Source organism: Pantoea sp. Ae19-2 (assembly GCF_059801205.1).
On sequence record NZ_JBCHWE010000002.1, the window covers coordinates 57672 to 173014 of the forward strand.

98 protein-coding genes and 4 pseudogenes (2 of these 102 cut by a window edge) are annotated in these 115343 nt (G+C 52.8%); 57 read left to right on the forward strand and 45 right to left on the reverse strand.

Going from position 1 to position 115343, the window contains the following annotated elements; translation table 11 throughout:
- From fhuE to AAIE03_RS20940, 4 genes are all read left to right on the forward strand, one after another.
- On the forward strand, positions 1-315 hold the end of the coding sequence (gene fhuE / locus AAIE03_RS20925; protein WP_498563178.1) for a ferric-rhodotorulic acid/ferric-coprogen receptor FhuE. Its footprint begins 1899 nt before the window's first position; 315 of the gene's 2214 nt are visible here — the last part of the coding sequence; the start codon falls outside the window, past its left edge; its stop codon occupies positions 313-315.
- 213 nt (positions 316-528) lie between these two features.
- Positions 529-1089 (forward strand): non-canonical purine NTP pyrophosphatase, encoded by a 561-nt coding sequence (locus AAIE03_RS20930; RefSeq protein WP_013027794.1) that lies wholly within the window; start codon positions 529-531, stop codon positions 1087-1089.
- Entirely contained in the window at positions 1086-1880 is a 795-nt protein-coding gene (locus AAIE03_RS20935) for an SIR2 family protein (RefSeq protein WP_013027795.1), read from the forward strand. The genes AAIE03_RS20930 and AAIE03_RS20935 overlap by 4 nt, the downstream gene beginning before the upstream one ends.
- A 136-nt stretch (positions 1881-2016) precedes the next feature.
- Positions 2017-2343, forward strand: coding sequence for a YebG family protein (locus AAIE03_RS20940; protein ID WP_014333057.1), 327 nt, complete (start codon positions 2017-2019; stop codon positions 2341-2343).
- A 333-nt stretch (positions 2344-2676) separates the two neighbouring features.
- Here the strand turns inward: AAIE03_RS20940 and AAIE03_RS20945 are convergent, their stop codons facing one another.
- The gene (locus tag AAIE03_RS20945; RefSeq protein ID WP_019105854.1) at positions 2677-3015 is read right to left on the reverse strand and encodes a cupin domain-containing protein; all 339 of its coding nucleotides are present in this window, start codon (positions 3013-3015) and stop codon (positions 2677-2679) included.
- A 159-nt stretch (positions 3016-3174) separates the two neighbouring features.
- On the opposite strand from AAIE03_RS20945, the gene AAIE03_RS20950 reads away from it, so the two are divergent.
- Positions 3175-5106 carry a methyl-accepting chemotaxis protein gene (locus AAIE03_RS20950; RefSeq protein WP_072138391.1) on the forward strand — a complete coding sequence of 644 codons (1932 nt, stop codon included), beginning with the start codon at positions 3175-3177 and terminating at the stop codon, positions 5104-5106.
- Positions 5107-5161: 55 nt separating this feature from the next.
- On the opposite strand, the gene AAIE03_RS20955 is transcribed toward AAIE03_RS20950, so the two are convergent.
- Together AAIE03_RS20955 and AAIE03_RS20960 are read right to left on the reverse strand one after the other, a co-directional pair.
- Complete coding sequence (locus tag AAIE03_RS20955) at positions 5162-6436, reverse strand: Glu/Leu/Phe/Val family dehydrogenase (protein WP_013027799.1); 1275 nt, start codon at positions 6434-6436, stop codon at positions 5162-5164.
- Between the two features lie 530 nt (positions 6437-6966).
- Positions 6967-7860 (reverse strand): LysR family transcriptional regulator, encoded by an 894-nt coding sequence (locus tag AAIE03_RS20960; RefSeq protein ID WP_024471476.1) that lies wholly within the window; start codon positions 7858-7860, stop codon positions 6967-6969.
- A 104-nt stretch (positions 7861-7964) separates the two neighbouring features.
- On the opposite strand from AAIE03_RS20960, the gene budA reads away from it, so the two are divergent.
- The 4 genes from budA (at position 7965) to AAIE03_RS20980 (ending at position 11902) form a co-directional block, all read left to right on the forward strand.
- A complete protein-coding gene (gene budA, locus AAIE03_RS20965) occupies positions 7965-8747 on the forward strand; it encodes an acetolactate decarboxylase (RefSeq protein ID WP_013027801.1) in 783 nt (260 codons plus the stop codon).
- Between the two features lie 16 nt (positions 8748-8763).
- Positions 8764-10443: an acetolactate synthase AlsS gene (alsS, locus tag AAIE03_RS20970; RefSeq protein ID WP_014604595.1), complete on the forward strand. Its 1680-nt coding sequence runs from the start codon at positions 8764-8766 to the stop codon at positions 10441-10443.
- Positions 10444-10467: 24 nt separating this feature from the next.
- Complete coding sequence (locus AAIE03_RS20975) at positions 10468-11241, forward strand: (S)-acetoin forming diacetyl reductase (RefSeq protein WP_014604596.1); 774 nt, start codon at positions 10468-10470, stop codon at positions 11239-11241.
- Positions 11242-11464: 223 nt separating this feature from the next.
- Positions 11465-11902: a hypothetical protein gene (locus tag AAIE03_RS20980; RefSeq protein WP_019105848.1), complete on the forward strand. Its 438-nt coding sequence runs from the start codon at positions 11465-11467 to the stop codon at positions 11900-11902.
- Between the two features lie 233 nt (positions 11903-12135).
- Here the strand turns inward: AAIE03_RS20980 and AAIE03_RS20985 are convergent, their stop codons facing one another.
- Positions 12136-12609 (reverse strand): nuclear transport factor 2 family protein, encoded by a 474-nt coding sequence (locus AAIE03_RS20985; protein WP_014333065.1) that lies wholly within the window; start codon positions 12607-12609, stop codon positions 12136-12138.
- An 81-nt stretch (positions 12610-12690) separates the two neighbouring features.
- A complete protein-coding gene (locus AAIE03_RS20990) occupies positions 12691-13125 on the reverse strand; it encodes a 6,7-dimethyl-8-ribityllumazine synthase (RefSeq protein ID WP_013027806.1) in 435 nt (144 codons plus the stop codon).
- 435 nt (positions 13126-13560) lie between these two features.
- On the opposite strand from AAIE03_RS20990, the gene AAIE03_RS20995 reads away from it, so the two are divergent.
- Positions 13561-14268, forward strand: a complete 708-nt coding sequence (locus AAIE03_RS20995) for a phage antirepressor KilAC domain-containing protein (protein WP_014333068.1) — start codon at positions 13561-13563, stop codon at positions 14266-14268.
- Between the two features lie 56 nt (positions 14269-14324).
- Here AAIE03_RS20995 and AAIE03_RS21000 read toward each other — a convergent pair whose 3' ends face one another.
- Complete coding sequence (locus tag AAIE03_RS21000; RefSeq protein ID WP_014333069.1) at positions 14325-15122, reverse strand: MetQ/NlpA family ABC transporter substrate-binding protein; 798 nt, start codon at positions 15120-15122, stop codon at positions 14325-14327.
- A 248-nt stretch (positions 15123-15370) separates the two neighbouring features.
- Between AAIE03_RS21000 and AAIE03_RS21005 the strand changes: the two genes are divergently transcribed.
- Positions 15371-15772 (forward strand): cupin domain-containing protein, encoded by a 402-nt coding sequence (locus tag AAIE03_RS21005; protein WP_014598172.1) that lies wholly within the window; start codon positions 15371-15373, stop codon positions 15770-15772.
- 185 nt (positions 15773-15957) lie between these two features.
- Here the strand turns inward: AAIE03_RS21005 and AAIE03_RS21010 are convergent, their stop codons facing one another.
- From AAIE03_RS21010 to AAIE03_RS21035, 6 genes are all read right to left on the reverse strand, one after another.
- Positions 15958-16638, reverse strand: coding sequence for an SDR family NAD(P)-dependent oxidoreductase (locus tag AAIE03_RS21010; protein WP_072139138.1), 681 nt, complete (start codon positions 16636-16638; stop codon positions 15958-15960).
- Position 16639: 1 nt separating this feature from the next.
- The gene (locus AAIE03_RS21015; RefSeq protein ID WP_013027811.1) at positions 16640-17110 is read right to left on the reverse strand and encodes a NanQ anomerase/TabA/YiaL family protein; all 471 of its coding nucleotides are present in this window, start codon (positions 17108-17110) and stop codon (positions 16640-16642) included.
- A gap of 4 nt (positions 17111-17114) precedes the next feature.
- Positions 17115-18272: a sialidase family protein gene (locus AAIE03_RS21020; protein ID WP_014598171.1), complete on the reverse strand. Its 1158-nt coding sequence runs from the start codon at positions 18270-18272 to the stop codon at positions 17115-17117.
- Between the two features lies 1 nt (position 18273).
- Positions 18274-19695 (reverse strand): sodium:solute symporter family protein, encoded by a 1422-nt coding sequence (locus AAIE03_RS21025; protein WP_013027813.1) that lies wholly within the window; start codon positions 19693-19695, stop codon positions 18274-18276.
- 76 nt (positions 19696-19771) lie between these two features.
- The gene (locus AAIE03_RS21030) at positions 19772-20656 is read right to left on the reverse strand and encodes a dihydrodipicolinate synthase family protein (protein ID WP_013027814.1); all 885 of its coding nucleotides are present in this window, start codon (positions 20654-20656) and stop codon (positions 19772-19774) included.
- Positions 20657-20675: 19 nt separating this feature from the next.
- A complete protein-coding gene (locus tag AAIE03_RS21035) occupies positions 20676-21821 on the reverse strand; it encodes an iron-containing alcohol dehydrogenase (RefSeq protein WP_013027815.1) in 1146 nt (381 codons plus the stop codon).
- A gap of 465 nt (positions 21822-22286) precedes the next feature.
- Here AAIE03_RS21035 and AAIE03_RS21040 point away from each other — a divergent pair, with 465 nt between their 5' ends.
- From AAIE03_RS21040 to AAIE03_RS21050, 3 genes are all read left to right on the forward strand, one after another.
- Positions 22287-23273 (forward strand): D-threonate 4-phosphate dehydrogenase, encoded by a 987-nt coding sequence (locus tag AAIE03_RS21040; protein ID WP_014333076.1) that lies wholly within the window; start codon positions 22287-22289, stop codon positions 23271-23273.
- Between the two features lie 743 nt (positions 23274-24016).
- Complete coding sequence (locus AAIE03_RS21045) at positions 24017-25387, forward strand: tyrosine phenol-lyase (protein WP_022622990.1); 1371 nt, start codon at positions 24017-24019, stop codon at positions 25385-25387.
- A gap of 155 nt (positions 25388-25542) precedes the next feature.
- On the forward strand, positions 25543-26793 hold the full coding sequence (locus AAIE03_RS21050) for an aromatic amino acid transporter (protein ID WP_022622989.1): 1251 nt from the start codon (positions 25543-25545) through the stop codon (positions 26791-26793).
- A gap of 418 nt (positions 26794-27211) precedes the next feature.
- On the opposite strand, the gene AAIE03_RS21055 is transcribed toward AAIE03_RS21050, so the two are convergent.
- Positions 27212-27406, reverse strand: a complete 195-nt coding sequence (locus AAIE03_RS21055; RefSeq protein ID WP_013027819.1) for a hypothetical protein — start codon at positions 27404-27406, stop codon at positions 27212-27214.
- 741 nt (positions 27407-28147) lie between these two features.
- Between AAIE03_RS21055 and AAIE03_RS21060 the strand changes: the two genes are divergently transcribed.
- Positions 28148-29608 (forward strand): mannitol dehydrogenase family protein, encoded by a 1461-nt coding sequence (locus AAIE03_RS21060; RefSeq protein WP_014604604.1) that lies wholly within the window; start codon positions 28148-28150, stop codon positions 29606-29608.
- 41 nt (positions 29609-29649) lie between these two features.
- Here AAIE03_RS21060 and AAIE03_RS21065 read toward each other — a convergent pair whose 3' ends face one another.
- Positions 29650-30684 carry an alpha/beta hydrolase fold domain-containing protein gene (locus AAIE03_RS21065; RefSeq protein ID WP_498563179.1) on the reverse strand — a complete coding sequence of 345 codons (1035 nt, stop codon included), beginning with the start codon at positions 30682-30684 and terminating at the stop codon, positions 29650-29652.
- A 193-nt stretch (positions 30685-30877) separates the two neighbouring features.
- Between AAIE03_RS21065 and AAIE03_RS21070 the strand changes: the two genes are divergently transcribed.
- Positions 30878-31033 carry a hypothetical protein gene (locus AAIE03_RS21070; RefSeq protein WP_155644247.1) on the forward strand — a complete coding sequence of 52 codons (156 nt, stop codon included), beginning with the start codon at positions 30878-30880 and terminating at the stop codon, positions 31031-31033.
- A 290-nt stretch (positions 31034-31323) separates the two neighbouring features.
- Here the strand turns inward: AAIE03_RS21070 and AAIE03_RS21075 are convergent, their stop codons facing one another.
- Together AAIE03_RS21075 and AAIE03_RS21080 are read right to left on the reverse strand one after the other, a co-directional pair.
- Positions 31324-31605: a hypothetical protein gene (locus tag AAIE03_RS21075; protein WP_498563180.1), complete on the reverse strand. Its 282-nt coding sequence runs from the start codon at positions 31603-31605 to the stop codon at positions 31324-31326.
- 166 nt (positions 31606-31771) lie between these two features.
- Positions 31772-32656, reverse strand: a complete 885-nt coding sequence (locus AAIE03_RS21080) for a helix-turn-helix domain-containing protein (RefSeq protein WP_014604607.1) — start codon at positions 32654-32656, stop codon at positions 31772-31774.
- Between the two features lie 169 nt (positions 32657-32825).
- Here AAIE03_RS21080 and AAIE03_RS21085 point away from each other — a divergent pair, with 169 nt between their 5' ends.
- Positions 32826-33731, forward strand: coding sequence for a DMT family transporter (locus AAIE03_RS21085; protein WP_013027824.1), 906 nt, complete (start codon positions 32826-32828; stop codon positions 33729-33731).
- A 20-nt stretch (positions 33732-33751) separates the two neighbouring features.
- Here the strand turns inward: AAIE03_RS21085 and AAIE03_RS21090 are convergent, their stop codons facing one another.
- Positions 33752-34099: a gamma-glutamylcyclotransferase family protein gene (locus tag AAIE03_RS21090; protein ID WP_014333089.1), complete on the reverse strand. Its 348-nt coding sequence runs from the start codon at positions 34097-34099 to the stop codon at positions 33752-33754.
- 332 nt (positions 34100-34431) lie between these two features.
- Between AAIE03_RS21090 and AAIE03_RS21095 the strand changes: the two genes are divergently transcribed.
- The gene (locus tag AAIE03_RS21095; protein ID WP_014333091.1) at positions 34432-36090 is read left to right on the forward strand and encodes a methyl-accepting chemotaxis protein; all 1659 of its coding nucleotides are present in this window, start codon (positions 34432-34434) and stop codon (positions 36088-36090) included.
- Between the two features lie 180 nt (positions 36091-36270).
- On the opposite strand, the gene AAIE03_RS21100 is transcribed toward AAIE03_RS21095, so the two are convergent.
- The 4 genes from AAIE03_RS21100 to AAIE03_RS21115 form a co-directional block, all read right to left on the reverse strand.
- Positions 36271-39348 (reverse strand): efflux RND transporter permease subunit, encoded by a 3078-nt coding sequence (locus AAIE03_RS21100; RefSeq protein ID WP_029569547.1) that lies wholly within the window; start codon positions 39346-39348, stop codon positions 36271-36273.
- On the reverse strand, positions 39345-40475 hold the full coding sequence (locus tag AAIE03_RS21105) for an efflux RND transporter periplasmic adaptor subunit (protein ID WP_014333093.1): 1131 nt from the start codon (positions 40473-40475) through the stop codon (positions 39345-39347). The genes AAIE03_RS21100 and AAIE03_RS21105 overlap by 4 nt, the downstream gene beginning before the upstream one ends.
- A 133-nt stretch (positions 40476-40608) precedes the next feature.
- The gene (locus AAIE03_RS21110) at positions 40609-41796 is read right to left on the reverse strand and encodes a sensor histidine kinase (RefSeq protein WP_029569546.1); all 1188 of its coding nucleotides are present in this window, start codon (positions 41794-41796) and stop codon (positions 40609-40611) included.
- Complete coding sequence (locus AAIE03_RS21115; protein ID WP_498563181.1) at positions 41793-42485, reverse strand: response regulator; 693 nt, start codon at positions 42483-42485, stop codon at positions 41793-41795. Before AAIE03_RS21115 ends, AAIE03_RS21110 begins: the two co-directional genes overlap by 4 nt.
- 105 nt (positions 42486-42590) lie before the next feature.
- On the opposite strand from AAIE03_RS21115, the gene AAIE03_RS21120 reads away from it, so the two are divergent.
- On the forward strand, positions 42591-43397 hold the full coding sequence (locus tag AAIE03_RS21120; RefSeq protein ID WP_081091697.1) for a MipA/OmpV family protein: 807 nt from the start codon (positions 42591-42593) through the stop codon (positions 43395-43397).
- Positions 43398-43485: 88 nt separating this feature from the next.
- On the opposite strand, the gene AAIE03_RS21125 is transcribed toward AAIE03_RS21120, so the two are convergent.
- The gene (locus tag AAIE03_RS21125) at positions 43486-43887 is read right to left on the reverse strand and encodes a hypothetical protein (RefSeq protein ID WP_227008748.1); all 402 of its coding nucleotides are present in this window, start codon (positions 43885-43887) and stop codon (positions 43486-43488) included.
- A gap of 59 nt (positions 43888-43946) precedes the next feature.
- On the opposite strand from AAIE03_RS21125, the gene AAIE03_RS21130 reads away from it, so the two are divergent.
- On the forward strand, positions 43947-44258 hold the full coding sequence (locus AAIE03_RS21130; RefSeq protein WP_014333098.1) for a hypothetical protein: 312 nt from the start codon (positions 43947-43949) through the stop codon (positions 44256-44258).
- 35 nt (positions 44259-44293) lie between these two features.
- Here AAIE03_RS21130 and AAIE03_RS21135 read toward each other — a convergent pair whose 3' ends face one another.
- Positions 44294-44680 (reverse strand): bleomycin resistance protein, encoded by a 387-nt coding sequence (locus AAIE03_RS21135; protein ID WP_014604616.1) that lies wholly within the window; start codon positions 44678-44680, stop codon positions 44294-44296.
- 536 nt (positions 44681-45216) lie between these two features.
- Here AAIE03_RS21135 and arnB point away from each other — a divergent pair.
- From arnB to arnF, 7 genes are read left to right on the forward strand one after another with little or no spacing between them, the layout of a single operon-like run.
- Positions 45217-46353, forward strand: coding sequence for a UDP-4-amino-4-deoxy-L-arabinose aminotransferase (gene arnB, locus AAIE03_RS21140; RefSeq protein WP_014333101.1), 1137 nt, complete (start codon positions 45217-45219; stop codon positions 46351-46353).
- A complete protein-coding gene (arnC, locus tag AAIE03_RS21145) occupies positions 46354-47334 on the forward strand; it encodes an undecaprenyl-phosphate 4-deoxy-4-formamido-L-arabinose transferase (RefSeq protein WP_013027836.1) in 981 nt (326 codons plus the stop codon).
- The gene (gene arnA, locus AAIE03_RS21150; RefSeq protein ID WP_019105840.1) at positions 47334-49316 is read left to right on the forward strand and encodes a bifunctional UDP-4-amino-4-deoxy-L-arabinose formyltransferase/UDP-glucuronic acid oxidase ArnA; all 1983 of its coding nucleotides are present in this window, start codon (positions 47334-47336) and stop codon (positions 49314-49316) included. Before arnC ends, arnA begins: the two co-directional genes overlap by 1 nt.
- Entirely contained in the window at positions 49313-50206 is an 894-nt protein-coding gene (gene arnD / locus AAIE03_RS21155) for a 4-deoxy-4-formamido-L-arabinose-phosphoundecaprenol deformylase (protein ID WP_013027838.1), read from the forward strand. Before arnA ends, arnD begins: the two co-directional genes overlap by 4 nt.
- A 5-nt stretch (positions 50207-50211) precedes the next feature.
- The gene (gene arnT / locus AAIE03_RS21160; RefSeq protein ID WP_498563182.1) at positions 50212-51873 is read left to right on the forward strand and encodes a lipid IV(A) 4-amino-4-deoxy-L-arabinosyltransferase; all 1662 of its coding nucleotides are present in this window, start codon (positions 50212-50214) and stop codon (positions 51871-51873) included.
- A complete protein-coding gene (gene arnE / locus AAIE03_RS21165) occupies positions 51873-52196 on the forward strand; it encodes a 4-amino-4-deoxy-L-arabinose-phosphoundecaprenol flippase subunit ArnE (RefSeq protein WP_014333104.1) in 324 nt (107 codons plus the stop codon). Before arnT ends, arnE begins: the two co-directional genes overlap by 1 nt.
- Complete coding sequence (gene arnF, locus AAIE03_RS21170; protein ID WP_022622983.1) at positions 52193-52570, forward strand: 4-amino-4-deoxy-L-arabinose-phosphoundecaprenol flippase subunit ArnF; 378 nt, start codon at positions 52193-52195, stop codon at positions 52568-52570. The genes arnE and arnF overlap by 4 nt, the downstream gene beginning before the upstream one ends.
- Before the next feature lie 138 nt (positions 52571-52708).
- On the opposite strand, the gene AAIE03_RS21175 is transcribed toward arnF, so the two are convergent.
- Complete coding sequence (locus tag AAIE03_RS21175) at positions 52709-54637, reverse strand: methyl-accepting chemotaxis protein (RefSeq protein ID WP_498563183.1); 1929 nt, start codon at positions 54635-54637, stop codon at positions 52709-52711.
- Between the two features lie 569 nt (positions 54638-55206).
- On the opposite strand from AAIE03_RS21175, the gene AAIE03_RS21180 reads away from it, so the two are divergent.
- On the forward strand, positions 55207-55746 hold the full coding sequence (locus AAIE03_RS21180) for a chorismate mutase (protein ID WP_013027843.1): 540 nt from the start codon (positions 55207-55209) through the stop codon (positions 55744-55746).
- Between the two features lie 417 nt (positions 55747-56163).
- On the opposite strand, the pseudogene AAIE03_RS21185 reads toward AAIE03_RS21180, so the two are convergent.
- Positions 56164-56423 (reverse strand): annotated as a pseudogene (locus AAIE03_RS21185) (IS30 family transposase); the annotation flags it as partial.
- A gap of 304 nt (positions 56424-56727) precedes the next feature.
- On the opposite strand from AAIE03_RS21185, the gene AAIE03_RS21190 reads away from it, so the two are divergent.
- On the forward strand, positions 56728-56886 hold the full coding sequence (locus tag AAIE03_RS21190) for a YnfU family zinc-binding protein (RefSeq protein WP_217267919.1): 159 nt from the start codon (positions 56728-56730) through the stop codon (positions 56884-56886).
- A gap of 157 nt (positions 56887-57043) precedes the next feature.
- Positions 57044-65626, forward strand: a complete 8583-nt coding sequence (locus AAIE03_RS21195) for a GH36-type glycosyl hydrolase domain-containing protein (RefSeq protein WP_498563184.1) — start codon at positions 57044-57046, stop codon at positions 65624-65626.
- A 121-nt stretch (positions 65627-65747) separates the two neighbouring features.
- On the opposite strand, the gene AAIE03_RS21200 is transcribed toward AAIE03_RS21195, so the two are convergent.
- The gene (locus AAIE03_RS21200) at positions 65748-67052 is read right to left on the reverse strand and encodes an Nramp family divalent metal transporter (protein ID WP_024471466.1); all 1305 of its coding nucleotides are present in this window, start codon (positions 67050-67052) and stop codon (positions 65748-65750) included.
- Between the two features lie 469 nt (positions 67053-67521).
- Here AAIE03_RS21200 and AAIE03_RS21205 point away from each other — a divergent pair.
- Positions 67522-67881: pseudogene (locus tag AAIE03_RS21205) on the forward strand (S66 family peptidase); the annotation flags it as partial.
- Between the two features lie 498 nt (positions 67882-68379).
- On the opposite strand, the pseudogene AAIE03_RS21210 reads toward AAIE03_RS21205, so the two are convergent.
- The 6 genes and pseudogenes from AAIE03_RS21210 to AAIE03_RS21235 form a co-directional block, all read right to left on the reverse strand.
- Positions 68380-68843: pseudogene (locus tag AAIE03_RS21210) on the reverse strand (DMT family transporter).
- A gap of 14 nt (positions 68844-68857) precedes the next feature.
- Positions 68858-69076, reverse strand: a complete 219-nt coding sequence (locus AAIE03_RS21215) for a hypothetical protein (protein ID WP_014604621.1) — start codon at positions 69074-69076, stop codon at positions 68858-68860.
- Between the two features lie 414 nt (positions 69077-69490).
- Positions 69491-70186: an ROK family protein gene (locus tag AAIE03_RS21220; protein WP_210452088.1), complete on the reverse strand. Its 696-nt coding sequence runs from the start codon at positions 70184-70186 to the stop codon at positions 69491-69493.
- Positions 70187-70204: 18 nt separating this feature from the next.
- On the reverse strand, positions 70205-71575 hold the full coding sequence (gene zwf, locus AAIE03_RS21225) for a glucose-6-phosphate dehydrogenase (protein ID WP_022622891.1): 1371 nt from the start codon (positions 71573-71575) through the stop codon (positions 70205-70207).
- A gap of 17 nt (positions 71576-71592) precedes the next feature.
- Positions 71593-72597, reverse strand: a complete 1005-nt coding sequence (gene gnd, locus AAIE03_RS21230) for a phosphogluconate dehydrogenase (NAD(+)-dependent, decarboxylating) (protein WP_498563185.1) — start codon at positions 72595-72597, stop codon at positions 71593-71595.
- A gap of 1 nt (position 72598) precedes the next feature.
- Positions 72599-75100 (reverse strand): glucan 1,4-alpha-glucosidase, encoded by a 2502-nt coding sequence (locus tag AAIE03_RS21235; RefSeq protein WP_498563186.1) that lies wholly within the window; start codon positions 75098-75100, stop codon positions 72599-72601.
- A gap of 806 nt (positions 75101-75906) precedes the next feature.
- On the opposite strand from AAIE03_RS21235, the pseudogene AAIE03_RS21240 reads away from it, so the two are divergent.
- From AAIE03_RS21240 to AAIE03_RS21250, 3 genes and pseudogenes are all read left to right on the forward strand, one after another.
- A pseudogene (locus tag AAIE03_RS21240) lies at positions 75907-76325 on the forward strand (recombinase family protein); the annotation flags it as partial.
- 89 nt (positions 76326-76414) lie between these two features.
- The gene (locus tag AAIE03_RS21245) at positions 76415-78661 is read left to right on the forward strand and encodes a M23 family metallopeptidase (protein ID WP_026021007.1); all 2247 of its coding nucleotides are present in this window, start codon (positions 76415-76417) and stop codon (positions 78659-78661) included.
- Positions 78661-79317 carry a hypothetical protein gene (locus tag AAIE03_RS21250; protein ID WP_019105829.1) on the forward strand — a complete coding sequence of 219 codons (657 nt, stop codon included), beginning with the start codon at positions 78661-78663 and terminating at the stop codon, positions 79315-79317. The genes AAIE03_RS21245 and AAIE03_RS21250 overlap by 1 nt, the downstream gene beginning before the upstream one ends.
- Positions 79318-79512: 195 nt before the next feature.
- Here AAIE03_RS21250 and AAIE03_RS21255 read toward each other — a convergent pair whose 3' ends face one another.
- From AAIE03_RS21255 to AAIE03_RS21265, 3 genes are all read right to left on the reverse strand, one after another.
- Complete coding sequence (locus AAIE03_RS21255) at positions 79513-80304, reverse strand: MBL fold metallo-hydrolase (protein ID WP_064352102.1); 792 nt, start codon at positions 80302-80304, stop codon at positions 79513-79515.
- An 88-nt stretch (positions 80305-80392) separates the two neighbouring features.
- Complete coding sequence (locus tag AAIE03_RS21260; protein WP_089517891.1) at positions 80393-80893, reverse strand: GNAT family N-acetyltransferase; 501 nt, start codon at positions 80891-80893, stop codon at positions 80393-80395.
- A gap of 39 nt (positions 80894-80932) precedes the next feature.
- The gene (locus AAIE03_RS21265) at positions 80933-81166 is read right to left on the reverse strand and encodes a putative hemolysin (protein ID WP_013027857.1); all 234 of its coding nucleotides are present in this window, start codon (positions 81164-81166) and stop codon (positions 80933-80935) included.
- A gap of 87 nt (positions 81167-81253) precedes the next feature.
- On the opposite strand from AAIE03_RS21265, the gene AAIE03_RS21270 reads away from it, so the two are divergent.
- The gene (locus AAIE03_RS21270) at positions 81254-81826 is read left to right on the forward strand and encodes an NADPH-dependent FMN reductase (RefSeq protein WP_089517892.1); all 573 of its coding nucleotides are present in this window, start codon (positions 81254-81256) and stop codon (positions 81824-81826) included.
- Between the two features lie 61 nt (positions 81827-81887).
- On the opposite strand, the gene AAIE03_RS21275 is transcribed toward AAIE03_RS21270, so the two are convergent.
- The 4 genes from AAIE03_RS21275 to AAIE03_RS21290 all read right to left on the reverse strand — a co-directional run bounded on the left by AAIE03_RS21275 (position 81888) and on the right by AAIE03_RS21290 (position 86454).
- Positions 81888-82823: a flagellin N-terminal helical domain-containing protein gene (locus AAIE03_RS21275; RefSeq protein ID WP_013027859.1), complete on the reverse strand. Its 936-nt coding sequence runs from the start codon at positions 82821-82823 to the stop codon at positions 81888-81890.
- 684 nt (positions 82824-83507) lie between these two features.
- Positions 83508-84902: a flagellar filament capping protein FliD gene (fliD, locus tag AAIE03_RS21280; RefSeq protein ID WP_014333136.1), complete on the reverse strand. Its 1395-nt coding sequence runs from the start codon at positions 84900-84902 to the stop codon at positions 83508-83510.
- Between the two features lie 644 nt (positions 84903-85546).
- Positions 85547-86014, reverse strand: coding sequence for an RES family NAD+ phosphorylase (locus AAIE03_RS21285; protein ID WP_013027861.1), 468 nt, complete (start codon positions 86012-86014; stop codon positions 85547-85549).
- Positions 86011-86454, reverse strand: a complete 444-nt coding sequence (locus AAIE03_RS21290) for an Xre family toxin-antitoxin system antitoxin (RefSeq protein WP_014598335.1) — start codon at positions 86452-86454, stop codon at positions 86011-86013. The genes AAIE03_RS21285 and AAIE03_RS21290 overlap by 4 nt, the downstream gene beginning before the upstream one ends.
- Positions 86455-86839: 385 nt before the next feature.
- Between AAIE03_RS21290 and AAIE03_RS21295 the strand changes: the two genes are divergently transcribed.
- Complete coding sequence (locus tag AAIE03_RS21295) at positions 86840-87064, forward strand: KTSC domain-containing protein (RefSeq protein ID WP_013027863.1); 225 nt, start codon at positions 86840-86842, stop codon at positions 87062-87064.
- A gap of 154 nt (positions 87065-87218) precedes the next feature.
- Positions 87219-87914, forward strand: a complete 696-nt coding sequence (locus tag AAIE03_RS21300; protein WP_498563187.1) for a hypothetical protein — start codon at positions 87219-87221, stop codon at positions 87912-87914.
- Positions 87915-87989: 75 nt separating this feature from the next.
- Here the strand turns inward: AAIE03_RS21300 and rutR are convergent, their stop codons facing one another.
- A complete protein-coding gene (gene rutR / locus AAIE03_RS21305; protein WP_014598333.1) occupies positions 87990-88679 on the reverse strand; it encodes an HTH-type transcriptional regulator RutR in 690 nt (229 codons plus the stop codon).
- Positions 88680-89077: 398 nt separating this feature from the next.
- On the opposite strand from rutR, the gene rutA reads away from it, so the two are divergent.
- From rutA to AAIE03_RS21380, 15 genes are all read left to right on the forward strand, one after another.
- Positions 89078-90169 (forward strand): pyrimidine utilization protein A, encoded by a 1092-nt coding sequence (gene rutA, locus AAIE03_RS21310; RefSeq protein WP_013027866.1) that lies wholly within the window; start codon positions 89078-89080, stop codon positions 90167-90169.
- On the forward strand, positions 90169-90918 hold the full coding sequence (rutB, locus tag AAIE03_RS21315) for a pyrimidine utilization protein B (RefSeq protein ID WP_014333147.1): 750 nt from the start codon (positions 90169-90171) through the stop codon (positions 90916-90918). The genes rutA and rutB overlap by 1 nt, the downstream gene beginning before the upstream one ends.
- Before the next feature lie 25 nt (positions 90919-90943).
- Positions 90944-91330 (forward strand): pyrimidine utilization protein C, encoded by a 387-nt coding sequence (gene rutC / locus AAIE03_RS21320; protein ID WP_013027868.1) that lies wholly within the window; start codon positions 90944-90946, stop codon positions 91328-91330.
- A gap of 35 nt (positions 91331-91365) precedes the next feature.
- Entirely contained in the window at positions 91366-92193 is an 828-nt protein-coding gene (gene rutD / locus AAIE03_RS21325; RefSeq protein ID WP_014604634.1) for a pyrimidine utilization protein D, read from the forward strand.
- On the forward strand, positions 92190-92780 hold the full coding sequence (locus tag AAIE03_RS21330) for a malonic semialdehyde reductase (protein WP_013027870.1): 591 nt from the start codon (positions 92190-92192) through the stop codon (positions 92778-92780). Before rutD ends, AAIE03_RS21330 begins: the two co-directional genes overlap by 4 nt.
- Before the next feature lie 69 nt (positions 92781-92849).
- Positions 92850-93365 carry an NADH-dependent FMN reductase RutF gene (gene rutF / locus AAIE03_RS21335; RefSeq protein WP_088900766.1) on the forward strand — a complete coding sequence of 172 codons (516 nt, stop codon included), beginning with the start codon at positions 92850-92852 and terminating at the stop codon, positions 93363-93365.
- Positions 93366-93398: 33 nt separating this feature from the next.
- On the forward strand, positions 93399-94745 hold the full coding sequence (gene rutG / locus AAIE03_RS21340; protein ID WP_498563188.1) for a pyrimidine utilization transport protein G: 1347 nt from the start codon (positions 93399-93401) through the stop codon (positions 94743-94745).
- Between the two features lie 297 nt (positions 94746-95042).
- Positions 95043-96050 (forward strand): N-acetyltransferase DgcN, encoded by a 1008-nt coding sequence (gene dgcN, locus AAIE03_RS21345; RefSeq protein ID WP_498563189.1) that lies wholly within the window; start codon positions 95043-95045, stop codon positions 96048-96050.
- Between the two features lies 1 nt (position 96051).
- Positions 96052-97017, forward strand: a complete 966-nt coding sequence (gene dgcA, locus AAIE03_RS21350; RefSeq protein WP_014333152.1) for an N-acetyl-D-Glu racemase DgcA — start codon at positions 96052-96054, stop codon at positions 97015-97017.
- Between the two features lie 15 nt (positions 97018-97032).
- Positions 97033-98898, forward strand: coding sequence for an ABC transporter ATP-binding protein (locus tag AAIE03_RS21355; protein ID WP_145032655.1), 1866 nt, complete (start codon positions 97033-97035; stop codon positions 98896-98898).
- A gap of 21 nt (positions 98899-98919) precedes the next feature.
- A complete protein-coding gene (locus AAIE03_RS21360; protein WP_013027876.1) occupies positions 98920-100461 on the forward strand; it encodes a glutathione ABC transporter substrate-binding protein in 1542 nt (513 codons plus the stop codon).
- Positions 100462-100544: 83 nt separating this feature from the next.
- Entirely contained in the window at positions 100545-101477 is a 933-nt protein-coding gene (locus tag AAIE03_RS21365) for an ABC transporter permease (protein ID WP_014333154.1), read from the forward strand.
- On the forward strand, positions 101474-102358 hold the full coding sequence (locus AAIE03_RS21370) for an ABC transporter permease subunit (RefSeq protein ID WP_013027878.1): 885 nt from the start codon (positions 101474-101476) through the stop codon (positions 102356-102358). The genes AAIE03_RS21365 and AAIE03_RS21370 overlap by 4 nt, the downstream gene beginning before the upstream one ends.
- A 2-nt stretch (positions 102359-102360) precedes the next feature.
- Complete coding sequence (locus tag AAIE03_RS21375) at positions 102361-103404, forward strand: DmpA family aminopeptidase (RefSeq protein ID WP_019105819.1); 1044 nt, start codon at positions 102361-102363, stop codon at positions 103402-103404.
- A complete protein-coding gene (locus tag AAIE03_RS21380; protein WP_019106865.1) occupies positions 103401-104225 on the forward strand; it encodes a M55 family metallopeptidase in 825 nt (274 codons plus the stop codon). Before AAIE03_RS21375 ends, AAIE03_RS21380 begins: the two co-directional genes overlap by 4 nt.
- Before the next feature lie 28 nt (positions 104226-104253).
- Here the strand turns inward: AAIE03_RS21380 and AAIE03_RS21385 are convergent, their stop codons facing one another.
- Positions 104254-104436 carry a hypothetical protein gene (locus tag AAIE03_RS21385; protein WP_019105817.1) on the reverse strand — a complete coding sequence of 61 codons (183 nt, stop codon included), beginning with the start codon at positions 104434-104436 and terminating at the stop codon, positions 104254-104256.
- A gap of 246 nt (positions 104437-104682) precedes the next feature.
- On the opposite strand from AAIE03_RS21385, the gene AAIE03_RS21390 reads away from it, so the two are divergent.
- Positions 104683-105600 carry a LysR family transcriptional regulator gene (locus AAIE03_RS21390; protein WP_014333158.1) on the forward strand — a complete coding sequence of 306 codons (918 nt, stop codon included), beginning with the start codon at positions 104683-104685 and terminating at the stop codon, positions 105598-105600.
- Positions 105601-105782: 182 nt separating this feature from the next.
- On the opposite strand, the gene AAIE03_RS21395 is transcribed toward AAIE03_RS21390, so the two are convergent.
- Positions 105783-107840 carry a putative bifunctional diguanylate cyclase/phosphodiesterase gene (locus tag AAIE03_RS21395; protein WP_013027882.1) on the reverse strand — a complete coding sequence of 686 codons (2058 nt, stop codon included), beginning with the start codon at positions 107838-107840 and terminating at the stop codon, positions 105783-105785.
- A gap of 398 nt (positions 107841-108238) precedes the next feature.
- Here AAIE03_RS21395 and AAIE03_RS21400 point away from each other — a divergent pair, with 398 nt between their 5' ends.
- From AAIE03_RS21400 to AAIE03_RS21415, 4 genes are all read left to right on the forward strand, one after another.
- Complete coding sequence (locus AAIE03_RS21400) at positions 108239-109261, forward strand: LacI family DNA-binding transcriptional regulator (RefSeq protein ID WP_024472088.1); 1023 nt, start codon at positions 108239-108241, stop codon at positions 109259-109261.
- A 215-nt stretch (positions 109262-109476) separates the two neighbouring features.
- The gene (locus AAIE03_RS21405) at positions 109477-110382 is read left to right on the forward strand and encodes a TIM barrel protein (protein WP_024472087.1); all 906 of its coding nucleotides are present in this window, start codon (positions 109477-109479) and stop codon (positions 110380-110382) included.
- 11 nt (positions 110383-110393) lie between these two features.
- Positions 110394-111563 carry a Gfo/Idh/MocA family protein gene (locus tag AAIE03_RS21410; protein WP_024472086.1) on the forward strand — a complete coding sequence of 390 codons (1170 nt, stop codon included), beginning with the start codon at positions 110394-110396 and terminating at the stop codon, positions 111561-111563.
- A gap of 130 nt (positions 111564-111693) precedes the next feature.
- On the forward strand, positions 111694-112584 hold the full coding sequence (locus AAIE03_RS21415; RefSeq protein ID WP_014598320.1) for a sugar phosphate isomerase/epimerase family protein: 891 nt from the start codon (positions 111694-111696) through the stop codon (positions 112582-112584).
- Between the two features lie 401 nt (positions 112585-112985).
- On the opposite strand, the gene AAIE03_RS21420 is transcribed toward AAIE03_RS21415, so the two are convergent.
- The 3 genes in view from AAIE03_RS21420 to AAIE03_RS21430 are tightly spaced (at most 45 nt apart) and all read right to left on the reverse strand, a layout consistent with a single transcriptional unit that may run on beyond the window.
- Positions 112986-114314 carry an NAD(P)/FAD-dependent oxidoreductase gene (locus tag AAIE03_RS21420; RefSeq protein WP_019105814.1) on the reverse strand — a complete coding sequence of 443 codons (1329 nt, stop codon included), beginning with the start codon at positions 114312-114314 and terminating at the stop codon, positions 112986-112988.
- A 14-nt stretch (positions 114315-114328) separates the two neighbouring features.
- Positions 114329-114934, reverse strand: a complete 606-nt coding sequence (locus AAIE03_RS21425; RefSeq protein ID WP_014604642.1) for a cupin domain-containing protein — start codon at positions 114932-114934, stop codon at positions 114329-114331.
- Positions 114935-114979: 45 nt separating this feature from the next.
- Positions 114980-115343: the end of an ABC transporter substrate-binding protein gene (locus AAIE03_RS21430; protein ID WP_014333166.1), read on the reverse strand. Its footprint extends 389 nt past the window's final position; only the last 364 of its 753 coding nucleotides appear in the window; its start codon lies beyond the right edge, outside the window; its stop codon occupies positions 114980-114982.

Sequence of the window (115343 nt, forward strand, 5' to 3'; positions counted from 1 at the left end):
CCGCGAACGCAGTTAAACGTCTTTACGCGCTACCGTTTACCCATGTTCCCTGATCTGACTGTGGGTGGCGGAGTGAAATGGCAAACGCACGTCTGGAGCGATAATTCGGCACCGGAAGGAAACGGAACGTGGCGTGCTGAGCAGGGCAGCTATGCGTTAGTCAATTTATTTAGCCGCTACCAGGTGACGAAAAATTTTGCTGTTCAGGGCAATATTAATAATCTCTTTGATAAAACCTATGACACGAATGTTGCGGGGGACATCGTTTACGGTGAACCCCGCAACGTCTCTGTGACTGCCAGCTACCGTTTCTGAAGACGCGGACTTTCACCAGTGAGCGCCTCACCCGGGGCGCTTGCTTCCCCTGCTTTTTCCCCTTCGGCCCGGCGCAAATCGCTGATCCATCACGTTTTGACGTAATTGCCAGGCCAGAAAGTCAGGGATTTGCGCTACACTGACCAGCGTTAATCCTCCATTCTGCCGCTATGATAGCGCTGTCTGAGGCAAACTAATTCACCTGGAAGAAGTATGAAAATCAGATTCCTTTCGGCTAATGAGCAAAAACTGGCGGAGGTGCGTGAAATCCTGGAGCCAGTGGGCGTCGAAGTCTTGCCGATCGCTCGTCGTATTGAAGAAATTCAAACAGAGAATGAGCTGGATTTGGTGCGGGACAAACTCACAAAAGCCTTCTCAATTATTGGGCGTCCTCTCTTCGTTGAGCATACCGGACTTTATCTCGATGGGCTGAATGGCCTGCCTGCGGGGCTGACGCGCATATTCTGGAACCGGCTGGATGCCGATCGTTTTGCCTCCCTCGTTAATGGCCTCGATAGCCAGGGTGTCACGGCCAAAACCGTACTGGGCTATTGTGACGGGCGCAAAATGTATCAGTTTTACGGCGAATTACGTGGCACTATTGCCTCAAAACCGGCGGGCCCGCGTGGTTTTCAGTGGGACTGCGTGTTTATTCCTGAAGGCTACGATCAAACCTTCGCTGAGATGGGCGACAAGAAAAATGAAATCTCAAACCGTCGCATTGCACTGGACCGCTTCGCGTCCTTCTTAAAAACAGCACGAGGCGTGGCATGAAACCTGAACTGAAGCGGGCTTATGACTCCGGTAAGCTGATACTCTTTGCCGGTGCAGGCCTGTCCCGCAATCTTGGCCTGCCAGAATGGCATGAGCTCATTGCCCATCTGGCCAACGAGCTGGGGTACGATCCCAAAATTTTTAATACCTATGGTACGCACCTTTCCCTGGCCGAATACTATAAGCAAAAAAAAGGATCGCTAGGGCCGTTGAGAAGCTGGATGGATCGCGAATGGCATCGGCCGGATATTGATGTTCGTAGCTCTGAAATTCACACCATGATCACGCAGGGCAACTTTTCGCGTATCTATACCACCAATTATGACCGCTGGCTGGAAGCGGCACATGAGGCGCACGGTGTGCCTTACTCAAAAGTCGCGAATGCGGCCGATCTGGTGTCATTAACTGAAGACAAGCGCCACATCATTAAACTGCACGGCGACTTTGATGATGATACCTCCATCGTTTTAGATGAAAGCAGTTACTTTGAGCGCCTCTATTTTGATTCGCCGCTGGATATCAAACTGACCCATGATGTCATGGGGAATTCGGTGTTGTTCGTGGGCTACAGCATCAGTGACTTTAATATTCGTCTGCTGTTTTATCGCCTGACCAAAATGTGGGGGCGCACGGGCCTGGCCACTGCGCGCCCCAAGTCGTACCTTTTCACTAACCGCAATAACCCGGTGGCAAAAGAAGTGCTGGGTCAGTGGGGCATTGAAATGATCGTCTCTGAAGAAGACGATCCTCGAAAAGCCCTGGCCGATTTTATGCAAGCGCTTCTGGCGTGATGCGCGGGGCGGGGCTGACCACGTCGTTGTAAAATCTGAACCGCATTTCAGGTTTATCGGGCGTGGTGATTCTTCTCTGGAAAATGCGGATTACTGTGGTATGCTGTATAAATACACAGTACCTGAGGGCAAAACTATGGCTGTTGAGACAAAATTTGTAGTGGTCAGAAAAGGTGAAGAGAAGATGACATTTGCCAACAAAAAAGAGGCTGATGCCTACGACAAAATGCTGGATATGGCGGAAGCGTTCACCGACTGGTTGCTGACTCATCAGGCGGAGATGGATGAATCTCAGGCTGAAACACTCGGCCTGTTGCTGGCAGAACAAAAAGACGCCGTGCAGCACATTCTTCGCACCAGTAAATTGCCTCAGTCAACCTCAGGCGGTAGCGCCCCTGAAGCGACGGATGCTGATCATGCGCCGCAAAGTGACAAGAAAGTCCGCGCCGTCAAAGCCGCCTGACTGGGTTATGCCGGAAGCCTGCTTCCGGCATAACCACTCTCGTTTCCTGTCTTTTATCCGTCAATGACCGACTCAGCGTGGGTCTTTTGATCCTTCTCAGCGAATCAAATGCGTCACGGCAAAAGCATAGTGATGAAGGTATCTGGCCATGCACGTCATGCAAAGTACATAACCATGAAACCAGCCTGATTTGTTTAGCATGAATGGGTTCCCGGTTCAGTTATGCCTGGTTAGAAGAGGGCACAGACTGCCATTTAATCCCCGTCTATGTATTGTTTCATATCAATACTATTCAGATCAGTAACGGATTCCTGCGTATTATTATGGCCATGTTCAGGTCAGATCGGTCCGATCGCCTCGGGTCGTCGGATGGGAAATAACTAAAAAAGTGACACTGTCATTTCCGTCGTTACGTGCCTGATGTTTCGCACCCGGTGAGATCTCAATGCCTTGCTGCGCCTGAAGGAGATGCACGATGCCCTCAATTTCCATCGTCAGCTCTCCCTCTAAAACAAAAAAGAACTGGCGAGACTGAACGTGAAAGTGTCGGGTTTCAGCAGTCGCAGGCGGCATATGTTCATGAATAATGCTTAAATCCTGGCGTTTCAGCAGATGCCAACCATCACAGTTATTTCCCCAAACATAATGTTCTGCGTTGTCTTTCGAAATCATAAATCCTCTTTTTGCCCGCAACGGATAATGTGAGCCGATTCTGGCTTTGACTCATCTTATTAAAGTTAAATTCTGGCGCGCCGATAGTTATTCCAGGGACATGAAAGAGTGTATCTGACAGGGTGGTCAATTTAGCCGGTGTATTCCAGGGGAATCAATATGACCACTCAACCCATTAAAAAAACCATGAGTACCCGCACGCAGATGCTTCTTGCGGGCGGCCTGACGATTACGCTTGGGTTTACCGTGACGATTGGTGTTCTGAGCTGGCAGTCGGCAAAAGAACAAAAAACGCTGGCCGAACATTATCTGCAGCAGATCGCTCAAAGTCGCGGGCTGCAAATTCAACAAGAGCTGAGTTATGCCCTTAATATGGCGCACAGCTTAGGCCAAAGTCTGATTGCTCTGCCCAAAGCGGGCATTAACGATCGTAAAGTCGCTGACAGAATCATGGAATATTCACTCAGAGCCAATCCTGATTATCTCTCGATGTCTGTGATTTTTGAACCCAACGCGTTTGATGGTCGTGATGCTGAATTTGCAGGTCAGAGCGGACAGCCGCCACAGGGCCGTTATGCCTGGTTTGTTGACCGCGATCAGGCCGGTAATTACGCCATGCATCCGTTACTGTCCTTTTTAACGCCGGGTCAGGGTGATTATTATCTGGTTCCCCAGCAGACAAGAAAAGATACGCTGATTGAGCCCTACAGTTATGCCTACAATGGTATACCAACGTTATTGACCTCTGTAGCCTCACCCATTATCGATCAGGGTAAACTTTACGGCGTGGTGACTTCCGATATCTCCCTTGCCTCACTACAAAAGAAAGTTAACCAGATAAAACCCTGGCAGGACACCGGTTATGCCCTGTTGCTCTCTAACACAGGCAAAGTCGTTTCCTCGCCAGATAAAGATGAGGCGGGCAAAGCGTGGAAGGGGGAAAAAGACAATTTCACCCAGCAAATTGTGGAACATGACGACCCGGTGCTGGGCGAAAAAGCCATGTATACCTGGTATCCGGTCACGGTAGGCAATAGCGATAAGCCCTGGTACGTTGGAATTGTCGCACCGGTCAGCCAGGTGATGGCTGCGGCGAATCGCCAACTCTACTGGGCTATCGGACTGATGCTGGTAAGCATCCTGTTGGTCGGCGCGGTACTGGGGCTCTTGTTCAATCGCAAAGTCATGCGTCCGCTCGGCGGCGAGCCTGCAGAGGCAGCCAAAATAGCGCTGGCGGTTGCGGAAGGTAAGCTCAGTAACCGCTTTCACGTTGCACCGGGCGACAACAGCAGCCTGTTTTATGCGCTGCATACCATGCAAAGCCAGCTGCAATCTATTGTGGGCCAAATCAAAGATGCCAGCGCGTCGGTGCGAGAAGGGGCTAGCGAGATTGCCAGTGGTAACCTCGATCTGGCATCGCGTACCGAACAGCAGGCGGCTGCGCTGGAGGAGACTGCAGCCAGCATGGAGCAAATCAGCGCAACGGTTCGCCTGAATGCCGATAATGCTCAACAGGCCACGAATCTGACCGAAAATGCCACCTCAATCGCCAGCCGGGGCGAAGCGCTGGTTGGGCAGGTGGTGCAGACCATGTCACAGATTGATGACAGCTCGAAGAAAATTGGTGACATTACTACGATGATCAACAGCATCGCCTTCCAGACGAATATTCTGGCCCTTAACGCTGCGGTTGAGGCGGCGCGCGCTGGCGAGCAGGGACGAGGCTTTGCTGTCGTGGCCTCTGAGGTGCGTAATCTTGCGCAGCGAAGTGCGGGCGCGGTGAAAGATATCGCTGCCCTGATTGAAGAATCGAGCGTTCGGGTTCAAAGCGGCGTGAAACTGGTTAACGAAGCAGGCAAAACGATGCATGAGATGACGCAGGCCGTATCGTCAGTGCAGAGCATCATTGATGAAATCGTCTCTGCCTCTGATGAACAGGCGCGCGGTATCGGTCAGGTCACTGTCGCAGTTAACGAGATGGACGGTACGACACAACAAAACGCCGCACTGGTGCAGCAAATGTCGGCGGCCGCCAGCTCGCTGGAAGATCAGGCGCAGCAGTTGGCGCAAACGGTGGAGCAGTTCCGCTAACGCGCGGTAAACCGCTAAAACACAACCCGCACGGTGCGGGTTGTGTTTTCAGTCATTAACCCGGATAGATACCGCGATCTTTACGTGCCATCAGGATACGTTCGCAGGCCACGATATAGGCTGCGGTACGCAACGAGCACGCTTTCTCTTTGGCTTTTTCCCATACGTGAACCATGGCTTCCGTCATGATCTTGTCTGAGCGTTTATTAATTTCGTCTTCGCTCCAGAAGAAGCTGGCCATATCCTGCACCCATTCGAAGTAACTGACTGTCACACCTCCGGCGTTACAAATCACGTCGGGTACAACAATCACACCGCGGTTTGCCAGAACATCATCAGCATCCGGATAGGTCGGACCGTTAGCGCCTTCGAGCACCAGCTTACAGCTCAGGATCTCAGCACGCTCCCGCGTGATTTGTCCTTCCAGCGCGGCAGGGATCAGAATATCCATTTCCGTATGCCAGAAACGCTCTTTCTCGATGTTTTGTGCACCAGGGAAGCCTGCGATCTGCTTGTTTTCAGTCTGCCATTGTGTCAACGCATCCATATCCATGCCGTCAGCGTTGAACAGCGTTGCAGTGTGATCCTGAATCGCCACAACGCGCGCGCCCGCCTGACTAAACAATCGGGCGGCTTCACTGCCTACGTTACCAAATCCCTGTACGGCGACACGTGCGCCTTCAATCTGGATGCCGGCTCGGCCAGCAACCTCACGGCCAGTGACGAACACACCACGGCCGGTCGCTTTTTCACGGCCGAGGGAGCCGCCAAGGTGAATAGGTTTACCTGTCACCACACCAGTCACTGTGGTGCCCAGATTCATGGAGTAGGTATCCATCATCCAGGCCATCACTTTGCCATTGGTGCCGACATCGGGGGCCGGGATATCTTTTTGCGGTCCAATGATGATACCGATCTCGCTGGTATAGCGGCGCGTCAGACGTTCGAGTTCGCCTTCAGACAGTTTAAAAGGATCGACCCGAATCCCACCTTTTGCCCCGCCGTAGGGCAGATTGACAGCGGCACACTTGATGGTCATCCAGGCTGAAAGGGCCATGACCTCATTTAAATCGACATCGGGATGATAGCGAATCCCGCCTTTACCCGGACCGCGTGAAAGGTTGTGCTGAACACGATAACCCTCAAAATGACGAATGGAGCCGTCATCCATTTGCAGAGGAATATCAACAATTAATGCACGCTTAGGATGACGTAAAGTATCAATCCAGCGCGTAAGGTCGCCCAGGTAAGGCGCAACGCGATCGATTTGTTGTAGGTAGGTGGACCAGGCTGAAGTACTACTGTCAGACGCGTAAGATAACTTATCCATACAAAACCTTTCTTATCGAAGTTATTTATTGTGTTGAGCCGTGGAATGACGCGCGCTTAAGCGCGCCGACATAATTTATCATTACCAGAGAAAATATGATGTCGACCAGGCGGTCATTATCCCCATGCTATTTCGATTAACGGTGAATAAGAGTGAATAATATTTCGACTTATCGGCCCCGGATGCGGCTGTTTCGTGCATAAATAAGGCATTGTTAGTGCATAAACCTAAAATTTTATGATTTATCAGTTCTTTGAAGGGAGTCAAAAAGTTAATGAATTGTTTCAAAGGATATTGACTTTGTTGCGCCGCCAGGGTGCATAAATATAAGTAATGCGAAGGTTACTTTCACTTATGCGAAGAGGCTAACGGACAATATCTCACGCTTTTATCACCGACGGCAGAGCAGAAAATAAGACGTGCCAGCAACATGCGTTTATTAAAACGGGATGGAACTCAACCGCCAAATTTTTAACCTGAATAAGGAAGACGGCCGTGAGCGGATGAAAAAGGCTGCGAACAGTAGTGCATCAGTTTACGCTCTGACCTTCTGAAATCAGCGACAACAGATGGTTAACCGCTTTAGACGCATTATTCCGCCGCCAGGCAAAAGCCACATCGGTAAAAAGCGTATTGTTGGCGATTTCCCGGAAGCAAATCTGCGGATTCTGCACGCACACCATCGATTCCGGTATAAGGGCTATACCGCAACCTGCGCCGACCATACCAAGAGAAGAACTGATTTGCGGAGCCTGCTGAAAAGACGATGAGGAGAAACCCGCGCGCAAACAGGCACTGACAATAAGCTCATACAGGCTGGGTGAAACGTCTCGCGGAAAAATAATTAAGGTCTCCTGCATCAGTTCGCTCAGCGCGATGCTGGGTTTTTGTTGCAGAGGATGCGCAGCAGGCAAAGCCAGCAGCATCCGTTCGGTAGAAATGACGCGCAAATTAAACGATTTGCTGCTTTCGCAGGGAAGACGAAGAAATGCCGCGTCCAGCAATCCCTCCTGGAGATCCTGAATAAGCAATGACATGTTCTCTTCCCGCGTCATCAGTTCCAGGGCGGGATAGCGATCTTTAAATCGCCGAATAATCTCAAAGACGTTGGGATCAAATGCCACCGAACTGGCAAAGCCCAGCGACATTTTGCCCGAGATCCCCCGGGCAACGCCTTTCGCCTTTTCCAGCGCATGATCGGCGAGTTGAATGATTTCAATCGCATCCGCCAGAAATGTTTTTCCTGCATCCGTCAGTTCCACACCGCGCGTCAGTCGTTTTAACAGCGGCGTACCGATTTCATGCTCCAGTCGCTGAATTTGCTGACTGAGTGGCGGCTGCGAAATGCCAAGCAGTTCGGCCGCTCGGGTAAAGTGCTGCGTTTGAGCGACAGCAACGAAATAACGTAGATGGCGCAGTTCCATATTAAAAACGTCTCAAAGTTTACAGGTTTTGCTATTGGATTCTGTCCGCAAACAGGGTCACCATTATGTTAACACGGCTTAACAGTTAACCTACGAGGCATCCGATGAGCAATTTTGTAACTGATTGTTCCTGTGAGGATCAACTAAAAGATACCGTCCAAAAGCTGCGAAAAAACATGCCAGAAAGTGTTATGTATCAAACCTCTTTGATGAGTGCGCTGCTGAGTGGTGTTTATGACGGTGAAACCAGGATTGCTGACTTACTGCGCAAAGGTGACTTTGGTCTGGGAACCTTCAATCAGCTGGATGGTGAACTCATTGCGTTCGACAGCAATGTGTATCAGCTGCGCGCCGATGGCAGTGCCCGGCCTGCTGATCCTGACCAGAAAACGCCATTTGCGGTAATGACCTTTTTTCAACCCCAGCATAAACACGTTTTTGAACGCGCGGTTCAGCGCGATGCGCTGCATCAGCTTATCGACAGCGAAATCACCTCCGACAACCAGTTTTGTGCACTGCGTGTAAGCGGACATTTTTCATCCGTCCAGACGCGTACCGTTCCGTGCCAGTGCCGGCCTTACCGATCGATGCCTGAAGTTCTGGGAAACCAGCCCATATTTGAATTCACGCACCGCCATGGCGAGCTTATTGGCTTCCGCACGCCGCAGTACATGCAGGGTATCAACGTCGCGGGATATCACGAACATTTCATCACAGACGACAGAACCGGCGGTGGGCATATCCTGGATTATGTGCTGGAGCAGGGCACGCTGACTTTTGGTGCCATCAGCAAGCTGGTGATCGATTTACCAGAAAACGCCGACTTTCTTAATGCCAACCTGACGCCGGAAAACCTGGATGATGCCATCCGTTCTGTCGAAAGCTAATCACGAGGCCTGAAATATGAAAACTCTCTCTGATACGACACTCTGGCACTGCGGTGCAGACCTGGTTGTCGCGCAACTTGAAGCGCAAGGCGTCAGCCATGTGTTTGGCATCCCTGGCGCAAAAATTGATAAGGTATTTGATTCCCTACTCGATTCTTCCATTCAGACGATCCCCGTGCGGCATGAGGCGAATGCCGCCTTTATGGCCGCGGCAGTAGGCCGTCTGACGGGTAACGCTGGCGTGGCGCTGGTCACATCCGGCCCGGGCTGCTCAAACCTGGTGACCGGTATGGCTACCGCAACCAGTGAGGGCGACCCGGTGGTGGCTATTGGGGGCGCGGTCAAACGCTCCGACAGCGCCAAGCAGGTTCACCAGAGTCTTGATACCGTATCCATGTTCCGCCCGGTGACAAAATATGCGGTTGAAGTCACCGACTCGTCGGCACTGGCGGAATGTGTATCAAACGCGTTTCGTCACGCTGAACACGGTCGCGGCGGCGGTGCGTTTGTCAGCCTGCCACAGGATATCGTTGATCAGCCGGTCACGGGTAAGGTGCTGAGCCATCACGGCCGCATCACGCTGGGTGCGGCACCGGATGTGATGATTGATGCGGTCAGCCGTGAGATCGCCCACGCAAAAAATCCCGTGATCTTGCTGGGCCTGATGGCAAGCCAGCCTGAGAATAGCGAAGCCATTCACGATCTGTTAAACCGCAGCCATATCCCGGTAACCAGCACGTATCAGGCTGCGGGTGCCGTTCGCCAGGAGCACTTTTCCCGTTTTGCCGGTCGCGTTGGACTTTTCAACAATCAGGCAGGCGACAAGCTGCTGCAACAGGCCGACCTGATTATTACCATCGGCTACAGCCCGGTTGAGTATGAACCTGCCATGTGGAACAGCGGGAATGCCACCTTAATCCACATTGACGTTGTGCCAGCGGAAACGGACAACCGCTATTTGCCAGATGCGGAGCTGGTCGGCAACATCGCCGCCACGCTGCGTAAACTGGCACAAAAGGTCAGCCAGCCGTTACAGCTCAGCAAGGAGGCTGCCAGTATCCTTGAGGACCGTCAGCAGCAGCGGCAGTTACTTGCATTACAGGGCGCGAGCCTGAATCAGTTTGCTCTTCATCCGCTGCGCATCGTGCGTGCGATGCAGGACATTATCAACAGCGACGTCAGCCTCACCGTCGATATGGGCAGCTTCCATATCTGGATTGCCCGCTATCTCTACAGCTTCCGCGCGCGCCAAATCATGATTTCTAACGGGCAGCAAACCATGGGCGTGGCCTTGCCCTGGGCGATTGGTGCCTGGCTGGTCGATCCACAGCGTAAAGTCGTCTCGGTTTCAGGAGATGGCGGCTTCCTGCAGTCAAGCATGGAGCTGGAAACCGCCGTCAGGCTCAACGCCAACATTTTACACATTGTCTGGGTCGATAATGCTTACAACATGGTGGCGATGCAGGAAGAGAAAAAATATCAGCGTGTTTCAGGCGTGAACTTTGGGCCCATTGATTTTAAAGCCTATGCGGAAGCATTCGGTGCGGCGGGATTCGCGGTGAACAGTGCCTCCGAACTGGAACCCACGCTGCGCAAAGCGATGGATGTTCAGGGGCCTGCTGTTGTGGCAGTGCCAGTGGATTACGCCGATAACCACTTGCTGATGGGGCAGCTTCATCTCAGCCAGTTACTTTAATTTCAACGGAATAAGGAAACGATGATGAAAATGCGGGTTGCGCTTGTGACAGGTGCGGGTCAGGGCATTGGTGAGGCGATAGCCTTACGTCTGGCAAAAGACGGATTTGCCGTGGCCGTGGCTGATTACAATATTGAAACCGCGTCGCAGGTTGCGGAAAAGATCAAGAAAGATGGCGGCCGTGCGCTGGCCATCAAGGTGGATGTAACAAAACGGGATCAGGTATTTCATGCCGTTGAAGAAGCGCGCAGCGTATTGGGTGATTTTAACGTCATTGTGAATAACGCAGGTGTCGCGCCCTCAACGCCCATTGATGAAATCACCGAAGAGGTCATCAACAAGGTTTACGACGTTAATGTCAAAGGCGTGATCTGGGGCATGCAGGCCGCGATAAAAGCGTTCGCGTCTGAAGGTCATGGCGGAAAAATTATTAACGCCTGTTCTCAGGCCGGGCATGTCGGCAATCCCGAGCTGGCAGTTTACAGCTCAAGCAAGTTTGCTGTTCGGGGCCTGACACAAACTGCCGCACGGGATCTGGCACCGGCGGGGATCACCGTAAATGGCTTTTGTCCTGGTATTGTTAAAACACCGATGTGGGCGGAGATTGACAGGCAGATTTCCGAAGCGGCAGGCAAACCCGTGGGTTATGGTACTCAGGAGTTTGCGAAAAGAATCACGCTTGGTCGGTTATCAGAACCCGAAGATGTCGCAGCCTGTGTCGCCTTTCTTGCCGGCCCGGATTCTGATTACATCACCGGACAGTCGTTACTGGTAGACGGTGGCATGGTGTTTAGCTAACCGGAAAAATGTCTGGCGCTACGGCGCCAGACTGCCCGGTATTCTGTCACCTCGCATGAGGTAGGCTGAGATCCTGCATGACGTTCTGTGAAAAAATAACGCCGCTTACTTTTTCCCTCATTTCCTGACAATTTTAAGAGCATACCGAGCGTTTCCGGGCTTCCATCGTTCAGTGAAACGGCTAAAATAATGCGTTCATTTGCCAGGGAGTAAGACAGCTATAATGCGTTATCGTAATCTTTTTACCGCACTTGCGGTCGCCACGACATTAGCCGGGTGCGCCCGGCATCCCGCCGCCAATCCCCCCGCTGCGGCAGCGGATGATTTTACGACCGGACAGACCCAGATCGATGTTTCACACGTGATTACGCGTGCGGATGACGGTTCACATATTTATCTGACGGTAGATGGTAAAGATGCAGGCGAACTGCCCAATGGTGAAAGCAAAATCCTTCGTGTTCCCGCGGGTAAACATGAAGTCGGCGGTTACGTGCGCACGTTGTTTGGCCTGGGGCGGGTAACTATTGATCCCCTTGAAGTGACAACGTCACCTGAAGACGTTAAAAAAGTGGCTTATACCGTGACTCGTAATAAGGCGACCTTTGTTGAACAACCTAAACAGAGCGAACCCCAGCCGGCACAGACGCAGGAACAGGGCTAATCTGTCCTGCTAACGCCAGGTCGTGAATTTCACTGCCTGGCGATCGTTCAGATAGCGTTACGACGGCAGCAGGTTATCTCTCTGCTGACGTCGACCTGCCGTGTAGTGCCCGTGACCTCAGTGCTTTATGGCGTTAATCTCGCCCTTGACGACAGCCGTTGTGCTTTTGATGACACATGACACATGAGGCACGATGGCAATTTGGATCACCCATAGCGCCTGTTAATGAATGCCTATAGCCCCAGTTCACTGAGAGAGGGATGATCGTCCGGTCGGCGGCCCTGAGGCCAGTGAAACAGTCGCTGACTGTCGGTAATGGCCACGTCGTTAATGCTGGCATGGCGTTTCACCATGTAGCCATTCTCATCAAATTCCCAGTTCTCATTGCCGTAGGAACGGAACCAGTTTGCCTGGCTGTCATGCCACTCATAGGCAAAGCGCACGGCGATACGATTTGAATGAAAACTCCACAACTCTTTGATCAACCGATACTCTGCTTCCCTTTGCCATTTGTCTCGTAAAAACGCCACAATTTCGGCCCGGCCCGTAATAAACCTATCGCGATTTCGCCATGCGCTGTCGGGAGAATAGGCCAGAGAAACACGTTCGGGATCCCGGCTGTTCCAGGCATCCTCTGCCAGGCGCACTTTCTTTATCGCATCCTGTACATCGTTAAACGGGGGTAAAGGCTGACGTGGTGATTCCATAAGGTCTCCTGAAACGCTGGCAGACTCAGCGGCACTTGAGCATTGGAGTGCCGGCTGATGACATTCATAAACGGGCAGGTTTTAGAGCGAAATGGCGTGAACCTGACAAACGGCGCGAGCCGCTTCTTTACCTTTTTTCACAAAATGCTCGGTATAAAAACGCACGAATTCGTCGGCAGGCTGAAAATTATGCGGTGTCAGTGAAACAGAAAACACGGGAACATTGGTAGCCAGCTGAGCCTGCATGAGTCCACTGACCACGGCCTGGGCCACGAAGTCGTGGCGGTAAATGCCACCATCAACGACCAGGGCCGCACAAACAATGGCGTCAAACTGACCTGTCTGCGCCAGGCGCTGCGCCAGTAAAGGCATCTCAAAGGCACCAGGCACGTCCCAGGTTTTAATTTCGTAAGGCGTGCCGCTGTTTTCCATTTCCTGATTAAAGCCAGCCAGGGTTTGAGAAACAATGTCGCTGTGCCAGTTTGCCTTGATAAAGGCGACTCTTAACGGTTGCATAACTTACTCCAGTAAACGTGACATCCGGTGCACGTGAAATCGCAAAACGATCGCATTCTTCCGAATCAAAAATAAAGCTGTCTGATGAGCAGCACAGTAAATTCGCTCAGCACTTCTTGAATCACCTGGCTACCTGAGCGCCGGAGCCGGATGACGTCTCTTGCTTATGGCCGACATTATAAACTGATGTCAATAATCCGTGCTTATCTTTAATCCGCTTTTACCGCCATCCACCGTTACGGACGGCACCGATCTTGCGCGGATCATCCGCCAGAGCGCTGTCGTGTTTTATCCGTCTGGCCAATGCTCGCTTTTTGCGTAACGCTTTCCATTAATGTATCAGCTTAAAAATAGTACTGGATATTTAAACAGGTAATTGTATAATTATTCCACTGCCCGTTGGGTGTTGTCTGGAATGATTAGGGGGTAAAGCCCATGATGATATCGACAGAAATCTTCAAAGCAACGGATCATGCCATTACGATGACAAGCCGTGAAATTGCCCAAATGACCGGCAATACGCACGGCGAAGTTAAACGCTTAATTAAAAGTCTTGAAACGGCGCAGCGCCTTTCTCAGCCGCTTTCAGTCAATCTCTATGAGCGCGAAGGCCAGACGCGTGAGGAGTTCTGCCTGAATAAACGCGACTCTCTGCTGGCTGTCGCCCGACTTTCGCCGGGTTTTACGGCCGATGCGCTCGATCGCTGGCAGGCCCTTGAAGAGCGTGTTCATCTGCCTGATTTTACGAACCCTGCTGAAGCCGCTCGTGCCTGGGCTGAACAGTTCGAACAGCGACGCGCAGCAGAGAAACAACTGGCCGAATCGGCACCAAAAGCCGCTTTTTTTGACCACTTTGTCAACGTTGAAACGTCTCTGGGTTTCCGTCAGTTGTGCAAAATGCTGAAAGCCAAAGAGCCAGATTTTCGCCAGTTCCTGCTGGAGCGCAATATTATGTTCCGTGACAAGGGAGCCTTAAGGCCCCAGCATTACCATCTGCAGGCGGGTTACTTTACACTGCATTCAGGTACGGCGGACAATCAGCATGCTTTCTCGCAGGCTCGCTTTACCGCCAATGGTGTCAGATGGATTGCCAGCCTGTGGGCCGGACATCTGTCTGCTCAACTCAAAGGTGCGGCGGCTTAGCCTCACTTCTAGCGTGGAACAGGCCGCTGACGATGCGGCCTGTTTCAGCCAGCCTTTTACCAGCCTTTGATCGCATCACCTTTGTAAACTTCTTCTGCTTTGGCCGCGACTTCCGGAGACTGTAACGCAGACTTCAGCTTTTGGATTTTATCGCTGTCTTTGTTGTCCTGACGTGATACCAACGCATTGACGTAAGGCGATGAGGCGCTTTCCATAAACAACCCATCGCGACGCGCCGACAGGCCAGCCTGGGCAGAGAAGTTGGTATTTATGATTGAAAGCGTAACATTTGGATCGTCAAGTGTACGGGTTAACTGCGGCGTATCCACCTCAACCAGCTTCAGATGCTTAGGGTTTTCGGTGATATCCAGCGAGGTCGGCAAATAGCCCACGCCGTCTTTGAGCTTAATTAAGCCCTGAGCCTGCAACAGTAACAGACTGCGGCCCAGCGTTGTGGCCTCATTAGAAAGGGTAATCGTATCGCCATCTTTGAGTTCGCTGATGTTTTTAATCTTGTGAGAATAGGCAGCGATAGGGAAAACAAAGGTTTTACCGACAACGGCAAATTTGTAGCCACGCTCTTTAGACTGTTCTTCCAAATAGGGGAGGCTCTGAAAGGCATTGGCATCAACTTCTTTATTGTTCAGCGCTTCGTTTGGCAGCACGTAATCGTTGAAGTTAAGCACTTCAACATCCAGCTGATACTTGTCTTTGGCAATTTTCTGAACTTCCTGCCAGATAGCTTCGTCGGGACCGGTGTTGATCGCCACTTTAACTTTATGATCGTTATCAGGTGAGCAGGCGGACAACAGTAATACGGAACTGGCGATTAGCGCCGTAAATAAACCTTTCATTAGTAGCGATTCCCATCAGTAAAAGATGTCAAAAGCCTAATACAATTTATCCGCCTTGCGTACTGACGCGGCGATATAAGATATAACCATTACTGCATGATTTGTCTAAAAATTCACCGCATGGTCATCAGGCGCTATCCTGGCGTTTTTAACCGCTGGCAGGGTAATTGACGTCGTCGAACACGATCATAGGCTACGTTTAAACACGTTATTCATTTCAGTATTGCCGACGCGAGTCAGGAGAAACCATGTCAGGGAATCATTCAGATAAATCATCAGAGAAAAAAATCGTTGCCGTACAGGTGTTAAAAAGTAGTGAAGCATGGAACGGTCAACACATTGACGCTTATCCGCAGGGTGAACCCGAACTGACCGTGATGCGCCTGACCATTCCGGCTAATTCTTCGTTACCCTGGCATACGCATCCCATGCCGAATGCGTGTTTTATCCTGTCAGGTACGCTTGTAGTTGAGGATAAAGAAACGGGTGAGCAGCAAACCTTTCAGGCTGGCGAAGCGTTAAATGAAACGGTGAACAGCGCACATCGCGGCTTTACGCTGAACACGCCTGCCGAGTTGGTGATTACCTATGCGGGGGTGAAAGGGATGGAGCTGACCGACCCGCTTCCCGGCGAACCTGAGGAGTTCTAGCGTGAGAATGCCTACCGGTACAGTTTCGGGTTAAACACTCGCTGGAGCCAGTCCTTTGCAGATCGCGTGAACGGGGCAGAAAACCTGATTCAGGGTGCGCATTTGGCATCTGGAATACTGTGTAGGGTCATGGCGCAAAAAAAACCAGCCGGTGAAGGCTGGTTTACGTTTGTATGCAACTCTCATTACGCTTTCAGCGAGGCGCCGCCGCAGATAACCAGTTCCTGGCCCGTAATGGCTGCGGCGGGTTCGCTGAGTAGATAACCCACTAGCGAGGCGACTTCTTCTGGTTGAATGAGCCGGCCAATCGGCGGAACCATAGGGGCCGACGACGTACGTTCAGGTCGGGTGAGCATGGGGGTTTCGGTCGCACCAGGCGCAACAACGTTAACAGTGATGTTACGCGGTGCCAGCTCCATTCCCCACGAGCGAACCATGCCAACCAGCGCCGCTTTGGTTGCAGCGTACTGCGAGCGGTTGGCGGCACCTCGCGACGTGCGGCTACCTATAATGACAATCCTACTGCCAGGCTGCATCATCGGCACAAAGTGGTTCACCAGGACTTCCGCCGCCTGAACGTGCAACGACCACAGGCGCGCGCCGGCAGCGCTATCAAGTTCGCCTAACGGGGCGGCCACCATCATCCCTGCTGCATGTATCAACGCATCCGGGGTACCGAGTGTGCTGATAACCGACTTAAGCTGTTCCGCATCCGTTAAATCCACGGCAACCCAGTTAAGGTTCGGTGAGGCCATCTCTCCCTGGGTTCTGCTAAGTCCCGTCACTTTCCAGCCGTTATTCAGCAGATGATGGGTGATGGCCTGGCCGATACCGGAACTGTATCCCGTGACGATAGCGTGACGCATCTCAGTCTCCTAACATAGATTTTGGCACTTTAAACACCGCTTTGCGGACCGTCATCGGTTCGTTGACCGCGCACAGCGCCTGATGAGGCTCACCGGGCAGAAATACCGCAAAGTCCCCTTTGCGTAGCGTTATGCTCACGGGCCATTCGCGGGGGCGGGTGATGAACAGATCGGGTTTCTTCTCTTCATCATCCGTCTTCGCGACGGACTGCGTACCGGCGTTGATAATCTCTTCGCCTTCCAGCATCACCTGAATATCCGCCCAAAGATGGTGATATTCGGTGTGCCGTAACGCGGCATCTTCGGTAGTGGCCTGCTGAATATTACAAAACCACGCAACATTTTCTGGCTGCCATTTACCGATATCTTTTGCTGCCAGTGCCTCAAACGTGCATGAGGGTAAACGGAGCAGGGCCAGTAAGGGTTCAGGTAATCCTGCCAGGGCCAGGTTGTTCAGGTTTCCAACAATCATCAGATTACTCCTTCACCCACTCAGGCGTGACGCGCGCGTATTTAATTGCCTGACGAAAATAGGTATAAGCGATATGCAAAGTCCCCCCAGCATCCTGCTTGATGCTGGGATAGGAAAATTCACGGTTGCGTTTTTCCTGAGAGTTATTGGTCATACAGTATCCATCGCCTTCATCGAGGTTTTTCTGCCATGGCCAGGTCTTGCCCCCATCCGCTGAAATAGCCACGGTCATGGGCGCGCGCGGTGCCCCCCAGAATGCGGTACGGCCTGTCGTTTCCGGCTCTTTTCTGCCATCACCGTCATCGATCTCATCATATAGAGAGGCACGACGTTCTGTGGCCCCGGCCGCACTCATATTGTTAAATACCAGCGCCAGCTCGCCGCTGTGCAGCGTCGTCACCTGAATAGAAGAGTTGTTGTTAGGTAAAACAGTGGCCTCGGGCGATGACCAGGTTTCTCCGCCATCGGTGGAGCGGCTCAGATAGATATGATCCGCCCAGCGGCTGCGGTAAAGGGCAACCAGCGAACCATCCTGCAAGGCGGTGATATTCATGTGTACACACCCCAGGCTGTCTGGCACGACCACATCTCGCCAGCTTTTGCCCTGATCAGACGAAATTTTCACCGCGCTGATATCATCATTACCTACCCATTTTTCACCTGGCTGGGTACGGCAGTAGAACACGGGCAGTAACCAGTTACCGTTATCCAGAACGGTAATGGGCTGACGGATAAAGGTGCCTGGCTTATCTAACAGCGTATCGATCGGGCCCCAGGTTTGGCCAAGATCGCTGGACTGGCGGTATCGGACAATCGCCGTATCCTGATTGCCGGAGATCTGCGCCGTCCACAATAGCCAGAGAACATTATTGGGCGCGAGAAACAGCACAGGGTTTTGCTCAGACCGCGTGGGATCGTCAGACAGTTTGACGGCTTCGCTCCAGGTGTCAGCGCCTGCCGGCAAGCGAGAGCACCAGACGGAGATATCGGCAATCCCTTCCTGTGTTCCGCCAAACCAGACGCAGAGCAGGGAACCATCCTGCAGTGGCAAAATATTGGCGGCGTGGTTTTGCGGGCATGACGAAGGCAACATTGCCGTCATTACTCGACCATCTTTTTCCCATGGCTTCAGATGGCCATCACGAATTACGGTTACGGTCATTTTATTCTCCTTTGCTTGCTGCATTTTTTGCCTCTTCAGCGGCCTGGGTCCGGGCTTTACTTGGGATCATATGGTCAATAGCCATAATCAATGCCGGTGTCAGTAGCGCGATATACATGTTGTTGATACCAAAAGGATCGCCTAACAGATACCAGATGGAGGTCACCACACAGGCGCCCACTAGGCCCGCATTTGCCCCACGCGTACTTCTGTAGAACGGCGCGTAGAAGGCAATCACCGCAACAACGGTAATAGACAGACGAATAGCACGTGTAAAGAAAGAGAGTTTTAAGACTTCAGGCACGAACAGAACAAAAATCAACGGCAGGAAACCAATCAACAGTGATAACCAGCGCGTTGTTTTAAATTCCTGATCGGGCGTCGGTTTGAAATAAGGCACATAGAAATCTTTCACCACCAGTGAGGCGATCGCCAGAGCGACGGTACTGACGCTGACAAAGATGGAGGCCACCAGCGAGGTCGTTACCAGACCCGCCAGCCAGGGGTTCATGTCCTGCAAAAACACCGGCATGGCGTACAGGCTGTTAATCTCTGGATGCAGGTACTTTGCGGCCACACCGATCACTGCAATCGCCAGTGCAATCGGCATACAGAACAGGAAAGCAATCCACGTGGAGCGCTGTGCAGATTTCACGTCTTTAGTTGAGGAGATAGCCTGAATAACAAACTGTGTGCAGAAAATCGAACCAATAGTACCGATGAGCCAGGCAACGATGGTTGATACGCCGATATTACCATCCCAGGTCCAGTAATAGGCGGGCATTTCGTCGATCATAGGTTTGAAGCCGCCCGTTTGCGACAGTGCAAACCACAAAATAGCCAGAATACCAAAATACTTCAGCGCGCTGTGCAGCATGGTGACCCAGGCAATTCCCTTTAAACCACCAAACGCAAAGTAGAAGGTACTGACGATAGCGGTGATAAACGCAGCAATGGGCAGGGTAACGTGTAAGACCGTCGCGATAGCTGCGGCACCACTCACATAATTACCCACGTTTACCAGCAGCAGGGCATAAATCATAATCAGTGAAATGATATTCTTGGTACTGCTACCGTATTTTTCAGCGATGGCGCCCGAAATGGTAATTTTGCCGGTGTTATAAATACGTTTAACCAGAATCATACCAAATAACGGAAAACCGATTGCCGCACCAATAACAGACCATGACGCGGCAATACCGCCTTCAAAAGCGGCCTGCGCGGTGCCGATGGTCGACTTTGCCCCTATATATTCTGACATCAGCAGAATACCAACAATAAAGGCGGGCATGGCGCGTGAGCCTTCCATAAAATCGCCAGAGTTTTTACTGCGTAAGCGAAACGTTAGCCAGGTGGTAAATAAAATATAAGCCACCACGATGCCAATAATTATCAGGGTGTCCTGAGCGTTGAAAGTTTTCATTATAGCCTCAGATATAACAAGATAAATTCGGGGAGCACAGCGACTCCCTGTCTTTACGTTTTATTACTTCTTATTATCATTTCAGGTACAGGTTGATGATTCTGCGGATTTCATCTTCCTGTGCGGTATCAAAGTGAACGGCATAACGGCTTTCGCCCACGTTATAACCTAAAATCTGCAACGCTTTTTTAACTGCTGCGGGTGAAAATGCCACTTTATAAAGGTCTGTGCGTAAGCCCGTGACCTGCTCTTGCGCCAGCCGCGATCCTTCACGATCTCCGGCATGGAAGCGAGACCAGATAGCATTGATTTGACGCGGCGCGACGTTAGCCAGGCCTGAAATACAGGCTGAGCATCCCTCGACATAGCCCTGGTGAATCAGTGAGTCCGGACCGTTCAGAACATCGAAGTCTTTACTGTCCTTAACGGCATCCAGATAACCTTTCAGGCTTTCATAGCTTCCGGCGCTGTCTTTCACGCCAATAATATTCGGGTGTTCAGCAAGTGTGCGGGCCGTTTGTGGCTCGATCGTATTACCCGTCCTGGCCGGAATGTTATATAAAAACACCGGAACGGAAAGGGCATCCGCAATGGCCGTGTAATGATGAATGAGTTCGCGCTGATTAAGCGGCACAAAATAAGGCGTAATCACCGAAACTGCGTCCACGCCCAGTTTTTCGATTTGTTTGCCCAGCCGAATGGTTTCGCGGGTGGAAATCTCACCAATATGCGCCACAACGTTTCCGCGCCCCGATACTTCATTAACACAGGTTTCAGTAACAGTGAGTTTCTCTTTCTCATTAAGAACAAAAAACTCACCGTTAGTGCCGCCACAGAAAATACCGTTGCCCGCATTAAGTTGGCGAATAACCTGACGCTTAAGTTCATCAAGGTTAAGTCCGCCTTCTTTATCAAAAGGGGTAACAATAGCTGTTAACACACCTTCAATTTTCTTACGCATTACCCACTCCTTTTTTAAATTAAATCCTGGGGAAAAGTGTCCGGTAAATTGCAGCCACATCCTGATGGCTGACTACGCAAGGCGAATTGTTCATCAATCGCTTCACGTTCAGAGCCGCTTCACTGAGGGAATCGATATCATCGGATGGCACACCCAGGGCTTCCAGGTTATCAGGCAGGTTGAGGCGTTTGACTAATTTGGCCAGATAGTCAACCAGCGCATGTGATTTCTCTTCCTGACTCAGCGTGGTATCGGCTTCCGGGATCAGATCCCAGACGTTGGCAAATTTCTCCACCGCAAAGGGCCGCACTACTTTCATGCAGGGCGCCAGCAGAATGGCGTTAGCGACACCGTGAGGCAGATGCCAGGTACCGCCTAAGGGATAGGACAGGGCATGAACAAGATGGGTACCGGCATGGGCAATGGCTGCACCGCCATAATAAGAGGCCCACAGCATTTCCAGCTTGGCTGTCAGGTTATGCGGTTCATTAACGGAGGTTTCCAGATGACGGAATAATTTATACAACCCCATGAGTGCAACATTGTCACCGACAGGATTCGAAATCGTCGCGGTGTAGCACTCAAGTAAATGGCACAGCGCATCAATTCCCGTTGAGGAGGCGATATGCGCGGGCATGCTGGTTGTCAGCTCAGGTATCAGGGCAACATAATCTGGCAGCATGACAGGCGAAATAATACCGACTTTGGTATTTTGCTCGGGAATGGCCAGAATGGCATTTGGGGTCGATTCCGATCCTGTGCCCGCGGTAGAAGGAATGAGCAGCGACGGCAAGCGCGCTTCAATTTTCTGACCGTCCAGCAGAGCCTTGAGCGAAGGACGGGACGCATGGCATAAAACCGAGAGGAGCTTCGCCACATCCAACACGCTTCCGCCACCAACACCCACGACCAAATCATAGGCCTTACCTGCCGTGCGCGTCAGCACTGTTTCAACGTCAGTATGCGTCGGCTCTGCCGGAACATCGTCAATGAGCTCTACCTGACGAGCATCCTGCCCCAGTAGTGTGAGGATCTGCGCTGTTGCCGGCAAATTCACAATGTTTTTATCTGTTAAAACCAGCAGTCGTTTTCTGCCCGCCACGACGGGCGCCAGTGCGTTTATCGCATGAGAACCGCTTAATATCGTGCTGTTAATTATGGCCACATTCTTCTCCCCGTTTATGACTGAAATTCATCATGCTGCTGTAGCGCAATCACTCAGCGACTAAATTTATAAATAAAATAGCGCTTTATTAAATTGATCTTGCTCACATATAATCGATTGTGATTGAATATAATCAAATGATCGAGCGGATGATTTGCACACCTGGTCGCTGTGTGTAAACGCGCCTTTAGCTGAAGCTGTCAGTGAGCAGCACGCGATTTGCTGCCTGGTGCGTGTTCCGTTGGTGATGCGCAGCGCACCGTCAAATGCGGTATTACTCAGGTGCGGAGATTGCGACGGCATCGTGCGCGACGGGATTCAGAATTGAGGGCCGGGCGGGTGATTGTGCGCCATACAGATACTTTCCCGGTCGCGGCCGGAGTCTGACTGTATTGATTAAAGTCGGTGTTTTCGGAGATGAAACCACCCTTTCAGAAATATTGAGCTTCGTTGAGGAGAAAACAGGTGACGAATACTGTTGCTATAACTATGGGAGATCCTGCCGGGATCGGTCCTGAAATCATTATTAAAGCGTTAGCCGAAGGTGCATTGAATGGTTCACCCGCGGTTGTTATCGGCTGCGCTGAGACTTTCCGCCGCATACTGGCCATGAACATCACACCTCAGGTTGAACTCCGGGTGATCGACCAGGTTTCTGAGGCACGGTTCACGCCCGGCATCCTTCATATTATTGATGAGAAGGTGGCGCATCCCGAAGCGTTGCAATGTGGTGTGGTTCAGCCAGAAGCCGGTGACGTGGCCTACCGTTGCATCAAGCGCGCGACAGAAATGGCGCTGCGTGGTGAGGTAAAGGCGATTGCGACTGCGCCGCTGAATAAAGAAGCGCTGCATCTGGCAGGGCATCACTATCCGGGCCATACCGAATTACTCGCGAAGCTAACGGACACCAAAGATTATTCGATGGTGCTCTACACCGATAAACTGAAAGTCATTCATGTCACCACACATATTTCCCTGCGCAAGTTTCTGGATACGCTGAGTCAGGCGCGGGTGGAAACGGTGGTGAGGATTGCCGATACCTTTTTACGCCGGGTCGGTTTCACCCAACCGCGTATTGCGGTGGCAGGAGTAAACCCACATGCGGGTGAAAATGGTCTGTTTGGCGATGAAGAGATCCGTATTCTGACGCCCGCTGTCGAAGCGATGAAAGCGCAGGGCATGGATGTGTACGGCCCCTGTCCACCGGACACCGTTTTCATGCAGTGTAACGAAGGCATGTACGACATTGTTGTCGCCATGTATCACGATCAGGGGCATATTCCGCTTAAGCTGCTTGGCTTTTACGACGGGGTGAACATCACGGCAGGATTGCCTTTCCTGCGTACTTCAGCCGATCACGGTACGGCATTTAACATCGCCTGGACAGGTAAGGCTAATCCGGAGAGTATGGCGATATCAATTGATATGGCCATGAAGATTACCCGGGAGTAATAATTTATCGAAAGCTAATGCTTTCTGGTCACTCAGGCGATGGCAAGACATCGCCTTTTCTTCACCGGGCTGAAGCGTCATCGCTGTCCACAACCCATCCACCTCAACACGTTACCTCCACTTCGCTTGCAAATGACTACGAGCAGATAGTCATGCTCTATTACATAAGTTCTCTTTATTTAAGTTTTGATCGGCAGCGACCTGCCTCAGTGGGATAATATGAATGGATTGTCTCAGTGCTGTAGCGACTTTCTTATTTCAACGTCATTAACATTCGCCGCTCAGTTAATAACTCGGAGATGTACATTGAAGTTTACGGATTTTAAGCAACCGCTGTGATTATTCATTTTTTAGGTGATCGCTGCCTCATATTATCTGGTTAAAAATGTCACATTTATTACCTATAAAGAAAATGGAAAGATAAGTTTTCATTGTTATCAACCTTAACCGACTTTTCTGTTTCTGTATGACCGACGGCCGTTACGCTAACGCTATGAATATTCAGCATACATGGCCGATCTTTTTTGATGTTTAATCATTTTTACGTTTTATACATTGTCAGAAAGGCGCGCATAGTGACGCGGCTATTTTCATCGCATGATAAATCCCGCATGATGGTGTCGTATTATTTCCACCTCAATTCTGAGGTTATTGTTATATCTTCCTGTGCATTTCATCTATGCACCAGACTTATTCGACGCGCATTTTTCTGCGTATGAAAATGGATAACTGGAGAAATAAACATGAACTATCCTGCCGAGCCTTTCCGCATTAAAAGTGTTGAAACCGTATCAATGATCTCACGCGATGAGCGTGTTAAAAAAATGCAAGAAGCGGGCTATAACACGTTTTTACTGAATTCAAAGGATATCTACATCGATCTGCTGACAGACAGCGGTACAAATGCCATGAGTGACAAGCAGTGGGCAGGGATGATGATTGGTGATGAAGCCTACGCAGGCAGTGAAAACTTCTACCATCTCGAAAAAACGGTGAAAGAGTTGTTTGGTTTCAAACACATCGTTCCAACCCACCAGGGACGCGGGGCGGAAAACCTGCTCTCGCAGCTGGCCATTAAGCCCGGTCAATATGTCGCAGGAAATATGTACTTTACAACAACCCGCTTCCATCAGGAAAAAAATGGCGCAACCTTTGTGGATATTGTCCGCGATGAAGCACATGACGCCAGCCTGAATCTCCCCTTTAAAGGTAATATTGACCTGAATAAATTAGCGACGCTCATTAAAGAAAAAGGCGCCGAGAACATCGCCTATATCTGCCTTGCGGTCACCGTGAATCTGGCGGGTGGGCAGCCCGTTTCAATGGCGAATATGCGTGCCGTACATGAAATGGCCAGCACGTATGGCATTAAGATCTATTACGATGCTACCCGTTGCGTTGAAAATGCCTATTTTATCAAAGAGCAGGAGGCGGGCTACGAGAACGTCAGTATCAAAGATATCGTGCATGAAATGTTCAGCTATGCCGATGGGTGCACCATGAGCGGTAAAAAAGATTGTCTGGTGAATATCGGCGGCTTCTTGTGTATGAACGATGAGGAGATGTTCTCAGCGGCAAAAGAGTTGGTTGTCGTTTATGAAGGTATGCCGTCATACGGCGGGCTGGCCGGTCGGGATATGGAAGCGATGGCTATTGGGCTACGTGAAGCCATGCAGTATGAATATATTGAACATCGGGTCAAACAGGTGCGCTATCTGGGCGATAAACTCCGTGAAGCCGGCGTACCCATTGTTGAACCGACGGGCGGACATGCGGTATTTCTTGATGCTCGTCGTTTCTGTCCACACCTGACGCAGGATCAGTTCCCTGCGCAGAGCCTGGCAGCCAGCATCTATATGGAAACCGGCGTGCGAAGTATGGAACGTGGAATTGTTTCCGCCGGTCGCAGCAAGGAAACGGGGGAGAACCATCGCCCCAAACTGGAGACGGTACGTCTCACTATTCCACGCCGTGTTTACACTTACGCGCACATGGATGTTGTTGCCGATGGCATCATTAAACTGTACCAGCATAAAGAAGATATTCGTGGTCTGACGTTTGTTTATGAACCTAAACAACTTCGCTTCTTTACTGCGCGTTTTGACTTTATTTAATACAACCCTGGCCCCGCAGGGGCCCTGTTTCTCTCCTATCACCCTTCCTTTATTTCAGACCTGCCGCCATGGCAGGTCTGCAGTAGAACCGTTATTATCCAGCGGATTCAGAATGACGCCAAAATGATAATAAAGAGTCAACAGGAGAATTTCTCATGGTTATTAAGAAAACAACACCCGGTTTAATGAGTGGAACGATGCTTATCATTGCCACCGTCATAGGTGGCGGAATGTTCTCACTGCCGATTGCTATGGCTGGCATATGGTTCCCAGGCGCATCAATTATTTTAACGCTCATTGCCATAATGATGCTGTTAACCGGACTGATGCTGGTTGAAGTCAATCTCCATTATGGCGGTGGTGCGAGTTTTAACACCTTCACAAAGGATTTATTAGGTCATAAATGGAATGTTGTGGTGGGTATCGCATTTGGCTTTGTCTTGTATATTTTAACTTATGCTTATATTTCTGGCTCTTCTGCTGTCATCTCTCAGACGGTAGAAAAATACAGCGGATTTTATCTTCCAGCCCGCTTATCTGTGATCATCGTAAGCGTGTTGGTCGGTGGCATCGCATGGTACAGCTCGCTTTTGGTTGGCCGTATTACAACGGTGTTAATTATCGGGAAGTTTGTTGCCTTTTTTGCTACCTTCTCTGGCCTGATATGGCATGTCGAAGGCGCTAAACTTATTGACAGTGCCGCCTGGGCGCTGCCTGACACGCAATATCTGCCTTATATTTTAATGACGCTACCTTTCTGCATCATCTCTTACGGTTTCCACGGCAACGTGCCCAGTCTGGTGAAGCTGTATGGCACTCAGGGGGTTGAGAATATCACCCGGTCGATTTTTATTGGCACGGCTTTCGCTCTGCTGCTTTACATATTCTGGTTGGTCGTCACCATGGGCAATATCAGCCGCGCCGATTTTTCGCCCATTATCGCCAAAGGGGGGAATATTGATGTATTTGTCGAGGCAATAGGGGGCTTATTTACCAGCACGTCTATGGATCTGATCCTCACTTTCTTTGGTAATTTTGCGGTAGCCAGTTCATTGCTAGCCGCGACGCTGGGGCTTTTCGATTATATTGCCGATCTGTTTCATTTTTCAGACGACCGTTCTGGCCGGTTTAAGACGGCCCTGGTAACGTATTTGCCACCCGCTGTCGTTTGTTTCATCCTGCCCGGTGGCTTTGTCTATGCAATTGGCTATGCCGGTCTGGCCTTTACGATCTGGAGCGTTATTCTGCCGCCTTTTCTTGTGAAAGCGGCCCGCAAGCGTTTTCCCACTGCAGTCTATACCGCACCCTGTAATAACATGATCCTTAATCTGGTTATCGTGGTGGGGGGATTCGTTTACCTGACGGTGGTACTTGATGTATTCCGGCTGCTGCCTTCGTTTAGCTAAAGTGAAGCGAGCGCGATGTGTGCACCTTATCACCATCACCATCCTGTGCTCTCGTGCTGCCTGATTAGCCCAGTGTCCCTTGCCGGGGGCTGAGCGACTCACGTCTTCAACACTTCTCAGGCTTCAGCCGCGATGCCCCCACGGACAAGCTGGCTGAAGCTCAGTGTCGGGGCTCAGTAAGCCCCGATCGACAAAGCGTATAACGACCTGTTATTCAAGGTGTGATGACAGGCAGCAGGCTAAAGGGTAATACCCTGCTGCTGCAGTCGCGTTGCGCGGAATCTTACCTGAAGGCAAACATGCATCTCTTCATGGCAACATCCTGAGATAAGGTCTGAGCAATGTGAATTGGGGTTTTAACAAGAGCGGCCCTCATTAAAACCAGTCAGAGGGCCAGGAGAGATCGGGACAGTGGTATTTATTTTGCTGATTTATTATTGATTTTTACTCGTTCAGTTAACAGACTGGTTTCAAGATCAGAAAAATTCAGGGTTCTCAAGAAGGCAGGATTAATATTCTTACAGGGTAACAGTCGGGTATCACCAAGGTTATTGACAAGAATGAGGTAAGGATTTGTTCCTTGCATATCAATCACAGAGTTCAATTTCCACATAATTTCCTCCTTGGTTCATGGATGTCATGAACACAGCTGGAATTATGCGTGGTAATCCGCCGGAAAAATGAGGAATCAGTGCTACCTGATGCTCTGTTTCCCTCATGGTAAGCATTAAATTATAAATACTTGATGTACATCTATGTCATTAAATTGTCACAATGAAAGCCATCGCGAATCGCGTAAGAAATAACTAACTCAAACTTGATCGGACCGACGATGAAACAGTGTTGTCATAATGGAGCTAGTTATGAAGGGTTCATTTTACTGCATCACACGTGTTGATTAAATCTGAATTTATTTTACATGACGCCCTGTCAGGCATTACGCCTTTTTCCGGATATAAGCATTTTTCGCCAGAGACGGTGCTGTCTCTGATTACTTATGTCTTAAAATATTAATAACATAAAAACCACCAATTTAACCTCATGGAAACAGGCTTGTGAGGTGTATTCCTTAAATGCGTGTTATTTATTTCGCTATCTCATCCCAGCACATGTCACAATTCAGGTGTTGCTTCTGGTATGGTAGTGGACTTGCATATTTTCATAGCGATAATCTTGGTTTTGACGAAAAAATTGTTCAACGCACAATCTGCAATCCACTAATTGATCATTTTGTCGCGGCGGTCATTTAATTTTAATTACCCTTTTTTTCATCAATGCTGTTATGTCACGCAAGGACACAGCGAATCATGCCGGAAATAACCAAATAATAACTTTAATTAACAGTGAGATTACAATGCCAAATAAATTACTCAGTGCTAACGCCACCGTTCCACAGTGGGATCGCCATAATCTGGTTCCGAGAATCGTTCATCTCGGATTTGGTGCATTTCACCGTGCCCATCAGGCTGTCTATGCAGACGTTCTTGCTGCTGAACACAGCAGCAACTGGGGTTATATTGAAGTCAATCTTATCGGCGGTGAGCAACAGATTGCCGATCTCAAGCGTCAGGATTTTCTCTATACCGTGGCAGAAATGTCCGCCAGTGCGTGGTCAGGCAGGGTGGTTGGCGTCGTCAGGCAGGCGCTTCATGCGCAGGTTGATGGCACTGAAGCCGTGCTGGAGGCGCTATGCCAGCCGCAGGTTGCCATTGTGTCGTTAACGATTACCGAAAAGGGCTACTGCCACGCGCCCGCGACAGGCGAACTGATGCGTGACCATCCCCTCATCGTAGCTGACTTAGCACAGCCCCATCAGCCCCATTCCGCCCCAGGCATCATCGTTGAAGCGCTGGCCCGCCGCAGAGCGGCGGGGTTAGCCGCCTTCAGCGTCATGTCCTGCGATAACATTCCTGAAAATGGCAGGGTGATTGCCGGGGTCGTTTGCGCCTATGCGCGGCAATGCGATCGCGAACTGGCAAGCTGGATCGAACAGCACGTCACTTTTCCTTCTACCATGGTGGATCGTATCGTACCCGCCGTCACCCAGGAAAGCCTGAATAAAATTGCGCAGGTAACAGGGGTGCAGGATGCTCTGGCGGTGGCCTGTGAACCCTTCAGGCAATGGGTGATAGAGGATAACTTCGTAGCCGGACGTCCTGAGTGGGAAAAGGCCGGCGCAGAACTCGTTAACGATGTTGTCCCGTACGAAGAAATGAAGTTGCGCATGTTAAACGGCAGCCACTCATTTCTGGCCTATCTTGGTTATCTGGCGGGCTATGAACATATTTGTGACTGCATGGAGGATCCCGATTTCAGACGGGCAGCACGAACGTTGATGCTGCAGGAGCAGGCACCGACATTGCAAGTTAAGGGCGTGGATCTGACGCGTTATGCTGACCTGCTGATCGCGCGCTTTGAAAACAATGCGTTAAAGCACCGTGCCTGGCAGATAGCCATGGATGGCAGCCAGAAACTTCCTCAGCGCTGGCTGGACTCGATTCGTTGGCATCTCAGAAACGAAAGTGATTTTGACCTGCTCGCCCTGGGCATTGCCGGTTGGATGCGCTATGTCTCAGGCGTAGACGAGCAGGGAAATCCGATTGAAGTGATCGACCCGTTATTACCCACTTTGAACGCTGCTGTGGGATCCAGTGCTGATGGCGAGGCGAGGGTGAAAGCATTATTAGGTGTCGATGCCATTTTTGGTGAGGCGCTGGCAAATAATGCGTACTTTGTGGAGCAGGTAACCCGTGCCTATCAGCTTCTGCTTGATAAAGGGGCGAAAGGCGCGGTAGCCGCTGCCGTTGCGCATTAATCTTCAGTGAGGCAAGCCACGGGCAGTGGCTTGCCTGGCGATTACAGGTTATCGTTTGGACGGCCAGATTGGTCGGCAACGACGCCCGTATCTGGTTTGAGTTCGCGCGTAAACCAGCTTACGACTTCCTGGATAACCTCCGGCTGGTACCAGGTGAGGTCGGCATGCTCTGCCCCTTTCACCACAACGTAGTCCACTTTCTCACCGGCTTTCCTGAGTGCATCAAACAGCTGCGCACTTTGATGGGGCGATACCAGAGAATCTTTATCACCGTGCATAATCAGGAAAGGCGGCTTGCTGTTTCGTAAATGTCCCATAGGGCTGGCATGCCGTGCTTTTGCCGTGTCGTCCATGATGCTTGCGCCAGCAAACTCACGAAAGGCTGGACCGTGCACCAGCAATGCCTCGGTTACCGCAGGTGACTGATGAACTTTTTGAATTTCATCGGCATAACTTTCGCCAATGTTAAGGAGGTCGGATATGCCATATAGCGTTGCCACTGCCTGCACATCAGAGGATTTATCGGTGAAATCACCGCGATCAAACGCCGTTTCCCCCTGTGTGGTGCCGAGCATTTGCACAAGCCATCCCCCAGCCGAATCGCCGAGTACACCAATGCGCGCGGGATCAATGCCGTATGTCTCGGCATGTTGTCGCAAATAGCGCACTGCCGCTTTACCATCATTTACCGGAGCCGGGAAGGTATTCGGTACAACGCGATATTCCGCAGCGGCCACAACAAAGCCAGCCTCTGCCAGCGCCATACGCATCTGGATGTACTTATCGTGATTGGCACTGGTAAAACCGCCACCGGGAAAATAAATGATGGCGGGTTTAGGCGCGTCGGTGCGGGGCACTAACAGCGACATATGGAGCGGCCTGGTCTCTCTTGCCGTCGTGATTTGTGAATAAACGATGCCACTTATGGCATCTATCTGATTGCGTGTTGGTTTGACCTGAATAACCTTTGCACCCTCACGATAACCCGTCAGATCGTTATGCTCTGTCGCCATCGCGCTCCCCATTGTCATCATTGCTGCTAACCCACCAATTAAAAAATTGTGGCATAGATTCATAATTTTTCCCCAGACGTTGAGAGAAATGCTCTCAATTGAACAAAAAAAACTGCATTAAGGCTGTCATTTTCAGCAATCAGACGGTAATGCATAAACGGCAAAGAGAAGTTGAGCGAGATTATGAAAGCCGGATTTTGGGGGAAAGATTGCGGAGTGATGAGGCGCGGGCCAAACCTTGTGGCGGTCTGGCCCGATGAGATTAGCGAATGACGATGGTAAGCAGGATAAAAACGACTGCGATAGCTACCACCTGAATAAAAATCCGATCAAGCGTGAATTTACGCATAGCGTCACCTCACGGCGTCAGTATTTGCCAGATACCCAATCCTGTCAGGATCAGGCCGGTTAAAAGAAAAATGAACGAAATCGCGCTTTCAGATGAAAACTTCATGATGTGCTTCCTTGTCATTATGATGACGGTTAATCGCATCCGATGATGTGAACATTAACGTCACCCGGTGAGACAGCGTCCGGCTTCTGCCTGTCAGAAACCCATGCCGTTATCCCGGCCCGAGTGCGCTGATGTTTCGGCGGCAGAGGCACCTCTTTATTACGCCGCTCGATATCAATGTTGCATCAGGTGATAAGTCTGACGGTTTAACGATAGGCGGTAAGCCTCTTTATCGGCTGATTTTGGCGTCATGTTCCTGTGCGGCTATCCGCATGCATGGCGACAAAAAAGGGATGATCCAGCCTGCTGTTAACGCTGCTCGTGTAGGAATAACTGCTGCGACAGCAAGACATCGCGTCAATAAGGCTTACAGCGATTACACTCGCTTTGCGGGAGGAGGGAATAGCGCGTTTTTGAACAGTAACATGACCACAGTCCTCATTCGTTAACTGCTGGCTGACCAGAATGGCGATTGTCATGCGGGTAATCATGGTCGGCTTTGCGAAACAGCCATCCGAACCTTCAATCACGCCGATACCATGAAGCCTGAATGAATGCGTGCCTAGTATAATCAGGATGCAACGTGAGTAAAGCCAATACCTGTGGGTGAGTGAGGATAGGTTTAAGTTACTCAGACATGAAATTATCGTTGCTGATTTCCGGTCACGGTTATCAGCCCTTACCAGTGCCTCTGATTCAGGGCGCTTTCACGCCATTCGCCATTCGCAGTTGCGAAGGGGTCAAGCCTGTCACCTGTTTGAAGCGGTGGCTGAAATGACTTAGCGAACTAAAGCCAGTATCCAGTGCGATTTGCGTCAACGGCAGCGAGGTTGACTGCACCATCTGCTGTGCTTTTTCCATGCGGCGCTGCATGACGTACTGATGCGGCGCAATACCGAGCGACTGGCGAAACATCCTGGCAAAATGGTACTCACTCAGGTTTGCCTGAGTGGCCAGTGCATCAAGCGTGAGGGGCAATGCCAGGTGCGCATCAATAAAAGCCAGCGTATTGCGTAATACAAAGGGGGCCAGTCCACCCGTTACCGTCGGAGGCCGCCACTGAACGCTGGAATAGTGCTGGATCAGATGAGTTAATAACAGGGTGCTGGCAGTGCTCAACATGAGGTGATTTGCGGGCTGCTGCCAGTCACAGCTGAGTAAGAACTGGCGATACAACGTGGTGATACTGGCATCACTGCAAAATATTTTCTCATCCAGGGCAATCGACAGCGGGCTGCGATCCCATATTTTCTCGCCCACATCGCGTAAATGCTCATCTGTGCAATAGAGATGCACAAAAGAGAGGTTATTACGTACGTCCCATGTGGATTCGCTCTGCTGCGGCATCAGGCAGAATTTATCTGGCCCACCGCCGTTTCGCCAGCCGGAAGCGGTTTTATGGTAACTCTCATAGCCATCGGCAACATACAGGCTTAGCGTGTGATGGTTACTGTTTACGGTAATCCTGTCTTGCTTGTTGTGCCACGCTGCCAGCCGGATGCCGGAGTTAAGCATGACCGATTCGCGCAACACAGCTTTATTTTGACGCAGTATTTCAAACGTGTCGTAAACGCGAGACATAACTCTTTTCCGCCCGTTCATCAGAGGCTCAGTCTAGGGCGAGAGCCGGCAGGTAGCCAGATCTGTATCGTTAAAATGCGCAAGATTTTGCAAATCAGACGCAGGTTCATAGAAGCGTGCGTCCTCATCAGTTGGGACACTGTGTTCTGCTTCGTTTAAAGGAAAAAGCATGAACGCATTACTCTATGCTGTGGTCGTGGTTATCTGGGGTACAACCTGGATTGCCATCTTTTTGCAACAAGGGCCCGTTGATGTCACGGTGTCCGTTTTCTGGCGCTTCGCCATAGCCAGTATTTTATTGCTGACGCTCCTGCAGATAATGGGGCGCCTGCGCAGATTATCGCCGCGCGATCATCTGTTTTGCGCTTTGCAGGGCTGCTGTGTATTTTGCTTTAATTTTTGGTGCTTTTACACCGCCGCCGGTTATATCAATACCGGTTTAGAGTCCGTGATTTTTTCCATGGCGGTGCTGTATAACGCAGTAAACAGTTATCTGTTTTTTGGGCAGCGCCCCCAGCCGCGTTTCTGGTTTGCGGTCACGCTGGGATTAACGGGCATGATCCTGTTGTTTTGGGACGATCTGCACATCAGCGGCGCAAGCGGTGGACTGTGGCGAGGCATCGGCCTGTCGGCGTTGGGCACGTTTGGCTTTTCTCTGGGCAACATGATCAGCCTGCGGCATCAGCGCAGACAGCTGGAAACCATGACCACTAACGCCTGGGCTATGTTATACGGCGCAATGGTCATGGGCATTATCGCTCTACTTCGTGGCGTGAGTTTCTCACCGCTCTGGACACTGAGCTACCTCAGTGCCTTGCTATATTTGTCCATATTCGGTTCGGTCATTGCGTTTTGGGCGTATTTCACCCTGGTCAGACGTACGGGCGCCGCTAAAGCCGCATACACAACACTGATGTTTCCGTTGGTTGCCCTCACCTTATCGACGGTTTATGAAGGCTATCACTGGCAAAGCCACAGCGTGGTGGGATTGCTGATGATCCTGGGCGGTAACCTGGTGATGTTCGGACGTCCCTTGCGCTGGCCAAAACCGAAACCCATGCCGGGCACGCTATAAAGCAGTGATCAGATAAGGCGTTATTCACTGGCTTGCGGAATGCTCTGCGGCTGAAGTTGATATATCCATGCGGTGACACTGTCACCGTTTTCCAGGGCCACCTTAACGCTGATCCGGTCATAACCCTCCTCAAATTCATCCAGCATCGGCCAGTGTAGGTACAGATTGTCCGAGGAAAAAAGAAAGCCCTGCACTTGTGGCCCGCGATCGTCCACAACAATACCGGGGAAGCCTGCAGCCGCGCCGCGCCCTTCAGTAAAAAAAACGCCCCGGACAACTCCGGCCTGCCAGGCGCCACCGATGTTCTCCAGAAGAGAGGCGTTACTGCGGCCCGGACACAGGGTGCCATAAACAAACAACCTTTCCATATTCGTCTCTGTCACAAAAAATGCCACCTTACCTGTCTGGAATGTCGTTGTCATCAGGCAGGGGCGATCAGGTCACGAGTCTGTATATCAGGCTGATAAACAACAACCTTATGCAAGGCAACGCGCAAATAGAACAGGGTTTAATCGCTAAAGGCTGAGGCAAGTCATTATTTTTTATTCCCGTCAGCGGTTGAGTGACTTAGTCTTTATTTTCTATTTATCAAGTTTTAGAAATTAAATATATCTCTGATTAACAGGTAAAGCTGGTTTGTACTGTGCCGATAAGAATGCATTGCGATAACCTTTTTTCAATTTCACACTCAGGGGCTTTTATGACTATTACCCAGCGTTTGGTGCTGGCATTTTCATTGCTGGCGTTATCACTTTGTGCGCTCGTTGCTGTTTCATTATCCGTGATATCCGGTTTCCAGTCGCGCTTTGAATATGTTCAGGTGAATGCGATACCCAGCATTAAAGATCTGAACAAGTCAATCAGTGCAACTAACCAGCTCGGGCTGGCATTGTATCGTCATCAGTCGATGGCCGACAGCGCGAAACAGTCCGCAGCTGAAGATAAAATCAATGGCATTCTTGATAATATTAAATCGCTGAATGACTACTATATGGCGAATGATATTTCCAGTGATGAAGATAAAGCGATGACGGTACAGGCGCAACGTAACCTTGACGCGGTTCGTAGCACGCTTCCGGCATTTCTTGCAGCTTCGCGCAGTCACGATAATGCCCTGTCGCTAGAACAGCTTCAGGGCGAAAACGGCATTGGCGCCGCTGCCCGCAAAATGGAGTCTGACTTCACCAAACAAATCGATTTGAATATTAAAATTGGTGATGGATTAAGAGCAGAGAATAACCGTATTTATTCACAGACGTTTTGGATGATGACAAGTGCATCCGTGCTGGTTATTGTGTTACTCGGCCTGTTCTCTGTCAGTATTATTCTGGGAATTAAAAGAAGCCTGACCAGCATTAAAGATACGATGTCGACCGTCAGTAATAACCTTGATTTAACCTGTTCAGCGCCTGTCCTCAGAAACGATGAAATAGGCCAGACCGCATCAGCGTTTAATGATTTGTTGAAACGTGTATCCACCACTCTGATGTCTGTGAACCATTCAGCGCAATCTGTCAGTACGGGCGCGACGCAAATCGCAGCGGGCAATGAAGACCTGTCATCGCGTACGGAACAACAGGCGGCTTCACTGGAAGAAACGTCAGTCAGTATGGCGACGCTGAGCGATACCGTGCGTCAGAATGCGGAAGGTGCGGTACAGGCCAGCAATCTGGCAAATAATGCCAATACGCTGTCCAAACAAAACGGCTCCGCAGTCAGTCAAATGTTGACGACGATGGGCGACATTCGCGGCAGTTCTGCCAAAATTTCTGAAATCACCGGGCTTATTGAGGGGATTGCTTTCCAGACCAATATCCTGGCGCTTAATGCCGCGGTAGAAGCGGCACGTGCCGGTGAACACGGTAGGGGGTTCGCGGTCGTCGCCTCTGAGGTCCGTAATCTGGCACAGCGCTCTTCGTCCGCAGCCCGGGAGATTAAAGATCTTATCAACGTGTCAGTTTCACAAGTTGAGCAGGGCCTTGAGCAGGCAACAAGCGTGGGCAGCAATTCAGACAACGTCAGCAATGCTATTCAACAGGTCGCTGATTTAGTCAATGAAATTGCGGCCGCTACGGCCGAGCAGAGTAAAGGCATTGAGCAGGTTCATCTGGCCATCGGGCAAATGGATGAAGTGACGCAGCAAAACGCCTCACTGGTTGAAGAAGCGTCTTCGGCGTCTAAATCTCTGCAGGAGCAGGCAGAAACGCTGTCGAGACTGGTTTCAACCTTTAAGGTTAATGACAGTGTCACCCAGGTTGCTTCACCAGCCAGTGTGCCGGTGAGCCCGTCAGTACCCGCATTGAAAAGGCCGGATTTGAAAGCAGTCAACGTCGATAAGGTTAACTGGGAAAGTTTCTGATGCCTTCTTTAGGGATCTAAGCCCGCCGGTGCCTGCTGGCGACAAAAAGCGCTGTGTACGACAGCGCTTTTTTATTGCCCGATGCACGTCTTTTCTGCCAGTAAAGCGGGTGAGCGTGTCGCTTGTTGTCCTGGGTAACAGGCAGGCCTGATCAGGCCCCCTGTTACTGCCGGTTATCACTCACTGATCTTGCACCTGATTCTGACGGCGTCCTTCTCTTTGCATGACCAGGCTGAGCGAGGCCGGTAACAGCGTTAACGTGACCAGCGTTCCGGTGACCAGACCGCCGATAATGGCGTACGCCATTGGCCCCCAGAACACCTGCCGGGAGATGGGCAACATGCCGAATATCGCCGCACAAGCCGTCAGTAATATTGGTCGGGCGCGATGAATAGCCGCGTGATAAATCGCCTCGTTGTGCATCATGCCTGCCTGAGTATTACTGTCCACCTCACTGATCATGATCACCGCGTTACGGATGATCATGCCTGCCAGCGCGATAATCCCTAACAGCGCAACAAATCCCATTGGCGTTCCACTCGGCAACATGGCGATAACGATGCCGGGTAAGCCGAAAGGGGCCATCAGCAGCGCCAGCAACATTCTTGAGAAGCGTTTCAACTGCAGCATCAACAGGATAAGCATCACACTCAGCGTGACCGGCAACACCGCAAACACCGATCGGTTACCTTTATCCGATTCGGCGACGGTACCGCCTTCTTCAATATGATAGCCGGCAGGCAAGGACGCGCGGAATGTATCCAGTTCGGGCTTCAGCTGATCTGAAACGTTTTCAGCACGCGCCGTAGGGGCAATATCGGTTTGCACCGTAATGTAAGGCTGGCGCTGACGTCGCCAGATAACCGGATCCTCAAGCTGCCATTTCAATGTCGCAACCTGACCCAGTGGGATTTTCTGTCCAGAGGCGGTATCCAGCATCAGACCGTTGAGGATATCGGTATTTTGCCGTTCCTCATCGTTTCCCCTGAGCACCACATCAATCAGTCGGTTACGATCACGGATCGTGGTTACCGTACTGCCTGACGTCACAGTATTCAGCATGGAGGCAATGCTTTCAGAAGAGACACCAACCGCACGCGCTGCCGTCTGATTGACATCAAGTCTGATAACCCGCTCGGGTTCACCTGCTGTCATATTCACCTCACGCATATTTGGCGATCGTGACAGCTGTAAGGCCAGTTTTTCCGCAATTTCACGAACCTGCCTGTAGTCGGGGCCTGTAACGCGGTACTTTAGCGGCCAGCCAATCGGTGGCCCCAGTTCAAGGGGCGAAACGCGCGAGGTGATATCACTAAAGTCACGTGCCAGGATGTGATCCAGCTTGTTGCGTACTCTGTCACGAGCGTCAAGGCTCTTCGCAACCACCACCAGCTGGGCAGTATTTTCATTGTCCAGCAAGACCTCCATCGGCAAATAGAAACGTACCGCGCCAGAGCCGACATAACTGGAGAAATGATCGATGTCGTTATCGCTGCGTATCAGGTTTTCCAGTTGTCCGGTTCGCCGGGTGGTTTCGGTTTGAGAGGCATTCGCGGGCAATGTCAGGTTCACTAACAGCTCAGGGCGGTCTGAAGCGGGGAAAAATTCCCCCTGCATCAGCGTTGTGCCGAAGATCCCCATGCCCAGCAGCAGGAGGGCGAGAGTGACCGTCGTCCAGCGATATTTAAGCGTTTGATCGAGCAGGCGGCGATAAAATCGGCCCATCAGCCCCGGCTGTTTGTGCGTTGCGTGGGCGCTATCGGTCAGCAGCCAGGTGCCTGTCACGGGTGAAAACAGAATAGCCACCACCCAGGAGCAGAGCAGAGAAATCAAGACAACCGCAAAAAGCGAGTAACAATATTCGCCCGCGCTGGAGGCGGCAAAGCCCACTGGGATAAAACCGGCTATCATCACCAGCGTGCCCGTCAGCATAGGGAAGGCCGTGGTTTTAAACGCAAATGTTGCCGCCTGCCATTTGCTGTCGCCTGCTTCAATGCGTGACACCATGGTTTCCACCGTGATCATCGCATCATCAACCAGCAGCCCGAGTGCAATAATTAAGGCGCCCAGTGAAATACGTTGCAAACCTATCCCTGCAAACGTCATTCCAACAAACGTCATAGCCAGCACCAACGGGATCGCCGCCGCGACCACCAGCCCCGCCCGAAAACCCAGCGAAAAAAAGGATATCGCCAGGACAATGATGACGGCTTCCGCCAGCACCTGAACAAATCCGCTAACCGCCGTTTTGACGACGGTGGATTGATCGGCGACTTTTATCATATTGATACCATGCGGTAACTGGCTGGCGATAATTGCCATCCGCTGATTGAGTGCCTGGCCAAATCTGAGCATGTTGCCAGAAGGGGCCATGGAAACCGCCAGCCCAATGGCGGGCTCACCATTGACACGAAAGGTGGAAGAGGGTGGCTGTGAGGGCTGAAGCGAGATCGTCGCAATATCCGACAGCGGGATAAAGCGCTGACCAATGCGCAGTGTAACCGCCTCCAGGTTTGCCACCGTCGTCAGCGCACCGCTGACACGAAGCGCAATATTCTCTTTATCGGTGCGTATTTCCCCCGCGGGCGCCACGGCATTCTGCGCCGTTAATGCATCGCTGACTTGCTGAAGCGTAAGGCCCATACCATCCAGCTTCCTGGGTGAGAAGGCGATAACAATCTGCTCCTCCTGTTCACCCAACAGGGTAATTTTGCCCGTGTCAGGCACATCCATCAGGTCACGACGAATATTATCGACCTTATCGCGCAGTTCACGTGGGCTGAAGCCATCGGCGGTAAAACCATAAATGGTGCCAAACGTATCACCAAACTCATCATTGACGCCTGGGCCCTGAACGCCTTGCGGCAGGCTTGGGGCGATATCCTGCATTTTTTTCCGGATCTGGTACCAGATGGTTGGAACCTGTGCCGGGGGCGTATCATCGCGCAGATTAACAAATATCACCGTCTTGCCAGCCCGCGTTTCACTTTCAATAAAATCCAGCGAAGGCGTTTCCTGAAGCTTTTTTTCCAACGTATCGGTGACCAACTGCATGGTGTCTTCGACCGTGGCGCCAGGCCACTGTGCCGACACCACCGCCGTTTTAATCGTAAAGGCGGGATCTTCATTACGCGGCAGATCGATGTAGCTGAGAACACCCGTCGTCATCACTAACAGCATAAAGAAGATCACCAGCTGCTGGTGCGCTAGCGCCCAGGCGGACAGGTTAACGCCGTGCAGAGTGCTGTCCGGTTTCATTTGTCGTTCTCCTCAAGCCTGACGCGCTCGCCTGGCAGCAATGTTTTTACGCCTGCGGTGACCACGCGCTCGCCCGGCTGCACGCCAGCGCTGAGATAGATCTGCTGTGCATCAAACCGCGTCAGTTGGATGGGCCTGACCTGAATCTGCTGGGTTTTGCTGTTAACGACGAAGACGGCAGGCCGCTCCCCGGCTCGCGTGAGTGCACTGGCTGGCAGCGCAATGACCTGGTCCACTTTTCCGGGAAAAGTGCCCAGTACCGTTGAACCCAGTGCCATATCGGCTGGCGGATTGGTCAGCGTCACGCGAAGCCGCCAGGTGCGGGTTTGTGAATCGGCCTGCGGGCTGATATCACGAAACTGCCCGTCCGCCTTCAGCGCAGGATTGGATAACAGCGCGATCCGGATCGGCGTGGTTGTCGCCTTTTCTGTGAGTGTAGGTTCGGCGAGGTCAAACACGGCATCGCGCTTGCCGTCGGCTGCCAGCGTCATGACCGTCTGCGCCGCACTCACCACCTGCCCGGGCTGAACGTTTATCGAGGTGATCACGCCGTCACGCGGTGCGGTGAGCTGTGTCCAGGCCATATTATCGCGCGCATTTTTAAGCGCAGCCTCACTGCTTTGACGGCGGGAAACGGCGACCTGCCAGTCACCTTGCGCGCTATCTAACTGCGCGCGGGAGATGGCACCGCCCGGCATGAGCAGCTTCATACGGTGAAGCGTGAGAGCGGCAACGCGCTCCGATGCCCGTGCACTGTTGAGATCGGCCGTCGCGCTGCTGAGCTGATTTTGGGCAGCGTTACTCTCTAATGTCGCAAGCACCTGACCTGCGGTAACGTGCTGACCCATATCGGTCGTTCGGGCGGTTACCCGACCCTCCAGTCTGAACGCTAATGCTATTTCTTCGTGCGCCCGGAGCTCACCCGTTTGCGTCATAAGACCGCCACTGGAAAAGGGCGGTACCGTCAGGGTACGGACGGGACGTAGCGTGTCCCGCTGGGCAGGCTTTTCATCTCTACACCCTGCAAGTATCAAGATGCCCACCACGAACAGTGGCGGTACAGCAGCGTTGAAGAGGGTGAGGTGGCGCAGCGCCTGGCGAGCAAAACAAGGAATAAAATCTGTCATAGCCGGATTCCTTAAATGAGACAGCCTCATTTAACGTGGCTTATGTCCAGAATCCTTTTATGAATCATCAAGAAATGGTCAAGGTCAGCAAAAATGCCTGGCGCAGGGCGCGCAGGCTTCACTTTTGCCGGTCCTACTCTGCTGGCAGGCTTTCTATTATGGGCAGCGTAATCATGATGTGTAATCCTCCTTCAGGCGGCAGGCTGGCACGGATAGCACCGCCGTGAGCCTCAACGATGGCTTTCGCAATAGACAATCCCAAACCGCTCCCGCCAGAATGACGGGCCCGGGAGGAGTCTGCCCGGGTGAAACGGTCAAAGATAACGCTTAAGAACTGAGGATCGACACCCGGACCATAATCACGAAACTGCAGGGTGATGGCGGAGTCTGAGGCGTGCGCATCAATGGAAATTCGCTTGCCTTCGGCCGCATAGCGCAATGCATTCTCCATTAAAATCGTGATCACCTGACCGAAGCGGAAAGCATCGCCCGTATAAGGCAGCGATGTTGGTGACTGAACATCTATTTCCACCTGCTCAGCCTCCGCCTGTAGCGCCAGCCAGGAAGCCCTTTCCCGCACCAGGTCAGCAAGATTAAACCGTGACAGATTCAGGCTCAGCTGACCGGCATCGGCTAGCGACAGCAGATGGAGCTCGTCTGTCAGCCGGCTCAGTTGCGTCAGCTGCTTCATAATCATGGAAAACTGCCGAGGTTCGGGTTCAAACACGCCGTCCACAATGCCCTGTAGTCGCCCCATGGCCGCGGTTAAGGGCGAGCGGAGTTCATGGGCAATCGCAACATGTGAGGCTTTAAGTTCACGCTCATAGCGCGCCAGCTGCTGGGTCATCAGGTTAAAGTCATCGGTGAACCGCACTAACTCCTGCGGCGCGCCTTTTACCTGACCGACCGAGGTGCTGAATTTTCCCCGTGCGACATCACGCGCCGCGTGCGCCAACTGGCTGAATTGTTTTGCCAGCGGCAAGGCAAAACGCAATCCCATCACCACAAAAAAGGGAATAATGAAAGCGACCAGCACGGCTACGGTAATCCAGTCCGAAGACGCAATAGAAGGGTCGGAAAAGCCAACGCCCCACCATTGATCGACGATCTGATGAAAGCGAGCCGGATCCTGCTCCGGATGCAGGCGCAGTTGGGAAAACTCTGCCCAGAGTGCGGCGGGCATACGGTAGTAAACCCAGAGTATTTGCAGGGCAAATCTCAGCCACATGCAAAAGGCGATAAGAATCACGCCGCCTAAGCCGAGAATCAGTATGCGGATACAGATCCAGCGCCACATTGAATCGTTGCTGTCTGGCTTCATGGTTGTCTGAACCTGTAACCCACGCTGCGCACTGCGGGTAAAATCTCTGTCATCCCTGCGGCCTCAAGCTTGCGGCGTAGATTGTAGACGTGCGTATCAACGACGCGTTCAAGCGCATCACTCTCTGGCAGACAGTTCTCGAGCAAAAACAGACGGCTGAACGGGCGAGTGGGTGAGCGCATTAAGGTCACCAGAATGGAAAATTCCGTTGGCGTCAGATCGAGTCGGTGAGTGCCTTGTGCATTGTTAACCACCGCGGTCAGGGAGTCAGGATCGACCTCCAGCCCTGCCCAGCAGAGCTTATCATCCGCCACTTTCGCTTGCCGCGCGCGGCGCAGTACGGCCTGAACACGCGCGACCACCTCGCCGGGATGGTAGGGTTTAACGACATAGTCATCTGCGCCATAGCGCAACGCGCCGATTCTGTCTGGCGCGTCTCCCATCGCGGTTACCATAATAACGGGCGTGTCACCGCTGCGTCTGATCGCGGCCAGCACTTCGGTGCCATTCATCACCGGCAGCATGACGTCCAGCAATATCAGGTCAGGTTGCCAACGCCCGACCTGTTCCAGCCCCGTCATGCCGTTACTGGCGACCATCACGTCATAGCCATCACGTTTCAGATAGGCTTCCAGTACGCTGGCGGCATCAGCGTCATCTTCAATAATCAATACGCGTTTTGTTTTCATTTGGGCCACCTTGACCGTTTCTCCATCGTTTCCTGGGCTTTTGTTGACACGCTGTTTTTATACTCCAGCCTGGTCGCGACAATGTCGCCTTCATGACACCACCTGATGAGATCAAGCAAAGTGATAATAACCGGAAAACATGCGCTTCACATGGTCAGTTTAATGCTGACGCTAAGTGCCCTGAATGCCAGGGCAGATGACAGTTCTGCGCCAGAAAACAGCCTGACAGTGGGTTTGGCGGCAAACAATGCACCACGTTACAGCGGGGCGAAACAGCATCACTGGCAAGCCGTTCCGGTTATTCAGTGGCGCGAGGGGCCGATATTTTTTGATTCTCAGAAAGGGATAGGTTACGACTTACAGGCTGAAAACGGCCTTTACCTGGAGCATACACTGGGATTGAGTCTGGGTCGCTCAGACCGTGATTCGTCGTGGCGAGCAGGGGACGACAGCCTGAAAGGCATGGGGAATATCGATCCGGTTGTCAATACCGCCCTGGCTCTCGGCTGGTCGGTAACGCCCTGGTTTATCGTGGAAGGAAAAGCGACGCTTCCGCTAAGCGACAGCCAGGGTGTTCAGTATCAGACATCGGTCACCCTCATTCCATGGCAGACGAAAAGTGACACTGTAGCATTGCAGATAGCAGGACTGTTTGGGGATGCGCGCTATATCAACACGTTTTACGGGGTAAGCAGGGAGCAGCATGTCCGAAGCGGGTACGCCGATTACACCACCCATGGCGGCTTCTATGGGACGGATGCCAGTGTGACATGGAGCCATCAGTTTGCTTCAGGATGGGGAACCAGTTTAATCGGCGATTACAACTGGCTGGATAAAAACGCGGCGGACAGTCCAATTGTCTTCCGCCGCGGGGGGGCCTCCGTGACGGCGGCAATCACCTACTCATTCTGACAGGCCAGACCAACAGGATTGTCTGGCGGCTACGGGCGCTGAGTTCCTGTGAGGGTTAAGCCAACCCCCAAAACAGGTCTGTCAGCGCTTAGCCTTTATGGCATGCAATCCGGTCATAGCCTGTTGGCGATTTCTTTGCGGCTGCTTTGCGCTTTTTGCTGTTGATCTTAGGCAGCCAAATCCTGAACTGCTCAGCCAGCAGTCTCGCCTGTTGTTCATCAACCGTCCGGCAAATAAACAGCTTACTCTTGGTCTGATGCGTCACATCAGTGGCATAAATTTCGTAGCTGCTGCCGCGCTGATCGTATTCGATGTCGGTGAAATGCATGTGTGGCCACAGGCCAGTTCTGACCTCAAATTTGCTCAATTCCATGTTTGTTACCGTTAAGTTATTGCTGTGATTAATGTCGTTATCCCTGGTCGGGCCAGTAAATGTAGAACAAATTAGGATTTGTGCCAGTGCGAGGCAAAATTTTTCCGTATTTTTCAAGAGTGATGTGTAAAATCAAGGTATTACCCTCTAATGCAGACTGGTCTTAAGGAGAAAAAATGATTGTCAGGACATGGCACGGATGCGTTCCGCGAGAACATGCCGAAGGGTTTGCCCGCCATCTACAAAAGACGGGTGTTGAGCACGCCCTGGCGACGCCAGGGAATAAAGCCGCTTTCGTGCATCAGGAAACGCAGGGAGAGTGGCAGCATTTTTTTCTGGCGACGTACTGGGAGGATTTAACTGCAGTGAAAAAGTTTGCGGGTGAAAATTACCACGTCGCCGTGACCTGGCCGGATGATAAGGCCTTTGCCTTAGTCTCTGACCCCTATGTTTTCCAGCATCAGGTGAGCGAAATCGTGCCGCTGTAAATGCTCAATATCGGTGCGCCTGCCGGTTGATGAAATCAGCCGACAGGCTGACAAAAGCGGAGAAGATAGCCGTCGGGGTCCTGAACCAGGAACTCTTTTTGACATTCGACGCGTTCCCCCGTGTCGTAACAATTTTCGCGTAGCGGCCGAAAGAGGGGCGTACTCAATCTGAGCAGACGACTGTAGAGCGTCTCGATGTCCGGAACGTCAATCTGTAAGTTTATTCCTCGTCCCAGAGGATAGGCCATTTCAGCGGTGAGCCAACCGCCTTCGTGTACCTGTTCAATCATTAGCTGTACTTGACCATAACAGAGATAGGCAAAGTCAGGATTCTCGCGCCTGATTCTCACCTTAAAACCGATCGCCTCCACGTAAAAAGCCCAGGATGCCGCAAAATCCGTCACGGCAAGTTCAGGCACCATCGGGTTCCAGTATTGAGTGGCTGAGGTTTCATTGGGACGCATGGTTACGGGTAACACCCTGAATTTCAATAAAATTGTGGTTAAGCGAAATTTTCTGTCGAATAAAGCGGGCCAGACGACTAATAAATAACGCGATTCACCTCTGTGACTTTCCCCGATCGTAGCGATTCTGTCAATTTTGTCCTCAGCCTTTTTTGAACGCCAAACTGTCTTTTTAGTACCTTCACGCAACTGTCAAACATATCTGTTTATTTAATGTGATTAGTCTGGTAAAAGTGAGAAATATCATGTCAATTTGTTAATTTCTCAAGGTGTTTAATGTTTGGTTAAGGTTCCGGGCGTATGATTTGAGACCGGTGTGAAATAAATATTTTTCTAATGTTTTATTTCTCTTGCCAGATTTTTGTGATTTTGCCTGTTTTTTGCCGATTTTGACGACGTTTGATGAACGTTCAATTGCATTTTTCTCACTTTTGCATTTCAAAATTCATCTCAGTTTTTAGAAAAACGGCAAAACAGTTTAAGGATATTACTTGATGGCGTTTCTTCCGTTTTCCCGCCCATCTCTGGGTGAAACTGAACTGTCTGCAGTACGTGATGTGTTTGCATCGGGATGGATTACTACTGGGCCAAAATGTGCAGAACTTGAGCGTGCATTCTGCCAGCTGACCGGAAATCAACACGCTATCGCCGTGACTTCCGCCACCGCCGGTATGCACGTCATGTTGATGGCGCTGGGCATTAAGGCAGGGGATGAGGTTATTACCCCTTCACTGACCTGGGTTTCCACACTCAACATCATCACTTTACTGGGTGCCACACCGGTCATGATCGATATTGACGTCGATAACCTGATGGTCACGCCTGAAGCCATTGAAGCGGCAATCACCCCAAATACCAAAGCGATCATCCCTGTCCACTACGCTGGCGCACCCGCCGATATCGATGCCATTTATGCTATTGGCAAACGCCATGGCATTCCGGTCATCGAAGATGCGGCACATGCGGCCGGCACGTATTACAAGGGCAAGCATGTTGGCGGGCATGGAAATGCTATTTTTTCATTCCACGCTATCAAAAATATGACCTGCGCCGAGGGTGGTCTGGTCGTGACCGACGATGCTGCCCTTGCCGATCGCATCCGTAGCCTCAAATTTCATGGCCTTGGCGTCGATGCCTTTGACAGACAAACCCATGGCCGTCAGCCGCAGGCGGAAGTCATCATGCCCGGCTTTAAATACAACCTGCCTGATATCAGCGCGGCCATTGCGCTGGTCCAACTTGAAAAGTTGCCTGAAATCAACCAGCGCCGCGCGGCCATTGCGCAACGCTATCTGGAGGCGCTGAAAGATACGCCCTTCAAGCCGCTGGTTCCGCCCGCCTGGTCGCACCAGCATGCGTGGCATCTCTTCATCATCCGTGTGGATGAGCAGGCATGTGGTTTCTCTCGCGATGCGCTGATGCAGAAGCTTAAAGAGCAGGATATCGGAACCGGCCTGCATTTCCGCGCGGCCCACACACACAAATATTACCGCGAGCACTATCCGCAATTATCGTTGCCCGCGACTGAGTGGAACAGCGAACGCATTTGTTCGATTCCGCTGTTTCCCGACATGACAGATGATGACGTTGAACGCGTTATCAGCGCACTACGTGAACTGACTGGGGTTTAAATGTTCGACGATAAAGAGATTGAAAAAGTATCGGTAGTGATCCCGGTCTATAACGAGCAGGAAAGTTTACCGGCATTAATTCAGCGCACGAATGATGCCTGTAAAAGTCTTAATCTGGACTATGAGATCCTGTTGGTTGACGACGGGAGCCAGGATGCATCAGCCGTAATGATTGCTGACGCCGCCTCGCTGCCGGACAGCCATATTGTGGCTGTGCTACTTAACCGTAATTATGGCCAGCACTCCGCGATCATGGCGGGCTTCAGTCACGTCAGTGGAGATTTGATTATCACGCTGGATGCAGACTTGCAAAATCCACCTGAAGAGATCCCGCGTCTGGTGGCTGCCGCCCAGGAAGGCTATGACGTTGTGGGCACCGTTCGCCAGAATCGCCAGGACAGCTGGTTCCGCCGTCAGGCATCACGCACCATCAACCAGATGATTCAGCGCGTGACCGGAAAATCGATGGGTGATTATGGTTGCATGCTGCGGGCTTACCGTCGCCACATCATTGATGCCATGCTGAACTGCCACGAGCGCAGCACGTTTATTCCTATTCTGGCGAATACCTTTGCACGACGCACGATCGAATTGCCCGTCACTCATGCTGAACGTGAGCACGGCAGTTCAAAATACAGCTTCATGCGCTTAATCAACCTGATGTATGACCTGGTGACCTGCCTTACCACGACCCCGTTACGCATGCTGAGCGTGCTCGGCAGCCTTATTGCGCTGACTGGTTTTGCCTTCTCCGTGGTGTTGATTCTTCTGCGACTGTGTTTCGGAGCAGCCTGGGCCGGTGATGGCGTCTTCGTGTTATTTGCCGTGCTGTTTATTTTCATCGGCGCGCAGTTTATTGGTATGGGGCTGCTTGGCGAGTATATCGGCCGTATTTACAACGATGTTCGTGCCAGACCTCGCTATTTTATTCAACGTGTTATCAATCCTCAGAAAGACCGTTCTGTACAGGAAACCGAGTAATGAAAACTATCGTCTTCGCTTATCACGACATGGGTTGTGCGGGCATCAATGCGCTGTTAAAAGCGGGCTTTACCATCAGCGCGATCTATACCCATGCCGACACGGCGTCAGAAAATCACTTTTTTGGCTCAGTGGCGCGAATCGCGGCTGAAAATTCTATCCCGGTTTATGCTCCGGATGAAGTTAACCATCCTCTGTGGATCGATCGCATCAAATCGGCTGAACCCGATGTGATTTTCTCTTTCTATTACCGTAACCTGCTGTGCGATCAGATTCTGAACAGTGCGAAGCAGGGTGCCTTTAACCTTCACGGCTCACTGCTGCCAAAATATCGCGGACGCGCACCATTAAACTGGGCGCTGGTCAACGGAGAAACCGAAACCGGTGTCACTTTACACCGCATGGTTAAAAAAGCGGACGCGGGCGATATCATTGCTCAGCAGCGTGTCGCCATCGCCGATGAAGATAACGCACTGACGCTGCACCGCAAGCTGGTTGACTGCGCCAGCGCGCTTCTTGAAAGTGCTTTACCTGCCATGAAACAGGGCAACATCGTTGGCACCCCGCAAAATGAAGCGGACGCCACGGTAGTGGGTCGTCGTACGCCAGAAGATGGCCGGATTAACTGGGCGCTGCCTGCCAGCCAAATTAATAATCTGGTGCGTGCGGTGACCGATCCGTGGCCGGGCGCGTTTGCCTTTGCCGGCACCACCAAATTCGTGGTCTGGAAAGCAAAAGTACTCTCCACCCCGCATAACGTCAGGCCCGGCACCGTGCTGTCTGCAGAGCCATTTGTCGTGGCCTGTGGAGAAGGCGCCCTGGAGATTCAGACCGGCCAGACCGCAAACAGCGTGTACATGAACGGTGTTCAGCTGGCTCAGCATCTGGGCATGGTGAATGGCGCACTGCTTTATTCACAGGCCGTTGCAGCCGTAAAACGCCGTACCCGTGTCTTAATCCTGGGTGTGAACGGATTTATCGGTAACCATCTGACCGAACGTTTGCTGCAGGATGACAATTTCGAAGTCTTTGGTCTGGATATTGGTTCTGATGCGATTAGCCGGTTTGTCGGACATCCACGCTTCCAGTTTGTTGAAGGCGACATCAGTATTCACTCTGAGTGGATTGAGTATCACATCAAAAAATGTGATGTGATCCTGCCCCTGGTGGCCATCGCAACACCGATTGAATATACCCGTAATCCGCTGCGCGTTTTCGAACTGGATTTTGAAGAAAACCTCAAAATTGTTCGCGACTGCGTTAAATACGGCAAACGCATTATCTTCCCCTCGACGTCTGAAGTGTACGGCATGTGTACCGATGCGAATTTCGATGAGGATCACTCAAATCTGGTCGTGGGTCCGATTAACAAACAGCGCTGGATTTATTCCGTTTCCAAGCAACTGCTGGATCGCGTTATCTGGGCTTACGGGGAAAAAGAAGGGCTGCGCTTTACCCTGTTCCGTCCTTTCAACTGGATGGGCCCGCGCTTAGACAACCTGAACGCGGCGCGTATTGGGAGTTCACGTGCGATCACTCAGCTGATCTTAAACCTGGTGGAAGGATCGCCCATCAAGCTGTTTGATGGTGGTCGCCAGAAGCGTTGTTTTACCGATATCAGCGACGGTGTCGAAGCGCTGTTTAAAATTATTGAAAACAAAAACAATAATTGCGACGGACAAATCATCAACATCGGTAACCCGGATAACGAAGCCAGTATCAAAGAGCTGGCTGAGCGTCTGCTGGAAAGCTTTGAACGTCATCCGCTGCGTGCCAGCTTCCCACCGTTTGCCGGCTTCCGCGAAGTGGAGAGCAGCAGCTACTACGGCAAGGGCTATCAGGATGTTGAACACCGTAAGCCATCAATCCGTAATGCTAAACGTCTGCTCGGCTGGACGCCTACCGTGGAAATGAACACCACGATTGATAATACGCTCGACTTCTTCCTGCGTACCGTTGAGCTTCAGGACGACAAGGAATGAGAAAGGTTGGTCTGCGTGTTGATGTAGATACCTGGCGCGGGACAAAACTTGGCGTCCCCGCGCTTCTGGATCTGTTCAATAAACATGATCTCCAGGCGTCGTTTTTCTTTAGTGTCGGACCCGACAACATGGGACGCCATTTATGGCGTCTGATGAAACCACGCTTTCTGTGGAAAATGCTGCGCTCACGCGCAGCATCCCTTTATGGCTGGGACATTCTGTTAGCCGGAACGGCCTGGCCAGGAAAGCGGATCGGGGCAGGGATGAGCGATATCATTCGCTCAACCGCCGATCGCCATGAGGTCGGTCTGCATGCCTGGGATCATTTTGCCTGGCAAACCTGGGCGGGCGTCTGGAAAGCGCCGCAGCTCATTCAACAGATAGCGTTAGGGCGCGACGCACTGGAAGCCATAACAGGACAACCGGTGACCTGCTCAGCGGTGGCCGGATGGCGCGCTGATGGTCGCGTAATCCAGGCAAAAGAAACGTTTGGCTTTCAGTACAACAGCGACTGCCGTGGTACCAGGCCGTTTCGCCCACAGTTAAGAAATGGCGAGCTGGGTACGGTTCAGATCCCTGTCACCTTACCGACATGGGACGAGGTCGTCGGACCCACGCTCAGCGCCGAACGTTTCAACGACTACATTCTGGAAAAAATTCAGGCTGACCAGGGCACGCCGGTTTATACCATCCATGCCGAAGTGGAAGGTATCAGCCAGCTTAGTGCGTTTGATACGTTGTTGCAGCGCGCCCGTGAGCAGGGAATACAGTTTTGCCCGCTGAGCGAACTCTTACCTGCAGACCTCGAAACCTTACCGGTGGGTAAAGTGGTTCGTGGTCATATCGCTGGCCGGGAAGGCTGGTTGGGTTGTGAGAATTTAACAAGGTAAGCACCATGACTGCCACCAAAAAGACCCTATTACTGGTTTCACTTTTTATCCTCTATTATTTAGTCCCTCTGGAGTTCCGTAATCTCTGGCAACCTGACGAAACACGTTATGCCGAAATCAGCCGGGAAATGCTGCAAAACGGTAACTGGATTACGCCGCATTTCTTCGGTCTGCGTTATTTTGAAAAACCGATAGCCGGATACTGGTTCAACACCGTAGGTCAGGCCATTTTTGGCCACAATAACTTTGCGGTCAGAATTGGTTCGGTCTTTTCAACGTTGATGAGCGCAGTGCTGATTTTCTGGCTGGGCTGCCGTATTTTTTCGCAGCGCAGCGTGGCGCTAACGGCCAGCGTGATCTTTTTAACCTCGCTGCTGGTTTACGGCGTTGGAAGTTACGCGGTGCTGGACCCGATGCTGACATTGTGGATGGTGGCCGCCATGTGCAGCTACTGGTATGCCAGTGAGGCACAAACTAACCCGCAAAGGGTCGTGCGTTATCTGCTGTTAGGGCTGGCCTGCGGTATGGGCTTTATGACCAAAGGTTTTCTGGCTCTTGCCGTACCGGTGATAGCGATCCTGCCCTGGGCCATCTGGCACCAGCGTTTCCGCGAGCTGGTTATTTTTGGCCCGCTTGCCATCGTCAGCGCGGCATTAATCAGTGCGCCCTGGGCGATCGCGATTCAGCAGCAGCAACCTGACTTCTGGCATTACTTTTTCTGGGTCGAGCATATTCAGCGTTTTGCAGAAGATAATGCCCAACACAAAGCGCCTTTCTGGTATTACGTGCCCGTCCTGATCGCCGGTGCGCTTCCCTGGCTGGCGCTGCTGCCTGGCGCATTACGGTCGGGCTGGCGCGAACGCAAACAGTCTCCCGGTGCGCTTTATCTCCTGAGCTGGGTGGTCATTCCGCTGCTGTTTTTCAGTATCGCAAAGGGCAAACTGCCAACGTATATCCTGCCCTGCTTTGCGCCGTTGGCCTTGCTGATGGCCAGCTATGCCTGGCAAAAAGCCCGCCAGAACACGCGAGTCTTTACCATCAATGCGTGGATAAATATCGTATTCGGTACGGCCTGTATTATTGCGTTATTAGCCGTATTTGCGCCCTGGGGTTTGAGTCATCGACCGCTCTATGGACCGCATCAGTTGCTGGCGCTGTCTATGGCCGTGTTGTCCTTTGCTGGCTGGGCAATTGCGGGGCTTTTCAGCCTGAAATCGCCACAAAGTCGTTGGCTGGCAGCGGCGCTATGCCCGCTGGCTCTGGCACTCTGTGTGGGTTCGGCCATTCCTGAAGGCGTTGAAAACACGAAGCAACCGCAGGTGTTTATTCGCAGCATTGAAAGCAGCCTTGCCAATAGCCGCTACATATTAAGCGATAATTCAGGCGTCTCTTCTGCGATTGCCTGGACGTTGCAGCGTAGCGATATCATTGCATACAGTCAAAAAGGCGAACTGCAATATGGCCTCAGCTTCCCTGATGCGCATTCCTCCTATGTCAGCAGCGAAGATTTCCCGCAGTGGCTTAAGGCACATCGTAAAGCGGGCAATGTCTCATTGATTTTAATGCTGGATCGTGGAGAAGCGACGCCAACAGACTTACCGCCTGCGGATGCTGTTTACCGTAACGGTCGGATGCTTTTGCTGCAATATAACCAGGCTGATGAGTGATGAGTTTGTTGTTGGTCCTGCTGACCAGTCTGCTTACCTGTGCCGGTCAGCTCTGCCAAAAGCAGGCGGCGCGTCAGACCAACCGGGCACGACTTACAGGCTGGCTGGTTGCCAGCCTGGCGCTGCTGGCGCTGGGGATGGTCGTCTGGCTGTTGGTGCTGCAGCGGTTGCCCGTCAGCCTGGCTTATCCAATGCTGAGTATTAATTTCATCCTGGTCGCGCTGGCCGCGCGCTTTGTCTGGCAGGAAAGAATGACCCGCTGGCAGTGGATGGGCACCGTACTGATTGTGGTGGGCGTGGCCATCATAGGGAGTTACGCATGAGAGGCTACCTGCTGGCACTGTGCAGCGTCTTACTGGTGACGCTGGCCCAGCTGATGCTGCGCTGGGCAATGCACCAGTTGCCCGCGCTGCCGATGTTAATAACGCAATACGCGCTTTACTGGCTACCGCTGCTGGTGCTGTGTGGCGGTTTAACGTCGTATGCCTGCTCGATGGTGAGTTGGTTTTTAGCATTGCGCCACCTGCCGCTGAGCCGGGCTTATCCGCTACTGAGCATCAGCTACGTGCTGGTGTGGTTGCTGGCGATCAGCCTTCCGCTGTTTGCAGAGCCGTTCCATGCGGGCGCGATGGCGGGGGTATTTCTGATCCTGGTGGGTTTACTTTGTCTGTGCGTCAAGCCAGGAAAAACGAGCTGAAAGCACGGTTTCCCTCTGAGCCATGTCAGGCTGTTAACGTCTGGCTATGCCGAAAGAGCAGGGGCAGGGTTGGCGAACCGCGTTGATGCGTATCAAACACAAACGCCGGCATTATGCCGGCGTTTTTTATCATCACAGTCAGAACGTTTCCCAGTTACCCTCAGCTGGACTGGGCTGACGAAGAGAGACAGGCGCTTTGGTCACAGATTTTGCTGTGCTGTGGCTAACGGCCATTCCACTCTTGTTCGCGGGCAAACGGAACACGGCGACCGTTTTTTCCAGCTCTTCTGCCTGAGACTCCAGCGAGCTGGCGGCGGCTGAAGACTCTTCAACCAGTGCGGCGTTTTGTTGCGTTGTGGTATCCATTTCTGTCATTGCCTGAGCAATTTGTGATATGCCGCGGTTTTGCTCATCGGAAGCCGCCGCGATTTCGCTCATGATGTCCTTCACCTGCGTGACGGACAAGACTATTTCATCCATCGTCGATCCCGCCTGATCGACCAGCGTGGACCCTTCGTTAACACGATGCAGTGAATCACGGATCAGCGTCTCGATTTCCTTCGCCGCCACAGAACTGCGCTGGGCAAGATTTCTGACTTCGCCGGCGACAACTGCAAAACCCCGACCTTGCTCGCCCGCCCGTGCCGCTTCAACAGCTGCGTTCAGCGCCAGAATATTTGTCTGGAAAGATATTCCATTGATTACGCTGATGATTTCGCCAATTTTACCTGAGCTGGTTGTAATGCCTTGCATGGTGGTGACTACGTTACGAATGATGTCACCGCCCCGTCCGGCATTCGCCGATGCTTCCGTAGCAAGCTGGCTGGCATGGTGCGCGTTTTCAGCATTTTGCTTAACGGTGGAAGTTAACTCTTCCATACTGGCAGCGGTTTGCACCACGGCGGCAGACTGCTGCTCAGTGCGCGATGACAAGTCCATATTACCGGCGGCGATCTCAGAAGAGGCACGCGCCACACTGTTCACTCCGTCGCGCACGTTGGTGATGATGTTTTGCAGACTCTCGTTCATCACGCTGACCGCCTGCATCAACAGGCCCAGTTCGTCGCGCCGCGTGGTTGAAAGCGTGGCGGTAAGGTCGCCTTCAGAGATGCGCTGAGCCACGCTCAACGTTTCTTTCAGCGGTACCGTAATGGCGCGCGTAATACGCCAGGCAACCAACAGGCTGAGCAGGATACACAATGCGGCAACGACGGCGATCTGACGTTCAGCGTTAAGTAGAGCGCTGGTAGATTCAGATGCCTGGTAGTCAAAGAGCTCAGCCACAGATGTATTTAACTTTTCGGCCACTGCACTGAGTTGTGAAGAGGCAGCGGCCTCTGCACCCACGGCAGTCATATAGTCCGTGAAAGCCTGCTTTAATTGCGTCAGATCCGTTTTTTGCGTATTAAGGACCGTCTGGATCTCAGGAATGGCGAGCGCCGAAAGCTGAGTTCGGATCTGCTCAATGGACGTAATATTACCGTAAATTTCGACTTTACTGGCTTCAGTGGGCTTGTCAATAAAGCGCTCGACGTCACCGGCGACCTCCTTCAGTAATGAGGCTAAGCGTAATACCTGCAGCATTGCCTCTGGCTGAGCGGGAATATTCACCCCATCAAGACTTTGCCCAAGCGTGAGCAGATCGTTACCCTGAATAACCGCAGAAGCCGCAAAGGTCTTTTTGGAGGCGAGATAGAATGCCTGGCGCAGGGTTTGATAGCTTTGTAACGCGCTCCCCAGAACGTCAAGCTGTTGTTCACCCTGAGCGTTCCAGTCAAATTTCTTTAACGTGTCAAAATGGGCGCTTAATTCGTTGAGTGCGCGGGCGTTGACCTGAGCATACTGCTCGTCTTTCGTGTACTGATACAGTAAACGGTTCATGCGCGCTTTACTGAGTGTATTGACCATGTTGACGGTAACGTCTTGTTTTGCTGAATTCTCTTTAATGCTCTGGAAACCTTTGAAGGCCAGAAGCGCTATCGCGAGGGTCGCAACGATAAGCACGCCAAAACTCAACCCCAGCTTTTTTCCTATTTTCATATCGGAAAACGTACGTGTAATAAACATAATTTCACCCTGACAGGAAGGAAAAAGAAAGCGTGTTTTGCAGCCTGTATTAACCCCACACTGCTTAATGAAACTTATCGACTACCACGATGAAAACTTTAAAGACAATTTGAAATATAAATTCACAACTGTGACATCAGTCTGTTTAGGCGCTGTTTTACGACTTTTTTATGGTTTAGTATTAACAGTTAAGCCCATAATAGTTAGGGAGCGAATAATTTAAGCAGGTTTTTTGCTGACTTTTTTTTACATTTGAAACCAGAAAAAATATAAAATTTAAAAATCTTTACCAAGAATAAAAGATTTTAAAATCAATAAGTTGGTTGATCTGCCTTCCGGCGGGTATTTATTAACATCTTAAAGATTTGATAATCACCCCTGAAACTTAAATTCGCAGAAAAAATACGTTACTTTCTCTTAACATCGCCAGCTTAGTGATTAACATTCTAGTTATAATTTGTATTAGTTAATTACAGAGATTAAATAATATTTCTATGAAACTCGCTCCCTGAGAGGTACGTTTAATCTGATTAATCTTTTTCAACTATTTGGAAACAGGCTAACCAAACATGCAATATATGACCTTTCTTCTTGCTGCATTAATTTTCTGCGGCTCTGCCGCCGCCGCGCCAGCGTCAGAACCCGTTTCACTACTCTCTCGGGCACTGCATGAGAGAATGCTGTTAATGAAGGATGTTGCAGCCTTCAAAAAAACGCACAATAAGCCGATTGAAGACCTGGCTCGGGAACAGGATGTGTTAGCCGAAGCCAAAGAGAAATCGGCAAAAGCTGGCCTCGATCCACAGTCTGTGACCGCTTTTTTTCAGGGACTGATGGATGCAAGTAAAGCGATTCAGTATCGTTACCTGGCAGACTGGTTGAGTGCTCCGCATGCCGTCCCACCCGCCAAAGATCTGGCAGAGTTGCGCCAGCAGATTAATCTGTTAGACGGACAGATTTTGCAAGCCATCAACCAGCAGCTGTCACAGGGTGGTTTTACCAAAGGCGATTTAGCTCAGCTACATCAGCAGCTAAATGTCCAGCATCTGAGTGATAACGACATCAATAACGTTTTGCTGGGGCTGGAGCACATTCGGCTCAAAAAATAACGGTCCGCCGCGCGCGGCGGAATGCACGTCCAACATCCTTGAACGTCTTCTCATACGTTTGCAACGTGACAGGTTATCTACCTTAACGGGTACCGCAATTTTTACTCTAAGAATCCTTAACTCCCCGAAGCGTCAGCAGGAAGTTGACGCTTCGTAACCCGGCAATTGCGCCTTTCGCGGCGAAAGCACGCTCATCCGGGTTACCTGCGTTTCTTCATTGCTGAAAGCCTGCAGGGCTGTTTAAAGAAAGGTAGGGAATGTCACGATTTATATGGCTGTAGCCGACTACGTTGGGCGTAAGGGGCCGTTCATCATCTGCGCCATCTTTTACGTCCTCTGGCGCCGTCATGCCGCTTAAGCGCCATACGAAACACGGCTCGTTAATTCAGATTAAAACGTCCGCTTTGTGCTGTGAGTTCAACCGATAGATGCAACACATTTATTGAACCCTTCTGCGGGTGATTCATAGTCTGGCGTTTTTCTCGGCCTTTCGTTGAGCTGTCTGGCAACGCTGTTTAGTCTTTGCTGGCTGTGAACCGATAAGTCAGTTCCCTTTGGAAAATATTGTCTGAGCATCCTGTTCGTATTTCCATTTGAGCCATGTTGCCAGGGGATTGAGGATCGCAGAAGTAAATCTGGATGTCTGCTGCTACAGTAAACCGGGTGTGGCGGGTCATCAGTTCTTAAAGGAGCCTCACCCCTGATTGTTTAGAGCGTTGATACTCTCGGAAGCGCTTAAAAACAGGGCATAAATAACCGTCGCAAGCACTTTTTTTTGACAGTCAGTAAAAAACTGAGGTTTTTAGCAATAATATTTTTTTAGAAAAAGTATGAAAGTGACGCCTTTTTCCAGGGGCAAAATTAAATAATCCTCCCACTTTATGTAACTGCTCACTTGCAGGCAGGTAACAACGAAACAAATCGATTGGAAATTAATCAACTGTGATAGTATGAGTTTCATTCCTCTAAAGGGTAACCACCATGTCTCTTCTCGATTACGCAAGGAAGTTCATGAGTGCTCCGTCCACGGTAGTCTGTCCTGCCTGCGGTTTAAGTTCCTCCCAGCCTGCCTCAAAGATTCGCCTGAAACAGGCTATGCTTTGTCCGGGATGTAAATCTCTCTTTGTCTCTCCACGTTAGCACCTGACTTTCAGATCCGACGATCTTCCCTGTTATACCGTAAAGACCTGGACCTGCAGCTGATAAATCCCTGATGCCTTACGCCCATCCTGAGAGAACGTTTCTGAACTGATTTCTCAACTGCTCCTGCGCGTTAATGTCGCATGAGAGCAAGACTATGAAAATAAATCCTGGGGCATGGTTTCGCCGCGCCCGTATCATGACAAAAGCGCCAGGGCGCGCATCGTTTTCTTCCAATGACCCTATGGGGGAAAACATTCCGCGCCCGGAGCTGTTCTCAACGCCTCAGCTTGAGCGTTATGGTCAAAAGCTGGCGCATACGCATAAATTGTCGCCGGACAAGATGCCGTACTACCTGCTCAAACGATTAAGTGATAACGAAGCCGTTATTACACAAAACTGTTACACGCTTAACGCCGGTAAAAAAACCAGCATTATGCCCGCTGGGGAGTGGTTGCTGGACAACTACTACCTGATTGAGGAGCAAATTCGCAACGTCCGCCAGCACTTGCCGACCAGCTTTGGCAAAGGTCTTCCTTCACTCGCGTCTCCGCACCCTTGTCCGCGTATCTATGATATTGCTACCGAGGCGGTTGCGCATGGTGACGGACGCTGGGACACCGCCAGTCTGACCAGCTACATCGGCGCCTACCAACAGGTCACGCCGCTGACGTTAGGGGAAGTCTGGGCGTTGCCCGGTATGTTGCGACTGGCGCTGATTGAAAATCTGCGTCGGGTCAGTATTGAGGTGGTTCAGGCTCAGCAGGAACGCAGCCTTGCTGACAGCTGGATAACGCGGATGACCGACTGCGCCGAACATGCGCCAGCTGACCTCATTCTGGTGATCGCCGACATGGCGCGTTCCCGGCCGCCACTGAGCAGTGCCTTTGTCGCGGAAATGGTTCGTCGTCTGCACGGGCAGGGGAATGCGCTGGCATTACCCTTGGGCTGGGTAGAACAACGCCTTGCCGAGCAAGGCCTCACAACCGAGTTACTGATCCATCGCTTCAACCAACAGCTTGCGGCCAGTCAACTTTCCGTCAGCAACAGTATTGCCGGGTTACGCCTGCTCAATGAAACCAACTGGGCTGATTTCGCCGAAAACATTAGTGTGGTTGAGCAGACGTTACGTCGCGATCCGGCGGGCATATATTCCTGTATGCATTTTGATACCCGCGATCATTATCGCCATGTGATTGAGATTCTGGCCCGGGAAAGTCAGCTCAGTGAGCCCGACGTGGCAAGCCGCATACTGGCGTTGTCAGCAACAACCCAACCGGGCATGCCCTCTCATCACATTGGATATTATCTGATGGGAGAAGGGCGGCGTCAGTTAGATCACCATTTGTCGGTGGCGAGCTCTGGCCTCAAACGCTTACGGCACAGTCTCAACAGATATCCTCTGTTATCCTGGCTTGGGAGCATGAGCCTGTTAACTACGGCGGCCACCGCCGCAATATTGTATGACACAGCGAGTCTGGGTATGGCCTGGTGGTTGTTACTGCTGGCTTTACCTTTGATTGTGGCGTTGAGTCAGTTGGTCAGCGATATACTTAGTGAAGCGACGACCCGCTTTCGGACTCCCCGACCGCTGCCACGAATGGACTTTTCTGACGGGATTCCGGTGACATCCTCCACGCTGGTGGCGATCCCCTGCATGCTGACAAGTCACGCCGGCTTCAGCACGCTCCTCACAAGCCTTGAAGTGTGCTGGCTTGGCAACCAGGACGATAACCTCTGTTTCGCGCTTCTTACCGATTTTGCTGACGCGGCGACTGAAAGTACGGATGAACAACGCGCACTGTTTAGTCAGGCGATGTCAGAAATGCACCGGCTTAACCTGCGCTATCCTTGCCGCCATCAGCGCTTTTATTTGCTCCACCGCTCGCCTGAATGGAATGCATCGCAGAGGATCTGGATGGGTTATGAACGCAAACGGGGCAAGCTGGCGTTGCTGAACAGCTGGTTACGTCATCCAGACACGCAATTTTCCAGCGTTGCGGGCATGCCCGCGAACCGCTTACCCGGACAGATTAAGTATGTCATCACGCTGGACAGCGACACGCTCCTGCCACGTGATACCGCGCATAAGCTGGTCGCAACGATGGCGCATCCGTTGAACAAGCCGGAATACGATCCGCGATGTCAGCTGGTCGTCAAAGGATACGGTATTTTACAACCGGGGCTGGCAGAAGAGATGCCGCGTAACGGTCAGGGCCGCTATGCCGCGATGCGCAGCAGCGTACCGGGTAATAACCCTTATTCCATGATGTCTTCAGATATCTATCAGGATCTGTTTGAAGAAGGCTCCTTCGTCGGCAAGGGAATTTACGACGTGGATATTTTTGTCCAGGCCACGGCCAACACCTGCCCGGAAAATCTGGTGCTCAGTCACGATCTTCTGGAAGGATGCTATGCCCGCGCCGGGCTGCTGAGCGAGGTCTTACTCTACGAGCAGTACCCGAACAACTATCTGTCCGACGTCGCACGCCGTACGCGCTGGATCCGTGGCGACTGGCAACTGCTTAACTGGCTTAAGCTGCGGGTCCGAAAAGCGGATGGGACGCGGGATAAAAACCCATTGTCGGCGCTCTCTCGCTGGAAGCTGTTTGATAACCTGCGCCGCAGCCTGGTCGCCCCCGCATTACTGGTGCTGCAGTTTAGCGCGCTGCTGTGGGTGCCGAATCCGGGATACTGGCTGGGCGTTCTGGCCCTGGTCTGGCTGCTGCCTGCTGTGCTCTGTATCCTTATCGATCTTGCCAACAAGCCGCATCGTCGTCCTCTGAGGCAACATCTGGTGCTGGTTACGGCGGGGGCACTGAAGCGACTTTCCCGGATCGGACTCAATTTTATTTTATTGCCCCATGAGGCGGGCTATTCGCTGTATGCGATCGCCGTGACGCTCTGGCGCCTTGGCATCAGCCAGCGCAACCTGACGCAATGGTCCAGCCACAGTCCGGACAGCCTTCAGTCCCAACTTTCTGCCTTTCGTTTTTATCGGGTAATGTGGCTGAATGTGGCTTGTGGTGCGGCACTCACGCTTCTGACGCTGCTACTGGCGCCACAATGGCTGACCCTGGCCCTGATCATCAGCCTGTCATGGTGCCTGGCACCGCTATTATTGAGTGGACTGAGCCGCCCGCCAGCGCGTAAGGCGTTTCTGCCTGACCCGCAACAGAAACGACTTCTGCGTCAGACCAGCAGAGAAATCTGGGCGTTTTTCGAGACCTTCGCGACGGCGCAGGAAAACTGGCTTCCCCCGGACAATTATCAGGAAATCCCGGAGCCAAAAATCGCGCATCGCACGTCACCCACCAATATCGGACTGTCCTTGCTGGCGAACCTTACGGCCTGGGATTTCGGTTATCTCTCTGGCGCGGATGTCCTGCAGCGCATCACGCAGACGCTCGACACGCTGGATAAGATGGAGCATTACCGGGGACATTTGTATAACTGGTATGACACCCGCACGCTTGCGCCACTCAGCCCGCGTTATGTTTCCAGCGTTGACAGCGGCAATATGGCCGGCCACTTACTGACACTGCGCGAAGGGCTGTCAGCCATGCGTCATCAGCCCGTTTTCAACGGCGTACGCCTACTGGAGGGGCTGAATGATACTCTGCATGTGCTGGAAAAATATTGGGGCCATAACGCGCCAGCCAGCCTGGGCGTGCTGCGCACGCAGTGCCTTAATGCTGCATCGTTACCTTCAGGGCAGTGGTTAAGCGAACTCAAAAAAATGCAGGTGCACGGCAACGAACTGGCCCGGCTGTCTCAGGAGGAAAGCCGCGTGGTGGTGCGCTGGACGGCGCATCTGATCAGTCAACTGCAGCAGCTCTGTGATGAATGGACGACGCTGCTTGGCTGGCTACCGGTGACATATCATGCACAGGCCCTGCCTACGCTGAGTGAGCTGGCTGGCGGAATCACCCTTGAAGCGGTTATCGCGCCGACAGCCGTTATGACCCAGGCCCGGCGGCGACTGGCGATTATCAGCGAACTTGAACAACGTCTCGCTGACCATGCGCGAATGGATTTTACGTTTCTGTATAACACGGCTACCAGCATGCTAAGTGTGGGCTACAACTGCGATACCAACACGCTGGATAAAAGCCACTACGATCTTTTGCCTTCAGAAATCCGCCTGACCAGTTTTGTCGCTATTGCGACGAATCAGCTGCCGCTTAAAAGCTGGTATGCACTTGGCCGACTGTTTACCACCATCGATCGTGAAACTGCCCTGATGTCCTGGAGCGGTTCAATGTTTGAATATCTGATGCCGAATCTGGTGATGCCAACCTGGCACGGCAGTCTGCTGGATGAGATGAGCAAATCTGCGGTAATCAGGCAGATAAACTGGGGTAAAGAGCGTGGCGTGCCGTGGGGCGTCTCTGAGTCTGGCTACCATGCGTTTGATGTTCAACATAATTATCAGTATCAGGCATTTGGCGTACCCGGCCTTGGTCTCCGGCGCGGACTCGCCGACGATATGGTGGTAGCCCCTTATGCCACGCTGCTGGCGCTGTTGGTTTCACCGCAAAAGGCCTGCGACAATCTGCTCAGGCTGCAGGAAAACGGCGCGCGCGGCGAATATGGTTTTTATGAAGCGTTGGACTATACGCCATCGCGACTGGCAACCGGGCAGCTTTTCCTGGTTGTTCAATCCTGGATGGCGCACCATCAGGGCATGGCTCTCCAGGCGCTGGGGCATCTGCTGCTTGATGCCCCTATGGCCGGGCGATTCATGTCGAGTCCGGCGTTCAGATCGGCCAGCCTGCTGTTACAGGAGCGCGTACCCGATGAGGTCGAACTCTACAGCCCGCGTCGTCATTTTGAGTCCCATGAGGGAAGAATTAAGCCTGTGCGCTATGAACCGCGAATCTTCACGCATGCGGATACGCCGACCCCCGAGATACAATTATTGTCCAACGGGCATTACCATCTGATGATAACGCCAGGCGGTGGGGGATACAGTCGCTGGAACAACATCGCATTGACACGCTGGCGCAGCGACAGCACCCGTGATAACTGGGGAACGTTCTGCTATATCCGGGATCCGCTCACTGACGAGGTGTGGAGCAATACCTGTCACCCCCTGGGGGCCAGTGCGGACATCAGCGATGAAATCATCTTTACCGATGCGGGGGCCGAGTTCAGGCGCGTGCTCGGCTCGCTCAGCGTGAAAACCCGGGTTGTGGTCTCACCGGAAGATGACATCGAACTGCGTCGTGTCACCCTGATGCATCGAGGCCGAAGCCCACGAACACTCGAGCTGACGACCTATGCTGAAGTGGTGCTTGCCTCGGACATCAGCGATCAGGCGCACCCGGCGTTCAGCAACCTGTTTATTCAGACGGAAGCCGATCCCAGGCATGATGCCATTTTGTGCCACCGGCGTGCACGCTCGCCGGATGAACAGAGCCCGTATCTGTTTCATATGATGGTGGTGCATGGCGATTGTTCAGAGAACGTTTCATTCGACACCGACAGAGCGGGATTCATCGGCAGGGGTAAAAGCCCGGCTGATGCCCAGGCGGTCAGCATGAACGGGCCGCTCAGTAACACGTCCGGCGCCGTGCTGGATCCGATACTGTCGATACGCCACGCGATTACGCTCCAGCCCGGACAGCCGGTGACCATTGATATCGTTTTTGGCGTCAGCGAAAACCGTCAGCAAAGCCTCGCGCTGATGGAAAAATACCGCGATCATCCTATCGCCGATCGCGTGTTTGAACTGGCCTGGTCCCACAGTCTGGTTGTGTTACGGCAGATGAATGCCAGCGAAGATGACGCAACTTTGTTCAACCGCCTCGCCAGCGCGGTACTTTATCCCTGTCAGGAACTGCGCGGTGACGAACAGGCCATCAGCCGAAACCGACGTGGTCAGTCGGGCCTGTGGGGTTGGGGGATCTCAGGTGATTTGCCGATTGTGCTGATCAGCCTGACCAGCGAGGAAAAAATTGCTTCTGTCACCACGCTGATTCAGGCACATCGCTACTGGCGACTGAAAGGGCTGGAGGTGGATCTGGTGATTCTTAATAACAGTCCAGGTGGCTACCAGCAGGCGCTGCAGACGCAGATTATGGATTTAATCTATGCCGGTTCTGAAGCCAGCCTGTTAGATAAACCCGGGGGGATTTTTGTCCGTAACGGTGAGCATTTGTCTGCCGAAGACAAGCAGTTGCTGATGAGCGTGGCCTGTCTGAGCCTGGACGATCGCGCTGACGGCATCAATGAACAACTTAACCAGCGTATTCACGCAACAAAAAAACGCGTCAGACCTTTTGTGCCCTCGGTGACGTCAGAGAGCAATCATCACGCCGACTGGATACCGGAAACTCACCTGTTGCGCCATTTCAACGGATACGGTGGCTTTTCTCAGGATGGTCGCGAGTATCAGATCCTGCTGAGAGAAAACCAACCGACGCCAGCGCCCTGGTCAAACGTGCTGGCAAACGAGAACTTTGGCAGCGTGATTTCTGAAGCAGGCCAGGCCTACAGCTGGTTCGAAAATGCGCACGAATATCGCTTAACGCCGTGGGAAAACGATCCGGTAAGCGATCGTAGCGGGGAGGCATTCTATCTGCGTGATGAAGAAAGCGGCGCATGCTGGTCACCCATGACCCTGCCCGTGCGCGGTCAGGGCGATTATCTTACCCGCCACGGTTTTGGTTACAGCGTGTTTGCCCACCGTGAAAATGGACTGGACAGCGAACTGACAGTCCTGGTGGACGAACAGGCACCGGTTAAGCTTGCAATACTGAAGCTCAGCAACCATTCGGGCCGTACACGCAAATTGTCTGTCACCGGCTACGTGGAATGGACACTTGGGGCAACGCGCAACCACTCTGCTGCACATATCATCACGCATTCGCCCGGCCTCGCGGGGGGAAGTGCGGTCATGGCCAATAACTTCTACGGTGCTAATGGCGGGGAACGCACCGCCTTTTTCGCCGTTAACGATCCTCAGAGTACGATAACGGGCGACCGCCGCGAGTTTATCGGGCGTAATGGTTCACTGCGCGCCCCGGCCGCCATGACGCTTCGCAGACTCTCGGGTAAAACGGGAGCCGGGCTTGATCCCTGTGCCGCGCTACAGTCGACAACCTCCCTTATTGACGGTGACCAGAAAACCTATGTTTTTGTCCTCGGCGTGGCCGATAACCCGGCACAGGCACAGGAAACGCTTGCCCGTTTTCTGCATGAGGAAAATGCGCGTCAGGCGCTGAATCAGGTTCACCATTTCTGGCACAACGTGCTTGATAAGGTCGTTGTGCAGACGCCCGACAGCAGCGTTGATTTGCTGGTAAACGGCTGGCTGCTGTATCAGACATTAGCCTGCCGCATCATGGCGCGCAGCGGCTACTATCAGTCCGGTGGGGCATTTGGTTTCCGCGATCAGTTGCAGGATACGCTGGCGCTGAGCCACGTTGCACCGGAGCGACTGCGCAGCCAGATCCTGCTGTGTGCCTCACGGCAGTTTATTGAGGGGGATGTGCAACACTGGTGGCATCCTCCGCAGGGTAATGGCGTGCGAACCCGCTGTTCGGATGACTACCTGTGGCTTCCGCTTGCGGTTTGTCACTATGTGGATACAACGGGAGATACTGGCGTGCTGGCGCAGCAGATTCCCTATCTTGAAGGGCGTCCGCTCAAGCCCGGCGAAGAATCAGTTTATGATACGCCGGTTATCAGCCACCTCGAAGAGACGTTGTGGCAGCACTGCGTAAAAGCGATTGAGCGGGGGCTAAACTTCGGCCAGCACGGCCTGCCGCTAATGGGGGCAGGTGACTGGAATGACGGGATGAATCTGGTCGGTATTGAAGGCAAAGGTGAAAGCGTCTGGCTCGGCTTTTTCCTCTACGATATTTTGCAACGCTTTGCGGCGCTGGCTGAACAGCGCCAGGATGAACGCGTGGCAGCATTGTGCTATTCAGAAGCGCTGAGCCTGCAAAAAAATCTCAAATCTTACGCCTGGGATGGTGCATGGTATCTCCGCGGCTACTTTGACGATGGTACGCCGCTGGGGACAAGAGAATCGCAGGCGTGCTGGATCGATGCGATTGCACAAAGCTGGTCCGTTTTGTCCGGCGCAGCTGATCCAGTGCGCAGTGCGCAGGCTATGCAGTCACTCGACAGCTATCTGGTGGATAACGATGCAGGATTGATCAAGTTGCTAACGCCACCGTTTGATGGTCATGGTCCTAATCCCGGTTACATACAGGGTTATCTTCCGGGTGTGAGGGAAAACGGCGGGCAGTACACGCATGGCGCCATCTGGGCGGTCATGGCGTTTGCCCGGATGGGACAAAAAGCGCGAGCGTGGCAACTATGGTCAATGATCAATCCGGTAAACCACACGCTGCAGACTGAAGGCGTTAACATCTACAAGGCGGAGCCCTATGTGATGAGTGCAGATGTGTACAGCGTTGCACCTCATACCGGCCGTGCCGGATGGAGCTGGTACACCGGTTCCGCAGGCTGGGCCTACCGTCTGGTGACTGAAGAGTTACTCGGAATAAAACGGCACGGAGAGACGCTGGTTATTCGCACTCACTTACCTGATGACTGGCCTTCGATCAGCCTGACCTATCAACACGGGGGCAGTCAGTATTACATTAGGATTTCTCGTCACGACGGTGAACCTCGAGTGACTATGGATGGCACGCTCCTGCCGGATGACAGCATTCCTTTGCGGGATGATGGACAAAATCACAATGTCGATATTATTCAGCGCTGACCGTCCGCTCTGTGCCAGGAGCAGGCATTGATAATTCAGCGTTACTGTGGTTATTTGGGTGCAGGCAAAGCGCCCGCCCCCAAAAAATCTCCCAAAGAAGCCGCATAGTTTCTCCCAGACATCAGGCTAACCCTGGTATATTGACGCCAAAAACCTGCAAAAGAAGAATAATATTTAGCGTCACGATAATCACTGTGCCAATTACCGATAATATTACTGTAAGTTTATTATTTACAAACTCTCCCATAATGTCGCGGCGGCGAGTAAACATTACCAGCGCTATCATGGGCGCTGGCAAAGCCAGACTCAGGACAACCTGACTGTAAACCAAGGCATCTGTTGCATTAACTCCCATTGAAACCACGACAAATGCGGGGATCATGGTTACCAGACGGCGTAACCAAACAGGAATGTAGAACCCCACAAATCCCTGCATAATCATCTGACCCGCCAGAGTTCCAACCACTGAACTTGAAATGCCCGACGCAATCAGAGACAACAAGAATACGCCTGCAGCGCCAATCCCCAGTAAAGGTGTCAGCGTGTGATAGGCCGTCTCAATTTCAGCAACATCACTGTGTCCAGCATGGAATGCACTCGAAGCCATGATAACCATCGCAATATTGACCAGTCCTGCAATACTCAGTGCAATCACAACCTCAATATTTGAGAAAGACAGTAATTTGCGGCGTTCACTTGAATTTTTTGCTGGAGTGCGGCTCTGCGTTAACCCTGAATGAAGATAAATAGCATGCGGCATCACCGTTGCCCCGATAATTCCTACGGAAATGGTTAACGCCTGGGCATCAGGCAGCTTCGGAATGACCATGCCAAGACCTGCTGCAGTCCAGTTGACTGGGGCAATAAACATCTCGATCAGGTAACACAGCGCAATGACGGCAACCAGTCCACCAATCATCAGTTCTAACGGCCTGAACCCGCGTTTTTCAACCAGCAACAATGTGTAAGTGATCAGCGCGGTAATGCCCATTCCTACCAGTAAGGGGAGATGAAACAGGATTGATAGCGCCAGCGCACCGCCAAGAAACTCAGCCAGATCGGTTGCCATTGCAGCAATTTCGCTGACAACCCACATGCCCCATACCACGGGTGAAGAAAACTGGTCACGGCACATTTCAGCTAAATTTTTATTAGTGACGATACCGAGTTTCGCCGACAGAGCCTGGAAAAGCATGGCGATAATGTTGGCCATCACGACCACCCAAAGAAGGGTGTAACCATACTTTGCTCCTGCCTGAATATTTGTCGCAAAGTTTCCTGGATCCATATAAGCGATAGACGCAATAACCGCAGGTCCGGCAAAAAGTAACGGCGTCATTAAACGGCGTTGACGACCGGATAACACTTCTGCAATCGAACGATTGGTTCGTTCAGTTAAGGTTGAAGACCGAGTGGATCCGGACATAACGTTACTTACCCCTGTTTTGTATTTTTAGACTAATTTAAGAACCAAATCATAGCACTTGCTATACTTCATAGCGGAAGCTAATTTCATGATGAAATTAGTGCTATTTTGTATCTGAATGTAAGGGAAAGGTGAACGACTTGTTTCAGTTAAGTACTTAAGTACCACACCAACGCGAGCAATACTGGGAAGAATCAAAGGGGAATGTTCGCTTTTTTTCATAGTGGGCACTGCGCTTAGTAAACTCGTCTGCTTAGTGCCATAAGCGAAAGCAGCTAACAACAATTGTGTTGCCAACGGGGGGAAAAACGCAGGGTTCTCAGGAAGATGGCTGGAAGAACAAAATCATTAGAAAATGGCCCGAAAAGTGACCTGATCCCCGTTATTTGACACAGCTTGAGCAAAGTCCGCTTTGTGCCAGAAGCGGAACTTACTTAGATCGTGCTATGTTAGTTTGCCGGGAGCAGGTCAATTTGGAAATTTACCTTTTTTCAAGACAAGTAATAGCGATCAAGGAATAGTTCTCTATTTTGAAAACGTAGAAATGGCTCCCTGTGAATTAACGCGCGCATTACTCAGCTTACGATTACAGGGTTGGTTTGATAACTTAAATGGTGTTCTTATCGGCAGAAGTGCTGCACCTGACATAAGCGATCCGACTAAACATAACTATCTGGATGCCCTTAATGCCGCCTTTGAAAATCTTCCCGTGCCTGTACTGTATGATGTTGATATTGGTCACGTACCTCCTCAGATATCACTGGTAAATGGAGCGTATGCGACGATATTTTTCGCAGAGAACGGTAGCTCGGTAACTCAGCAGTTGTAGAGATGTCAGTATGAAGAATCAATGCGGGCCTTGCTGTTCTTTTGTACTCAATGTCCGCTCCTCGCTCATAGCGGACCTCCAGCTCAGTCAGCCTGTCCGCTTTGTGCCAGGAGCGGACCTTATAAACACTAAGGTACGATCGTTTAGGGACAGTCTATGGTGAGTTATTATAGTGAGAACTCATCACGACCGAAGAAGATCGTAACAGATTCAGCCCCCTTGAGAGCGCAACATATAAATCAGTTGTGGACAATCCATCCGAGGCGTTCAGGCAGAGGCCAGCGCATGACTTCGCCGGTCCCTTCCTGAAAGGCAAGCATCAATATCTGTCGCGTGTTCTTTGGGACCAGAGGGGCACTCGCCCAGCAAATTGCTGACATGGGCTGCTACTGAAAATATGTTATTTCTCCAGGAGGATAAAAGTTGCGAGGGTGAACGAACTGAAGGTCAGGGACGTCTGCGACTGGACATACGTCCTTAACCGACAATGTCGCTTGGTTAATACAGAAAATGCTCGGTAAGCCGGTCGCTAAAAAGCATGATGCCGAACCCGGTCAGCATGACCAACACGCCACCCATCTTGATGAGCGAAACCGGCCGTCATATGGCGCCCAGCAGGCCAAAATGGTCGATCACCTGTGATGAGCGACAATCGCCAACCCGAGCGGGGCTGAAAAACCGATTTTTGGTGCAAGTACCACATAGCTGAATAACGCACAGGCACCGATCTTTCCGCCCGTCAGACTCCACAGAGGCTGTGAAGGGATGGCAGCAAGGGCGGTGAAAACCCCTCCACGTAGCAGAGAGTAAACGCCGAGGCTCAACGCTAAGGCCGTAAAGGAAAACAACGCGGCGGTGACCGGGTCGCCCTCGAGCCCTTTTGCAAGCTGGCTGTTCAGTGTTGTCTGCAGGGTAATACCCAGACCTGCTGCAAAAGCCAGTACGTAATAAATCGCGCTCATGCTGTTCATCTCAGTTAGTTTGCCTGCACCAGCGGCAGGAATTTTTCCGCAAAGATGTCTGGCTCATACCCTGCTGCCGAAAAAAGGTATTCACGTGATTCATCAATGGCTGCGCGAAGGCGTTCACTGTCCACACCCGCTTTCCCGGCTAACGCCGTCTGAAATGCAGAATGGAGGTCGGAGGTAAAAAACACCAGATGGCGGGGTGTAAAGGTATTGATCCCGTCGAACATAAATTCAAACACCTTGCCGGTTTCAGGGCTAAGGAGGCCGCTGAAAGGATAGCGCTGGCGCAGGTCTCCGACGTTTTCCGGCGCACACCTGGTCTGTCAATGAGCTCGGGAGATGTCATCAGGGCGTGATGAAGCCGGGTGATGAGCCTGACAATGACGTTTGGGTTTGGCTCCCGCTCAATACGAATCCCCATGTCTATAAGGGTTTGGCAAGGGGGAACGCATGATGGAGTTATGGCGCGCATAGCGCCCTCGCTTTTTTGCTTCTGTTGTGTAGATAAAATGCGCGTCTGTGGAGGAGGATGGGGGCATTTTTTTCAGGCGGGCTGAACCATGATGGTTGCTGCTGCTCCGCCAGAAAAAAGGCTATTCGTGATTCAGGAAAATATTTCCCATCGAATCAACGCTTTGAAATCAAGTAATTAAGCTCGGATCGTTCCAGAGACGAAATCCCCCCTCGAATGCCAGTGTGTTGTCGCCTTTCCGGCACTTTGGCGGGAGTGAGTCAAGTTCATCTACGTTTCCTCCGCCTAAAACCACGTAGTCAGGCTGCAACGCGGTGGTCAGCATTTCCACCACGTCAAAAACCCGCGCCTGCCATTTTTTGTTCCCCTTTTTTACCCGGTAGGCTTCACCTACGTAGTGTTCGTAGCTATTGCCTTTGCGATAAGGTAAGTGAGCGATCTCCATGGGCTGAGCGACGTTTTCGATGATCATCGCAGCCCCTAGTCCCGTGCCAAGACCGAGGAACAGCATGCGTCCGCCCTGATAGGAACCCAGCGCCTGCATCAGGGCGTCGTTGACGATACGAACAGGGCAGCCAAATGCGCCTGCATAGTCAAACCCCACCCAGCCCTCACCGAGGTTGGCGGGCTCCCGAATGGGTTTATTGTCCGCGACGGGACCCGGAAATCCCATCGCAATCACATCATAGGACATGCCTTCCGCCAGGGTCTTTACCGCGGCAACCATGTCTGCGGCCGACATGTTTTTTCCACTATCTGCCTTCTTTTTTATCCCGCCAGTGCTGGAGAGGATCTTCACATGGCTTCCGCCGATGTCGATGGACAAAACAACATGATCTTTCTTTTTTTTAGTTTGCCGCGTCATTGGTAATTCTCCATAGGCTCAAACGGGATCGACCCAGCCGCCGGGGGGCATAAAGTCCGCCATAGCGGCAGGCCCCCAGGTTCCTGGTTTGTAGGCAGGTGGAACGGTTTTATCCTTCAGTACGGGTTCGACGATTTTCCAAGCCAGTTCTGCTGCATCCTGCCTAGTGAAAAGCTGACGATCGCCCGCCATGGCATCGCCAATCAGCCGCTCGTAGGGCGCCATATCGCCCAGACCATCGTCAAGCGCGGTGAGTTCGACTGCTTCACCCCGCATCTTTTCGCCGGACGCCTTGCGTCTCGCGCCGATGCCGATCGTAATATCCGGGCCGAGGCGAAAGCGGATATAGTTGGCGGGCTCGTCGGTAATTTCATCAAAAAGGGTAACCGGCGGTCGCCTGAAGCGCACAACCACTTCCGTGGCATGCGCGGGTAAATTTTTCCCAGCACGGATATAGAAGGGAACGCCACTCCAGCGCCACGTTGTAATCTGAAAGCGAACAGCAGCGAAGGTCTCCGTCGGAGAAGACGCGGCGACACCCGGTTCATCGGTATAGCCTTCAAACTGACCCCGTACCACGTCATCGTCTGACAGAGGCGGCATGGCCTTTAACACCTGGACTTTCTCATCAACCAGATCGTCGGATGCGCCGGAGGAGGGCGGTTCCATGGCAAGTAACAGAAGCACATTAACCAGGTGATTCTGGATCACGTCACGGATGCAGCCAACTTCGTCATAGAATTTGCCGCGTCCCTTGATGCCGAAGTCCTCAGCCATGGTGATCTGAACGCTTTCGATATGTTCGCGATTCCATATGGGTTCAAGGAAGCTGTTCGCAAAGCGAAAGTAGAGGAGGTTCTGGATAGCCTCCTTGCCCAGAAAGTGGTCGATGCGGAAAATCGCGTCCTCATCGAAAACCTTGTGCAGCACCTCGTTCAGCTGCTTTGCCGAAGCGAGATCGCGGCCAAACGGCTTTTCCACCATAAGTCGGGCGTTTTTCGCGATACCGGCCTCTGCCAGCCCCCCCGCAACCGTTTCGAACAGGGAGGGGGGAATGGCAAGGTAGTAGAGCGGGTTATGATGACCGGCAAGCGCCTCGCGCAGCCCGTCGAATGTTGACTGAGATCGATAATCGCCTGAAACGTAGGAAAGCCTGTCCGCCAGTGCGGCAAAGACCGCCTGATCGACCACATCGACATGTTTTTCAACCGCCTCTTTTGCACGCGCGATCAACTGGTCACGCGTCCAGTCTTCAAATGCAACACCGATAATGGGCGTACTAAGCGTTTTACGCTTCACCATTGCATAGAGAGAAGGGAAGATCATCTTGTAGGCAAGATCGCCGGTGACACCGAACACTACCAGCACATCTGATCGTTGCTGCGCCATCGCTGTGTACCTCCGCGTTACCTGGTTTTTTCCAAATGGCCGCCGAAGGCGTGCCGCATGGCTGAGAGGACTTTTTCGGCAAACAGTGCTTCGCCACGAGAAGAGAAACGCCCGAAAAGAGCAGACGCGAGAACCGGAGCAGGAACGCCCGTGTCGACAGCCGCCTGCAATGTCCAGCGCCCTTCACCGGAATCAGACACGCGGCCATCATAATGGTTGAGATTCGGGTCCTGTTTCAACGCTTCAGCTGTCAGATCCAGCAGCCAGGAGCCGATCACCGAACCATGTCGCCATACCTCTGTAACGGCGGGAAGGTTGATATCAAAACGATAATATTGCGGACTGGAAAGGGGCGCGGTTTCCGCATCAGCCTCCCGCTCGCCGGTTCCGCTATTGGCGGCCTTTAAAATGTTCAGGCCTTCGGCATAGGCGGCCATGACACCATATTCAATGCCATTATGTACCATCTTGACGAAGTGTCCGGCGCCTGCTGGCCCGCAATGAAGATAACCTCTCGGCGCCGTGCCCAGGGCCGCATCTTCCGCAATGTTCTGACCGGCACCGGGCGCAAGCGACGCAAAAATCGGGTCCAGGCGCTTCACGGCCGCCTGCGGGCCGCCAATCATCAGGGAGTAGCCACGCTCGAGGCCCCAAACGCCACCCGATGTGCCGACGTCGATATAGTCGATTCCGAGAGGTGAAAATTCCCCGGCGAGGTCGATAGCTTCACGGTAAAAGGAGTTGCCCCCATCGATAATAGCGTCGCCCTTATTCAGCGCTGCTGCGAACTCCCGCGCAATCTTTGGTGTGATCGCCGCGGGGAGCATGAGCCAGACCGCGCGCGGCGCCTCCAGCTTCGCAATCAGATCGCCAGGGGATAACGCGCCGTTTGCGCCTTCTTTAACCAGCGCGTCAACGTTATCGGCGTTCACGTCGTAAACGACGCATTCGTGGCCCTGTTTAAGAAGGCGACGTACCATGTTGGCGCCCATGCGGCCGAGACCTACCATTCCAATCTGCATATCATTCTCCATTGCCAATGCGGGTTTGATCGTTCGGTTCATTTACGACGTGAACGGTAAAATCGGTGTTTTCCCAATGTTCAACGTCAGGCCAGTAAAAGGTAAAGACAACGCGGGTTCCTGCGGTTTCGTGCTGTACAGGCAGGTCCACGTAATAGGTTCCAAGCCCCGATGAGCGCGCCGGGGAGTCAGAAACGGTAGCCCAGTCATCCGTACTCCAGTGCACCAGGGCGTTCGCTTCCGTTTCCAGCCTCAGTTGCTTCCCGACAGGAAGGGAGGATACGCGGTTGTTAAAGCGCCATATGCGCAAATGCGATACGGTCTGATTTCTGATATAGCGTTCAACGCCTTGGGGTGGCATATCGAAGACCGCGCCATCGCGAAGCGATCGCAGCAGTTTAATGTGTTCGGAATGTGCCCAGACAAGCGGCATGGCGCTACCGGAAGGACGCCCGAAGAACAGCGCCTTATCAGGAATATCGGGGCCGTCCCATACCTGTTCCGGTAACAGCCCGCCCGAGCCTGCCGATTTTTCCAGCGTGGCCAGGAGCGCCTCAGCCGCGTCGTGCCTGCCCGCTGCCAGCTCGTAATGCGCGCGTTCGCCCGCCAGCAGAGGCCATGGACGCCCCTGGCCGATACCGTCGAACGGCGCGCCGTCTGCGTGTTCGCCATAGCCATCACCGGTGTACCGATACCACAATGGCCCCTGGGGTAAATCGACCCGAAGACTGTGGTCAATAGCCTTTATCGTATCAAGGATGTGCGGGTCGTCCGCTGCACGCAGGCCGAAACGCACCAGTGCCAGGGCATCCGGGCTCAGCACATCAGCGGTCGGCAGAAGCGCCCGATCCGGTGTCTGGTTGCGAATCTCGGTATTGCCGGATGCGCTGACCTCATCCGTTGCGCCCGACGGCGCGATGCGGACATAGTGACCGGAAATGCCAATCGAGGTGCAAAAATGGGGATCCCCGGCAAAGGTCCATTTTTCAATCTGCTCATTCCAGCAGTCTGCGGTTTCTCGCAGGTGGTTTGCCGCCGCTTCATCTCCGTCTATCGAAAGCAGATCCGCGGCGGCAAGCAGTGCAGCGATCTCAACCGCCAGGGTAAACGGGCTGTAGCCTGAGTCTTCCTCCCAGCGGTCCTCCGCGGTCGCCGGGCCGTTGGTCAAAATGTAGCAGGCCGCGCGGCGTAGCATAGGCATAAAGCGTTTCTGCGCTTTATTGTTGAGATAGCCGAGTCTGCGCAGCATATCCATAAGCAGAAGGGGGAATGCACACTCATCCATCTGGATGCCTGGCCAGTAGGGTTTTCCATCCAGCCACAGGTTCTGTGGCCAGCGCCCGGAGGGCTCCTGAACACGACGGAGATATTCCAGAATGGCGAGTGCCTGGTCGGCGTCGCCTGCGGCCAGGAAACCCCCTGCCGTTTCGACCAGGTCTCGCGGCCAGACCAGATGATAGCCGCCAAGATCGTCATCGCCCTTCGAAAATCCCCAGGGTATCGTCAGGCTCGCGACAACGGCGCCGGGGCAATCAGCGGCTCTGTGCGAGGCCAGTACCGCCGTTGAAACCCGGTATGTATTGACGCCGTTTCGCGCTTCTTGATCGAGTGGAATGAGCCTGTCCTGCCACGCTTGCCAGTTGCGAATATACCCATCGCGCGCTTTATCAAAGCCCGCGTTAAGACTGGCCGTTGCCGCCGCTGCGGCCTCGGATTCCGTTTGGCCGAAACCAATAGCCAGCGTGGCTTCACTGCAGGCGCTGGTGAACGCCAGCTCTCCGGCAAGCGCGACATTGCCATCGTCTGCCCGCCGGTATTGGTTAACAAGGCGTCCCTGTTCTTTAAGCTGCTGCCAGCCGTCTGACATACCGACAAACCCGGCGCTCATTGCCGTCCAGGGGATGTCGCAGACGAGCGTCAGATAGCGGGAGCGGCCGGTGGCGAAAAGCACTGGCTTATCGTCAAATTCGCCGATCCAGGCGGCGTTCATTTGTCCGGCATTCACCAGATGGGGAGCGAGCAGTGCGGTGACGGTGTAATCCTCAACGTTCCCCTTCAACGCGGTGAAGCGGACCCGCTGCAGCACACAGTCACGGGCCGGATCCGTAATGATGTCCTTCTCAAGCCTGTAGAGGCCGTCACGCGCCGTGTTGGTGATTGTGAAGGCCGGAATGCCTGGCGAGTGGGTTCGGGTTTCGGTCAGGCAGTCGCGCTTTTCTTCGGAGAAATAACCTTCAGGCCCCGTGATAACGAAGACGCAATCGCGGGTACAGGCGCTGTCAACGCGTGGATAATAGATTTCGTTGAGAACGCCGTGGCTCAATGTGAACCAGACGCGCGAGTCTGATGAAAGGGCCGTGCCGATTCCGCTCTTGGCACTCGATGTCCATCGGGCTTCAATTCCTGGCCTTCCCGGGGCGGCGTCAACGCCTGCGCGTAATGGCGGGTCGTCATGCTTCATGCACGTTTGCAACGGGACGGCGTCGCTGTCAGCGTTTGACATTTTTAGGATACCTTGGCGGTCTGCGTAGAAAATCTAGACGACGACGTTGCGGAGTAAATCCTGGCTTCATGCGGCGGCTTTTCTGTCCCGGGGCAACCCGGTTCACCTTGCGCCTGAGCAATATAGAACCAAACTCCAAGATTTATATAGCGCTGATAGTGTGTTGAATCAACCATCCCTATCAGCGCAGCAACACCGAAAATTATTCACGACAAGACGACTTTTCGCCGCTCACCTTCATCCGCACATGAACGTCTTTCTCACTGACTCATAAACCGCCGCGACCCGCTCCCCTTCATCGCGCGGACACTAAACCCGCGCCCCATCGGGTAATCCTTCTGGGTAGCCAGGGCGACGATGCGCCTTGCTTCAGACGAACCCGACTGATGCCCGGCAGCGCAAGAACGTGCGTCCTGATAGCACCGCTCTCCCGCCTGGATTTTCAGCTAAACGCATGAAATCACATCATTTAAAGGGCTGTACCCGACTACGTCGGGCGTACGGCGCTGAGCCGCATCTCTGCACTTATCGCTGTAGTCCTGGTCAGGCTAAAGGTCTGGCTCAACGATCGCTTTGTGCCCGTAGCGGACGTGATAGCAGGGTAGGTCAGATATCTAATGTACAAGGCCCGATCGGGCAAGGCAGCGTGAGATACCCTGTGGCCAGCTACGTTGAGCCTGGCAGGTAAATCGACAGTGCGCCCCTGCGTAATGTCTTTTTTTGCAATGTCTAAAAGCAGAAAACTTACATCGTGTTACGAGATAAACCCCATCACTAAAGGTGACTGTATGTCACAGCCGAAGATGACATCAGTCGATCGTCCGGGGCTTGACCTCATGCGCATAAAGGTGGAGGAAGGCGATGCCATTCTGGTGAAGAAGCTAGATTGTCTTGGCCGTGACACTGCCGATATGATCCAGTTGATTAAAGCATTCGACGCCCGGGTCGTGACTGTCCGGTTTATCGATGACGGAATCAGCACTGATGGAGACATGGGGAAAAATGGTGGTCACTATTCTGTCAGCCCTCGTGCAGGCCGAGCGGCAGAGAATTCTGGAACGTACAAATGAAGGCAGACAGGAAGCAAAACTGAAAGGCATCCGCTTCGGCCGCAAGCGAACAATCAACCGGGAACAGGTAATGGCTCTGCGTGGGTGCCTCTGAAATAGCCCGCCGACTGAATATTGCCCGGTCCACGGTCTATAAAATATCTGGTGAGGCGTAAGTATTTCTTAATTTTCTTTGCCAGTGGACAATGCTTATTTAAATAAAATTGCGCTTTAATGGATTCTACAAATCAGACAGGGAGTCAGCATGATAATTAGCCCGCCGTTTGTCCGCCCCCGGAATGCCGGAGAGAGCGACGTATCATGGGTCAACAGAATGATGCCCGTGGATATCGACAAGGACTTCCCGCTCAACCGTCACGCGTCATGGCACGGCGGTGTGCACGTTCTCCACACTGACCGCCGCGAGGAAGGCTACGACCGTATTGAGTTTGTCCGCGCGATTGCGGATGGTGAAGTTGTTTCTTTTCGTTCTCCGTCTTCCACAGACAAACGCGATACTTTCCCGCTGAATTATGATGGCAGAACTGATGACGGGTATGTGCTGCTAAAGCATCAGACCGATATCGGTGAAAACTGCAATGTCGTGTATTACTCCCTTTACATGCATCTCATGGATCGACTAGACCCAGTAATCAGGGCAGGAGCAAAAGTCTGGCGCAAGGACCGCATCGGGCAGAGTGGTATGGTTAGCGAAACCAATGCTTTTCATTTTCAGGTGTTCTGTGACAACGAGAACATGCTAAAACTGACCGGACGCACCACGCCCGAACTCGATATCACCCGTGACGGCAGAACGGACACCCTATACGGCGATATCCATTTTTATCTGCCGCCCGGTACTCACTTTTACGCCTCAGTGCCTGACACTGCCTCACCGGACACGACCCGCCTGAACGCAGTTCATACCACCACGGAACCACTCTTCGTCAGCATGACTTTCGAAAAAGGCGACTGCACGATGCTCACACGCAGGCAGAACGCCATCACTGAGGCATGGTTCGACTCCGTGGGAGAGCCATTAGTCAACACTGATACCGTACAGGATGCTGATGATGAAATTCCGTATGAATACAACCTGTACCGGACAGCCAGACGCCTGTACCCGCAGAATCCGTCTGCCGGGTTCGAACTCCTCTGCTTCGGCCGTGTTATCAGTACTGAACATGAAACCCTGACGCCCGCTGATGCCCCGCTGTGGCGTACCGTCGGCTTTCCCGGCGGAACGGGCACGGTCAATCTGGCCTCCCCTGACATCAAAAAATTCAGCGATGCCGACTTCCCGCACTGGACGGGGTGGCGGATGGTGGAGGATGACACGGACGACAACAGTCAGTGTAATTCCCCCCTTATCGCCGGATTACAGGACAGCGGACATTTCAGCGACCTGAGCGACCGTCTGGTCTGCCATTTTCCGCTGGAGTGGAATGCTACAACCTTTGACCAGCGTTACGCTTGGCTCAGGAATGGCTCTGGCGATGTTCCGCCCATGTCAGAAGAAGACTATGAACGGCTGAAAAGTCATGCCTCAGCGCTATGCTTTGATACCGGCGAACACGGCACCGGCAGGCTGTGGCATTTCCACCCGCTGGCCTTCATAACCCATTTCCGCAGGTGTTGCTGGATCAGCAAATCAGAGCTGAAGCAGCTTGTTCCCCGGAACGCGTTAAGAACGGCCGGCCGGAATGATTACCGCTGGGAGGCCATAAATTACCGGGACGGTGCCGGCAGCGTTCCGGACAATATCCGCACGCACTTGAACAGGGCAATGCAGAAATACCTGATTACCACCCCGCACCGCATCGCCTGCTTCCTGAGAAACGGCATTCAGGAAACGGGCTGGCTGGGGTCGATGGAGGAAGGGTACCGCTATACGGAAACAGACCCGCGCACGCATCAGGTCATCCGGCACTACAACATCTGGTACTACCCGTGGTACGGGCGCGGCCTGTTACAGCTGACTAACCCTGAAAACTACTTCGATTATTTCAGCTTCAGGGGACGAGTCTGCCCTGAAAATATCAGGAACACCCTGATCAGGGAATACCGTCGTCTGTATTCACACCGGAACATTCGTTATACCGACAATCACCTGTCGGATACTGAAAACCACATTCCTGAAAATATCATCCGGTGGCGGAATAACGTCAGCAGCGACCTTCATGAGGCGGCCAGCAGCGCCGGATTTTACTGGGTGGCAAGAGGAATGGCCCCTTACGCCGATGCCGAACATCTACTGGAGCGGTGCAGCGTCACCCCCCGGCGAAGCGGGATAAAGATTTACTACCGCAGCCTGGCCTTCTGGCAGGCCAGCGCGGCCGTTAACCTGCCAGGTCAGATCGATAACGAACACTATCAGGGGCTGAATGGTTTTGATGCACGCTGCTGCGTCTACGGTAGTGCGATAGCCGTCCTCACTGAGCAGAAATTCCCGGACAGCCATAACAACCCGGTCAACGAAAAACCCGAATCAGACCAGCTAAGGAGAGGCTGATGAAAAAATTATTACTGCTGATGGCAATCCCGTTTTTTTCCTCAGGAGAAATAACCCCGGAGATTACCGCTCCAGACAAATTCAGTGCTCTGCCTTTTTACCAAAAAACATTACATCAATATGACTACCTGGCAGATACAGGCTGTGGAATTGTTTCATTAAAATTATTCTACCCACCTGAACATAATAAATATCCGCCATCAGGTCCCAGCCCGTGGCTTTGCCTGTTTTCTGTTGATGTCATCCATGACGGATACGGACCAAACAGATCGCTTGCTGAAAAAGTCTATTTTGATAAAAAAACGGAACAGTGGAAAAAGAAAAAATATAACCGGAACAGAGAAGAAACCCGGCGCTCTCTGGAGGTTTATGGCATAAAAAGCCTGAGCGAGCTGCAGCCTCTGGAGCTGTATAATATCCGGTCCGTCAATGCCCGTGGTTATGCAGTTATCGACAGCAATATTCCTCTGGAGGAAAAAAAGAAAGGGGTGAAGAAAAAGCTGTCATTCTGCCTGATGCAAAACCAGAGCTATTCTGCTTTCTGCGGTTCAAGACCAATGCTCGTCGACGGTAAAAAAGAAGTCGATTTTACTCCCTTTATGCTCAAATCCCTTGAAACGGTCGAAATGGGTTTGCCGGAAAAATCAGATCATTGACGGTCATTGACATTCGTCATAAGCCCAATTCAGAGGCATATAGCAGCTAAGATTCTCACAAGCAAAAAGGATCTAATAATGATCTTTTTGCTTACCATAATTTCTTAGCGTGAGTTTTCATTCCACTAAGCGTCAGGCCCCGTGAATCTGGTCGATAAGTTTGATGGCTGACAGCGCTGGACCTGTCCGCCGCGGTTAGCGTAAACAATCGATATATTTTTGCGCCGACTGCTTCACCACACTGCTGGCATCGGCAATAATATCGCGCCCTTCAAATGCGCTGTAAAGTTTCCTGAAATCATAGGGTTGAAGTCGATTGACGATCGCAGTGATTGTCGCGGCGGGTAAAGGAAGCATATTGGGATAACTCCACATAAAAGAGACTGCGTTTGACCCTGCGCTAACCTGCACGATATCACCAGACAGCACGATGCCATCCTCCTTTGCCCAATGCAGCACGGTTCCACCTTCAAAGTGCCCTCCCAGACGTAACAGTGTCACATCAGGCATGAGGGTTTTTGTCTCACCTTCCCATAACCGCAAATAGGGGCTATCACGCATAATCCACTCGCTGTCACTGGCGTGCAGGTAAATCGGCGCATCAAAGACCGCTGCCCAGTCTTGCATGGTGCTGTAGTAATGAGGATGAGAAACCGCAATCGCGCTGATGCCGCCCAGGGCACGAACGATGTCAATCGTGGCATCGTCAAGATCAGGAATGCAGTCCCAAAGTACGTTGCCCTGCGCGCCCTTTACAAGAAAGGCCCGCTGGCCAATAGCAAATTCAGGAACCGTTTGCAGGCTGAATAATCCCTTTTCCAGCTGAGACCATTTATTACTGTGGGCCGCATGCAACGCCTCAGGTGAAATCCACTGTTGTCCTGTTGCCGGGACATACTGACGTTCGTCCTCACAGATTTTACAGCGGTCAATGTGAACATCCTGCTGTTGATATGACGTGCCGCACGTGAGGCAAATTTTGATCATCCTGCGTTCTCCCTTAACCCTTTCAGATTAATTTTAGAGCCTGTATCAGGTGCAGGTTTCAATTTGTGCCATAGGGCGTGAAGGACAATTAATGGCTGTAGACCAAAAAATGGACGTTGCTGATGTAAAACTGCGCCACCTGGGTCATGCCAAGACGCTCGTGCGCCTGAATTGATCGACGATTATCAGCCTGGATAAACAGCACCGGGGCCTTAGTACCGTAGTGACTGCGCAGTTCATCGTACAGACGCAGCAGCAGGCCCTGACCGCGGGCCCGGGTGCTGATGCAGGCCGGGCCATAAATCCAGCACTGCTTCCCGGGCGGCCAGGCACGCAACATGGCGTTCACCACCTCCGGGCCTTGCCGGAATGATGAGGTGCTAAATAACACGCCGGCAATCCCTGCCGCACACTGCGCGACTGCCACTATGGCGCCGGGGTGATTCAGCATGCCGGCAACTTTTTCGGCGGGGAAATCGCCATTCAGCGCGCCGCCATTGCCCGCTGCGTTTTCCTGAAGCAGTGCCGTGATGCCTGCCAGATCATGCGTCGTTGCTTGCCGGACGAGATAGTTATCCGGGGTAGGCATAATGCGATACTCCCTTAAAGATGATGCCGCCGTCCGGTTTTACGGGGTATTGCGGCGGTACAATGCCCACTCATCTATGCGCTCTCCCGAAGGCAAGGTACAGTATCCCTCTTCGCCAGCCGCTGTTTTCACGCTGTCAATTTTGCCGCCGACAGCAAGGCAATGTTGGGATGCAGGATTAGCCAGCTGTGATGTCGATGTTTCACGCGGTGAGGGTGAGGACAGACAGCCAGAGAGCAGCAGAGAGAGTAAAATCGGTAAAAAGGTTCTCATATAACCTGCTTGTTGTTGAAGAGCGCATTCACATGCTATCCGGATTTATCGGGTAAATCATCATAGCCACTCAAAAGGAGAAGGATGATGTCTGACAAACCGTTAAAAATCGTCACGCTGCTGGGAAGCCTGAGGCAAGGCTCGTACAACGCCATGATCGCGCGTGCACTCCCACAGCTGGCGCCAGAGGGGATGACCATAGATGCACTGCCATCCATTCGGGATATTCCACTGTACGATGCGGATCTTCAGCAAGCAGAGGGATTCCCCGCCACGGTTGACACGCTGGCTGCACGTATTCGCGAGGCTGATGGCGTTATTATCGTCACACCCGAATATAACTACTCCGTGCCTGGCGGTTTAAAGAATGCCATTGACTGGTTATCTCGCGTACCGAATCAACCTTTGGCGGGAAAACCGGTGGCGATTCAAACCAGCTCCATGGGCGCTATTGGTGGAGCACGTTGTCAGTATCACCTGCGTCAGATTCTGGTATTTCTCGATGCCATGGTGCTGAACAAGCCGGAATTTATGGGTGGGGCGATCCAGAATAAAGTCGATGAGCAGGCCGGGAAGGTGATTGAGCAGGGCACGCTGGAACATCTGGCAAAACAGTTAGCCGCGTTCAGTGATTTTATTCGCAGGGTAAGCGAGGGGTGATTTAAGTTAATCCTCTGAGAAGAACCACGCTCTGCAAAAAGCGTGGTTCTTAAATTGTCGATTAACGAAGTAAAGACAGCATAGTCTGAGGTACCTGATTGGCCTGGGCCAGTACCGACGAGCCCGCCTGCTGCAGAATCTGCGCGCGTGACATGTTCGACACTTCCGTCGCATAGTCCGCATCCTGGATACGGCTTCGTGCTGCAGTCAGGTTAGTCACGGTGTTATTCAGGTTACTGATTGTAGACTCAAAGCGGTTCTGAGATGCACCCAGCAGGCTGCGCTGACTGTCGACGGCCTTGATGGCTTTATCGATATCCGCCAGTGGGGTGCTGCCTGATGCGGTGCCACCACTACCGCCGGTTACGGCACCCTTCAGCACGTCAAAACCAATAGCCGCAGTGCTACGGGCGGTTCCGTTAACTGTCTGGCCAGTGGTCACGCTGGTATTCTGCACGGTGCCTGACGAGGCGTTACCGGCCGCAGCAAGATCGAAGCTGTCACTGGAACTCAGAGTGATACCGATAGTCTGGCCATCCTGCGCGCCGACCTGGAAATTGTAAGTGCTGCTACCCGATCCCGTGTTGAGGACTTTCAGACCGTTGAAATCTGTCTGCTTGGTATCGCGGTCAATCTCCTGCATACGCTGGTTAACTTCAGCCTGGATTGAGTCAATATCGGATGCTGAGTTGGAGCTGTTCTGAGCCTGAACAGTCAGGTCACGGACACGCTGCAGGTTGTTGTTTATTTCATCCAGTGCACCTTCAGCCGTCTGAGACAATGAAATACCGTCATTGGCGTTACGTGCGGCAACCGTCAGGCCGTCAATATTTGATGTGAAACGGTTAGCAATCGCTTCACCGGCCGCGTCATCTTTGGCGCTGTTGATACGCAGGCCTGATGACAGGCGCTCGATCGCCGTACCCAATGATGACTGTGACTTATTCAGGTTGTTTTGAGTAATTAACGACAGAACGTTTGTGTTGATCACTGACATGGTAAATTCCTTCTTATAGAAACGTATTATTTACGCATTATTATTATCGAGCTAACCACGCCAAACTTTAATGAAAAGACGCCAGTTAAGATTAATTAGTGAATGGTTTTTTTTACAGGGCGGTGAAGTTGCAAATACAGAAAAAACTCAGAAAAAAGTTATTATAAGCACACACAAACCTCAATCAGAAGAATAACTTTTTAAAGGTTAAAAACCTTTTGTTACAGCATTTATCATCAAAAAGCACAGATGATTAAATATTTGCATTATTAGCCGCATGGTATGATGAGTCATGTTTTTTCTGTAACACAGCCTCTCATTAAGGAAATTACATTAACTCTCCCTAATTAAAAAGTAAGATATATCATTATCCGGCATTACGATGATAATAATTATTTTTTTACATTTTCCCACAAGAAAGACAGACGTCCGTAATCAAGAAAATTGCTGGCAGCGTTAAAACCAGTTTGTCATGAAAAACGACGGGAGTTCAGCCTTGGCTCTCATGCCCGGAGACATCGGTTAGCGGACGGGTAATAATGTTGAACGGGTTTCTTGTGTTTAGCTTAAGCCGAGAAGGGAAGAACGAGGAACCGGTCTGGGAAAGGATAACATCAAACGGCGGCGCGCTGATGGCAAGGTGTACCATCAGCGCGGAAGATAAAAATTTCGGTTAAACCAGAATTACATTTTTGCGAACTGTGCAGAGAGGTAATCCCCCGTCTGCGTCATTGAAGACACCAGCGTACTCAGATTGGTGAACTCCGTTTTATACTGCGCCATGACCGCGGTGATCTGATCATTAACGTTGTTATATTGATCAGACAACTGTTTTAGCGAGGTATTAATCCCTGTCGTCGCGTTTGATACCGTGCCGTTGCTGGCTAACATATCATTGAGTCTGTTGGTCACCTGCGTCGCGAACCCCGTAGTTTTGCCATCACCGGTCAGAAAACTTAAAACATCTGCAGGCTGATTGGTTAAGGCGGCATTCAGCTTGGTGCTGTCTACCGTCAGGTCACCTTTATCGTCCTGGGTAATGCCGAGTTGTGAGAGTACCTGAATGCTTCCGCTACCCTGAGGATCGGAAAACTGGCTGCGCAGGCTGGTCTGGATATTCATTAACGTATTATCCCCCAGCAGATCGCCATTATCGGTACTTGGCGCCTGGCCTTCCTGCACGGGTGTATAATTTGTCTGATCTGCAATGGTTTTTTGCAGGGAATTATAGGCATCAACGTACGTCTGAATCGCCGTCGCCATAGGCGTGGTATCCGTGGCGATAGATAAGGTTTCAGGGGAACCGCTGTTAACTTTATTCAGATTCAGTGTGACCCCTTCAGGGGCATCGGTGACGATGTTGCTGCTGCGCGTGATAGCCAAACCGTTTATCTTCAACTGAGCATCCTGAGCAGCAACCTGCTGTGTCATGCCGTTATTACTGCCGCCACTGCTGTAACTGATATACTGTGACAGCGTCGAGTCATTGGTGCTGACGGTCATCGCATTCGCGGTACCGCTATCACGTGCGGTCAGGGACAAATAGTAGGTGTTATCGTTTGCCATAATCACGCTGGCATTAACGCTACCTTGCTGCTTGTTAATTGCATCACGGATATCTGTCAGGCTGGTCTGATCCTGGTTTAAGGTCACGGTCAGCGGCGATTTCTGCCCAGACTGGCTGATGGTAATCGTACGTGATGCCATGCTGCTGTCACCGAGATCGGTACTTTCGCTGCTGGCGGACTTAGAAAGCAGAGACTGCGCGGCGGCGAGCTGATCGACCTCAACGGAATAGTTTCCGGCTGCGGCACCGCTGGCAAGCGTGGCAGTAAAGGCGGTATTTGAGCTGGTGACTTTGGTTGTGGCAATGCTCGAGGCATTTTCCAGCGCAGAGGCGGCCGTTTGCAATTTCGACATTGAACTCTGAACCACGCCCCAGGCCGTCAGCTGCGCATTATAAGACGCCTGCTGATTAGTAATCGGTGTCAGTTGCGCCTGCTCAGCTGACTGTAAATTATCATATAACGTGTTGAGGTCGAGGTTAGTACCAGCGCCGAGTGTGCTTATGCTTGCCATATTCTTGTCCTGATGAAGTGACACCAGAATTAAAAATACAATGCATTAATCAGGGGTTTTTCTGATTTTAAATGTTGTTGCAAATCGGTTTATTGTCATTACTTAACCATCAATTTTCTGTTAAGGAGGTAAAAAATTGTTAACGCAATAACAATTTGAAATTCTTCCGGGGCGGTTAATTTGGCTTTTAAATAATCTACATCGGTGCCGTCTGCAAACACATCAGCGATTAATCAGTCATTTAGCCAGCATCCTCTACCTTAAGCCAAATTCATTTTTCCTAATCATCATGGCTCAGTTATTCACTCTGCTTATCCTGTTTTAACCACGATCGACGACAAATTGATGCAAAAAACGGAAAAATACTTAATGCAAATTATGCGGTGTCCTGAAAATATCCGTCGCTAATCAATGCGTTTACAACCGGGCCAGAAAGGTGGATGACTGCTTTTTATTGCGTATTCTTCCCTGTTTCCGGTAAAAAATATTTTCGCTGCGCGTTAAGTTTACGATTGTTACATCCATTTACGGCAGCGATCGAAACGTTAACAAAGGTGCACGTTGAAGCACATATCGCAAAGCGGAGCCCAACCCGATGTCAGGGCGCAGGGCGACGTGAAGAGGTGCATATTAATGCGTCGGCTTTATACCTGTCGGGAAAAACGTGCGTCAAAAAGGAAGGGGATGTTTACCGCCTGTCTGACGATCGCACTGAATTCAGGATGCTCGGGATTGAGAAGATAATTCGATTCCACGGGCGAAAGGGCACTGGGCACGCGCAGTGCGACCGATCCCCCGCTTTGTATCCAGGCATCACCAAATAAACGCAGCGCTGCAGGCGCTTCCGGTGCGGCCCAGTCGTCAGGCAGTTGCTTGATATCAATCCATTCAATCAGCCTGTCGGGAACGTCAATGCTCATGAGGGTAAAAAAGTCCAGCACGCTGGCGCTTTGCAGATGGATAAGCGTCTCCAGCATGGTGAGGGAAGCAGTTTCAGAAGCGTAGACCATCGATACGCCGACGCTGTTCCAGCGTCCGCCGCCTTCACGGGCACCAAAACCGCTCCAGGCCGACCCCAGATAGCGCGTTTTGGTCATGCGATAGAGCTTCAAGAATACACACCGTGTTCAAGCCGGGTAATGAGTTTCAGCACTTCATAAGCACCGGTTTCTGACGCAACCAGATCGGCCGGTTTTTTATTGCCTAAGGCGCGCGCAGGCTCATTGAGCCACTGCCGTGCCTTTTCTTTATCACCCTCAAACAGCTCAACCGCACGATCCATCACGCGAATAAAACGCACCAGCCGTTCGCTCTGCTCCGCAGTAAAGCGGCTTTTAACGCCGCGGGTGAAGGTTGAGCCCGCAATGCCGGTCATACGGCGCAGTTCTGCCTGAGAGATTTGCGCCCAGGTGACAATGCGACTGGCTACCGTGCCGTCCAGACCATCATCGATTTGATCCATCAGCATCACGCCGTCAGCACTGCTCAGGCCAGCAAATTGCCATAGACGATCCGGTTCTGCAGCGGATACGGGTAAAGTGAACTGTTTCATCATCACCTCCATTTGGTTGTTCTATTATAGCCAAATGGTGATATCGTTCAATCAGTTATTGATGCACTGTCATCATAAGAAAATAAAGTCGTTTTATCATTTCTCTGGCTGCAGACAGAGAAACGAAGTTATACCGCCTTGACGGTCAGCGCCGGGGCTGACAAGAAAACGTAAAGCGTGGCTGAAAACAAAGGAAAAACGGCTACGAACGACGCATTTAGCTGGACGTCATTACAGGTACACCATGGTCAGTGTGGCTTCTACAGGCAGGGCATCATTTTTTAATATGGCAAGATTTTTACCCAAGGCAACTCTTATCGATGACTGTGTTATATTGCCGCTCTTAAACGCAGGTACTGGGCTCAACCGATAGGGACTATCCGTTATGAAACGACACGATATTAATTCTTCCTCTCTGTTCCGCAGTGCGGGATTCGACCCGACGTCAGGTGTACTGGAACTTGAATACCGCAATGGCACCTGCCGTCGCTGGCTTGCCGTGCCTGCTCATACCTATCAGGGATTCTGTGCTGCCCTCGATCAGGACGCTTTTTTCCGCGAAAGTATCGACAACCGTTTCTTCTCCATGTATCAAAAGAGTGATGCCTAGCGCGCATTGCTGAAGCCCTGAAAACATTGACCGCCGTCACCGTTTTCAGGGCATTGACGTGGCAGGGATAACCAGACACATTCGGGTCTGCCTGTTTCTGGCTGCCAGTATTATCCCTGCAGGCTGATCTTTCTGTCTGCGCAGTGAGGTAACGATGAAAAAATCGCTTATCCGCGTTTTTTTAAGTTTAGTCACCCGCATGGCTGTGGTACTCGTTGCACTGACAGGAATAACGGTTGCCGCCGAAAACATTCCCTCGTCCGCGCGCTCCGCTGAGCAACCCTGCTGTGGTCCCGTCACGCCTGCCGCTCAGGCGATCCTCACCGTGCTTGATCGGTCGGACGTTGAGCATTTATGGCTCAATCATCATCACGTCAACTGGGAAACCGGTCAGCCTGACAAGCCCGATGACTACTCAGGCCCCAGCAATCATACTCACTGCAGTGCGTTTGCGGCGGCCATGGGGGCCCGGCTGGGTGTGTATATGCTCAGGCCACCAGAGCACAGCCAGATATTGCTCGCAAGCGCGCAGACACGCTGGTTCGACAGTCAGGAAGGGCGTCAGGCGGGCTGGATTAGGGCGGCCGATGCACTACATGCACAGCAGCTTGCTAACCAGGGAATGCTGGTCGTGATTTCCTATGAAAGCCCCGATAAGCACAGGCCTGGCCATATCGTTATTGTCCGACCTTCATTAATTACGCTGGCGAGATTGCGCGCAGAGGGGCCTTACATCACCCAGGCCGGAACCCATAACCTGCTTGTCGGCAATGCAGCCACTGCGTTTGCGGGCCACCCGGGCGCCTGGCCTGACGGCGTGAAGTTTTTTGCGCACGCATTAAGGCAATGACGCCGGGAGAGATGCGAGGCCAGTTTAGCCTGTGGTGTAAGCGGCCTGGAACAGTAGCGTTCTGCCCGCCATTTTTTACGCCCGAATCTGAATCCCTTCGGTAATGATGTGCTGGACACTTTTCACCGTTTGTTCAAAAAACACAGGATCGCTGAGTGTTTTACCGGTAATCGCCTCAACCTGCACCCCAAAATCTGCGTAATGCTGAGTGGTGGCCCACAGCATAAAAATCAACTGCATAGGATCGATGGGTGCGATCAACTCATCTTTAATCCAGCCGCGAATCACGTCCGATTTATCCTCCACCAGCGTTTTCAGGCTGCCGCCCAGCTCCTGTTTCAGCAACGGTGCGCCCTGAACCATCTCCAGACAAAATAATCGTGAGGCCTGGGGATGGTCACGGGAGACGCAAAGCTTCAGACGAATATATTCCCGTATTGCTTCCAGAGGATGCTGATCGGACTGCAGTGCTTTAAGCGGTGCCAGCCAGATATCCAGCAGCCCTTTGAGCACCGCAATGTATAAATCTTCTTTCGAGGGAAAGTAATAGAACAGATTGGTTTTCGAGACATCCGCGCGTTCAGCAACCTGCTCAAGACGGGTGCCGTGAAAGCCATACAGTGAGAAGAATTCCAGTGCAGCGGCCATGATAGCGCCACGTTTGGCAGCAACCGCTCGCGAACGTCGCGTCACAGATTTCGATGGCGTTTTCGCGGCGAGGTTTTCTCCGGCGTCAGATCCCGGGTTTTCGGACAATGGCTTCACAACATTTCCCTGATACACACAACAAGGCCAAAAGCATAACAAATAGGCATTAAGGCGACTATCGTCATACGCGTTATTTATAAACACAACCTGATAACAACCCAGCACAACCAATATTTAACAAAACTGCACCATTTGCGCTCAACTCTGCCTGATTAACGTGCAGTTATTTTTGAGTAAATGGTCTGTTTTAGACCATTTACTCCATTATAAATCTACACAATCCCATAACATTCTGTTTTAAATGGCTTTTTAAAAACTGGCATCCGCTTTGCAAATGTCCTTACGTCAGGAGATTTCAGCACGGTGCAACAGGAACCCGCAGGACGCACTTAAGCCGCGCAGAGATTTTCGCAAGCCCTTGTTGTCGTCCCAATTATTTTCAATCGAGGTGAGCTATGAAAATCGGTGTCTTTATTCCTATCGGTAACAACGGTTGGCTAATTTCAGAAACTGCGCCGCAGTACAAGCCAACCTTCGAACTGAATAAAACCATTGTGCAGAAAGCAGAGCACTACCATTTCGACTTCGCGCTCTCGATGATCAAACTGCGCGGCTTCGGCGGTAAAACGGAATTCTGGGAACACAACATGGAGTCATTCACGTTGATGGCCGGTCTGGCCGCCGTAACGTCCCGCATTCAGCTCTACGCCACCGCCGCCACCCTGGTCATGCCACCGGCAATCGTTGCGCGCATGGCTGCCACAATTGACTCCATCTCCAACGGCCGGTTCGGCGTGAACGTGGTAACCGGCTGGCAGAAACCGGAATACGAACAAATGGGCATGTGGCCTGGCGATGACTATTTTACCCGCCGCTACGATTACCTGACCGAATATGTCAGCGTACTGCGCGATCTGTGGGGAACAGGGCACTGCACGCTTGACGGCGAATTTTTCAAAATGGATGACTGTCGCGTCAGTCCACGCCCGCAAAGCGAAATGAAAGTCATCTGCGCCGGACAAAGTGACGCCGGCATGGCGTTTTCCGCCAAACACGCCGATTTTAACTTCTGCTTTGGCAAAGGCGTCAACACGCCAACCGCTTTTGCACCTACCGCAGCCCGCATGAAAACAGCGGCTGACGCTGAAAACCGTGACGTGTCCTCTTACGTGTTGTTCATGGTGATTGCCGATGAAACCGACGAGGCCGCGCGCGCCAAATGGGAGCTGTACAAAGCCGGTGCTGATGCGGAAGCCCTGTCATGGCTCACCGACCAGAGCAGTAAAGATACCCGCTCCGGCAGCGATACCAATGTTCGCCAGATGGCCGATCCCACGTCAGCGGTCAACATCAACATGGGGACGCTGGTCGGCTCCTGGGCCAGCGTCGCCAGAATGCTTGATGAGATCGATACGGTTCCCGGTGCGGGCGGCGTATTGCTGACCTTTGACGATTTCGTCGAAGGCATTGAAAACTTTGGTCGCTACATCCAGCCATTAATGAAAACGCGCCAGCACATCGGCATTGAGCAGAAAGAGGTCGCATGATGAACATTGTTGAAAATCAAACCGTGGTTCGCCGCGCGCCCGATAATGCTGGCGAGGAAAGGGTGCTGGCCGCGCGTCCTGAAGCCATTGGTTTCACCCCGCAGCAGACGGCGCTTATTGTGGTGGATATGCAAAACGCTTACGCCTCGCAGGGCGGTTATCTTGATCTGGCAGGCTTTGACGTGTCTGCCACCGCGCCGGTCATTGCCAATATCAAAGTGGCGATTGCCGCTGCTCGCGCGGCAGGCATAAAAGTGATTTTTTTCCAGAACGGCTGGGACAATCAGTATGTCGAAGCCGGGGGCGCGGGCTCGCCCAACTTCCATAAATCCAATGCGCTGAAAACAATGCGCAAACGTCCCGAGCTGATGGGCAAACTGCTGGCGAAAGGGGACTGGGATTACGATCTGGTCGATGAACTGCAACCCCAGCCGGGCGATATTGTGCTGCCAAAACCACGCTACAGCGGCTTCTTTAATACCCAGTTGGATAGCCTGCTGCGCAGCTACGGCATTCATCATCTGGTTTTCACCGGCATCGCCACCAACGTGTGCGTCGAATCCACCCTGCGTGACGGCTTCTTTCTGGAATATTTTGGCGTCGTACTGGAAGACGCGACACACCAGGCGGGCCCCGAGTTTGCGCAAAAAGCCGCGATTTATAACATCGAAACGTTTTTTGGTTGGGTCTCCAGCGTAAGCCACTTCTGCGACGCGGTGGGTTACAAAACTGAACAAAACGCGGCCTGACCGCTTGTGAAAAGGACAATGAACGATGCCTAAACGCGCCATTATTCCAGCCGGCAGCGGTGTTCCGCTGGCGCCATTTGTTCCCGGTACGCTTGCCGATGGGGTCCTGTACGTTTCCGGTACTTTGCCTTTTGATAAAGACAACAACGTCGTACATGTGGGCGATGCGGCAGCACAAACCCGCCATGTACTGGAGATCATCAAAAGCGTGATCGAAACCGCAGGCGGCAGCATGGATGACGTCACCATGAACTCGATTTTTATCACCGACTGGGCGAATTACGGGGCAGTGAATCAGGTCTATGCGGAGTATTTCCCGGGTGAAAAACCGGCAAGGTTCTGCATTCAGTGTGGGCTGGTGAAACCGGATGCGTTGATCGAAATCGCATCGATTGCCCACCTTGGCAAATAATCTGTTCGGTGATGTATTTCATCTGAGGAAACAGTATGTATTACAAGGTATTGGGTCAGCAAAACGCTGATGCAGAAACCGTCGTGCTCTCCTCGGGTCTCGGCGGCTCCGGGGGATTCTGGCAGCCTCAACTGGCGATGCTCTCGGCGCATTTTCGGGTGGTGGTCTATGACCAGTACGGCACCGGCGCCAGTCAGGGTAGCGTACCCGCCGGTTACCGGATGGAGGATATGGCCGATGAGCTGGCAGGCTTACTTAACGCGCTGAATATCAGCCGCTGTCATCTGGTCGGTCACGCACTGGGCGGCATTATGGGTCTGCATCTTGCCCTGCGTTATCCCGCGCTGCTGCAAAGTCTGGTGGTAATTAATGGCTGGACAGTCCTTAACAGCCAGACGCGCCGCTGCTTCGACGTCCGTCGGAACCTGCTGCTTAACAGCGGCGTAGATGCCTACGTGCAGGCGCAGCCGCTGTTTCTGTACCCGGGTGACTGGCTTTCTGAACATGAAGCTTTCCTGCAGGAAGAGCGCCAGCATCAGGTGACGAACTTTCAGGGGATGGAAAACCTGCTGCATCGCCTGCAGGCGCTGATGGACTCCGATCTGACCACCTCGCTCAAAGGCGTCATCGCGCCGACCCTGGCGTTGAGCGCTAAAGATGATTTGCTGGTGCCCTGGTCCTGTTCAGCCGATCTCGCCTCGCGTCTTCCCCATGGCGAGCACCTGCAAATGGGCTACGGCGGACATGCCATGAGCGTAACGGACCCCGATACGTTTAACCCGATTTTACTGGACTGGCTGCAGCGGCAGGCTTCGCATCCATCCGGAACACCGTCTGATTTCATACCTGTGGAGATGCCATGACCGAAGCATTAACCGCCAGCGCGCTGGCCACGTTGTTCACCGAAGCCCGCACCCATAACGGCTGGCTGAATAAACCGGTAACAGGCGAACAACTCAAAACGATTTACGAACTGGCGCGCATGGGGCCGACCTCGGCGAACTGCAGCCCGGTGCGCATCGTATTTATTCAGAGCCAGGAAGCGAAACAACAACTGGCGCCGGCACTTTCCAGTGGCAATCTGAAGAAAACGATGACCGCTCCGGTGACGGCGATTATTGCCTGGGATCCGGAATTCTATGAGCTGCTGCCTGAACTGTTTCCGTCCGGCGATGCCCGTTCATGGTTCACCTCCAGCCCACAGCTTGCACAGGATACCGCGTTCCGCAACAGCAGTTTACAGGCTGCGTATCTGATTATGGCCTGTCGCGCGATCGGCCTGGATACCGGACCGATGTCCGGTTTCGACAATGCCAAAGTTGATGAAACCTTTCTGGCGCAGGAAGGCTGGAAATCGAATTTTCTGATTAACATTGGTTACGGCGACAGCAGCAAAGTCTATCCGCGCGCACCGCGCCTGGACTTTGACCGCGCCTGTCGCGTGCTGTAAGCATCACCGATCATGACTGAGGACACGAGCATGCAATCAACCCTGAACGCCACACTGCCCGCGACCGACATGCCCCTTGCTGAAAAAGAGGCTGCCGTTGAGAAACAGGAATACCGCAATGCCATGGCGCGCCTCGGCTCTGCCGTCAACATCATCACCACTGACGGCCCCGGCGGTCGGGCAGGTTTCACCGCCTCTGCTGTGTGCAGCGTCACCGATACGCCACCGACACTGCTGGTGTGCCTGAACCGTTCTGCGTCGGTACATCCGGCGTTTATACAAAATCAGGTGCTGTGCGTAAACACGCTAGCCGACAGCCACGAATCACTTTCTAATTTATTCGGCGGAAAAACGCCGATGGAACAACGCTTCGACGCCGCCGAATGGACAGATCTCGCCACCGGCTCCCCGATCCTCACTAACGCGCTTGTGTCATTTGACTGCAAGGTCACGCAGATCACCCGGGTCGGTACTCACGATATTATGTTTTGTGAAGTTGTTGCACTCCGTTGCAACGATGACTGCCACGGACTGGCGTATTTCGACCGACGCTATCATCCGCTGATGCGTCAGATAGCCTGTTAACTCAATCCGCATTCAACTTAGTAAGGATCGTACATGGCACATTCCTGGTTTCCGCAATGGCGTAAAAGAGAAGGTAATCTGGATGGCGCGGTGATCGCACCGGATGAACGGCTACCGTTTGGCGCGACGGTGATCATGGGACTGCAACACACGGTGGCGATGTTTGGCGCCACGGTACTCATGCCATTGCTGATGGGGTTTGACGCCAATATGGCGATCCTGATGTCGGGCATCGGCACGCTGCTGTTCTTCCTGGTTGTAGGCGGGCGCGTGCCGAGTTATCTCGGTTCCAGTGCTGCATTTGTCGGGTTAGTAATTGCCGTGACCGGCTACAGCGGCCACGGCACGAACCCGAATATCGGCGTTGCGCTCGGCGGGATTATCGCCTGTGGCCTGATTTACATGCTGATCGGTTTTGTGGTCATGGCGGTCGGCACGCGCTGGATTGAGCGCCTGATGCCGCCGGTGGTGACCGGCGCGGTAGTCATGGCGATTGGACTCAATCTGGCGCCGATTGCCATAAACAGCGTATCCGCTTCATCGTTTGACAGCTGGATGGCGGTGATGACGGTGCTGTGTATCGGATCGGTGGCGGTGTTTACACGCGGTCTGGTACAGCGACTGTTACTGTTGCTGGGTCTGGTGGCGGCGTACCTGATTTATATGGCGATCACCAACGGCCTCGGGCTGGGCACGCCGGTGAATTTCAGCGCCGTGGCGCAGGCGCCCTGGTTCGGCGTGCCCACCGTCACTACGCCGGTATTCAGCACGCACGCTATGCTGATGATTGCGCCGGTGGCGGTGATCCTGGTTGCGGAAAACCTTGGCCATATTAAAGCCGTGGCGGGGATGACCGGTAAAAATCTCGATCCCTACATGGGCCGCGCCTTTATCGGGGATGGCCTGGCGACCTTGCTTTCGGCTTCGGCGGGCGGCACCGGCGTGACAACCTATGCCGAAAATATCGGCGTCATGGCCGTCACTAAAATTTACTCCACGCTGATTTTTGTCGCCGCCGCAATCATGGCCATTGTGTTGGGTTTTTCGCCTAAATTTGGTGCCTTGATCCACACCATTCCTGGCCCGGTGCTCGGTGGAGCATCCATCGTGGTATTTGGCTTGATTGCCGTAGCTGGCGCCCGCATTTGGGTACAAAACCAAGTTGATTTGGGCCTGAATGGCAATCTCATCATGGTGGCAGTTACGCTGGTACTGGGCGCGGGCAACTTCACCCTGAGCCTGGGCGGCTTCAGCATGGGCGGCATCGGCACCGCGACCTTTGGGGCGATTTTACTCAATGCTTTCCTGAGCCGCAGCAAAATGGCAAAGACGCCGGCTGAGATTGAGGCAGCCACAGAAGCGGCGCTGAGAGAGCCGTAACCTTTTATTGCTTCGTCTGTCGTCAGTGGGTGTTAAGGGTGCCTGGTGATCGTTTCACAACACTAACCAGGCATTTTTCACCGCCTTTTTGCGCCTGACATATTATCTTTTCCTATGCATTCCCCCGCAAACTGGGCTGATTTTCGCCCTGATCCCTGAATTAACGTGGGTGCCATAACCTTTTCATCTGACTATAGCCTGCGGTTATATCCTCCAACTAAACAAGCATTCGTCACCTTTTGAAGCGCATGAAATAGTGGGTTCAGAAACTTACCTTTGTCTGAAACGAGAAATATCATGCTAATTCCACAACCCTATTTACTTTTTCTTGGCGATGTCACCGATCCACTCGCGGCGAAAACGGCGCGCGGTATTCATATCTGGCGGCCGGAGCAGTGCGTGGGCGAAATTAAACTCCCGGGCTGTACTGTCAGCCTGGGTCTGGATGAACTTGACATCATCAGCGCCAAAGCACGCGGCGCGAAAACGCTGGTGCTCGGTACTGCTAACGCAGGGGGCTATCTGCCAGAACACTGGCTGGATACGGTGAAAAGTGCCATCAAAGCAGGCATGAACGTTGCCAGCGGACTGCATCACCGTCTGGTGGACGAGCCCGAACTGGTGACGCTTGCCCAGACGTTTGGTGTTGAGCTTTTTGACTTACGCCATATGCGTCCGACGCTGAGCGTTGGCAGTGGTAAGAAGCGGACAGGCAAACGGATACTGACTGTTGGCACTGACTGCTCCGTGGGCAAGATGTACACCTCACTGGCGCTGGAAGCGGCGATGCGTGAGCGCGGAATGAAAGCGGATTTTCGCGCTACAGGTCAGACAGGGATTCTGGTGGCGGGTGAAGGGATTGCCGTGGATGCGGTCATCGCGGATTTTATTGCCGGTGCGGCCGAAGCGCTGTCACCCGCGAATGATGAGGATCATTGGGACATCGTTGAAGGGCAGGGGTCACTGTTCCACCCCTCTTACGCAGGCGTCAGTATGGGGCTCATGCACGGTGCGCAACCTCACTGGTTGGTGATGTGCCATGAAATGGGGCGCCCCCATATGCGCCATTTACCTCATCAGCCAATGGTCAGCCTGAAAGACTGCGTTGAAGCCAATCTGCGCGCTGCCCAGGTGACCAGCGAGTCCGTCCAGCTGGCGGGGTTTGCCATTAACACCTCAAATTACACGGAAGACGAAGCGCGCGCCTATTGCGCCGAAGTCAGCGCAGAGTTTGGTTTACCGGCTACGGATCCTGTGCGTTTTGGCATCGACGAGATCGCCGCACTGCTTCAGGCGCGGGGGTGAAATGAGACAGTTGCAGATTGACGTGGTGGAACTGCCGCTGGCACGGCCCTTTGCTATTTCGCGCGGTACGCGTACCGCCGTCACGGTTATCCGGGTCACGCTGGAGCAAAACGGTTTCATTGGGCGAGGCGAATGTACGCCCACGGCGCGCTACGATGAAACGCCAGACAGCGTTCAGGCCGAGCTTGAGGCAGTGCGTGCTGACGTTGAAGCCGGCCTGAGCCGTCATGATCTGCAACACCGCTTACCCGCCGGTTCCGCGCGCAACGTGCTGGACTGTGCGCTGTGGCGACTGGATGCCGCCCGCGCCAGTCAAACGCTATGGCAGAAAAGTGCACGTCCTCAGCCACGCTCGGTGATCACGGCGGAAACCCTCAGCCTCGATACGCTGGAAAATATGGCGCTGGCGGCGGCGGATGCCGTATCGCGTGGCGCCATCCTGCTCAAAATTAAGCTCAATCGTGATGCAGTTCTGGAAAAGGTGGCGGCCATTCGCGCTGCGGCACCGCGCGCCACGCTGATTATCGACGCTAATGAGGCCTGGTCGGGAATGGACCTGGAAAGCCTGCTGGCCGCACTTCAGGGCTATAACATTGCTATGGTCGAGCAACCGCTTCCCGCCGGTCAGGATCAGGACCTGCAACGTTTTCATCATCCGGTTCCCGTTTGTGCTGATGAGAGTTGCCATACGCGCGAGGATATTGCCGGACTGCGGAACCGCTACGAGATGATCAACATCAAGCTGGATAAGTGCGGTGGCCTGACGGAAGCGCTGGCGATGGTAGAAGAAGCACAAAAGCAGAATATGCGCATCATGGTCGGCTGCATGCTGGGCTCATCACTGGCGATGGAAGCCGCATTGCCGGTGGCGGTTAACGCAGAGCACGTCGATTTAGATGGCCCTATCTGGCTTGCTGCCGACAGTTCTCCTTTTTTGACCTACTCCGAAGGCCGTATCTGGCTATAACTCTACGAGGCGACGATGACGGACACACGACTCACTTCTTCTGCCAACAGTGCCGCCGGTTCATCACCCGTGCTTGATATTCGGGATCTCAGCGTCTCATTTCGTGGGCGCAGCGGCGAGAATCAGGCACTAAAAGGCATCAGTTTTGCCATTAATCCGGGCGAAATTGTCGCCGTAGTGGGTGAGAGTGGCTCAGGGAAATCAGTCACTTCTTTGGCCGTAATGGGCTTACTGGCGAACAACGGCCGTATCGATCGCGGCAGCATGCAGTTTCGCGATCGTGGCGGAAAAGTACATGCGCTGGAAACACTGGATGAAAATCAGCGCCGCACGTTGCGTGGTTGCGAAATGGCGATGATCTTTCAGGAGCCCATGACCTCGCTGAATCCGGTGCTGCGCGTCGATGACCAGCTCACTGAAGCGTTACGCGATCATCAACAGTGCGACAAGAAAGAAGCGCATGCGCGCGTGCGTGAATTGCTTCGACAGGTGCGTATTGCCGATGTGGATCGTGTCATGAAAAGCTATCCGCACGCACTCTCAGGCGGTATGCGCCAGCGGGTGATGATTGCGCAGGCGCTGGCCTGTGATCCGCAACTTCTGATTGCTGACGAACCTACAACGGCGCTGGATGTTACCGTGCAGGCGCGCATTCTGCACATTCTGCGTGAGCTGCAACGCGAGAAACAGATGGCGGTGCTGTTTATCACTCACGATATGGGCGTCGTGGCTGAAATCGCCGATCGTGTCGTGGTCATGCTGCGTGGCGAAGTCGTCGAACAGGGCAGCGTCGCAGCGGTTTTTGCCGCCCCGCAGCACCCGTATACCCAGGCTTTGCTGGCGGCAGTGCCGAGACTGGGCGACATGCGCGAATATGCGTGGCCGCAACGCTTTCCGCTGCTCGGCACACAGAATACCGTCGAAAATGAACAGCATACCGCGCGCTACGACACCGCGCCGTTGCTCGATGTGCGTGGGTTGAAAGTCTACTATCCCATCCGCAGCGGCATATTTTCGACGCTCACGCATCATGTCCATGCGGTTGAGCAGATTGATTTCAGTCTGTGGCCAGGTGAAACCCTGGCGATCGTGGGCGAAAGCGGCTGCGGCAAATCGACGACCGGCCGTGCGCTGATGCGCCTGATCAACAGTGACGCCGAAAGCATTCACTTCGAAGGGAAAGAAATCTCTCACCTGAAAGAGGCAGCATTCCAGCCGCTCCGCCGTGAAATTCAGATGGTGTTTCAGGATCCCTACGCCTCACTGAACCCTCGGCTTACCGTGGGTTTCACCATCGCCGAGCCCTTGCTGTTGCATGGCATGGTGTCCTCACTGGAACAGGCTTCGCCACAGATAGATGCGTTGCTGAAGAGCGTTGGTCTGCTGCCCGAGCACGCGCGTCGGTATCCACACGAATTTTCAGGTGGTCAGCGCCAGCGTATTGCCATTGCCCGCGCCATGGCCCTGAAACCCAAAGTGATTATTGCTGATGAAGCGGTATCGGCCCTTGACGTCTCCATTCAGGCGCAGGTGGTGAACCTGATGATGGATCTGCAGCAGCAAACGGGCGTGGCGTGGATTTTCATCTCTCACGATATGGCAGTCGTCGAGCGCATTGCCAACCGTGTGGCAGTGATGTACCTCGGCCAGATTGTGGAGCTTGGGCCGCGTCAGTCGGTATTTAATCAGCCGCAACATCCTTATACCCAACGCCTGCTGGCCTCCGTGCCGGTGGCGGATCCCGAGAACCGTCAGCCCCGTATTATCGATGACAGCGAAATCCCTTCGCCGTTAAGAAAAGTGGGCGAAACGGTCACTAAACCCCGTTATCGACAGGTTGCGCCTCAGCACTGGGTCGCTGACGGCATTGCATTGCGATAATTCAACGACCAGGAGATTTTTATGAAAACGCTGTTTCGCCGTACTTCACTCGCCCTCGCATTGACGACGACGCTGGTCATGACTGCACAGGCACAGGATCTGCGTATTTCAATGTATGCCGATATTACGGGGCTGGATCCGCACGATACCTCAGACAATGTCAGCTATTCGGTGCAGAGTGGTATCTTTGAACGACTGTTTCAGTTCGATCCACACATGAAGCTCCAGCCCTGGCTGGCAACCGGTTATACCTCAAATGAAAATGCAACGGAGTTTACGCTGACGTTGCGCAAAGGCGTCACCTTCCAGGATGGCACACCTTTTGATGCGGAAGCCGTCAAAGCCAACCTTGATCGCCTGGCAGACCAGAAAAAAGGGCTAAAGCGTAACAGCCTGTACAAAATGATCGATAAGGTTACGGTGCTGGCACCCGATCAGGTAAAAATCGATCTTAACCAGTCGTTTGGTGCCTTTATTAACACGCTGGCACATCCTTCCGCAGTGATGTGGAGCCCGTCCATTCTCAAGCAATATCCAGACGAAGCCCAACTCCGGTTGCATCCTGTGGGTACCGGTCCGTTTAAATTTGTTGACTGGACACCGGGCAAAGCGGTCACGCTGGCGAAGTATGACGGTTACTGGCAGCAGGGATGGCCAAAAGTCGATCATGTTATCTTCTCACCCAGCCCGGAAGATGCAACACGCGTAGCCGCGTTGAAGTCGGGTCAGGTTGACGCAATCTGGCCATTGCCTTCGGATCTGATTGCTGCCGTGAAACAAGACAGCAACCTCTCTGTTCAGCGCGATCCCAGCATTTATCTTTATTACATGGCGATTAATACGCAGCACAAGCCACTGGCAGATGTTCGCGTGCGTCAGGCAATCAACTATGCGATTGACCGTAATCTGTGGCTGAAGGTGGCCTTTGCCGGTTTAGGTAAACCTGCCACATCCGCCATGCCCGAAGGTGTCCAGTTTTATCAGAAACAAAACGATCCTGATTATCACTATGCGCCGGATAAAGCCAAAGCGCTGCTGAAAGCGGCGGGCTATCCGAATGGTCTGGATCTCAAACTCTGGGTTACGAATGCAACGGCCAGCGTGCGCGCCGCTCAGGTACTGAAAGCGCAGCTGGGCACGGTGGGCATTCGAGCCACAGTAACTCCGATGGATTCCGGCACGCGCAACGCTAAGTTATGGGGCGTACAGGACCCGAAAAAGGCGGAATTTGATCTGTACTATGGTGGCTGGTCAACGTCCACAGGCGATGCCGACTGGGCGCTGCGTCCGCTGTTTGCCACCGAATCCTGGGTGCCCACCTCCTACAATGTCTCCTATTTCAGCAATCCTGATGTAGACAAAGCCATTGCCGCCGGGCTGGCAACGGCCGATCCGGCAAAGCGTGGTATCGCCTATGCGCAAGCGCAGAAACTGATATGGCAGGATGCACCGGTGGCATTCCTTGGTACGCCAGACAATCTCGTTGGCAAACGCCGCACCCTGAATGGTGTTTCCATGCTGCCTGATGGCAATTTGCTCTTCACTCAGGCGTCGTTTAAATAAGACGCGGATTGCTCTCACGTCCCTTTCTCTCGCAGGGCAAAAGGACGTGAGGGCACCCGTCACAGTGCATTTCAAGGAATGGCATGTTTGCATACATCCTTCGCCGATTACTGGAGATGATCCCGGTTTTGCTGGTGGTCTCGCTGCTGGTTTTCGGTTTTATCAAGCTGCTGCCGGGCGACCCGGCGCGCATCTATGCTGGACCGGATGCGCCCATTGAGGCGGTTGAAGCGGCGCGTCAGCACCTTGGGCTTAACGATTCGCTGCCACAGCAGTACGTCCACTGGATCGATAGCCTGTTACACGGCGATCTTGGCACCACCTACCGCACCCAGCAACCGGTGCTGCAGGTGATTAAACAGGGCTTCATGCCAACGCTTTGGCTCGCCTTAGCGGGGTTTGCCTGGTCCGTGATTCTCGGCCTCGTACTTGGCGTTCTCGCGGCACTGAAGCGAGGAAAATGGCAAGACTGGACGCTGATGAGCATGGCGGTGGGCGGTATCTCAATGCCTGCTTTCTGGCTGGGTCTGTTGCTGATCCAGTTCGTCGCGATGCCTTTTGGGCTGTTCTCAGTCAGCGGTTTCAACAAAGCCGGTGATATTGTCCTGCCCGCCATCACGCTGGGTTCGTCAGTGGCGGCAGTGATGGCTCGGTTTACCCGCTCAGCCTTCCTGGAGGTGGCGCAGGAAGATTACGTGCGGACCGCGAAAGCCAAAGGACTGCGTAACCGCCTCGTGACGTGGAAACATGTGATGCGTAATGCACTCATTCCGGTGATTACCATGCTCGGTTTGCAGTTCGGTTTTCTGCTGGGCGGCTCCATCGTCGTGGAGAGCGTCTTCAACTGGCCGGGATTAGGCTGGTTGTTGATTGAGTCGATAAAAGCGCAGGATCAGCCGGTTATTCAGGCGCTGGTGATGCTGTTCGTGTTTGAATTTATTGTCATTAATCTGCTGGTCGATCTGCTTTACGCGGTCGTCAATCCGGCGATTCGTCTGCGACAGGAGCCGAGATGAGTATTCAATCGCTGACTGAAAACCCGCCTCAGGTCATCCGTTCGCCGTGGCGCGATTTCCTGCATGCCTTTGTGCGTAATCCTCTGGCGCTGGTCTCAGGCGGATTTGTACTGTTGTTGATCGTGGTGGCGATCTTTGCGCCCTGGCTGGCCCCCTGGGATCCGATGGCACCAGACTGGATGGCGTTGTCGTCACCGCCCAGCGCGGCACACTGGATGGGAACCGACGAGCTGGGGCGTGATCTGCTCAGTCGCATTATCTATGGCGCGCGTATCTCGCTCTATGTCGGCGTGCTGTCCGTAACGCTCGGCATGATTGTCGGTGTGGTGTTGGGTTTACTGGCAGGCTATTACGGCGGCTGGGTCGATATGCTGATCATGCGCGGCGCCGACGTGTTATTCGCTTTTCCCGGCATGTTACTGGCCATTGCGGTTGTCGCGCTACTTGGAACCGGCCTGAACAATGTGATCATCGCGGTCGCGGTGTTCAGCGTGCCCGTTTTTGCCCGTATTGTGCGCGCCTCAACGCTGTCATTGAGACAGGCCGCCTATGTGGAAGCCGTACGCTGTGCCGGTGCACCCGATCGCATCATTATCCTGCGACATATTTTGCCCGGTACGCTTTCCAGCGTGATTGTCTACTTCACTATGCGCATCGGCACCAGTATTCTCACCGCAGCGGGCTTAAGCTTTATTGGCCTGGGGCCGGAGCCGGATGTGCCTGAATGGGGTAATATTCTGGCGATGAGCCGGAGCATGATGATGGCTGGCGCATGGCACATGAGCGTGTTTCCGGGGCTGGCGATTTTTATCACGGTGCTGGCGTTCAACCTGCTCGGCGACGCGCTGCGTGATACGCTCGACCCGAAACTGAAGAGCTGACCATGGATTTTCAACAATTGCAGCGCGATCTGCTGCTAAACCACTGGCGTCACGCGCGTACGTTGGGACAGCCGCGCGGCGCTTGCGGGCCCGGCAATCGAATCAGCGATGTTGCCGGCGTGCGCGTCGGGCATTACACGCTGAATGATGGAGAAAGGCAGACTGGCGTCACCGCTATCGTTCCACCGGGCGACAATGTGTTTCTCACGCCGCTGCCGTGTGGCGCGGAAGTGCTCAATGGCTTTGCAAAACCGGTCGGGCTGGTACAGGTCGAGGAGCTTGGCGTGTTACAGACGCCGATTCTGCTCAGCAACACGCTGGCGGTGGGCACGCTGTTTACCACGTTGGTCCGGGATGCCATCCGTCGTAATCCGGAGCTGGGGCGGACATTGCCCACGGTAAATCCGCTGGCACTGGAGTGCAACGATGGCTGGCTTAATGATATCCAGTCGTTGTCCATCAGCGAGGCGATGGCGCAGGCGGCATTGCGCACGGCCGCCGCCGATTTTGAACGCGGCAGCGTCGGGGCAGGGCGCGGGATGAGCTGTTTTAGCCTGAAGGGCGGGATCGGCACGGCCTCTCGTGTTATTCCCTCGCTCAACGCCACGCTCGGGGTGCTGGTGCTGGCAAATTTTGGTTCGCTAAGCGCACTAACGCTTGACGGTGTGCGACTCGGCGACATGATAGCGCCGCTGCTGGCCGGGCAACCGCCGCAGCGTGATGCCGGCTCTGTCATCATCGTGATGGCCACGGATGCGCCACTGGATGCGCGTCAGTTGAAACGCATCGCAAGGCGTGCCGGCGCCGGCCTTGGACGGTTGGGCAGCTACTGGGGCCACGGTTCAGGCGATATTGCCGTGGCGTTCTCAACGCAACCCCTGCCGCAACCGCCTCAGGATGACCAGCTGGAGCCGCTGCTTGCAGCCGCGGCAGATGCAACCGAACAGGCTGTTCTGGATGCCTTGTTGAGCGCGGAGGCCGTCACCGGCTTTCGTGGTCACCATCGGCCCTCACTGACTCAGATTCTGGACAAATTAACCGCATGAAAATTTTTATCTCTGCCGATATTGAAGGTATCGCGGGCGTCATGCGCCCGGAGCACTGCACACCAGGCAACCCGGAATATCAGATGGCCCGGGGGCTGATGGAACAGGAAGTCAATGCCGCGATTGAGGGGGCGTTCGCGGGGGGCGCAACGGAGGTGGTGGTCGCCGACAGCCATGCGCAAATGACCAATTTACGTGCGGAAAATATTGATCCACGCGCCCGACTGGTGCAGGGTAAACCTCGCGGTCTGTCGATGGTTGAAGGGATCGAGCAGCAGACGTTCGACGGATTATTTCTGGTGGGCTATCACAGCGCAGCAGGCGAACCTGGCGTACTGGCGCACACCATTAACGGCCGCGCATTCTGGCGTATCCATATCAATGGCCTTGTGATGGGGGAAACCGACATTTATGCCGCCGCTGCCGCTGAACAGGGTACGCCTCTGTTGTTGGTCACCGGCGACGATCAGCTCCAGAGTTGGATAGCAGAATATTATCCCACGGTTGATTACGTCTGTGTAAAACGCGCCATTTCCCATACCTGCGCGGAATCCATCAGCCCCAAAGCGGCGCAGCGTGCAATATACGCCGCGGCAAGCGCCGCACTGCAGCATTCACATCAAGCAAGCACGACTCGCCTGGCCGCGCCTTATCGCATGCAGCTCCAGGCCAGCAAACCCGTGCTGGCCGATCTGTTTAGCCTGATTCCCGGTGTCACGCGCATCGATGCGGTTACCGTGGAGTATCAGGCGGAGCGGATGGGGACGTTGATCAGCTTGCTCAGTGCCTTTTCCTATCTGGCGAGTACCCAATCGTCATAAGAGGATGTGCGTATCGGCAGCGGCAACGTTAGCGCGCCTGTTCTGCTGCCCTGAAACACCGCTGCCATACAGGACTACCCATCGGCCAGCCGCGCGGCTGGCCATCCAGCGATGTCGCTTCCGTTGCACCACGATGGGGCGAACGCCTGTCCGGACAGCGTTTCCATTCAGTCCGGCCCGGAGGTGCAAAAACCAGCGCGGTAGAGCCCATTTCATCTCCTCTCTTCAGACGCAGTCATCGACTCATACCGATCGCCAGATGAAGGTCGGCGACTCAGCCACCGTCAGCTTTACGGTACAAATTTTGCAAAAGAGCAGGGATTGCCATGTAATGACCCGGGGTGCGGTTGCAGGCTTTCCCGTAAAGTTGCGGTGTTGGCAGTCTCATGCAGGCACTGCTGTAAAAGGGTGGTGACAACGGCCTGCGGTCAGGTGAATCCAGTTAAGGTGAATAATAATGCGGCTCCGTCACATAGAGGTATTTCAGGCCATCGTACAGACCGGTAGCATCAGCGCTGCAGCGCGCTTGCTGAATGTGTCCCAGCCGAATATCAGCCGCGTGCTGAATCATGCGGAACAGCAATTGGGTTTTGCACTGTTTGAGCGACGGATACAGGGAATGAGCGTCACGGCGGAAGGGCGACGCCTGCTGCCCGAAGTAGAAGATCTTTATCAACGTTTGCAATCCATTACTCAACTCACCGAACAACTTCGACGCGGCGAAGGGCAGATAGTCCGCGTGGGTGCGGCTCACGCGTTCGGTCAAATGGTGCTGGCACCCGCATTGGTCACCTGGCGACAACAGGTGGCCTCGGTCAGTGTCGAACTGGTCACGGAGCACTTCAAGACTTTGTGCCAAATGATTCTGGAAAATCAGCTTGATTTCGCCCTGGTGTTTGGTCAACAGGTGGATGCAGACCTTTTGGCTGAACCGCTGTTCCAGTCTTCCATGGTGGCGCTGCTGCCGCTCAATCATCCCCAGCATGAACCCGTTTCGCTGGAGTGGTTATGCAGCAATAATCTGCTGATGATGCAGACCCAGGATCCGCTTGGGCGCGTATTACACCGCGCGCTGCGCGATAAAAAGCTGAATCCCGCTGTGTCACTGTCGATTAAAACCTATTCGGTGATTGCGGATATGGTCCTGGCAGGCGGCGGCGTGGGCGTCGTGGATCTGTTCACGGCATGCCGCTATGCCGACCAGCTAAAATTGCTCCCCGTCGCGCAACCGTTGCCGTTTGAAGTGATGCTGATCAGCCGTCGTGATAAACCCCAGTCACAGTCCACTCTGCAACTTAAGCAGGTAATACGTAACAGGCTGTGGGAGATTGCCCGACAGTGCGAAGCACAGTTTCTGGTTGAGAAAGCAAGCTAAAAACGGCTTCTGGTGAATCTGGTGGTACACCTGCTATCGGCAAAGGTTTGCGTCACTGTTTTGCCTTTTGAAACCTGTTCTGGTCGTCCCGGTGCAGTCAGGGATACTTATTTCTTTTAAAGACATCCGGCGCTTTCTGTCCCCGTCAGTTGTTCCGGCAGGGACTGAGAAGGGCACACACTTTACTTCTGAATCCAGCAAGGGCCCGGCCTGCCAAAGAGGTATCCCTGCAGTAACGGACATTCATTCGTCTTTAGCCACTCCGCCTGTGCAGGCGTTTCCACGCCCTCTGCGGTCACTTCAACCTGGAGTTGACGGCAGAGTGAAAGAACGGAGCTGACGATGGCTGCCGCTCCGGAGTCCAGGTGCAGATCGTTGATAAACGACCTGTCTATTTTTATCCTGCTGAACAGTCCGGAACTGAGGTGGTTTAGTGAAGAAAAGCCCGTACCAAAATCATCCAGTACGATATGAATTCCGGTATCCCTGAACCTGCGAATCATTTCGTAACTGCCTTCGGGGTTGTCGAACAGCGCCGACTCGGTGATTTCGAGCTCCAGCCGGTTTGGGTGCAGCCCACTCTCAATAAGAACCGTTTTCACCCTGTTGGCCAGCTGTGGATCACGAAACTGACGGGGCGAGATATTAACTGCCACGCGTTCGTGCCCTGACCACTCCGCCATATCGTTGCAGGCTCGCTCAAGCGCGAATGCGCCAATATCATGAATAAGCCCGGTTTTTTCAGCAAGCGGGATGAACACGTCAGGCGAAACATTTCCCCTTACAGGATGATTCCAGCGCAGCAGGGCTTCATAGGAAACCACTTCCTCACTGATGCTGCAGACGACGGGCTGGTAAAAAATCTGCAGCTCACCGTTCTCCAGCGCACCACGCAGGTCATTTTCCAGGCTAAAGCGCTCTGCCGCCGAACTGGCTAGCTCATCGGTAAAAATTACCCAGCCTTTGCGCCCGGCTGACTTGGCAGCGTAGAGGGCGATATCGGCTGCCGATAACATGCTTTCGGCATCTCGCGCATAGCCCGGAAAGAGGCAAACCCCGAAGCTGCAACCCGAGGTGACTTTCCGCCCTTTCAGCATGAAGGGCTCCTTCAGGACCATCGTCAGGCGCGATGCTGTTTCGCTTGCGTCCTCTGCCGAGCTAATGCCGGGCAAAACGGCAACGAACTCGTCACCGCCCGTGCGGGCCAGAATGTCGCCCGGGCGCAGGACTGACAGTAGCCGTGCTGAAACCTCAATGAGCAAGGTATCGCCCGCCGCGTGACCCAGAACGTCGTTGACGCTTTTAAACCGATCTATGTCAGACACCATGACCGCAAAGGGTTCGTCACCGTCCAGAAGTGTTTCAAGCTCAGGCATCAGGCCACGGCGGTTGAGAAGCCCTGTCAGCGGATCATGAAGGGCCAGATGGTTCGCTCTGACCGCAGCCTGATACTCCGCCGTGACGTCTAGTATGGTATACAGGAGATAGTCATCTCCACCGCCCGAATTCAGCCTTTCAGCGGAAATCCGTAATGAAAATTCCGGCTCATTATCGCCCGAAGAAACCGTTTCACTAAAGCCCTGGTCGGGAAGAAGGTCAAATGCCTGCCTGAACACAGCCGCGAGATTGTCTGGCAGGCCCGCAGGCAGGGCGGTTCGGGTATTCCCACTGCGTACCCGTTCTTGCAGACAGGACAAATTCATGGCCGTCGGGTTCGCGCGTATGATGTCCCCCGATGCAACGTCACACAGGATGAGCGCGCAGGGCGTGTGGCTGAATACGGCGTCGAGCACCTTATTTGTGTCTGATAACTCGGTTTCCCTTTTCAGGATAACTTTTTGAGCGATGCGGAGCGCCGCCCTTTCCTGATAGCCTTGTGAAACGTCCCGCACGATTTTGATAAAGGCCGCATTATCTTCATCGGACGGATTGAGAAATTCTATTTCAACTGATGCCCGAAACGCGCTGCCGTTTTTGCGCAGGCGCCAGCCCTCTCCTGTGAACTTGCCGCGCTCACGGGCCTCCCTCAGGTTGGCCTCAGGGATATTCCTGGCCTGCTCATCTTCATCATAAAAAACCGAAATATGCTGCCCTCGGATATCGCGGCTATCCCATCCCTTGATCTCACGGCATCCAAGATTCCAGCTCATCACTTCTCCGGTGGAAGACAGCAGATATATCGCACAAAGAGACGTTCTGGCCACGGCGGCCCCCAGTTGGTCATTGGTTACGGATTTCATGTGGCTATCCTTGATGAGTTCATCGACCTGTTCGGAGATGATCTGGCGTTAAAAACGATTATCGGCGCCGTTAGCCAGAAACAGAGACAAAAATTTGTAAAAATTTAGTTAGAGGCCATATTACGCCACCTGTCTGGACCAGCCCAATCATAATGCACACGGGACTTAGCAGCGTTCGCTTTTCGCTGTAGAGTCAATCGTTTCACGCACAATTAATTTTTTAAAAGTCTGCCGCAAGTGACTTAATGCAAATCCAAACAGCGCTATCTGCTGTACGCATTCCGGAGGCACCGATCTCACCAATACGGTTATCATCCCGCAAAAAGCGCGGAAGCCTTTTGCCGCTATCCTGTTTATGTGTTTAGATTGATAGAAATCTATCATCACCAGGCTGAGTAATGAAAAAAATCTCTATGTCAGCGGTGGCACGAGCAGCCGGCGTGGGCGTCGCTACCGTGGATCGCGTGCTTAACAACAGAGCTTCTGTTAAACAGGAAACCCGGCAACGGGTCCTGCGCGCCGCTGAAGCCTTAGGCTACCGTGAAGACCTCATTAAGGTCATGACGCCGGACGCGACAGCGGCCAACATCCCCGTGCGCATCGGGTTCATTCTGCTGCCCAATAATTATTCTTTTTATCAGGTACTTTCAGAAGAAATCAGTCGATGCGCAGAGGGAAAACTGGCGACGAAACCGGCGTTTATGTGGGCCGATATTCACGATGTGGAGAACGTCGTATCGTCTCTGGAAGCGCTGGCAGAACGTGTTGATATCATCGGGCTTGTTGCTCTGGATCATCCCCTTATACGACATACGATTAAGCAGCTTTCCGCCTCAGGTGTGCAAATTTTCACGTTGTTTTCTGATCTCTCTCCCTGTGGTCAGGCGGGCTATATCGGGCTGGATAACCTCAAAGCAGGACGTACGGCGGGATGGTTTGCTGAACGCATGACAGAAAAAGAAAGTGTGATTGGCGTCCTACTGGGTGACCACCGTTTCAACTGCCAGGAAAGCTGTGAAATAAGCTTTCGTTCATACCTGCGTGAAAACAGAAAAGATGCCGTGGTTCTGGAGCCTCTCCAGACGCTTGAATGTATCAATGGGGGCTATCTGGCCGCGACGCAACTGCTGAAAGACAACCCAATCATAACAATGATTTATGCGCCATGTGGTGGTGTGGAAGGGGTGATTAAAGCCGTTTCTGAAAGCCCGCGGGATGATATAAAAATTCTCTGTCATGGCCCCTTTATCGGCGATGAAATGGCGCTGATTGAGGGACAGATCGACATCATGGTACGTCACCGCATTGATGCCGTGGCTGAAAAGATCGTCTCTGTTTTTATCAGCAGATATCAAGAGAACGATCGCAATCCGATTTACGTTACCCTGCCTTTCGATCTCATCACTCGGGAAAATATCTGAATCACCCCGGCTTCTGCCGAAGGCTTGCGCAGCCTGCATTTGATGTAAAACAATCAAATAAATGATATAAAAAAATCATGATCGCTATCAAATAACTCACTTCGAAGGGTTGCCGGTGTTAAAAAACCGGCGCAATACTGCGCGCATTGAGCCAGACGATTGCCGTCGGGGCGCTCAGTGTTCATCAGTGTTGCCGCATCCGGAGAAAAAACATCATGACGATTTCCATCGCGACTGCGCCCTGCAGCTGGGGAGTGGATGACCCGAAGAATCCTTTTCTTCCCCCCTGGCAGAGCGTGCTTAAAGAAGCCGCGCTTGCAGGTTATAAAAGCCTGGAACTGGGGCCGTGGGGATATTTGCCCGTCCAGCCGGATGCGCTAAAAGCTGCGCTTGCCGAATTCCAGCTGTCGATCGTTGCTGGCACCCTTTTCGACGATTTGGTGAGTGAAGAGAACTTTCCGGCCATGATCGCGCTGACCCATAAAATCTGTCACAACCTGAGCTTCCTTTCCGAACAGGGCAAACCTACGCCTTATCTCGTCATCATCGATTTCGGCGATCCTGAACGGGCAGCCACAGCGGGCCAGTCTGAAAAAGCGCCACGACTGAACGACAGCGACTGGCAGACCATGATGAGACATATCACCGTTCTGAGTGAGATCGCCTGGAAAGAGTACGGTGTCAGACCGGTCATTCATCCCCATGCAGGCGGCTGCATTGAGTTTGCCGATGAACTTGAAAGGCTGGTTCGCGATATTCCTCATAGCGTTGCCGGCCTTTGTCTGGATACCGGCCATTTGTATTACGCCGGCATGGATCCTGTTGCTGCGCTGGAACGTTACTGGGACCGGATTGATTACCTTCATTTCAAAGACGTCAACGAGGTTATCTGGCGTCAGGCCATCAAACAAGGGCTGGATTTTTTCACCGCCTGTGCCCAGGGCGTCATGTGCCCACTTGGCAGCGGCGCTATCAACTATCCCGATGTCCACGCATTTCTGCGCCAGCGCCATTATCAAGGCTGGATCACTATTGAACAGGAAAGGGATCCGCGTGATGCAGACACCAGCCTGCGTGACGTCACAGCAAGTCTGCACTATCTGCACTCAGTCGGTTTTTAAGGAGAAAGGTCATGATTAACGGCATTAAACCGCTTAAAAATTCACTGCGGTGGGGCATGGTGGGCGGCGGCGGTACCAGTCAGATTGGCTACATTCACCGTTCATCAGCACTCCGCGATAACACATTTACCTTAGTTGCCGGGGCGTTCGATATTGATGCTGCACGTGGCCGCGCCTTTGGTGAAGCTCTGGGCCTTTCCCCGGACCGGTGCTATGCCGACTATGAAACCCTGTTTGCATCAGAAGCAAAACGCGATGATGGCATTCAGGCTGTCTCGATCGCCACACCCAACAACACGCACTTTGCGGTCTGCTGCGCAGCGCTTGAAGCCGGTCTCCATGTGATATGTGAGAAACCGCTGTGCTTTACGGTGGAAGAAGCTGAACATCTGGCGAAGCTGAGCCGGGAGAAAAAGAAGATCGTCGGCGTGACCTACGGTTACACCGGTCATCAGCTCATCCTTCAGGCCAGGGAGATGATCGCGCAGGGATTACTGGGTGACATCCGCATCGTCAACATGCAGTTTGCACACGGTTTTCATCACGAAGCCGTTGAACAGAATAACGCCAGCACCAGCTGGCGCGTCGACCCGCGCTTTGTCGGACCCAGTTATGTTCTGGGTGATTTGGCGACCCATCCGCTGTGTATCGCTGAAACCATGGCACCTGAACTGAAAATCAGACGGCTGCTTTGCTCACGCCAGAGCTTTGTGAAAAGTCGGGCGCCTCTCGAAGACAACGCATTTGTTCTGATGGAATACGAGAACGGCGCAGTGGGAAATCTGTGGGCCTCTGCCGTCAACTGCGGATCAATGCATGGGCAGAAAGTCCGCATCGTTGGCTCCAGAGCCAGTATTGAGTGGTGGGATGAGCAGCCAAACCAGCTGCGTTTCGAAATTCAGGGTGAGCCGGTGCGCATTCTGGAAAGAGGCATGGACTATCTGCACCCGGCTGCTCGTGAAGATGACCGGATAGGCGGCGGTCATCCGGAAGGACTTTTCGAAGCCTGGTCGAATCTCTACCGACGTTTCGCGCTGGCAATGGATGCAACCGATCGGGGCGACGACGCATTCCTGAAAAACTTCTGGTATCCCGATGTCCATGCCGGCCTGGCTGGCGTCAGATGGGTGGAAAACTGTGTCCGTTCAGCCGACTCCGGCTCGGTGTGGGTGGAATGCTGAAGTCCTGGTCGTGAGAACCGGACTCAGCCTGTCACACAGGGTTGAGAACGCCTGACATTCGATCCGTTTAATGATTTTCGCTGCCTGAACCCGACTCAGGCAGCAAGAAGACAACGCAAAGGTGGCATCAATGAAAATCGCTTTCGATGTAGATGTAATCAAAGATCTGGGCATCACCAAAATGGTCCAACAGGTGTCGGAATGGGGATACAACTACATTGAGCAGTCTCCACATCCGGAAATTAACCCTTTCTATAAGCATCCTCGTGCCAGCCGCGAGATCATGGCTGAGTATAAAAAGGCGCTGCGCGAAACAGGTGTGGAAATTTCATCGTTTATCTGTGTTTATCGCTGGTCTGGTCCCGATGAACTGCGCCGACAGGCGGCCGTTAAAAACTGGAAACGTATGGTGGAGATCGCCGTCGAAATGGGCGTACAGGTCATCAATACCGAACTGGCGGGCGATCCTAATCAACCCGAAATCTGCGATGAAATGTTTTACCGCTCAATGGAAACGCTGCTTCCGCTGTTCGAACGTGAGGGTATCCGTGTTGAAATTCAGGCGCACCCGTGGGACTTCTGTGAAGAGAGCGATGAGACTGTCAATATGGTCAGGTCGTTCAGGAGTGATAACGTTAAATATGTCTACAGCGTTCCTCATACCTTTTTCTATGATAAAGGAAAAGGCGACGTAGAGAAGATGCTCCGTCATGCCGGACACGATCTGTCCCATGTTCTTATTGCCGATACCATGAACCACACGAAGCATTGCCGTTACATCGTTAACCCACCAGGCGTGGATGCCACTATTCATCAGCACGTTGGCATCGGCGAAGGCGAAGTAGATTTTGACACGCTGTTCCGAACGTTGCGGGAAATGAAGTTTGCAGAGCAGACGTTCAAAGTAGGGGGAGAGCCTATTGTGGCCGCATCGCTTTTTGGTTATCCGGAAAAAATGAAGTATCAGGCCGTGGAAACCCGCGAGCGGATAGAGCGAGAATTGCTTACGCCTCATCCATGAGTGATGTGCCCGGTGAGATGTAAAATTGCTGCCGGGCTTTTTAAAATATGCCTTCCCAGTATTTGCATGCCAGCGTCTTCCTGTAGAACAGGCCATAATCAGCACCGTCGGTGCCGCACAAAGGTCGGGTGCCCCTTTGTCGTACTCGCCTGCTTACCGCTGCGTCCATCGATTTTACGCCTTTCTCTCCGGTAATGACGGATGACTTTTTCTCTCACGCCTCACCACAGAAGGCTTAATCAGAATCAGGGAATGAGGGCTGATTTTTACACTGTGCAAATTAAGCTGGCTCAGAAGGGTGCAACCGCCCGGTAGATCACTAACAGATCGTCTCTATGTTGACGAGACAGGCCAATCCAGGCCATGCGCTTTCGCATAGCCTGTCTCTGTGGTCTGCACCGCTACATCATTTGTGGCTGGCGAATAACGTTACCTTTATCAAAGCGTGAGAGCCGGTAGGGGGCAAGGTCGGTATAAACGGGCTTATTCGTCATAATCTGTGCACACAGCAGTCCCGCACCCGGCCCGATGGCAAAACCATGACCACTAAAGCCAGAGGCAATAAACATGCCGGGGATCTGGTTCACTTCATCAATAACCGGCACCAAATCCGGTGTGGTATCAATCCAGCCCGCCCAGGCATAATCGACTTTTGTCCCCTCCAGCGCGGGAAATAAGCGGATTAGCTCTGCCAGACCATCATCAATGATGCGTTTGTTGGGCGTGGGATCGAGAACCCGGATTTTTTCAAAAGGGGAAGGCGTGTCATGAGACCAACTCCCCGAGGCTTCAGGACCTGAAAAGAATGAGCTATTCAGCCGTAATGTCAGTTTTTTTGCTACTTTACTGCGGAACATAGGATAAAACTTTGCGGCATATCGGATGTTCTGCGGCGCCAAATCGATCTGGCCCAGGCCCGGAACGGCAACGGTATAACTGCCATCCAGACGGCGACGAACACAGAGTTGCGGCGTGCTCAGACAACCTTTTACAATTTCCGGGGCGGCGGTTGTTTTAAACACCGTGCCCAGAATATTGGCGGCAGGGAGTTCAATCCCATATTGCCTGCAGAAACGCGAATTCCATGCACCGCCGCAACAGATCACCCGGCTGGCTTTGACTAATCCGCGTTCTGTCCAGACGCCAGAAACACGACCGGCGCTGATATCCAGTGCCCGCACCGCGCAACGCTGAAAAATGCTGGCGCCCAGGTTTTGCGCACCTTTCGCGATGGCCGGTGCGGCCTGTGACGGTTCCGCGCGACCATCCGTCGGTGACCACACGCCGCCTCGCCATGCTGTTTTGTCACCAATGCGTTCCTGGGCCTCACGCGCGGACAACAACTGGCTGGTAAAGCCAATCTGCTTTGCCTGCTGGCCCCATTTTTCCCAACGCGCCAGGTCAGCGTCATTTAGCGTGCCATACAGGATGCCGCTGCGCCTGAAGCCCAGATCCATCCCGATTTCAGTACTGAGTTCATCCCAGCGCTGCAGGCTTCGTATCGCCATCGGCAACTCATGCAAATCACGGTTCTGTTGGCGCACCCAGCCCCAGTTTCTACCTGACTGCTCACCGGCAATCACGCCTTTTTCAAACAGCGCAACAGAAACGCCTTGTTTCGCCAGTTCATATGCCGTTGACGTCCCAACAATGCCACCGCCTATCACAACAACATCGACAGAGGTGGGGAAGACGGAACTGTCATTAACGCTATCGACCTTAATTCGCATGAGTTAACCTTGTTTCAAATATGATGTCGGGGCGGAATATGCATAATCCACAACACACGGGCTTCGGTGTCGCTGTCGTTAAAAATGTTATGCGGCAGATGGCTTTTAAACTGAAAGCTGTCGCCCGCTTCGATGAAGGTCGTTTCACCATTCACCTCAAGCGCAAGCCGACCCTCCATGACCACACCTGCTTTTTCACCTATCCCCGTCAGCATTTCTTCAGAGCGCGTGCGGGGAGGGATGCTGATATACATGAACTGGATATCGTGTTCGCCGGACGGCGATAACATCTCTTTGCTAATGCCCTGCTTGCCAACCTGAAAATGCGGTCGCTCACGCCAGCGACGAACATAGTGTTCAGCACCTGGCCGCATCACCTCATGTTGTTCAAGAAAAGCGGTCAAGGGGACATTCAAGACCACCCGAAGCTGCTCCAGTACCCGTACCGTCGGGTTAGCCAGATTACGTTCAATCTGGCTAATTGCCCCTGCCGACACATTTGCCTGTTGCGCCAGTTCTTTAATAGTCATATTGCGAGACTTGCGTATTAATTTTAACCGTACGCCAATATTGATCTCGACGGCACTCAGATCCTCAGAGTGCATTAACGCTGTTTTCATCACCATGTTCCTTAAGGTTTCGTGCCTCCGTGCATGAAAGCGCGATTAGGGCATTCCCCACTTAGCTTTGATTTTTTGCAAAGTGCCATCCGCTTTCATCGCCGTCAGGGCGGTATTGATATCGGCAAGCAGCTTATCGTTGCCTTTTTTCACACCAAAGGCCATGGGCGCGATATGCTCGGGCTTATAACCATCCACCACATGCATGCCTTTGTACGCACCTGATTTTTCCTGATATTTCATGATCGGGTAATCGTTCATGCCCGCCGCGATACGACCCAGCGACAGATCACGCATCATGTCTGCCGGACTGTCGTACACTTTCACCTCTTTCGGGATACCGCTCTTAATCAGAGCCTGCGTGTAATCGGTGCCTGTCATGGTGCCAACGATGTCACCTTTCAGATCC

Excerpts from the sequence above, each read along its gene's own strand:
- AAIE03_RS20975 (WP_014604596.1), top strand. The coding sequence starts at position 10,468 with ATGAAAATGCGGGTTGCGCTTGTGACAGGTGCGGGTCAGGGCATTGGT.
- AAIE03_RS21195 (WP_498563184.1), top strand. The coding sequence starts at position 57,044 with ATGAAAATAAATCCTGGGGCATGGTTTCGCCGCGCCCGTATCATGACA.
- AAIE03_RS21190 (WP_217267919.1), top strand. The coding sequence starts at position 56,728 with ATGTCTCTTCTCGATTACGCAAGGAAGTTCATGAGTGCTCCGTCCACG.
- AAIE03_RS21100 (WP_029569547.1), bottom strand. The coding sequence starts at position 39,348 with ATGAAACCGGACAGCACTCTGCACGGCGTTAACCTGTCCGCCTGGGCG.
- AAIE03_RS21370 (WP_013027878.1), top strand. The coding sequence starts at position 101,474 with ATGAGTATTCAATCGCTGACTGAAAACCCGCCTCAGGTCATCCGTTCG.
- AAIE03_RS21360 (WP_013027876.1), top strand. The coding sequence starts at position 98,920 with ATGAAAACGCTGTTTCGCCGTACTTCACTCGCCCTCGCATTGACGACG.
- AAIE03_RS21220 (WP_210452088.1), bottom strand. The coding sequence starts at position 70,186 with ATGACGCGGCAAACTAAAAAAAAGAAAGATCATGTTGTTTTGTCCATC.
- AAIE03_RS21260 (WP_089517891.1), bottom strand. The coding sequence starts at position 80,893 with ATGCCTACCCCGGATAACTATCTCGTCCGGCAAGCAACGACGCATGAT.
- AAIE03_RS21120 (WP_081091697.1), top strand. The coding sequence starts at position 42,591 with ATGAGATCAAGCAAAGTGATAATAACCGGAAAACATGCGCTTCACATG.
- zwf (WP_022622891.1), bottom strand. The coding sequence starts at position 71,575 with ATGGCGCAGCAACGATCAGATGTGCTGGTAGTGTTCGGTGTCACCGGC.
- AAIE03_RS20950 (WP_072138391.1), top strand. The coding sequence starts at position 3,175 with ATGACCACTCAACCCATTAAAAAAACCATGAGTACCCGCACGCAGATG.
- AAIE03_RS21255 (WP_064352102.1), bottom strand. The coding sequence starts at position 80,304 with ATGATCAAAATTTGCCTCACGTGCGGCACGTCATATCAACAGCAGGAT.
- arnD (WP_013027838.1), top strand. The coding sequence starts at position 49,313 with ATGAGAAAGGTTGGTCTGCGTGTTGATGTAGATACCTGGCGCGGGACA.
- AAIE03_RS21030 (WP_013027814.1), bottom strand. The coding sequence starts at position 20,656 with ATGCGTAAGAAAATTGAAGGTGTGTTAACAGCTATTGTTACCCCTTTT.
- arnC (WP_013027836.1), top strand. The coding sequence starts at position 46,354 with ATGTTCGACGATAAAGAGATTGAAAAAGTATCGGTAGTGATCCCGGTC.
- AAIE03_RS21055 (WP_013027819.1), bottom strand. The coding sequence starts at position 27,406 with ATGTGGAAATTGAACTCTGTGATTGATATGCAAGGAACAAATCCTTAC.
- AAIE03_RS21245 (WP_026021007.1), top strand. The coding sequence starts at position 76,415 with ATGATAATTAGCCCGCCGTTTGTCCGCCCCCGGAATGCCGGAGAGAGC.
- AAIE03_RS21265 (WP_013027857.1), bottom strand. The coding sequence starts at position 81,166 with ATGAGAACCTTTTTACCGATTTTACTCTCTCTGCTGCTCTCTGGCTGT.
- AAIE03_RS20995 (WP_014333068.1), top strand. The coding sequence starts at position 13,561 with ATGATGATATCGACAGAAATCTTCAAAGCAACGGATCATGCCATTACG.
- AAIE03_RS21070 (WP_155644247.1), top strand. The coding sequence starts at position 30,878 with ATGAGATTAGCGAATGACGATGGTAAGCAGGATAAAAACGACTGCGAT.
- fliD (WP_014333136.1), bottom strand. The coding sequence starts at position 84,902 with ATGGCAAGCATAAGCACACTCGGCGCTGGTACTAACCTCGACCTCAAC.
- AAIE03_RS21425 (WP_014604642.1), bottom strand. The coding sequence starts at position 114,934 with ATGAAAACAGCGTTAATGCACTCTGAGGATCTGAGTGCCGTCGAGATC.
- arnB (WP_014333101.1), top strand. The coding sequence starts at position 45,217 with ATGGCGTTTCTTCCGTTTTCCCGCCCATCTCTGGGTGAAACTGAACTG.
- AAIE03_RS21080 (WP_014604607.1), bottom strand. The coding sequence starts at position 32,656 with ATGTCTCGCGTTTACGACACGTTTGAAATACTGCGTCAAAATAAAGCT.
- AAIE03_RS21180 (WP_013027843.1), top strand. The coding sequence starts at position 55,207 with ATGCAATATATGACCTTTCTTCTTGCTGCATTAATTTTCTGCGGCTCT.
- AAIE03_RS21215 (WP_014604621.1), bottom strand. The coding sequence starts at position 69,076 with ATGTTCGACGGGATCAATACCTTTACACCCCGCCATCTGGTGTTTTTT.
- AAIE03_RS21015 (WP_013027811.1), bottom strand. The coding sequence starts at position 17,110 with ATGATTGTTGGAAACCTGAACAACCTGGCCCTGGCAGGATTACCTGAA.
- AAIE03_RS21175 (WP_498563183.1), bottom strand. The coding sequence starts at position 54,637 with ATGTTTATTACACGTACGTTTTCCGATATGAAAATAGGAAAAAAGCTG.
- budA (WP_013027801.1), top strand. The coding sequence starts at position 7,965 with ATGAGCAATTTTGTAACTGATTGTTCCTGTGAGGATCAACTAAAAGAT.
- dgcA (WP_014333152.1), top strand. The coding sequence starts at position 96,052 with ATGAGACAGTTGCAGATTGACGTGGTGGAACTGCCGCTGGCACGGCCC.
- AAIE03_RS21200 (WP_024471466.1), bottom strand. The coding sequence starts at position 67,052 with ATGTCCGGATCCACTCGGTCTTCAACCTTAACTGAACGAACCAATCGT.
- AAIE03_RS21025 (WP_013027813.1), bottom strand. The coding sequence starts at position 19,695 with ATGAAAACTTTCAACGCTCAGGACACCCTGATAATTATTGGCATCGTG.
- AAIE03_RS21290 (WP_014598335.1), bottom strand. The coding sequence starts at position 86,454 with ATGAAACAGTTCACTTTACCCGTATCCGCTGCAGAACCGGATCGTCTA.
- AAIE03_RS21375 (WP_019105819.1), top strand. The coding sequence starts at position 102,361 with ATGGATTTTCAACAATTGCAGCGCGATCTGCTGCTAAACCACTGGCGT.
- AAIE03_RS21010 (WP_072139138.1), bottom strand. The coding sequence starts at position 16,638 with ATGCGTCACGCTATCGTCACGGGATACAGTTCCGGTATCGGCCAGGCC.
- AAIE03_RS21330 (WP_013027870.1), top strand. The coding sequence starts at position 92,190 with ATGACCGAAGCATTAACCGCCAGCGCGCTGGCCACGTTGTTCACCGAA.
- AAIE03_RS21410 (WP_024472086.1), top strand. The coding sequence starts at position 110,394 with ATGATTAACGGCATTAAACCGCTTAAAAATTCACTGCGGTGGGGCATG.
- arnT (WP_498563182.1), top strand. The coding sequence starts at position 50,212 with ATGACTGCCACCAAAAAGACCCTATTACTGGTTTCACTTTTTATCCTC.
- rutG (WP_498563188.1), top strand. The coding sequence starts at position 93,399 with ATGGCACATTCCTGGTTTCCGCAATGGCGTAAAAGAGAAGGTAATCTG.
- AAIE03_RS21060 (WP_014604604.1), top strand. The coding sequence starts at position 28,148 with ATGCCAAATAAATTACTCAGTGCTAACGCCACCGTTCCACAGTGGGAT.
- AAIE03_RS20960 (WP_024471476.1), bottom strand. The coding sequence starts at position 7,860 with ATGGAACTGCGCCATCTACGTTATTTCGTTGCTGTCGCTCAAACGCAG.
- rutC (WP_013027868.1), top strand. The coding sequence starts at position 90,944 with ATGCCTAAACGCGCCATTATTCCAGCCGGCAGCGGTGTTCCGCTGGCG.
- AAIE03_RS21300 (WP_498563187.1), top strand. The coding sequence starts at position 87,219 with ATGAAAAAATCGCTTATCCGCGTTTTTTTAAGTTTAGTCACCCGCATG.
- AAIE03_RS21045 (WP_022622990.1), top strand. The coding sequence starts at position 24,017 with ATGAACTATCCTGCCGAGCCTTTCCGCATTAAAAGTGTTGAAACCGTA.
- AAIE03_RS20935 (WP_013027795.1), top strand. The coding sequence starts at position 1,086 with ATGAAACCTGAACTGAAGCGGGCTTATGACTCCGGTAAGCTGATACTC.
- arnF (WP_022622983.1), top strand. The coding sequence starts at position 52,193 with ATGAGAGGCTACCTGCTGGCACTGTGCAGCGTCTTACTGGTGACGCTG.
- rutF (WP_088900766.1), top strand. The coding sequence starts at position 92,850 with ATGCCCCTTGCTGAAAAAGAGGCTGCCGTTGAGAAACAGGAATACCGC.
- AAIE03_RS21380 (WP_019106865.1), top strand. The coding sequence starts at position 103,401 with ATGAAAATTTTTATCTCTGCCGATATTGAAGGTATCGCGGGCGTCATG.
- dgcN (WP_498563189.1), top strand. The coding sequence starts at position 95,043 with ATGCTAATTCCACAACCCTATTTACTTTTTCTTGGCGATGTCACCGAT.
- AAIE03_RS21420 (WP_019105814.1), bottom strand. The coding sequence starts at position 114,314 with ATGCGAATTAAGGTCGATAGCGTTAATGACAGTTCCGTCTTCCCCACC.
- AAIE03_RS21355 (WP_145032655.1), top strand. The coding sequence starts at position 97,033 with ATGACGGACACACGACTCACTTCTTCTGCCAACAGTGCCGCCGGTTCA.
- AAIE03_RS21130 (WP_014333098.1), top strand. The coding sequence starts at position 43,947 with ATGATTGTCAGGACATGGCACGGATGCGTTCCGCGAGAACATGCCGAA.
- AAIE03_RS21000 (WP_014333069.1), bottom strand. The coding sequence starts at position 15,122 with ATGAAAGGTTTATTTACGGCGCTAATCGCCAGTTCCGTATTACTGTTG.
- AAIE03_RS21090 (WP_014333089.1), bottom strand. The coding sequence starts at position 34,099 with ATGGAAAGGTTGTTTGTTTATGGCACCCTGTGTCCGGGCCGCAGTAAC.
- AAIE03_RS20930 (WP_013027794.1), top strand. The coding sequence starts at position 529 with ATGAAAATCAGATTCCTTTCGGCTAATGAGCAAAAACTGGCGGAGGTG.
- rutD (WP_014604634.1), top strand. The coding sequence starts at position 91,366 with ATGTATTACAAGGTATTGGGTCAGCAAAACGCTGATGCAGAAACCGTC.
- AAIE03_RS21105 (WP_014333093.1), bottom strand. The coding sequence starts at position 40,475 with ATGACAGATTTTATTCCTTGTTTTGCTCGCCAGGCGCTGCGCCACCTC.
- AAIE03_RS21295 (WP_013027863.1), top strand. The coding sequence starts at position 86,840 with ATGAAACGACACGATATTAATTCTTCCTCTCTGTTCCGCAGTGCGGGA.
- AAIE03_RS21395 (WP_013027882.1), bottom strand. The coding sequence starts at position 107,840 with ATGAAATCCGTAACCAATGACCAACTGGGGGCCGCCGTGGCCAGAACG.
- AAIE03_RS21415 (WP_014598320.1), top strand. The coding sequence starts at position 111,694 with ATGAAAATCGCTTTCGATGTAGATGTAATCAAAGATCTGGGCATCACC.
- AAIE03_RS21400 (WP_024472088.1), top strand. The coding sequence starts at position 108,239 with ATGAAAAAAATCTCTATGTCAGCGGTGGCACGAGCAGCCGGCGTGGGC.
- AAIE03_RS20955 (WP_013027799.1), bottom strand. The coding sequence starts at position 6,436 with ATGGATAAGTTATCTTACGCGTCTGACAGTAGTACTTCAGCCTGGTCC.
- arnE (WP_014333104.1), top strand. The coding sequence starts at position 51,873 with ATGAGTTTGTTGTTGGTCCTGCTGACCAGTCTGCTTACCTGTGCCGGT.
- alsS (WP_014604595.1), top strand. The coding sequence starts at position 8,764 with ATGAAAACTCTCTCTGATACGACACTCTGGCACTGCGGTGCAGACCTG.
- AAIE03_RS21085 (WP_013027824.1), top strand. The coding sequence starts at position 32,826 with ATGAACGCATTACTCTATGCTGTGGTCGTGGTTATCTGGGGTACAACC.
- AAIE03_RS20990 (WP_013027806.1), bottom strand. The coding sequence starts at position 13,125 with ATGCAACCGTTAAGAGTCGCCTTTATCAAGGCAAACTGGCACAGCGAC.
- gnd (WP_498563185.1), bottom strand. The coding sequence starts at position 72,597 with ATGCAGATTGGAATGGTAGGTCTCGGCCGCATGGGCGCCAACATGGTA.
- rutB (WP_014333147.1), top strand. The coding sequence starts at position 90,169 with ATGAACATTGTTGAAAATCAAACCGTGGTTCGCCGCGCGCCCGATAAT.
- AAIE03_RS21235 (WP_498563186.1), bottom strand. The coding sequence starts at position 75,100 with ATGTCAAACGCTGACAGCGACGCCGTCCCGTTGCAAACGTGCATGAAG.
- AAIE03_RS21250 (WP_019105829.1), top strand. The coding sequence starts at position 78,661 with ATGAAAAAATTATTACTGCTGATGGCAATCCCGTTTTTTTCCTCAGGA.
- AAIE03_RS21390 (WP_014333158.1), top strand. The coding sequence starts at position 104,683 with ATGCGGCTCCGTCACATAGAGGTATTTCAGGCCATCGTACAGACCGGT.
- AAIE03_RS21275 (WP_013027859.1), bottom strand. The coding sequence starts at position 82,823 with ATGTCAGTGATCAACACAAACGTTCTGTCGTTAATTACTCAAAACAAC.
- AAIE03_RS21135 (WP_014604616.1), bottom strand. The coding sequence starts at position 44,680 with ATGGTGCCTGAACTTGCCGTGACGGATTTTGCGGCATCCTGGGCTTTT.
- AAIE03_RS20945 (WP_019105854.1), bottom strand. The coding sequence starts at position 3,015 with ATGATTTCGAAAGACAACGCAGAACATTATGTTTGGGGAAATAACTGT.
- AAIE03_RS21365 (WP_014333154.1), top strand. The coding sequence starts at position 100,545 with ATGTTTGCATACATCCTTCGCCGATTACTGGAGATGATCCCGGTTTTG.
- AAIE03_RS21110 (WP_029569546.1), bottom strand. The coding sequence starts at position 41,796 with ATGAAGCCAGACAGCAACGATTCAATGTGGCGCTGGATCTGTATCCGC.
- AAIE03_RS21095 (WP_014333091.1), top strand. The coding sequence starts at position 34,432 with ATGACTATTACCCAGCGTTTGGTGCTGGCATTTTCATTGCTGGCGTTA.
- AAIE03_RS20985 (WP_014333065.1), bottom strand. The coding sequence starts at position 12,609 with ATGGAATCACCACGTCAGCCTTTACCCCCGTTTAACGATGTACAGGAT.
- AAIE03_RS21005 (WP_014598172.1), top strand. The coding sequence starts at position 15,371 with ATGTCAGGGAATCATTCAGATAAATCATCAGAGAAAAAAATCGTTGCC.
- AAIE03_RS21405 (WP_024472087.1), top strand. The coding sequence starts at position 109,477 with ATGACGATTTCCATCGCGACTGCGCCCTGCAGCTGGGGAGTGGATGAC.
- AAIE03_RS21050 (WP_022622989.1), top strand. The coding sequence starts at position 25,543 with ATGGTTATTAAGAAAACAACACCCGGTTTAATGAGTGGAACGATGCTT.
- AAIE03_RS20980 (WP_019105848.1), top strand. The coding sequence starts at position 11,465 with ATGCGTTATCGTAATCTTTTTACCGCACTTGCGGTCGCCACGACATTA.
- rutA (WP_013027866.1), top strand. The coding sequence starts at position 89,078 with ATGAAAATCGGTGTCTTTATTCCTATCGGTAACAACGGTTGGCTAATT.
- AAIE03_RS21270 (WP_089517892.1), top strand. The coding sequence starts at position 81,254 with ATGTCTGACAAACCGTTAAAAATCGTCACGCTGCTGGGAAGCCTGAGG.
- AAIE03_RS21115 (WP_498563181.1), bottom strand. The coding sequence starts at position 42,485 with ATGAAAACAAAACGCGTATTGATTATTGAAGATGACGCTGATGCCGCC.
- AAIE03_RS21065 (WP_498563179.1), bottom strand. The coding sequence starts at position 30,684 with ATGAATCTATGCCACAATTTTTTAATTGGTGGGTTAGCAGCAATGATG.
- arnA (WP_019105840.1), top strand. The coding sequence starts at position 47,334 with ATGAAAACTATCGTCTTCGCTTATCACGACATGGGTTGTGCGGGCATC.
- AAIE03_RS21020 (WP_014598171.1), bottom strand. The coding sequence starts at position 18,272 with ATGACCGTAACCGTAATTCGTGATGGCCATCTGAAGCCATGGGAAAAA.
- AAIE03_RS20940 (WP_014333057.1), top strand. The coding sequence starts at position 2,017 with ATGGCTGTTGAGACAAAATTTGTAGTGGTCAGAAAAGGTGAAGAGAAG.
- AAIE03_RS21385 (WP_019105817.1), bottom strand. The coding sequence starts at position 104,436 with ATGGGCTCTACCGCGCTGGTTTTTGCACCTCCGGGCCGGACTGAATGG.